The organism is Paenibacillus sp. DMB20, from assembly GCF_000987955.1.
Classification (GTDB): domain Bacteria; phylum Bacillota; class Bacilli; order Paenibacillales; family Paenibacillaceae; genus Paenibacillus_AQ.
Window position 1 is genome coordinate 1 of sequence record NZ_LAZU01000006.1, and the last position, 98096, is coordinate 98096.

Consider the following 98096-nt stretch of genomic DNA (forward strand, 5'->3'; position numbering starts at 1 on the left):
CTTAAGAGATAAGAAAGTATAAACAAAAGAGGATTGCCATCCTGATCTCGCAAGAAAAAACTTCCGCTAAATGCGGTCTGTCTTCTGAGAAAGTACGTCGATAGACGTTTTTTCTTATTTATACAAGAAAGAAAGCGAGACTCCTATCATTTACAATAAAATACATTTCTAATATAATGAAAGAAACAATTCATATTTTTGGAATTTTCAATGCGTTTCAATCTACCAATCTACCAATCTACCGATCCATTCATCCTTTCGACCTCTTATTTCCATCCGAAGTTTCCACTCGTTTACGCTTTTCTTCCATGAAATCACGAAAAAGAACGCTGTCAGGTTACACGCTTTCCCTTAGAGGAGGTGATGCCGAAAATCGTACAGGCTGCGCCGGTTTAAAGCAAGAAGGTCGATCAACTATCAACTTTAAAGGAGTGTATCGTTGATGAGTAAACGCGGAGGTTCTATCTTTCGTAAAACCCTTCTATTGGTTTGCACGGTTGCTTTAATGCTCCCCGCGGGGATGTCATTTGCGGCTAATAAGCCTTTTCCGCAGCATACGACCTACACCAGCGGTTCAATCAAACCGAACAACGTATCCCAGAGCACGATGGACGACGCGGTCCGAACGAAATGGAACAGCTGGAAAGCATCCTTTTTAAAGCCGGCCGGAACGGGAAAATATTATGTGAAGTATAACTCGAAGGGAGAGACCGTTTCCGAAGCGCATGGCTACGGCATGTTGTTCACGGTGCTTATGGCCGGTTACGACAGCAATGCGCAGACATATTTTGACGGACTGTACCGATATTATAAGGAACACCCCAGCAATAACAATCCATACCTAATGGCATGGAAGCAAAACAGCAGTTTCGAGAACATCGGCGGAACCAATTCGGCGACGGACGGCGATATGGATATCGCGTATGCCCTGCTTCTGGCGGAACGCCAGTGGGGCAGCAGCGGCTCTGTCAATTACCTGGAGGCGGCCAAAAACATCATCAATGCGATCATGAGCCACGACGTGAACTCATCGGAATGGACGCTCCGTCTCGGCGATTGGGCGACCAGCGGATCCTTCGATAAGGCGACGCGGCCGTCCGACTTTATGATGAACCATATGAAGGCGTTCCAGAAAGCGACGGGGGACGCGAGATGGACGCAGGTCATCGACAAGACCTACGCGATCATCAACTCGGTTCACGGCAGCTACAGCCCCAATACCGGGCTGCTCCCCGACTTTTTGGAAAAGTCCGGCAGCAATTATCAACCGGCCGAACCGGAGTTTCTGGAATCCGAACATGACGGGAAGTATTTTTACAATTCCTCCCGTACTCCATGGCGGATCACCACCGATTATCTGATAACCGGGGATAACCGCGCGATAAACCAGCTGAACAAGATGAACAGCTTCATCAAAAGCGCCACGAACAGCAACCCTGCCAATGTTCGTGCGGGATACAATTTGAACGGATCGCCGCTCGTCTCTTATAACAGCGGAGCTTTTTACGCCCCGTTCGGCGTCAGCGCGATGACGTCATCGTCTAACCAGAGTTGGCTGAACTCCGTCTGGAATTATACGGCGAACGCCTCGGCGGAAGGTTATTTTGAAGAAAGCATCAAGCTGTTCTCCATGATTGTCATGTCAGGCAACTGGTGGACTTATTAAGCCTTGGATTCAAGCCGCTGACGGACTCGGCCCTGAAGCGGCTTTTTTGCCGTCTGGGTCCTTGCAGCATGGACTTGTCCGTCCGTATTATATACTTGAGAAAAGATGCATAAAAGGAGGCTCGCGGATATGGGAAGGTTTAAGATTCGCTCTATGCAGGTTTGCACGATAAGGCAAGCGGTTGCTTGCATGGAGCCGAATGAAATCATAACCGCTATATCTAGCTGATGATTCTGTAATATCGTGCAGACTTTGCAACCTTAAAATATCAACTATTTTTTAAGGAGCAGAGCCCGTATGAAATATATCAATGCAGAGAATATTTTTCCGCCGGAATTACTGAAGGAAATTCAGGAATATATACGTGGCGGCATAGTATATGTCCCCAAACCGGAAGGATCGTTTAAAAAGTGGGGCGAAAACTCGGGGAGCCGGATGGTTTTGAAGCGCAGGAATGAGGAAATCCGCCAGCGGTTTTCCGATGGCGTAACGATGGAGCAGCTATCGGACCAGTTCTTTCTTTCCTTTGACAGCATTAAAAAAATCGTGTATTCAAAAAAATAACTTACCAAGGCACGTCGGATGAAATCTGGCGTGCCCTTCTGCCGTTATTGCGAAATGCCCGTGTGCAAAATACGGTTTAAATCGTTTGCTGCATATACCGACAGATCGCCTGTGCCTCATAATGAATGCAGATTAACACCTTGTTGGAGGAGAAGATATGAAGCCATTTTTTCAAAAGGACACGGATGATCATCGAAGAGAATTGCTGGACCGGGCAAGGCATATCGCGCTGACGGCACTTCGACAGTATGATTTGGCATGGGAAAGGATTAAATTTGTTGGGCTATCGGACACGATTACGTATAAAATCGAAACGAATTCAGGGGAGGCCTTCCTTTTGCGGATTCATTCCGATCGAATGAGCATGGAGGAAATCCGCTCGGAGCTTGAGTTTCTTCAGTCGTTGGAGGAGTTGGTGAATCTGACCGTGCCTGCTGGGGTGAAGAGCCGTCAAGGTTCCCATGTATTGGAGGTTGAAACCGAAGCAGGGTACCGGCGCCCTTATGTCACGATGATGCGTTGGGTCGATGGGGAGCATGCTAGCGGCAGAATAACGGACAGCCAGGCTTACCAAATGGGCCTATTGATGGGGAGGCTTCATGATGCCGCGGCGGATTTCGTCCCGTCCTCTGAATTTGTACGACCTGTATGGGGGGAAGACAGTTTTAGAGACGACATGGCGAAATTGGAGCAGTATTATGCCTGTTTTCTATCGAGTGAGGGATGGGGGTTATACCAGGCTGCGGCCGGAAAGGTTCTGTCGGAGATTTCCATGATGGAGCCAAACCTTCATCATTACGGACTCATTCACGCAGATTTGCATTCCGGCAACATCGTGTTTAAACATGACCGACCTTTTCCGATTGACTTCGGAAGATGCGGATACGGCTATTTTCTGTACGATATGGCAGGAGCGATGCTCGAGCTTCATCCGAAGCTTCGCCGAAAGTTTATTCAGGGGTATGAGAGTGTAAGAGGGCTCGAAAGCGGGTATGTACGGGATCTGGAATGTTTTTTCGTGATGTTCATGATCGAGAATTACTGCCACCATGCCCCTGATCCAAGGGAAACATCCGGGCTACTGCATGAACAACCGTTTGCCCAAGCCTACATAAGAGCATATTTGAACGAAACTTCGTTTTTGTTCGATGTCATTGAACCCGTGACCGTCGGTGAACCGGTTAGAGTGGAAGAGGGGAATTAAAACCGGAGCCGGAGGTTTTTTTGGGGAATGGCATGGGCGGCGGCCAGTCTGATGCACAGTCCTCGGTTCCCGCCTGAGAAGCCATGGATTAGCTTAATATTTGCAACCCTTAGGCGAAAGTCCTTTTCAGGATGCTGAGATGAAATAAGAAGACTGGACCAAGGTTGGATGTAGACTAACCTCGATCCAGTCTTATCGTTTTATGGAGCCAGGAGCTTTAGCGATCCGTCGTCACTTATATTTAGCTCAGTGGGTGCAGATATCAGCCATCCCTTGTATCTTGCTCAAGTCATTGCCGAGATCGTTATTGCTCGCATTTTGTTCGGAGATTGCAGCGATTCACCTAGCGTTCTTGCTGCCGATTATTTTCGGAGGGGGACTCTCTTTCCAAAGTTACCATTTCTCCGATACCAACTTCGCTTGGGTGAACAACAACAAATAATCGCGCCCTCCCGCCTTGGAATCGGTGCCCGACATGTTGAATCCGCCGAACGGATGCACGCCGACGAGGGCGCCGGTGCATTTGCGGTTGAAGTACAGATTGCCGCAGTGCATATGGCGGCGCGCATATTCCAGATGCTCTCGGTTGCGGCTGAATACCGATCCGGTCAACCCATATTCGGTATTGTTGAATATATCGATCGCCTGTTTGAAATCACCGGCCTTGCAGACGGCAAGCACCGGCCCGAATATTTCCTCGTGCATGATGCGGGCCTCCGGCGCGACATCCGCGAATACGGTCGGCTGCAAATAAAAGCCGTCGCCTTCCGCAATATCGCCTCCGGCGACCAAGCGTCCTTCCGCTGCTCCAATCTCCATATATTCTTTAATTTTATTGTAGGCACTCTCATCGATAACCGGCCCGATCGGGTAGTTTTCTTCCGGCAAACCGATGGTAAGCTGTTTTGTTTTCTCAATAATAAGTTCGAGCACCTCGTCATATTTGTCCCGATGAATGATGGCACGGGAGCCGGCGGAGCATTTTTGCCCCTGGAAGCCGAAGGCGGATGCGACGATCGCTTCTGCCGCTTCGGCGGAATCGGCGCTGCTGTCCACGACGATGCCGTCTTTGCCGCCCATCTCGGCGATGAGACGTTTGATCCAGAGTTGCCCTTGCGCGGGGCGGGCTATCCGTTCGTTGATCCGCAGTCCGACATCACGGGAGCCGGTGAAGGAAACGAAGCGGGTACGCGGATGATCCACGAGCAGATCGCCGATCTCTCCGCCTGAACCGGGAACGAAATTCAGCACCCCCGGCGGAAGTCCGGCCTCTTCCATCAGCTCGGCGAACCGTGCGGCGATCACCGGTGCCGTTGAAGCCGGCTTGAGTACGACCGTGTTTCCGGCAACGATGGCGGCGCAGGTCATGCCGGCCATAATGGCAAACGGGAAGTTCCATGGCGAAATGACGACGCCGACGCCGAGCGGAATGTACGTCAGACGGTTTTCCTCGCCGGGGGTCGGAGTCAGCGGCTGCGGCTCGGCGAGGCGAAGCATCTCCCGGCCGTAGAACTCAAGGAAGTCGATCGCTTCGGCGACATCGGCGTCCGCCTCGCCCCAGTTCTTGCCGACTTCGTACACGAGCCAGGCGGAAAATTCGAACTTGCGCCGGCGAATGAGGGCAGCGGCCTTGAACAGGTAGCCCGCTCTGACATCCGGGGCGACATGCTGCCAATCCTGGAAGGCGGCATCCGCAGCTTCAATCGCTTGGCGTGCCAAATCGGCATCCGCCTGCGAGACATAGCCGACGATTTGTTTCAATTGTCCGGGATTGATGGAAGCGGAACGTCTGTCGGTCATGATCTCCTGACCGTCGATGCGGAGCGGGTAAGCACGGCCTAATTGGGCACGGACATGCTCTAATGCATCCTGCATGGCCTGACGGTTAACCTCCTGCTTAAAATCGGTAAACGGTTCATTGCGGTATTCCACCATCGTCATAATAACGCCTCCCATGATATAGATATGACAAGAAATCACAGTTACGACTTGAATAGAGATTTCAGCACAAAACCTACGTTCGCAGGCCGTTCCGCCAGACGGCGCATGAAATAGCCGTACCAGTCATTGCCGAACGGAACGTAAATCCGCATCGTATATCCTTCATTGGCCAGCTCGCGCTGAGCCTGGGTGCGAATGCCGTAGAGCATCTGAAATTCGAACTGGCTGCGAGGGATGTTGTGTTCGTTCACGAATTGCTTGACATGCCGGATGATATTGTCGTCATGAGTGGCTATGGCTGCGTAGTCGCCGTTTTTGAGGTGCTGTTCGATGATGCGGATGAAATTGCGGTCTACGTCTTCCTTGTTCGGATAGGCGACGTCGGGCGATTCCTTGTAGGCGCCCTTCACGAGGCGCAGGTTCGGCCGGAACCGGTGCAGCTTGTCGATATCGTCGGCGCTCTTGTACAGGTAAGCCTGAATGACCAGGCCGACGGTGTCGCCGTATTCCTCGCGCAACTCGCAGAAAATATCGATGGAAGCTTCGTTGTGCGCATAATCCTCCATGTCGATGCGAACGAAATTGCCGCAAGCGGCGGCGGTGTCCAGGATGCCCCGCATGTTGCGCATGCACAGCTCGCGGGACAGATCCAGTCCGAGCTGGGTCATCTTCAGCGAGAGATTCGAACGTACGCCGCTCTTCTCGATCTCCTTCAGCGTGCGGATGCAGAACCGGGTTGATTCCAGCGCCTCATCCTCCGTAAGAATGAATTCCCCCAAATGATCCAGAGTCGCTACAATGCCGTCTTCATTAAGCTGACGGACCGCCGACACGGCATCCGCAATTTGTTCGCCGGCGACGAAACGGCGGGCACCGAAGCGCAAGCCGTACTTCTTGGCCGCACGGTTGGCCGCACGGTTTTTGGACAAAAACAACAGACCATTTCTCAATAAGCTTTCCATCCGCGCTTCTTCCTTTCACTTTCATAAAAGTGTTCAAAAAATGGACATATATTATGTTTATGATTAAATATAATCATAAAGTACTGGAAATGTAAACACATTCTTTTGTAGTAAATGGAATTTTGGAAGGGAGAGGTAAGGGAACAGCAGGACTTCTCCTTTCTAACGGACATACAGTCCGTTAAAGACGTTTACAGCATTTTTTAAAACTTTAACGGACATAGAGTCCGTCAGAGTCGGTTGGCGAGTATGATTCAGCAGGTTTTAAGCGTGTAACGAATCATATGTCCGTTAGCATTCGCCAAACGTTCGTTTTATTTTTCTAACGGACTATATGTCCGTAGCCTTACGCCAAGAGATACACCGGCGTCATGTGAAGGAAGCGGTATCATGCCCGGTTGGTGCAGAAAATTGCAAAACGTAAAGGACCCCGTCCGATTGGCAACAACTATTGCAAACCGTTAAGGGCTTTGCCATAATTTGTAGATATAGAATTTGACTAATTGACTACACGCAATAACCTATTACCTAATAAATTGTGCATGGAGATGAACCATGGGTAAGTCTGAGATAATGGAAGCCGTGCTGGGCGGTTTGCTCGGTGCGATGAACGATGCCGTCACCGTGATTGACAGCGAGGGGGCGGTAATGTATTGGAACCGGGTCGCGGAAGAGACGTACGGGATTACCGGCGACGATATTATCGGGCGTAAAATAGGGGATTTTTTTCAGAGGGAATCGATTATGCTCTTTCAGGTCATGGAAAGCGGCCGTGCAGTGCATCAGGTTTATCATGAGCCGCGTCCGGGCGTGCACGTCATGATCAACGCGGCCCCGGTCACGGATGCTTCCGGGAAGCCGATAGGCGCTTTGTCCATCGAACGGGACATATCGTCCTATGTGAGATTAAGCGCTGAAATGTATCATCATCCGGAGGGACAGCCGCTGCTGCCCGCCGTTTTCCCGTCCGCGCTGCGGGAGCCGCTGCGGACGGTATTCTCTCTGGGGCAGCCGCTGCTGCTCGCAGGTGAAGCGGGAGTCGGACGGACGTCGATCGCCGAATGGCTGCACCGGAGCTCCGGCCGGACCGGACGGTTCGTGATGGTCAGCTGCAGCACGGTGCCCGAAGGCATGCTGGAGGCGGAGCTGTTCGGCTACCAGGGAGTAGAGGAGCGGGCCGGTAAGCTGGATTTGGCGGCGGAAGGGACGCTGTACCTGAAAGATATCGACGCGCTGGCCCCGTCGATGCAGGAGAGGCTTGCAGGCATGCTGCGGGTATCGCGTTACGAGCGGCTGGGAGGCACGGCATCCGTTCCGCTGCAGTGCAGAGTCTGCGGCTCCGTCGGGCCTGCAGCCGACCTGAAGGAACGCTTGCTGCCTTCCTTGCGGTATGCCTTTCAGCTTTATGAGGTACCGCCGCTGCGCGACCGGAAGCAGGATCTGCCGGAGTTATGCCGGCTCTTCCTGCACCGGGCGGCCTCCCAAGCCGGTTTGACCGGGCCGGAGCTTATGCCGGACGCGATGGCGGCGGTATCCGCCTGCGATTGGCCGGGAAACCTGACGCAGCTGAGGAATGCGATGGAATACGCCGTAGCCGCCGCGGCCGCAGCCGGGACCGGAGCCGTGACGTCAGCTCAACTGCCGGAGTATGCCCGCTTGACGACCTTGAATGAACTCACCGACCCGGATCTTCCGCTCAGTGTCCATTCGGGGGAATGGGAGCGCGCACGCATCGCGGAGATGCTCGAGCGCGCGGGCGGGAACAAGGCCAAGGCCGCACGCATGCTGGGCATCTCGCGCGGCGCGCTCTACTACAAAATGAGGCAGTACGGTTTAGAGTAAACAAACCGTTCCTTATTTGTAGGCGTCCGCCATTTTCATTTCTCTAAAATAGAAAACAAAACAGCCTACCGCATTCATTACGGTAGGCTGTTTTTCTGGGATTAGGGATAATCGAAAGATGCCGGGAGAGACTCGCGCAGACTCGAAGGCATGCATCTTTAGCTGAATCGCTCTTTCGTCAGCCCTAGTCCTTCCTTTGCATTTGGACCAATTCATCATTTTTGCCATGTCCGTAACTTGTCGGCCTTGGCTCGAATATGATCGTTATAAGCGTATTTGAACTACCTCTAGAAGAGAAAAAGGAGGGCGGCCGCATGCGGAGGCATTTATTAATCTACGATGTCGATTGGTGGATCCTCGGAAAGAACGCCAAAATCCTTCAACGCTATCATCCCTGTCTCGATATCATGTCCGCCGAACAACTGGACCGGTATATCGGGGCCCACGGAAGCGGAGAGCTGAACGATACGTATGAAGTGATATCGTCCATGTGCCTGGGATTGGCTGCCTACGCCATATTCAAGCATGTGCGGGTGGATTCCTCGGCTGCGGTTTCCTATTATTATTTCTCCAAAGATTACCATGCGTTTCGCGAATGGGAGGATCGCATCGAACCGGATATCTCTTTTCTGCAGCTTGTGCTGTCCCGGATCGGCACCATCGGGGCAATTAACCGCAAGCTGGCGGAAACGATCCAGGAGCTCGTTCCCGCCGTTCCCGTCCAATATATCAGGCAATTCGTGGATGACGGTCTCTTTAAACCGAACCACTCGAATCGATCGGGACGACAAGATGAATTTGTCATCGGATGGGCCGGCGACAAGGGGAAAGCGTCGAAAAATTACGACAGGCTCTATCTTCCCGTAAAAAGACATTATGAAAACCATCCCCGAATCCGGTTTGTGGAAACCTGCGGGGAACGCTCCCATGAAACCATGCCCGGGTTTTATCACAACATAGACTTGCTGTTTATAACCTCGGCCAATGAAGGAGGGGGAGCCACCGCGCTTGAAGCATACGCCTGCGGCATACCCGTTCTGTCGACAAATGTCGGATATGTCAAGGAAGCGGCGCCGCCGGAAGCCCACCATCTCATTCTCGACAGCGATGATCCGGCACGGTTTATCCGAATGATAGACGAAATTTCTACGCAGAGAGAAATGCTGACGGAAATCGGAAGGAAGTGCAGGTCGAACATAGAGGCATTTTGGACCGTCGATCATGCGGTGAAAAGCTGGCTTTCCGTTCTGTTCCGCATTTGAGTAAGAGAAGACAAATGTCTGGGAGGCTTTACGATGTTTAAGGAAGTGTCCGTTCTGATTCCTTATCAGCCGGATGGCGGTCCGAGAGACGAAGCTTTCCGGTGGATACGGGACTTTTACGGCATGATGATGCCGGAAGCGCAGCTGTGTGTCGGCGAATTGGAAGGCGAAACGTTCAGCAGGTCCCGCTCCATCAACCTTGCGGCAGCCCAGGCCGAACGAAGCGTCTACGTCATCGCGGATGCCGATATTATTTACGACCCTGGCCTAATCATGAAATCGATGGAGTGGCTCGCCAACGGCCGGTGGGTGATCCCTTTCAGCTATATGAACCGCCTCTCGGAAACCTATTCCAAGCGCCTGCTCGAGCGGCCGGCGGAATGGCCGATCCAAATGGAGGTCGATACCCTTCCCAGCCATGCCGCATATTTTGTCGGCGGATTAAACGTGCTGACCCGGGACTTTTTTGAAAAGGTGGGCGGCTATGACGAACGGTTTATCGGATGGGGGGGAGAGGACGATGCCTTTGCCCATTCCCTCGATACGCTCGCCGGGGAGCATGTCCGGCTTGAAGGGGAAATCATCCACTTCTGGCATCCTTTTGTGGGACCCGAAGGAAACCCTCATTATGCCTCCAATTATAAGTTATACGACAGATACAAGGCAGCGAAAGGAAAGATGGAAGAGATGGGGCGACTCATCGGGGAAAGAGCGGAGAAAGATGAACGCAAAGGAGAAACCCGCCCATGAAATTATCGGTCATTGTTCCGGTACTCAACGAGGAGACGTTTATTCCGCTTTACGTGGAAAGCGTATCCGCCTTTGCCGATGAAATTATTATGGTGGACGGAGGAAGCACGGACGGCAGCCTGGAGATTGCGGCTCGGCTTGAAAAAAGCTATCCGGTCCGTTTGATTACGATGCCGCAGACCGGACTGCCCTATTCCGACGATTGGAACGAATCGAAGGTACGCAATTTTCTAATCGATCAAGCCTGCGGAGATTGGATTATGAATTTGGACATCGATGAGGTGCCGGGTGACAGCTTCAAGGAAAAGCTTCCGGAACTGATGAACCAATCCGAGTTTGACGTATTCCAGTTTCCCTTTTTCAATTTTTGGAGAGACCCCTGGACGCTTCGGATCAATAGTCCCGGAGATGAACGGTGGTCCAACGATATTATCCGCATGTGGCGTTCGGGAACGGGTATCCGGTATAAGGACGAGAAGCATCACTGCACTTTGGAGGCGGGAGAAGGAAAAAGCATCTGGAGCCTGCCGAGAGGCCGGGTTGATGTGGGCATATACCATTATCATTACGCTTTGGGAAAAAGAATCAAGTATAACGACAACCGCCGCGGGGATGTCAATCTGCTGTCCAACCAAGGGGAGCCGGACTGGAGCCATACCCACAATGATTACAGCATACGGACGATTCCATTTGAAGGGGAGCATCCTTATGTGATACGGAAGTATCTTGAACGATTGAACCCTCATCCGTAACGCCATCCTAAAAGCTCATCCGGTGTCAGCCAATAACTGACAGGGGTGAGGGCTTTTAGGACGTGGCTGGCCTTAACGCAAGTCCGGGATCAGATTCGTGCAAGCGGGCGAAGAATCTGCTGAATCAATGGATCGGCGAGCGGCTCCTGAAGAGTGGCGATGCCCGGGAATTCCGAGCGGAGGACCTCAAGCTGATCGCGAGAGTAGCACAAGGAATCGGCAATCCGGTACCAGGCCTTCAGGTTAGGGAGAGGGTGGGGTTCACCGCAATAAATGACGGCATCAAATGTTGTCTCTTCGAAAAGATCCAGCCGATTGGTGAAATAGAGATGCTTACCGATCTTGCGGATTCCGATAAGCGGATACTGGTAATAGGTTTGTACATGAGCTATAACAAGGCAGTCTTCTTGATCGGCGAGGGCCCGGACCATCTGCTGCCATCGTTGGGATTGAACCGTCCACGCTGCATTTCCCAGGATGAGCACGCATTTGCGGCCCGAGGGAATCCGCTTGGAGACCTCATCCGCAGTTTCCGCCAGATCGAAGATGGAATCCGGACGTTTGGGCCATTGCCATTCCTTATTCCATTTCTGCTCATAATAGGTCTTGTTCTTTTCCCACAACGATTCATACACCGCCGGCGCCAGCTTTTTGATTGTGGCGCTGCCATGATGATAGACAAAAGCGTCCTCAACGACAACCAGACGGTAACCGAGCTGCTTTACCTGTTCGCAGTAATCATCGTCTTCAAACATGCCAATGCCGTAGGCAGGGTCCAGGGGACCGATGTGATCAAAAATTTCGCGTCTCATGGCCACGCAGAAGAATCCGAGAAGCTCGGTATCGCGGATGCTCCCCTTGTAGAACGAATAAAAGTCTTTCAGCCAGTTCGGATCCGCTCCATGGACCGGATTTCCCGCAAAATGGTCGACGGCTTGATCATTGCCGACATGGTTGGACATCGGTCCGGTCATGCCGATCTCCGGATGCTGAAGCATCGGCCGCAGGAGCCTGCTGACCCAGCTTCCGTCCGGAACAATGGTATCGTTATTCAGCAAAATCAAGTATTGTCCCGAGGCTTCCCGGCAGCCTAGAGAGTTGCCTGAGGCAAATCCCAGATTTTCGGAGGAGTAAATCACCTTGACGCTTCGACTCTCTACGGTTTTCAACTGCATGGGGGTCTGATCCGTCGATCCATTATCCACAATGACGATCTCCATGTTCGGATAGCGGTCTTTCCCCAACAGTCTTTTCAGACATTGCTCGGTGTAGGACCAGTTATTATGGGTCACGATGATAATGCTTACGCTCGGAAACAGATCTTTTAGGATCCAGCCGTTCAACTCCTCATATCTCTGCTTCCATGTATTTCGGGAAGCGAACGCCAGCCCTGAAGTCAAAGCCCGGGTATCCGCTGCGGTCAGGGCTTTTTCCACCGCCTTCTCAAACGCCTCATAAGTAGGACAGATCGCGGCCAAATCCGAAGCGATCGCTTCAAGCTCAGGCAAGCGGGTCGACACCACCGGTTTTCCCGCCGCGAGATATTCGTACAGCTTGACGGGGTTGGTGGCTTGGGTTAGAGCATTGTTTAAGAACGGAATCAACGCTACATCAAACCGCTTCAGATACGATGGAAGCTCGGTATACGGTTTTTCGCCGAGAAACATGACGTTCCCGAGCTTTTCGGCCCGAGAGATATCGCATCCGAAGGTATGACCGATCAGGACAAATGTCCAATCCGGGTGTTTACCGGCCAAATATTCAATGAGTCCGATGTCGAACCAATCCGATATGGCACCGTAGTAGCCGAGGATCGGCCCCTGAACTTCCTGCAGCTCAGGCGGCGGGGAAGAACTTCCGGAAGAACCGTTGAAGAAATTCACGTCCGCGGCATTACGCAGCAAATAAGTTAACGGATGACGATTCCGCAATCTGCTATGAAGCAGCCGGGATGAGGTAAGAATCATGTCCGAACGGCGGATTAATCCGCCTTCCTGATCCAGAACGACGGATGCGTTCGTGGAAAAGCCCGAATGATCATCCATGCAATCATAGATCACCGGATGGCGGTCCATGGCTTTGACGAGCGGGGTCCAGAAAGGAAGGTCGACGATCGATACCGCATGGTTGACCTGGAATCTGGATTTTGCGTAATCCAGAGACCATTTCATGTATTGAATGTCCAGCGGGCTCATCGCGTCCTTGTATATGTTCAGATCCTGGTAAGAGCACAGGCTCACGATCCATATATTGGGGGCAATATTCTTGAATTTTACATGGCGAGTCACTTCTTCAAACGTGGCCTCTTCTTTCCGGATGCCTGTCAATTGGGGATGCATGTAAAATACTCGATGATGATGCAGGGCGAACTGCCGGGACATCTGCTGCGGACGCTGCCATCTGAAATCCCAATCGATAACCGGGAACCGGAAAATATCGTACCGCGCCAGCTCATCCGAGGCTTTTTTCCAATCCGCCTGAGTCCCTTCGGCAGACAGCGGGCGATCGACGGGAAGCGGGAACCCATGGAGTTCCGGAACGGGGTCAGCCGGAGCCGCAGAAGGGGTACTGCAACCTGCTGTCGGAGCATTCAATACAGGTCGGGGAAGCTTCCGGTAAGAAGTCGGGGATCCGTGCCTCCCTTTACGCGGACCGGAGGCTGCAGGTTTGTTTGCGGCTTTCCGCGCGCTTCTTTTGTGCTTTTTCAACTTTTTTCTCCTCCCTAACCATTTGTCTATACAACGTATGTTTCTGAGCGAACATCCGCGCATGGGTGAAACACCAGTTTCAGGCGGTTTAAAGCGGCAGATCGCTTATGGGTATTTGCTTATCTTTGCCTCCGAAAGTTACAACCATGTCCGCTAATACATATGGTATCTAAGAAAAAAAGAGGAGGCAGACTAATGACGGTCATTTGGCACAGAAAAAAGAAAACTCATTGTGACAATGATGAAATGCCAAGGAAAACCCCGGTCCGCCGGAAACGTAAAAAAGCGGGAGTTATATCCAAAAAATGGGGTTCGCTGTACCGCCGGTTCAGCCGGAGCATAGCGCTGCTCAAGCTGCAGGTGAGACGGCTTGGAAATGCCCTTGAGACCCTGACTGGTAGGGTGAACGCCGTACAACAGCAGGTGGATACCTTAGCAGGCGGGCGCCGGGCAATCATCGGTCTCTTGAACGGCCGCCTGAACACGACATTAACCATTGAAACGCCGGGAGGGACGGTTTTTGGCACACTGATCACCGTTGGCGCAGACCATGTACAAATACTGGAGCCGACCGGAGCGATTGTTCTTTTGCCGATTCGGAACATTCTAACCGTTTCGTAGAAATGACAAGGAGGAATCATAAGAATGAATTTTTCGGATGCTTTGGCTTCATTCTTGGGCAGAAGCGTTGAAATCGTTCAGCCCAATCAATTCCTTCTGGGTAATATAATAGGCGTCTCGGAAGGCGTATTTACGATTCAGCTGGAAAGCTCGAATTATATCCCGTCTGCCCAACAGGTATCGGTCTTTATTGACAGCGTTACTCTTGTTCGCGTTCTGCCGTAGGGTTTTCGGCCCCGGGATGCGAATCACGGACCTGGCTTTCCCTCCACCTTCTCCAGTAGGAGTAGCTTTCATGGTGGAGGTGAGTAACGCTTTCCCGCCTGATTCTCCGATGATACAGCGGCTCACTGATATATCGGATCCCGCTGTGTTCTATTACGCGTATAAGCAATTCCAGATCTTCATAGAGCCTGCCCTTCCAAGGGGCGGATATGTTCCAGCCGGAAAGGCTTCTGATCAAGGACGCCCTGTACATTCTGGGGGCGATCGGACTGGCGTTCGCTAGGATCGTCTGGGCGGTGATCGGATGAAGCGAACGCTTGATGCCTTGGTATGCAAGCTGTTTGTGGAATCGTTCCGCCCATTCGATGCGGTCTCCATAGATAAGGTTAGCCCGACTCCGATTCTTGGCTTCTTCGGCAAGGGTTTGCAGACAGCGGGGGGCGAGCCAGTCATCGGAATCAAGCTCCAGTATCCATGTCCCCTTCGCCAAGGCCAGCCCCCGGTTTAAGGCATGGGACTTTCCGAGATTACGGTCATGCCGGACCGTACGGATTCTGGAATCGGGGTGTTTCTTCAGAATCCGCCGCAGAACCTCTCCCGTAGAGTCGGTGGATCCGTCATCCACAATGATCAGCTCCCAGTTCGTAAAAGTTTGGGATAATACGGAGCGGATCGCCCAAGGCAAATACATACTGTCGTTATATGTGCATAACAGAACGGTGATCAGGGGGGTTGCCCCTTCCGGAAGCATGCCGGCATTTTGTGCCGGGCTTGCTTGCAGGATGGGCCGGATCGCGTTCCACTCTTCGGCCTCCTTGATAAAGCCGTGAGAAACGGCCTCGGTACCCATGAAAGCGGCAGAAGTCAGGGTACTCCAGGTTAAGCCCTGGTTTGATAACCGATGCTGTTTCTCGAGCAGAAGGTATCGTTCAAACGGCAGGTCCTCCCACCCCGCAAATCCTGGGTCCGGGCCGGAAAGCACGTGATCTGTCCTCCAAACAACAGGTCCGCGGGGAGGGGAGCAAGGTCTGTGGACGGAACTCGGGTGAGCGATCCGGACGCCGGCGGAATGATCCGGCAGATCGTCAAGGCAGGATAGCAGCCGCCGATGAATGTCCGCCGCTACCGATTCGCCGGCAAAAAAGGTCATAAAGAAGGGATGATGGGGGCTGGAGGCCAACGTATCGTTCATTATTTTTCCGATTTTCCCCTCCTCCAAGGGTACCGGCTGGGCCCAGGGAAGGGAGGAAGAGACGGAATGCACGGTCTGGATAAGGGCCAGACGGGAATTTCGGGGAAGAATGAAGGCCAGCATGGTTGGGTTTCACTCCTGTTCAGTCTTCAGGCGGCTCTTTAGATTCATGCTATGCCGCCCGCGCCCGGTTGACACTCCGGTTCTTGGAGCGGGAGCAAGGACATGGGGGAACAGAGGCAAAGATTAAATAATTCCTGTTGACAGAGACGGCACAATAATATATCTTAAATTCAAGACAAATCACTATATTAAAGTTAGTTAATTGAAAGGGGTAAGTTTAAAGTGCATAAACGATAGCCGTTCGGTTTTTTTAAGAGATAAGAAAGTATAAACTTCAGGGGTTTGCCATCCTTATCTCGCAAGAAAAATTTCCGCTAAATGCGGTCTGTCTTCTGAGAAAGAAAGTACGTCGATATACGTTTTTCTTTTAAGTCATATCTTAATATCAAGATATGCAAAAGAAAGATAATGTCGAGAGCAGGATATATTTAATAAATTCAAAATGAATATAATGGAGGAATTTAACAATGTTGATAGATTTGGGTTTGCTGATTCTTCGTTTGGTTGTCGGTTTGTCGTTTATGGCCCATGGTGCGCAGAAGTTGTTTGGATGGTTTGGGGGCTACGGTCCTAAAGGAACGGGAGGCTGGATGGAATCGATCGGCATGAAGCCGGGAGTTGTCATGGCGGTTGCCGCAGGTTTAATGGAGTTTGTGGGCGGGCTGCTGTTAGCTTCAGGATTGTTGACGATTCTGGGCGCCGCCCTGATTATTCTGACCATGGCCGGAGCGATTGCGAAGGTCCACGGCAAGAACGGCTATTGGGCAACGGCCAACGGGTACGAACTGAACCTGTTGATCATTGCTGTTGCGCTGGCCGTAGCTTTAACCGGAGCAGGGGCCTATTCGTTGGATGCCTTGATATTCGGCTAACCGATATCCAAGGCCGTCAGTGACTCAACCGTCAGTTGATTTTGAGGTTAAAATCAATTGACGGGTTATTGTGTATCCTTTGTGGGGGACATACACTGGTATTCACAAAGGAGTTGGTGGAGCATGAAAAATAAACTGTCCCGAAATATCAGCATTTACCGGAAAGAAAAGAAGCTTACCCAGGAGTCGTTGGCCCAACTGCTCGGAGTAACCTACCAGGCGGTATCCAAATGGGAAAATGCCCAAACCATGCCCGATATATCGATGCTGCCGGCTTTGTCCCAAGCGCTCGATGTCAGTATCGATAAGCTTTTGGGTTACGCCTCCCGGGATAAGAAAATTACGATTTACGAGGAGGAATACCGCGCGCCGGATTATTATTGGGGGATTGAACCGGCCGCAGCCTGTATGCGTATTTTGGAGATTCTTCCGCCGACCCGTCCCCTGAAGCTGCTCGATATCGGGTGCGGGGAGGGAAAGGACGCTGTATTTTTTGCCCGAAACGGGTATGAAGTGACCGCCATGGATGTATCGGACGCAGGTCTGGACAAGACCCAAAGACTTGCAGACCGGATCGGGGTTCATGTTCAGGTTGTGAAGGCGGATATTCTGGATTTTCGCTTGGATTCCTGCTTTGATATCCTTTATTCAAGCGGAGTGCTGCATTATATCAAACCGGAATACCGGGATGAAATCTTTGCGAACTACAAGCAATTTACGAATCCGGACGGCATTCATATGTTCAATGTATTTGTAAACAAGCCCTTTATCGCGCCGCCGCCCGAAAAGGAGCCGAACGCGTACCGGTGGATATCCGGCGAATTGCTTACGCACTATCATGACTGGTTCATCGAGGAGAGCTCTGAGGTGGTATTTGACTGCAATTCGTCCGGGGTTCCCCACAAGCATGCCATGGCTCGGATGGCCGCCCGTAAAATCGGGCTATGACTGCGGCTAAGGCGACGTTTCGGGATGCCCGCGAAACGGCTTGATCAATGCAAGCACTTCCATCTCGCGGGCATGCTCCGAATCATTCCTTATCCAAATCATGCTCCATCAAGTCTTGCAGCCGGCGAAGGGCATCCTCGCCCTCGGGCATCGGGAAGAGAGGCCATACATGCATCATGTCCTCGTACTCCCAGTATTCGGTCTCAACGCCCGCTTGGAGCAATTTGTCGCGCAGCAGACGGGCATCCGGCAGCAGGGAATCGTCCGTTCCGATGAGAATCACCGTATCCGGCAGGTCTTTCATCTCCCCAAACAGCGGACTGACGGCGGGATCGTCCATTGGCCGTTTTCCCGCATACATTCTGCCTACCGACCCGAGTCCCGCAGGCTGCAAAAATACGTCCCGCCGGTCGATACCGAGCTCGGCAATCTGCGGGTTGTCCGTAGCGGCGTCGACCCATGGCGAGAGCAGAATCAGCCGTTTCGGCTTCAGTCCCGCCTTCTTGCATTCCTGCGCTATATTCAGCGCCAGCGCGCCGCCAGCCGAGTCGCCCATCAGATATACGGGGCCTGCCGCTTGAGATGCAGCAAATTCGTAAAAATCCCGCATCAACGCGGTAAGCTTTTCGGCATCTACGGCCGGCACGGTAGGGTAATTGGGCATGAAGACCGTTATTCCCGTGTTCTCGCCCCATCGTCTCACAAAATCAAAGTGGGGCGGGAGAATTTCTTCGATGAAGGCTCCTCCGTGCAGATAAATGACCAGGCCTTTTTCCCGTTTCCCCTGCTTCACATAATAATTCATGCGTTCTCCGGAACCGTCTTCGAAAGAACGGGTCTCAAACCCTTCCTGCTTCTCGGGAAGCGCAGGATAGGGAGGCAGGGAATCGATATACCGCCGGATCGATTCGGCGTCCTCCCATTTATCGTTAAATCCCTCTGCGGTCAGCATGTTTTTTACTGCAATGCTTTCTTTGCTCGCCATATGGTTATGTCCTCCCCTTGATACGCTGGATCGTGTAATATCGTAGTCGAGATCGAATATACCATTACGCTTTGTGTTCTGCTGGGGCATTTGTTACACTTTGAAAACAAAGAGTGGGTCTTTTTTAGCGCCCCGGGCATCGGGCAAGGAGGGATTATCGAGCATGTACGAATTGAAGACCAAAGAGAACGACAATAGCGTAATAGAATTTATAGAGCAGGTTGAAAATCCGAAAAAACGGGAGGATGCCTTTCGGCTGCTGGATATTTTTACGGAGGCGACAGGGTTTCCGGCAAAAATGTGGGGACCGAGCATCATCGGGTTTGGATCCTATCATTACAAATATGAATCGGGGCATGAAGGGGATGCTCCGCTGGTCGGATTTTCGCCGCGAAGTTCAAAAATCAGTTTGTATTTTGCAACGGGGGACCCCGAGCGCGAAGCGCTGCTTCAGAGCTTGGGCAAACATTCGGCGGGGAAGGCTTGCGTGTACATCAATAAACTTGGGGACATTCAAGTGGATGCGCTGAAAGCTTTAATTATTCAATCCGTGAAATTTCTTCAAAAAACTTATCCGAGCGCGTAAAGAATATACAAATGCTGTTTTCATGAACGAAAGACGGGGGACCGGAAAGAGGCATGGTTGTTTCTTTTTCCTGGCCCCCCGGCGGGCAGAAGAGAGATGGTTAACCGGGTTAACCATGAATCAGGTTAAGGCTGCAAATTGCGGACCTGTTCCAGCGTATCTTGCAGCTGCTGAAGCGTTTGGGATATCTCCGTATTTTTAAAATCCGTAACGCCCTCTTTGATCTGTGCCAGATAATCATTGATTTGAAGACTCAGCGTATCGGTGTAGCCCGTGAGCTTTTCATGTATATCCCGGGCAAAGGCTGGAGCCTCAAGCTGGTTGAATTCCGAAATCCTCTGCTTCATATTTTCCAAATGCTCCGTCAGCTTCTCCTTCGCGCCGCTGTTATTCGCGGCCTCTTGAGCGAGTTCGGGGATCCGGTTGGCGAACGTTACCGTCTCGTTAATAAAGGCGGTTGCCTCGTCGGTATAATCGAGCGACTGGTTTACGTCCTCCACAAGGGAGCAGCCGGACAGAATCAATAGCACAAAAGCCATAGCGAGCCGGTAAAGTTTTCGTTTCATGGTCTACCTCCTGTATTCCTCAGATTTGCGCCACTTGGAGTTTATGAAAATAGGCCTGCCCAGGGTTCCGTTTTTATTACCCTATTGCCGGGTTTGTTGAAAATGACATAACGGATCATGAGGATGAGAGGCGTCGGAAAAGGCAGGTGCGGGTAAGGTCGGCCGCGCGGATTACGGTGTCGACGATATGGTCCAACGGGAAAGGCAAGCGTTCAATCATCGGTACTTTCCCGGGCATGCCTGCAGGAATGCCGGGGCCGAGCGCGTTCATATCGAAATTCGCAGAGGGAGCGGTATTTCCGCAAAGACGGGGGCTAAGCTTGCCGTCTTGTTTGCTTGCAAAAACAATGTATTCTACGCCGGGCTCGAAATGCGTCCACATATTGGAGTAAAGCTTGACGATGGTCTTCGCGGATTCTCCTTTCCACCAAGTGGAGACTTGAAAGGTCAGCTGTTCGGAATTTTCCGAAATGAACGTTCCCTTGAAGGTTAGGGCGGAGGAGGCCATCTCCTCTGCCGGAGGGGTGGAACGAGCGCATTTTAACGCCGAAGCTTCGGGAAGATGAAGATGGAGCAGCATACTGGCCGTTAACATAAGAGCAGCGAGAAACCGTACCCCTTTTTTCATGGAAAATCACCCCTTTGTACGTTCTTTATCCTTCAGACGAACCTTCCGGTTGCAAGGTTGCAAGAGGGCTGATCCCAAAAAACGCAGGCCCGATCCTTGAAAAGAGGTTAGGCCTGCGTTTTTATACAGCTGAAGGTTGAAGCTCCGTAACCGTCCGGTTCTTGCCGCCTCGCTTGGCGGCGTATAGCATGGAGTCGGCTTCGGAGAAAAGGGCCGTCCGCCCGGCTCCGCTTCGGTAGGAAGCGAGACCGACACTGACGGTGACGCATTTGCCGTTCATTTCATGATGGCTCAGGGCTTCAATTTGGGTCCGGATGACTTCGATGTTGCCGAGCGACTGCTCCGGCAGCTTGTCCGTAAAAATGATGGCAAACTCCTCGCCGCCGTACCTTGCGGCAATATCGTCGGAGGTCGAAAGCGACTGCTTGATAATCTGGGCGACGCGCTGGAGAATCACATCCCCTACGGCATGTCCGAACGTATCGTTCACCTTTTTGAAATTATCGATGTCGATGATGGCGAGCTGAAGCGGAAGGCCGTGCTGATCGCTTTGGGCGACCAGGTTGTCCAAATATTCGTGAAACGTCTTGTGGTTGTACAGATCGGTCAGGGCGTCGAATTTCGTCTGCCGGTCCATAATAACCGTGCGAATCAGCAAATCCTGTTCCGATTGAATAGCCTTGCTTAAATGCCGGCTAACTTCTTTTCCCCGTCTCAAAAGCCCGCACAGAATGATAAAGGCTCCGAGCATGATGACGGCGAACGCAGCCAAATCGTAGACGGCGCCGAATTGAAGCGGCCTGGGATGGATCGCATAAAAGGCAGCCAGCGCAACGATATTCGCAGACAGCGCAAAAATCAATTTCCGCTGTTGATCGTAAAACAGGGATATCATCATGGGAAGAAGGAGCGAGTATTTGATCCCGTCAACCGTCGGGTCTGCGGCAATCAGAACGGCTGAAAGGGCGGTTCCGGCCAAAATGATGAGATATGCGCCGACCCTTTTCAACCGTGGGATCATAAATTCGCAGCTTCCCATAATGGCCAATTGGAGGATGGAGGGGAGTCCGAGTTTATTAACGAGGACCCCGGGAAGGTCGGACAACTGATAGCTGCTCGTCATGAGCAAGGCGGCAACCTCGGCAATGAGCACGGCAAGAACGATAATCCAATAGAAATTCAGGATTAAGCGGTTCCACGAGTTGTCAAAGTCATTCGTTCCTTGCATCCGGTTCATTGCGATTTCACCACCTTTGCGGGAAGAATACCAAACTCAAATAGATTGTAAAAAATTTACATATATGACTGTGTTATCTTCATTGTAATATAGGGAATCAGAATAATCTATATTTTTGGCAGCGGCTTTAGAATTGTCTGGCTTCCAGCCTTCTGGCTACGATGGAGAGCGAATAATTGACCGTAAAATAAAGGAATGACGCCAGTATTAAAGCGGGGATCACATAGTCGAAACGGGAGCCCCCCAAAATCTGGACATGATGCATAAGCTCGGGCAGCGAAATGCTGACCGCAAGGGAAGTGTCCTTCAGCAGAGAAATAAACTGGCTGACCATAGGCGGCGACATGCGTCTAAGCGCCAGAGGCAGAATGACATGGCGAAGGGTCTGAACGTAACTGAGTCCGGACGAACGGGCCGCTTCAATTTGTCCTTTGTCAACCGAAACGAGGCCGCTGCGGACGATTTCGGCGATCATGGTTCCTTCAAACAGGCTGAGCCCGAACACAGCTGCCCAGAAAACCGATATATTCAGACCGGTCTGCGGCAGAACCATCCCGATAAAGAAGATGATGAACAGCAGAGGGAGATTGCGGACGGTATCCACGACGAAGGCGGTAAGCCTGCCGATAAACGGTAACCGCGTATAACGAAGCGTACCCAATATCAACCCCAAAATAAAGCTGAAAAATATGGATAAACCGGCCACCTGAAGCGTGATCATAAAGCCTTCCAAAAGATAACGAACATTGGGCCAGGAATAAGCCCCGATAAAATCCATCCGCTTTCGCCTCCTTTATTAGTGTAAGCCGGATCCCCAGCCCGTAAGAATACCGTTTGACCGGATATGGCGTTAGGCATTGAAAGTCTAGGAGCTTTTTGCCAGACGGCGCTCCATATAGTGGACGGCAAAACTAAGCGGCACGGTGAGAAGGAGATAAAACAGGGCAACGATCGTGTAAACCGTAAAGGGCAGGAACGTATCCGCACTGATCAAATCCGCATGATACATTAAATCAAGGCCGGCCACGACCGTCAAAATGGAAGTATTCTTAATCAGGTTTATCAGCTGATTGCCTATGGCGGGAAGCACGATCTTAACGGCCTGCGGCAGAACGATGTGGCGCATGGTCTGAAGATAGGATAGTCCCGACGAGCGAGCTGCCTCGGAATGGCCGGATGGGACCGCCTGAATGCCCGCCCGTATGGCTTCGGCGATAAATGACGAGGTGTACACGATGAGGCCCAGGGTGCCGGAAGTGAACCCGTCCATCGGAACGCCGAGCGAGGGAAGGCCGAGAAAGAAAAAGAAGACGACCACCAAAAGCGGAATGTTTCGGATAAATTCCACATAAGCGGTTCCGGCGGCGTTCAGCAGGCGAACGGGCGCGATCCTCATGATGGCGATGACCGTACCGAGCACCAGGCTGCCGACCAGCGACATGATGCTGATCCATATCGTATTGCCGAAACCCTCGATGAACCGGTCCCAATGGTTGAACAAAATGCTGAAATCCCAATATCGGCTCAAGACGAAAACCTCCTTTCGCTAAATCCGACGCGGGGCGGTCGGCAAAGATTCCCTTCCGCATTGTCCCATGCTTATGAAGGCTTGAAGCCGTCAAGGACGGTTTGCTTCAAGCCTTCGGGATTTTTGCTCCCGGATGCCCCGGAAAAGACTTTGCGGCAGAATAGGGTTATTCCGGCTTCACGCCCATCCAAAACTCATACAGCCTGTCATATTCGCCGCTGTCTTTCAGCTCCTTCAGCAGCTCGTTCACCGTATTTGCGAACTCCGTGTCACCCTTTCGAATCGCCATGCCGTACGGTTCATCGGTAAAGTTGCCGCCGACCAGAACAAAGTTCGGGTCCTGCTTCTGCATGCCGAGCAGAATGGCATTGTCGGTCGTCAGCGCATCGCCTTGACCGGCCTTCAAAGCGGTAAAGGCGTCCTGGTAATTTTCAAACTCCAGGACGATGGCGTCCGGCGCCTTTTCGCGGATATTTTTGGCTGAGGTCGAGCCTTTCACGGCCAATACTTTGGAATCCTTCGTCAAGCTTTCCAGGCCTTGAATCGGACTCCCCTTCTTTACGAGCAGCGATTGGCCCGCATTAAAATATACATCGCTGAAATCCACCTGTTTTTTACGCTCTTCATTGATTGTCATGGTGGCGATGATCAGGTCGATGTCTCCGTTCTGAAGCAGAGGGATACGGGTTTTGGACGTTACCTCCTTCAGTTCCACCTTCGTTTCGTCCCCGAGTATCTTTTTGGCGAGCGCTTTGGCGATATCGATGTCAAATCCTTCCACTTCCCCTGTGGCGGGGTTTTGAAGTCCGAACAGCTTGGTGTCATATTTGACGCCGGCAATCAATTTGCCCCTTTTCTTGATCGCCTCCAGCGTATCGGGCTTAGACTCGCCGCATCCCGCAGCAGTCAGTGCGATAAGCAGGAGCGACAGAATGCCCGCCGTCCAGCGAAGCGCGTGCCTTTTGCGTGAACCCATGTTACATGTCCCCTTTCCGGTTATGGTCTAGTGATGAATCAGACGGCTGAGAAATGTTTTGACTCTTTCCTCTCCGGGATTGTCGAAGAAAGAGTCGGAGGCCGTGTCCTCCACGATCCTGCCCTCATCCATGAAAATGACCCGGTCGGCGACTTCGCGGGCGAAGCCCATCTCATGGGTAACGATGACCATGGTCATCCCTTGATGGGCGAGCGAACGCATCACATCGAGCACCTCGCCGATCATTTCGGGATCTAGAGCCGAGGTCGGTTCGTCGAACAGCATGATTTTGGGATTCATGGCAAGCCCCCGGGCAATGGCTACCCGCTGCTGCTGGCCCCCCGACAGCTGTGCCGGATAGCTGTCCGCTTTATCGGCGATGCCGACCCTTTTCAAGTACGACATGGCCGTTTCCGCGGCTTTTTCTTTGGTCATTCCGAGGACTTTTATCGGTGCCAGCACGATGTTATCGATGACCTTTTTATGCGGGTAGAGGTTAAAGTGTTGGAAAACCATGCCGATTTCCCGGCGGAACCGGTTGATGTCGATCTTCTTGTCGTGCACGGGGACGCCGTTAACGATAAGGCTTCCTTCCGAAATGGGCTCCAGACGGTTAATGCAGCGCAGCAGGGTGCTCTTTCCGGAGCCTGACGGCCCGATGATGACCACGACTTCGCCCTGACGGATCGTCAGGTTAATGTCTTTCAGGACATGAAATTTGCCGAAGTATTTTTGAACGCCGACGAATTCGATCAAGAATAAATCCCCTCCCTTACGGCAAACGCCGGTTTAATGGCCTCCGGCCTATCAAAATGGGTGCCAGGCCCTTTTACACTGGTATGGTTTAACGAGCTTGTTCCATAACCATTGCCGTGAAAAATAAGCTTTCCAAAGCAAAAAAGTATAAATTTCCATATTCCGTCTATTTTCCGGCCGATTGGGTAAAACTATTAAAAAATGATAGGGGCAAAGGAGAGTTGGTTATGGAGCAATCGGTTCGAAGGACGCGTTGGGGAGGTTTTATTCTCGGTCTTGGCATTATGGGCTCGCTGGACGGGATTATTTTTCATCAGATTTTGCAGTGGCACAGCGTGTATATGGAGACCGACCGGCACGGCAAGCTGCTGAGCGACGGTTTATTTCATATTGCAGCCACGCTGCTCATGATTTGGGGAGCGCTTCTGTTGTGGCAAGCGGACAAGCCCCGGAAGCCTTACGGAATGCCGTTTCTTTTAGGATGGATTTTCATAGGCGGGGGCGTTTTCAACTTTACGGAAGGACTGATCAATCACCAGATTTTGCAGGTGCATCATGTGAAGCCGGGCGATCCGAACGAGTTGGCATATGATTTGGCCTTTCTGGCTTCGGGGCTGATTATGGCCGGAATCGGACTATGGCTTCGCCGCCCGAATAACGCATCGGCGCAAAGCCTGAAAGCCTAGCGGGGGGAAATCTCAGGGTTTCCGATTTGTCCCTGCATCCGCTGAAGCCTGTTTCTTTAGGAAATCTTTATCTTTTTCACAATTATTTTTAAATAATTTGCCTTAACCTAGCTTTACCAAGGTTAGGGAGATGTTGAAGTTGAAAAAATGGTTATTTCTGTTGGCCTGCTTAATGCTGACGGGATGTGAGTCGGTCTTGACGCAGCATAACGGCAACACGGAGGCCGGGAAAATTTTAAACGATGAAGCTTCCATTCGGATCGCCAAGGAACAGATTTACGAAGGGAATCTGGTGCTGGTGAACAAGGAACATCCCGTTCATCCGGAAAGCGTGCCTTCCGATATCGTTCGTTTGTTTGAAGATCGTGAACTGACCGAGGGTTACGCCTTATTGGACAATACGATCCGGTTATCGGGGAGCGTGGCCCGTTCATTTTCGGAAATGATCGATGCTGCCGCCAGAAAGGGGATTCACCGTTTTAGGATCAGCAGCGGTTACCGGGACGTCTCCGAGCAGGAGAGGCTCTACCGGGAAAAGGGGGCTGATTACGCATTGCCGGCGGGCCATAGCGAGCATAATCTCGGCTTGTCGCTGGATATCGGCTCGACGGCGGGGGCCATCGACCGGACCCCGGAGGGGGAGTGGCTGCTGAAAAATGCCTGGAAGCACGGGTTTGTTCTTAGGTATCCTCCGGACAAAACGGCGATTACGGGCATTGAATATGAGCCTTGGCATTTTCGCTATGTCGGTCTCCCCCACAGCGTCATCATGAAGGATAGAAATTTTACGTTAGAAGAGTATCTCGATTTTCTAAAGGAGCAAAAAAGCTTCAGCCCGACAGTCCAAGGCGAAAAATACGAGATTACCTATATGCCTGTATCTTCGGACATGACGATTCAGCTGCCGGTCGCGAATCCGTATGAAATATCCGGAAACAATGTCGACGGGGTTATCGTAACCGTTCGCCAAAACGGGGGCGAAATGCCGTGAAGCCATGGAACAAAATGATTGTGCTGGTTCTGTTTACCGGGTACTTGTTTGTTCTGCTTAAGGTGATCCTGTTTAAATTCGGATCGGTGGACATCGGTTTTCTTTGGCAGCAGCTTCACCATGCCGCAAAGAATCCCTCAGCTGTTCTTTACCGGGTTCATTCGGGTAATTTAACGCCGTTCAAATCGATTGAATCTAACATTCACGGGATTTCAAGCGGGCATAACTTCGTTAACTTTACCGGAAACATTTTGATATTCGTACCTAACGGTTTATTCATCAGTCTATTGGCAAGGCATAACTATTTCGGAGCATTCGTGAGTTCGCTTGTCATAAGCTTGGGTCTGGAATGCTCGCAGGCCGTATTCTCGATGGGGGTCTTCGATGTGGACGATCTCATTCTAAACGTATCCGGGGGCATGTTAGGCTACGCCGTGTTTCAAGTCCTCAAACCGTCCCTCGCGAGAGGGAGCATTGCCGGTTCTGCATAATCATGCATAAAGAAGCTTGGGTTCGATCCGAATCCCGTCGGGAACACGGAAGGAATTTAATGATCTTTAACTCCATTAATTTTTAGCGTGATTTATGAATGGGAACCTAGAAACTATGTTAAAATTCCTCATAGGCATGCCTTGAAATTCAGCAGTACAAAAGCTTCGCGCTTCGGGTATGCAGAGTAGAAAGGGATACCTTCTTCGAAATGTGATTGCCTCGGTCGAACTGAGCCAAGGAAAGGGTGAGGCCGGATGGAAAAAGCAAACGAAATATCCCCGTCTTTATATGAATTTTTAAACGGACGCGATCTGGAGAGGAAGCAGCATGAAGCGATGATGCTGCTGACGGTAACGGAGGACGCCTGGCCTCATTCGGCCATGGTCAGTGCCGGCGAGTTGGTTGCCCTGAGCCGAAGCCGCCTGCGTCTGGCCCTCTGGCCGGGAACGGTGACGAGCGGGAATATGATCCGTTCCGGCCGGGCGGTGCTTGTTGCCGTTCACCAAGGAGCCGTTCATTATGTCCGGCTGTCCCTTAGCCGTCTTCCGCAGCTTCCTTCTGCCCGCCATCCGCGTGAGCGGTTCGAGGCCGAAGTCATGTCCGTCCGCGAGGATACCGCCAAGTATGCGGACATCGCGTCGGGGGTAACGATCCTGCTGAAGCAGCAGGCCGAGGTGCTCACGCGTTGGGGGGAGACCCTGACGGAGCTGAGGGAATAGCCCGGAACTTCGCCGCTCGCAGGCTTTCGGAATTTTTTTAAAAATTTTTCGGAAGCCTGTTATATTCCCGTCAATTTTTGCATAGGATAAGATTATAAAATTGGTTAAGAAACTTGACATCAGCATTTGCCAACGCACGCGAAGTGTGATAATATGTAATTATCGAAATCGACCTGAATTCACATATTGTAGAGGGTTGTTTTTCCGGTAACCTTGTACAATATGTGAATTTTTTTATTCGTTAACGAAGTAAAAAAAGGTCATGTAAATTTTTTCAAGGAGGTACTCCCCATGCAAACAGGAACTGTAAAATGGTTTAATGCAGAGAAGGGCTTCGGTTTTATCGAAGTTGAAGGCGGAAACGATGTATTCGTTCACTTCAGCGCGATTCAAGGCGATGGCTTCAAAACGTTGGACGAAGGACAACGCGTTGAATTCAACATCGTTGAAGGAAACCGTGGACCACAAGCTGAAAACGTTGTAAAACTGTAAGATTTTTAGCAGGCGGGCTGCCCTTAATGTGTGACATTAAGGGCAGCTTTGTTTTAAACATCGGCTAGTTGCCCGTCAAGGATGTTTAACCGATGTCTATAGAGAAAGCATCCATCAAACCGGGGGTGCCGACATTTCCGGAAGGGTGTTGTCTCTACTTGATTATTCTGAGACGAGGACAAAGGAGGAGTGTTCATGTATTCACGTAAAAGCACGATGGAAAGCATACCCGAAGAAATGACCGAGGTGTGGGCTTGTACGAATGACGGCTGCAAGGGATGGATCCGGGACGATTTCGCATTTGAAGCGGAGCCGGTCTGCCAGCTGTGCAAATCTCCTATGGTCAAGGAAACGAGGATGCTGCCCCTGCTCGTCAACACGAATAAGAAGCAAAAGTCACTCGGCAAAGGGATTTTGATTGATCGGAAATAGCGGCTAAAGGCCAAGCGACAAGCGTAGGTACGGTCGGTATCTTTTCGAAAATATACGAACTCCCGCATAGCCTGACATAGGTTTTCGTTTAAATTTGACGAGACCGGTTAGTTATAATGTGTCCCCTCCGATTGCTGCAAGGGGTCGCATCAAGTGCGGAAAGCGCATGAATTCCAAAGGAGGAACCGTATTGAACACGCAAGCTGAGGTACTGAAACGCAACATTGACAACATGATCATGCAGGAGAATCAGGACGGCCTGAATGAGCAGGAGAGATTCATCATGCAAAAGCTGATGAGGGAGAGATATCAGCTGGAGCATGAGGCCAAGCACGAAAACAGTGAGGACGATAGCGCTGGCAAGTAAGGATTCTGGTGGTAGATCCAATCCGGTACGAAATGACTGTTTCATATAAAAGGCGTGAGCTGCGGACGACGAGTCCGCAGTTCGCGCCTTTTTTTGTTGGTGCCGTCCGAAAGGCGGTTGTACGCCTTTTGGATGACATTTCATGGTTGTTTTTGCTGGATCACATAACTTGGTTTCCGCAAAAACACCGTTGTTCTTCTCAAAGGACAACGGTATTTCTGTTTTTGGCGGACCCACCCGAAAAATGATACCCTCAATACGAAATCCGAGCCTTTCACGGCATGCAACAAACAAACTACAATAGATACATCAAGATTGAAAGGGTTTACAGTCGAAACCGAAACGAAGCAACCTGGGGGTCAGAATCATGCAAAATCAACGGAAGGCCGAACCCGTTTCCGAAACCGGTGTCGGAGCGGCGTTAACATTATCCGGGAACAACCTCAAAACGGAGGCCAGGCGAAAATGGCGTAAAAAGCTGTATGAACAGAGGCATATTCAGATCATGGCCCTGCTCGGCATCGCTGGATGATCGTGTTCAACTACGTCCCGATGTACGGCGTCATTATCGCTTTCAAGGAATTTAATATCGTGAAGTCCATTGGAGAGGCCCCCTGGGTCGGATTGCAGCACTTCAAGGAGTTTTTCCAGGACGACAATTTCGCGAACGTCATGAAAAACACGCTCGGCATCAGCCTGATCAAGCTGTTGATCGGCTTTCCGCTGCCTATCATTTTCGCCCTGTTCTTAAACGAGATCCGGTCCATCCGGTTCAAAAAAGCGGTGCAGACGATCTCGTATCTGCCCCACTTTTTGTCCTGGGTGATTCTGGGCGGCATCCTGGCGACTTGGTTGGCGGACGTGGGCATCATCAACCATATCCTGATGGCCCTGAAAATCATCGACGAACCGATATCGTATCTGGCCGAGCCAAGTTATTTCTGGAGCATCGTCATTACTTCGGATTTGTGGAAAGAGCTTGGATGGTCGGCGATCATTTATCTGGCAGCCATATCCAGCGTATCCCCTGAACTGTACGAAGCATCCACCATCGACGGAGCGGGCCGGTTCCAAAAAATGTGGTACGTTACCCTGCCATGCATCAAAGCGACCATATCCATCTTGTTCATTCTGGCCGTCAGCGGCGTGCTGAACTCCAATTTCGACCAGATTCTGGTGCTGCGGAACTCGCTCAACGAAAGCGCGAGCAATGTGATCGACATTTATGTATACCAGACGGGGATGCAGTCCGCACGGTATTCCTATTCCGCAGCCGTCGGATTGTTCAAAGCGGTGATTGCCCTGATCCTGCTGCTCATTGCCAACAAGGTCACCAAAAAACTGAACAACACGTCACTTTTCTAGAGAGGGGAGCCTGGTACGGTGTTTAACTTGAAAAGGAAAACCAAGGGAGAAGCGGTCTTCGACCTGGTCAACAACTTCGGCATGCTGCTGATCTGCTTCATCACGCTTTACCCGATCTGGTATGTGATCGTGAACGCCCTGAACGAAGGGCAGGACGGGATGCGAGGCGGGATCTACTGGTGGCCCCGGATTTTCAGCTTCGAAAATTTCGAGGCGGTATTCCAAAGTCCCGGCATTATGACAGCCATGGGCATTACTGCGGCCAAAACGCTGCTTGGCACCGTCATTCACGTGTTTTTTACCGCCATGGTCGCCTACGCTTTTTCCCGCAAGGGCCTGATCGGCGGCAAAATATATATCTTGATCGGCACGTTCACCATGTTCTTCAGCGGGGGCTTGATCCCGACGTACCTGCTCATGAAGGATTTGCACCTGCTGGATAATTTCCTAGTGTACATCATCCCGGTCATGTTCAGCTTCTTTGACCTCATTATCTTCATGACCTTCTTCCGTGAAATTCCGGACGGTCTGGAGGAAGCGGCCAAAATCGACGGCGCCAATGACTGGTCCATTCTGCTAAAGGTCGTGCTGCCGGTATCCATGCCGGTGATCGCCACCATTGCGCTGTTTCACGGCGTTTACCAGTGGAACGACTACTTTGCGGGCGTCATTTACATCAACAATACCGATCTGCAGCCCATCCAGACGTATTTGTATAGGGTAGTCGCGCAGTCGAGCTCCAATCAGATGGTGGCCCAGATTCCGGGCGGCGTTGCCAAGACGGTCACGTCGCAGTCGATCAAGCTGGCCACGATGGTTGTCACTACCCTGCCGATCGTTTTCGTTTATCCGTTCCTGCAGCGTTATTTCGTCAAAGGGATGATGATCGGCTCGATCAAGGGCTGATCCCGAAGCAGAGACGCCTTCTTCCACATGCCGGGGAAACCGGGAGGAAGCATCCATTAGGTAACCCCTCTTGCCGAAAGGGCAGGGGTTGCATATAAAATATCTTTATATAAGAAAAGGGGTAAACACATGAGCAGGAAACTCAAGCCGAAAAGCCTTTTGATGCTGATGTTCGCGCTCGTCATGGCTTTTACGACGGCATGCTCTTCAGGCGGCGGCCAAGAGGCCGAGGAAAAGCAGGGGGAACAGCCGAAAGGGGAAGAAGCAAAACTGACGAAGGACCAGCCGGGCTGGTCTGTGGATACATCTCCGATCACGTTTGACTGGTATATCAACTTTGCTTGGTTCCCCAACAAATGGGGCGAGGACATCACGTCCAAATACGTAACCAAGAAAACGGGCGTGGATATAAACTTCATCGTTCCCGCAGGCAACGAAGCCGAGAAGATGAACACGATGATCGCTTCGGGATCGCTGCCGGACTTTATTACGCTGGGCTGGTATGAGGACGCGGTGAAAAAGATGATCGAGGGTGATCTCGTCCTGCCGCTGAATGAGCTGGCCGATCAGTATGACCCTTACTTCTACAAAGTTACCGATCCGGCCAAGGTATCGTGGTACACGCAGGAGGACGGCAAGATCTACGGTTATCCGAACGCCTCTTCTTCCCCGAAAGACTACGAGAAGTTCGGCGACAACCTGACGTCAACCCAAACGTTCCTTGTCCGCAAGGATATGTATGAAGCGCTCGGCAAGCCGGACATGCGTACGCCGGAAGGCTTCCTGAAAGCGTTGGAGGACGCTAAAAAAATGTTCCCGGACGTCAACGGACAACCGCTCATTCCGCTCGGCATGTATGACTTCCATGAGAAGGGCAACGCCTCTCTGGAGCATTACATCCAGAACTTCCTGGCCGTGCCTTACGAAAAAGACGGCAAGCTGAATGACCGTTTTCTGGATCCCGACTATATCAAGTGGCTGAAAACGATGCGTCAGGCCAATGAAAAAGGGCTGCTCGCCAAGGATATTTTTATCGACAAGCGCCCGCAGATGGAGGAAAAAATCGCCCAAGGCCGTTATTTCGCCATGCTGTATGCAAGAAGCGACCTTGCCAACCAGCAAAACGCTTTGTACGCCAATGATCCGAACTCCGTCTATATCGCGGTAGACGGTCCGGCGAATGCCAAGATGGATCCGCCTACGCTTGCCGGCCCTTCCATCTCCGGCTGGACGGTCACGCTGATATCCAAAAACGTGAAGGATAAAGCCCGAGCAATCCGCTTCCTGGATTACTTGATTTCCGAGGAAGGCCAGCGCGATACCTTCCTGGGCGAAAAGGGCGTGACGTGGGATACCATCGACGGCAAAGACCAGTTCCTCCCGGAAGTAAGCCAGCTGCTGCAGAGCGACCGCGGCGCGTTCGACAAGAAGTACGGCGCATCGCATACGTTCTGGATGATGATGGACACGAACATGACGCCGGCCTGGGCGCCGGCAGCGGTTGAGCCTTTCAAGCAGATGGAGGATTGGACGCGCGGCAAGACCCACAGCTTCTCGCAGTTTGATCAGCTGGATCCGCAAGGCAACTCCGAGGAAGGCATTATCAACGGCAAAGTGCTGCAGGAGTGGGGAAAAGCCCTCCCGAAAATGATCCTCGCCAAAACCGATGCCGAGTTTGACCAAATTTGGAACGAATACCTCGCGAAACGCGAGTCCTTGGGCTTCGCCAAAGTCCAGGAATACAGACAAAAGAAATACGATGAGAATATGAAAAAGCTGGCAGAATTTATTAAGTAATTTCTCGAATTGTTCTTGCGACGGCGAAGTTTCTGTTATCGACCGAAAGAGCTTAAGGTACCCCGATTCCGAAAACAAAGGAAAACGGGGTGCCTTTTGCCGCGTCCGGCGAAACATCCAAATCAACCAACGGGGCGTGACAGGCATGTGGATATCATCGGCTTTTCAATCATTTAAATACTGGTTCGGCCGAAGGTCGATGCAAAGCCGGCTGGTCGCGGCCTACATCATTATTTTGGTGATTCCGAGCATCGGGGTTTCGAATTACATTTTCAAACAGATCAGCGATACGTATATCAGCGAGACGTTGAACCAGAACGGTTTTTTGCTGGAGATTGAAAAGATGTCCATGCTGGGTCAGATTGAAGCGATGGAAATGGCGGCGCAGCTCTCGGTTACCGATCAGCGGGTTACCGATTATTTAATGACCCGGGAGGAGCTTGGGACCGACGAACTGATGGAGCTGTCCCGCGGTCCCGTTAAAGACTTGGCCGGGATTCAGACGAACAACCCGAACATTGCCCACTTGCGGCTGTTCACGAATAATGACCGGGTGAATGAGATGTGGCCGATCATCTTTCACGAGCGCCGGGTGGTGAAAGAGCCGTGGTATGCGGAAGTAAGCGACCTGAACGGCAATGAGAAATGGGTATTCAGCCAGCGCGATCCCGATCTTTTGCGGCGGTATGCCGCAGACGTGAATCAAGAAGCGCCCAAGGTGTCGCTTTTGCGGGAAATCCATATGCGGAACCGGCATGTGGGGTTTATCCAGGTGGAAATGCTGTTGAAGCATTTTGCGCCCAAGACGTTTGCCGGGATTCAGGATGACGGCTCGCAAATGGCAATCTCGGATCAGGGCGGCAATATGTTTATGGACAAGAATCAAAAGTTCTTGGCCCGGAACGGAGACCTGCAAAATGCCGTGCAAACGGAGTTTCAAAAGCTGCTGAAGCGGGGGGACGGGGAGCCGGCGGCCCGGAATGCACAGTTTGAGGTCAACGGCCGGCCCTATTTGTTAATGATGGTGCCCGTCGAACGGCTCCAGGCCCATTTGCTGAACGTGGTATCCCTGGAAGGGGCACTGAATAACGTATCGAAGGCGCAGAGGCAGATTATTTTCGCCAACATCGGACTGATCGCGATTCTCGCGGTGACGACCTACTTCATGAACGCCATCATTTTAAAAAATTTGCGCCGTCTGACCGAAAAGATGAAAAAGGTTCGGAGGGGCGAGGTGCAAACCGGCATCGACATTCGCGGCGGGGGGGAAATCGGCGAGCTGGCGCATCATTTTAACAAGCTGCTGCAGACGATCAACGATCTGATCGCCCAAGGCGTGCGGAAGCAGGCTTTGACGAAGGAAGCGGAGCTGCGCACCCTGCACAGCCAGATCGACTCCCATTTTTTGTACAACACGCTGGAGAATATTAAAATGCTGGCCGAGATGGAGGATCAACGGACGATATCCGATGCGCTGACGTCGCTTGGGGGAATGATGCGCTACAACTTCAAGTGGTCGGGAGAGTACGTGAAACTGAAGGACGAAATTCGGCATATCCGCAATTACATAGACGTTATGAACATTCGTTTTGATGAGCCGATTATGCTGCTGCTCAATATTCCATCCGAGTTTTTGGAGCTGGAGGTGCTGAAGATGTCGCTTCAGCCGATCGTGGAAAATGCGGTGAAGTATGCCTGGAACGGCCGGAGCGAGGAAAAACGCCTTATCAAAATCGACGTTGTGGAGATGGAAGAGGACAAGATAACGATCGTCGTGACGGACAACGGATCAGGCATAGAATCTTACCGGCTCGGACGTCTGAACGAAACGATCCGTTTGGCAGGCAGGGAAAGAGAAGCCGATCCCGGAGGATGCGGCAATGCAGGCCGTGAGGGCGGAGGAATCGGACTGATGAATGTGCATCAGCGGATTCAGCTGTTTTACGGCAAGGCATACGGACTGGAAATCAGGAGCGAGGAAGGAACGTACACTTCCGTGATCATGATTTTTCCCAAGGTTCTGCTGACGGGAGGGGGAAACGGATTTGAGAAGCTTAATGATCGTCGATGATGAGAAGAATATCCGGTATGGTCTAAAAATGATGATTGAGCGGGAGTTTCCGGGCGTATACGACATCCGGACGGCCAGCCAGGGGGAGGAAGCCCTGGAGCTGTACGGGGAACGTGCGGCGGAAATTATCGTGACGGACATCCGGATGCCCGGAATGGACGGCATCCGCTTCATTGAGAAACTTGTCGATGAAGCCGAAGCTCAGGCAGACAAGACGATAAAGCCTGTGGTTATCATCCTGAGCGGGTATGATGATTTTGAGTATGCCAAAGCCGCGATCCGGTATCAGGTAAAGGAATATTTGCTGAAGCCCATCCGGCGGGACGAACTGTTCGCGGCGCTGCGGAAAAGCGAAGAAACGTTGATTCGCCAGGCGGACATGGCGCAGCGGATGGCGGCGGGAGAGGCCTATCTGGATCAGCTGCAGTCGGTCAGGCTGAAGGAGATGTTGGAGCGGGAAGACATGACCGGGGAAGAGATGCAGGAGCTGTCCGGGCTGATCGGGTTTCCTTCTATTGTCCGTCCGTACCGTCTGGCGGCCATAAAATATGTTTACGAAGACGGCAGCCTGATGAAAAAAGAAGAGCTCAAGCAGCTGATACGCCATATGATGGAGCCTGTGAAAGGGCGGATCAGCGCTTCTTTTTTTGACGGGGAAAGCCGGATGGTTCTGGTCGGAAGCCCTGACGAGCAGTTCCAGGAGCTGTCGCGGCGTTTCGCCGAGCGGGAGCTTGACGGCCTTATGATGGGGATCAGCCGGGCAGGCAAGACGGTCGCGGATATCCGCGAAGCGTATCGGCAGGCCCGGACGGCGCTTCAATATACGTTCATCTACCCGAATGTCAACCTCATGTGCCATGAAGACATCCAGGAGGAGCCCCGCAGTTTCCCTGTACCGGAGGAGGATATCCGCAAGATCGGCAACATGCTCGGAACGGACCGGGAACGGGAGATCAAGGGACTGCTGCTGTCCGTGTTCCGCATTGATCAGATGCCTCACGTGAAGATCGATTATTTGGAGAGGGTCGGCAAGCGGATCAACGAGCAGGTGTTTGATGAGGTATTCCGCATGTATGGAGAATCCCTTGTGGAGGTGCTGAAGCTGTATCGCAAAGTAGGCAGCATCGACAACTTCCGACACTTTCACGATTATTTCCGAAGTCTGGAGCATCTGATGCTCAGCGTGAACGAGTATGTCAGGGGCATCCGTTCGGCGCACAGCGAGCATACGGAAATCAAAGCCGCGGTCGAGTATATGGAAAAAAATTATCACCGGCCGCTGAACATGGCAATGGTCAGCAACCATGTATCCCTGAATTATTCGTACTTCAGCGAGGCGTTCAAGGCCCACACGGGCGAGAGCTTTGTCGTGTACCTGAAGAAAATCCGTATCAATAAAGCAAAGGAGCTGCTGCAGAACCGCGCCATGAGGCTGGGCGATATCGGAAACAGCGTCGGCTTTGAAAACGCCAAGCAGTTTTCGCGCGTGTTTAAAGAGCTGGAAGGGGTATCCCCGCATGAATACCGCGTCAAAATGCTGTCCGAAACGGAAAAGGGAGCGCCGTAATCCAAGGGCTGCGATAAAACTTTGCAAGCCGCTATTTCGGTCAGGGGAACCGATAGCGGCTTTTTTTCTTGCCGAACGATTGAAAGTGTTGAAAACGTTTAATAATAATTCGTGAAAGGCACTTCCCATATGAGGATAAAACATGTAATCTATGAAAATGCGACCAGTGGCATCATTGGCTATGACTTGTGACAAAAGGAAGTGAGTTCATGGAAGTTCAGTCTTTACTTGAGGTGGAAAAGCTCGCCCTGAAGAAAATGAAAATATTCAAACAGAGCAGACTCCGCTATTTGGCCCGGTCGGCGCTGGCCAGCATGTTTATCGGGTTCGGCGTCATCGTGGCATTTAAAACGGGGAGCTTTTTCTATGCGGAGCATTCGCCGTTCACCTATCCGATGGCCGCGCTGACCTTTGGCGCCGCGATTATTTTGATTGCCTACGGGGGCGGGGACTTGTTTACGGGCAATACGTTTTATTTCTCGTATGCCGCGTTGAGGCACAAGCTGAAATGGCTCCAGGTCGTCAAGCTGTGGGCAACGAGTTACGCCGGCAATATTATCGGAGCTGCCGCTTTTGCCCTGCTTATCTATTTGACCGGATTGTTTGATGCCCCTTCGGTGAACGGCTTCCTGCTTGGCGTGGTAGAGAAGAAAATGAACGCTCCGGTGATGGAACTGTTCTTCCGGGCGATTTTGTGTAACTGGCTTGTCTGCCTGGCTTTCTTTATTCCGATGGGGCTCAAGGGCGATGGACCGAAGCTGTTTGCCATGATGCTGTTTGTGTTCTGCTTTTTTATTTCGGGTTATGAGCACAGCATCGCGAACATGTGCACCTTTGCCATTGCCCTCGTGGTAGAGCACCCGGATACCATTTCGTTTGGAGGAGTCTGGTACAATCTGCTTCCGGTGACGCTCGGCAACATGATCGGCGGAGCCGTGTTCATGGCGTTTATGTATCATTACGTCAACAAGCCGTTCATGGATGAATACAAGGAATAGGAGCATAATGAAGAACGGCAGAGTCGTTTTTCGCTTATGAAGAGTAATCTTGGCATTTGCGAAAGACTCGGCTGCGGAAACAAGGTCGAGAAATAGACCGCTAAGCTGACTGAACTGCACCTCCAATGTTAGATGGTGTCTAACAATTGGGGTCACTTCAAGACCAAGGGCGGTCTATTTCTTTTTGTTCTGGTTGATGAGCGCACCGAAACCGATCATAGTCGTTAAAGCGCCTTTTACCTCCACCAGCTATCACCTCCCTTCGTGGGAGACCAGCCGATCGTCCTTATTAGCCGAGATGCCGCACATTCCAGATCATAGCGTACAAGCCTCGGTATTCGGGACTTCATATACAAAAAACCACCCCGCTAAAGAGGTGGAGCGATCATTTCAAATTTGCCCATATTATGGAATATCTTATTGCGCAGCCGCCATCGATGACATCGTCATTTCCATCTTGCGGGTGATTTCCTTCTTCCATTTCTCGTCGCCGAGCCGGATGGCAAGATTCAACAGGTCCAGATAATCGTCAATCTGCAGGTTGGTCCGCTGAAGATTACATTTCATGAGGGTTCGTTCTCCTTTATAGGTGGTGTTTCCATCAAAGGCATTCTCACACCGTTCTCACTTGTATGGTAATGATAATCATTATCAAATGAGCTTATATCTTTATTATAATGACTTCCGGCCGGATTGCAAGACGGTTTACGAAAAACGTTGTCTGTACTTCCGGGGCGAGATTCCTTCCTGTTTGGCGAAGCAGGAGGCGAAGTAGGCCGCGTGGTTAAAGCCGACCTCCTCCGCGACCCGGCTTACCGGCAGATCGGTCTGCAGCAGCAGCAGTTTCGCCTGCTCGATCCGGTAGCGGATGAGATACTGGGCCGGCGAGCAGCCGAATTCCTTCTGCATGCAGCGGGCGATGTACACGGGATGGAAGTTGATGCTGTCGCCCAGCGCTTGGGCTTTGAATTCCTCCCGGTAATGCTCGCGTAAATACGCCGCCGCTTGTTCCGCACAAGAGGAAGGGGAGGACGCAGGCGTGTCGAGGGCCCCGACCAATTGCTCGATCAGCTCCTGGAACAACAGCTGCTGTCTCCACAGCGATTGGGCCCGGTGGCCGTTTCGAACGAGCGCCCCGAGAGCCTCAAGCAGATCGAAGGCCTTCTGCGGCTGCGGCAGGGAGCCGAACTGGGGGATTTTGACCGTGAAATAATTGGGCGAGAAGGGCTGCAGCTCCTGCAGCTCTTCTTTTTTGGGCACGGAGCACTTTTCGTCCGCGCTCCATCCGCCGGAGGTCTGGAAGTGGAGCCAGTAATACAGCGTATGCTCGGTCGAGCCTTGGGTCGGAAAATGATGCGTATCCGGCCGGAGGAGCAGAAACGATCCGGCTGCGATATCGTAGGGTCGGCCGTTCTCCGTAACATACAGGCAGCCTTGGCGCACGACAAGCAGATCGAATATGCCGATATTCCGCCGGTTCGGGTGCTTGTTGACCTCGTCGGCCTCGCTCATGCCGCTGATGATATATTCGGGCAGGGGCGGAACGGTAAAGTGGAGTACGGTCATTGGTGAAAACCCTTTCCTGGTTTGAGGTTTGTATTTTGATGATTTACGTTCGTAAAATGATATTTTAAATCCAGTATACCATCTATAATTTGAAGATGCTGCAAGTGATTACGGGTTCATTTATTTGAAGCTCGTTATAAAGGTTGGAGGTTTGAATGTTGGATAAAGACACAAAAAAATTTACATTATGGGTTCTGGCGTGGCCGATCTTTATCGAGCTGTTTCTTCAATTTCTGTTGGGTGCCGTCGATACGCTGATGGTCAGCCGGATATCGGACGACGCGGTGGCGGTCGTGGGCTTCTCCAATCAGCTCTTTCAGGCGGTGACCACTTTGTTTATGACGGTGGCAAGCGGAGCGGGGATCTTGATCGCACAGAAGCTGGGCTCCGGCAGCACGCTTGATGCCCGCAAAATCGCCATTATGGCCCTAAGCGTGAGCACGTTGATCGGAGCGGCGCTAAGCGTTTCTTTGTACGCGTTTCCGACGCAAATCGCTTCGGTGCTTCAGCTTCCCGACCGGCTAATGCCGCTGGCCGGGACGTATATCTCCATTGTCGGGGGAGGCATGGTGCTGATTGCCATGATGTCCACGATGAGCACGGTGATCCGGAACACCGGCAACACGAAGGGACCGATGTATACCGCGGTCGGGATGAACATCATCCACGTGGTTATGAACTACGGCTTTATCTTCGGGGCGTTCGGACTGCCGCAGTGGGGGCTTGCCGGCGTCGCGTTATCAACGGTCATCAGCCGGCTGTTCGCGGTTCTGGTGCTGCTGTTCATGTTCCTGCGCTCGTTCGAATACCGAATCCGCTGGAAAGAATTCCGTTTATTCGACAGGCCGCTTTTCAGAGAAATTCTGAATATCGGCTGGCCGCTCGGCGTCAACATGTCCTGCTGGGTGTTCTCCCAGCTCATCATCTATACGTTCATCGCTCAGCTTGGCGCAGTGGAGCTGGCGGCCCGTACGTATATGAATACTTTGGAATCGATGTGTTTCCTGCTCGGCATGTCCATCGCGATGGGCGCTCAGATCCAGATCGCCCATCTTTATGGGGCAGGACGCACGGAGCAGGCGTACAAAGCCGCATATCGGGCGCTTGGCGTCGGCATTATTTTTGTCGGATTGAACGCACTGCTCATTTACGTATTCGGCTCCCGGATTCTGGGATGGTTTACGGCCGATCCGGAGATTATCGCCATCGGCGTATCACTGCTCGGGCTGAACCTGATTCTGCAGCCGGGGAAGCTGCTGAACATGACGCTCGGAAACTCGCTGAATGCGCTCGGCGATACCCGCTTTACCATGTACATTTCGCTGGGCTCCATGTGGGTGATCGCGACAGGATTGTCCTATGTCCTTGGCATTCATATGGGATGGGGCCTGGTCGGGATTTACTGCTGCATGATCACGGATGAATATGTGCGCGGCGTGTGGTCCTTCTTCCGCTGGCGCGGCCGGAAGGCGCTGCGAAAGGCGGAAATGGCCCAAATCGGGCGTGCCGATTCTCCTGCCGCACCCGGGGACCCTGCTGCCGCAGGGGTGTAGAGCTTGGCCCGGACCAAAAGTCGTTGCCTATATGAATAGGATGTAAGTTTTCCGTTAGAGGCTGCCATTTGGTAGTCTCTTTTTTTGACAAAACAATAGAGTAGATTATGTTGTATGTTAATGGTGAAATTCCCATGCGATTCTGTACATTATTTATATATGTACAGCTCTTCATTTTACGCGCTGTCACATTTTGGGTCGAGCTGTTCGTTGTATAGAGTGAAAGGGGGGAGACGGCTTGGATGATGCGGAGTTAAGTCAGATCATTGCAGATGTGTTGGATGGGAGCACAGAAAAATTCGAGAAAATCATGGAGGTTTATCAAAAACCGATTTTTCTCTACTGTTATCATATGCTGGGCAATTATGCCGAAGCCGAGGATAACGCACAGGAAGTATTTTTGAAGACATTCCGCACCTTGAAGAAATATACCCAATATGAGATGGATTTTGGCGCCTGGGTATACAAGATTGCCTACCATCAATGCATCGACATCATCCGTAAGCGAAAGTTGGTGAAATATATGCCTTTCTTTTACCAGGATGAGAAAGAAAATAATGAAGTCGATATGCATATTGAAGCCAACTATTTTGATGAATCCGTACATCAAGCTATGGCGAAATTATCGGCGGAAGAGCGCAATTTGTTAATCTTGCGTTGTGTCGAGGATAAAAGCTACCAGGAGATCGGTTTGATTCTCGGCAAGAACAGTGCAAGCCTTCGTAAAAAATACGAACGTACATCTGCAAAATTTCGAAAGTATTATGCTCAAGTGAAGGGAGTGGGAGTGTATGAATATGGACAGGGATCGGGATTTGAAAAAACTGTTTGATGACCCGCGCATTCCCGACGCCGACTTGACAGGAAAAGTAATGAGAATACTAAATGCTAAGCCAAAAGAAAAGGAGAGGTTTTTTGTGAAATATAAAGTTGCTTTGACTGCGTTTGTAGGTATGTTGTTAATGGGCTCCACGGGTTATGCGGCAGTTCAATATCATTCTTTGAACAACAAGGATGGCGAAGTCGTATATGAGACTAAATCGACGAAAGATTACGGAAAAACAGAATCGAAAGAGAGATAGAGCGTTACAAGGCATTTTATGAACTTAAGGATAAGGTGCTAAAGAACGGGGAAGCTGGGCTGTTCTATATGGTTGCCAATAACCCGAATCATGAAACAATTCTTGGCACGAAGGTGAGTATCTTCCAAGATCTTTCTCAATTGCGCGATAAGATTACGGATAAATCCATTAAGATCGCAGACAAAGTCAATGGAAATTATACATTCCAAAAGGCGGACGTAATCTTTAAAAATGCTCAGGAAGTGAATCCTCCTTCTTCGGAAGAAAAAAAGAAAATGGCAGAAAAGCTGAGAAAGCAGGCGGAAGAATCCAATCAGGGATATGCCATGATGCCGGTTGAAATGACAGATCAGTTTTTCCTTCTCTTTGCTACGTATCAAAATGGCGAAGATAAAATCGGGGTTGACATCACTAATCTGAGTGGAAAGAGCGATCCTACAACGTATATTGACGAGAACGTTGAATTTAAGCAGGAGAAGGTTCAAGTGAAGGGAGTAGAAATGCTGCATACAGAATTTGCTCGTTCGCAGAGTCATGAGCTGAAATGGGTATACGAGAGCCCAGACAAAAAGGTAAAATACGCCTATACTATAAGTGGGGACATAAATAAAGTAAGCAAAGAAACCATGATGAAAATTGCCGAAAGCTATTTGGAATAATAAATACTAAAACCGGCAAAGTTTAATGAAATTCTTGTGCGAGCAAATACCGGATTTTAAGGCAAGCGTAAAACGGGCCAAGGGGCGACTCCCTTGGTCCGTTTGCATGGGGACGGCCGGAAGCCGGGGTGAAGACGGACCGTTTTTTTGGTAAGATATACAACGATATGACTATGGACATTAGGGGAGGAAATGATGATGAATATACATGAAGCGATCCGCACGCGCCGCAGCGTAGGCAAGGTGAAGAGCGATCCGGTTCCGAAGGAAAGCATCGAAGCGATGCTGGAGGCCGGCACGTGGGCGCCCAACCATAAGCATACGGAGCCTTGGCGCTTTTTTGTCATGAGGGACGGCGGCCGTGAGCTGCTTGGGAACGCTTTGGCGGATATCGCCGAAGCGAATGCCAAGGATAAGAGCGCCGAGGAAATCGCGGCTGCCCGGGAGTCGGCCATGTCCAAAGCCAAACGCTCGCCGGTCGTCATCGGCGTGGCGGTCACGCCTTCGGATGATCCCAAGGTCATTGAGCTGGAGGAATACGGCGCGGTGTTTGCGGCGATTCAGAACATGCTGCTGGAAGCCCACGGACTGGGGCTTGGTGCGGTATGGAGAACGGGGGAGCCGTGCTACCATAAGCGGATGAACGAAGCCTTCGGCCTGCGCGAGAAGGACAAAATGCTTGGATTTATCTACCTGGGATCCCGGATATGGAGCCAAAGGCCGGTAAACGCGAGGATGCCGCCGCCAAAACGGCGTGGATCGATGAGCCCGCGCAGCGCCTGAAGTAAATGCATACGGAGCCCTTTTCCGTAAAACGGATGAAGATGAATGTTCCGGGCAAGTATGCATAAGGATCTATCCCCTTTTTGAAGTTCCCGGTATAATAAGCCTATGTTTGTCGAAATATGCGACTCGGACGACAACGATCAACATGGGAGAGGAGATATACCTTGAATTTTCAAAAGTGGGACGCCGGAAGCAAAATGATTTTTATCGCTTCCTGCGCGGCATTGATTTCATTCTTTTTCAAGTGGGTGGATATCGGTTTTATTTCGGAAAATGGCTTCGGACAGGGGGCCGTATTTTTCATCCTGCTGTTTGTTTATCCGTTCCTGACGGTCATGCGCGAAAAACGGATGAACAAGCTTCTGGGCTACCTGATGGCGGCCGTGGGCGTCGTGTTCGGGCTGATCTACATTTTTTCCAAAACGACCGATTTCCTCGGCACGACGATTAACGTGGCTTCAAGCGGACCGTACTTGTTCATGGCTTCCTGCGGACTGCTGGCATTGGGGATTTTCAAGCGGGCTAACTAAGCGCGTTTGACAGGCACCGGAATAGGGCTATGTGAAAAGGCTGACCAACCGCAATCATGCGGAAGGGAGGCCTTTTTTAAAAATATAGGAACGTATAAGTTTTCACATATGTGGCTTTATTTATCGCAGAGACGCTTTCGTCCATAAGAAGGACCGGATGGCAGGCAAAAAAACAGGCATTTGGATTCATATCCTCGGGGCGGATAGTTCAAGCGAACCGCATCCTTTTGTCGATTTCGCGGCGTTTGGTTTTATTCTAGTTCACTTTGGAGAACGGCTGTGTAAAAATATAGAAAACCGAAGCCGTGGTCATATTCTCCGAAGGGGGGAACTTCATACGATGTCTATTGCGGTTTTCCGTGCGAGAACCAGGGATTTCTTCGAGACCGCTTACAAGGCTTGGCGCGGATGGCTCGAACGATATCCTCTGCTAACGAAGGTTTATTATTTGTTCTCCTGGATTTCTTTGATTTTCCTCATCGTCAGTCTCGTGTTCATTAGAGATTCCCGCCTTATGCTTGTCCAGTATTTGTGGTCCTTTTACGTTTTGCTGCAGTTTTGGCTCCTGTGCAGGAGCAAGACGCTGCCTTGGAAGCAAGTCAGTTTGCTTGTTCTGGCAGGCGTATTGTTTGTCGTGCCGCTCACGAATCTCACCATGCAGTTTCTCCATTTGATATTCGGCGGCACCACCTCGGATACTTGGTCCGTTGCCGTCGCCACGCCCATCGTTGAGGAGATGTGGAAGCTGCTTCCGCTGGGGGCGGTCCTGTTTTACTCACGCAGGGCCACGGCCCTTAGCCTCGGCGACTATGTCTTACTGGGCGCCGCTCCCGGCATAGGATTCCAATTATTCGAAGAGCTCTCCAGGCGCTGGGTTAACGACGGCCCGATCGCGAGGCAGTACGATTACAGCGTTACGCTGCTGGGCGGCAAAACGATTCATTGGGATCTGTTCAGCCTGTTTCCGGGTCACTTCGAAGAAAGCGTGGTTCCGACGATGATGAGCGTAAGCCATCCCGTACATACCGGCATGATCGCTCTCGGCATCGGATTGGCTTACCGTTTCCGCCGGAAGCTGACCGGTTGGGCGTTCCTGTTCCCGGCGGTTCTCCTGCTGTGGTCCATCCTGAATCATGCGGCCTGGAACGGGCAGAGCCGGTTTCCCGATTGGGTGATGGATCTTCATGAGTGGACCGGCGAAGGGTACACAACCAAAGGATTTTTTCTGATCATGCTGGTTGCTGCACTGCTTACGGATTACATGGCCCTGAATAAAATCGGCCAGCGGCTGCCGAGGGTGGGATCCGAAAGAACGATTAACCCGTTCTCCGAGCTGTGGGGGATAACCGCGGCTTTATTCCGCAATCGGAAAAGATTCGGCTATCTGCTCGGCTTTTACAGGGAACGAAGGGAGCTTGGGTTCTCGCTTCTGTACGGGAACGAAGAGGCCCAGAGCCGCATCGGCTCCATCCGAGAAAAGGTCCAAAAGTACGCGCTGCTGCTTGGAGCCGCGGGTGTTTTGCTGGTCGCCGCGGGACTCCTCTCGGGACTGCATCCGTTCCTGTACGAACCGGATTCCGCCTGCTTTGCCTGCCTGTTCGATTCCCTTCAAAATTGGTGGGACGGCCTGAGCGGCTGGGAGCAGGCTGCCATCGTACTGGGCGCGTTCGCCCTTGCGTTCATGTTTGTCGGATTTTGGCCGGCTCTGGGCCTGGCTCTGACGGGGATGGACTTTTTGGGAAGCGGCCATACCATCGCGGATTATTTACGCAACCCCAAGAAGCTGCTGTCCCCTCAGCGCGTATTGGCGGGAGTTGCAGCCTTCCTTCTCGAACGGATTCCAGTAGGCAGGGGGCTGAAGTGGGTGTACGACCGGCTTGGCCCCAAAACCAAAAAGGCTCTGGAATCCCTGGCCTCCAAGCTCGGCTGGAAGCCAAAGCCGAAACCCGGGCTAACCGAACCGACATCCACGCCTGGCGGTAAACCGAAAGGCAATTATGAAAAACCTGACCCCAAGGACCCGAGACCGATCACCAGGCAAAACGAAGCCGCCGACTTGTTGGCCGACAAAGGGTATGATATCGAAATGCTTCCCGGAACCAAGGGAGGCAACGGATACGGGATCAAACCGGAATCCAATCCCGACTTTTTAATTAACGGGAAACCTTTCGATTGCTATTCCCCCGATACCGCGAAAGTAAGGAATATTTGGAGTAACGTGGTGACCAAAACGGAGACGCAAGCAGGGGGCATCGTGTTGAATCTGGATGATTATCCGGGCTCCATGGATGCGCTGAAGAAACAATTTGACGATTGGCCGATTCAAGGCCTGGATGAATTGCTCGTTATTAAAGACGGCAGCATTACGAGATGGTTTCCATGATCAAAAGGGAGTGGTAAGCATGTTTTATATTTTTTATATGGGAATCGACTGCGCATTTGAAGAAATCAAAAGAGTCATCGAAGAGCGTATCCTTACGGAGCCTGCCGGTGAAGGCGGAGAAGTGCTGAGAAATACGGCGGAAGAATTCGTCGTTTCATTCGACTGGGCAACGCTCAGGATCAAGGAGGGGGGCCATAGGCTCGTATTTGCAAGCGAAGACTACGGCATGGAGCTCAGGTACAGCTTCTGGTTCGATATTCTTTCGGATCAATCGGACTGGGCGGAACGGCTGATGTCGTTTACGGGCGCCATCCTTGGCCGTTTTGAAGGGGACGGCGTGCTGGAATCGAACGGGGATACTGCCATCCTGACGAGAAGAACCAGCGCGATTGTCGTGGATGACAAGAAGCTGAAGGGAAGGGAGAGCTTTCCTTTTCATGCTTTGAATCAGCCCTATGTGGAGGGCGATATCGAGAGCGTTTAAAGGAAGTAACATGCAGAAGCAAATAGCATCATAAATTTATAAAGGTTTATTCCCGCTTTCAGAGAGGGGATAAACCTTTTTGGTCGAATAAAGAACTGACGGCGCGGAAGCCGGATTAAAAACGGTATGCCGCGATTAAAAAAACGCTGTATCAAATGAATGGCTGATTGGCCTATGATTTTTTGTAGGCGTTTTCATGAATTCCGAGGCGTTAGCTCAAGCTGCCCGGGCATAACCGGGCGGAAACGAAGGGAGGAAGCAATATATGAAGAATTCGTTTGAAACCCGCATGATCCATTCCTTGGTGAAGGTATTCCCCGACGAGGAACTTCGCGAACCGGCCCAATCCAGGGGGGCCATGCTTCTGAATGAGGTATTTTCATATCAGGTCGCCTATCGGACCGAACGGCTTATGCCCGTGGTGAAGGTAGGGGTGGAGTCCAAGCTGGCGGACTTTATTACGGTGCGAAGCGTCGGCCTGGTCCCATCGGAACTGCCGATCTATCATGACCATGATGAAGACGTGCTCCGCACGGCTCCGGGACTGTATCCGGATCCTCTTCTGCCGCTGGCGGACGGGGGAATGCTCAGAGGTTATCCAGGACAGTGGCGTTCGGTCTGGGTTGCCGTCGATCCGAAGGGTCAGGCCGAGCCCGGGGTTTATCCGATCATCATCCGTTTTGAAGGAGACTCAGGGGATATCTTGGCCGAGGAGCGTTTGGAACTGGAAATCATCCCGGCCGAATTGCCGGAACAGAAGCTCCTGCACACGGAATGGTTTCATGCGGACTGCCTGGCCACGCAGTATGGGACCGAGGCGTTCAGCGAGAGGCACTGGGAGCTGCTGGAAGCTTACATCCAAGCTGCGGCCGATCACGGCATCAATATGCTGCTGACGCCCTTATTCACGCCGCCGCTCGATACCGAGGTGGGGGGAGAACGTCCCACGGTTCAGCTGGTAGACGTGGAGGTCACGGGGGAGAATGAATACCGTTTCGGTTTTGGCCGCCTGAAGCGCTGGGTGGATTTGTGCCTGAAATGCGGCATTGAATATTTCGAATTTTCGCATCTATTTACGCAGTGGGGAGCGCGGCATGCGCCCAAAATCATGGCTGAGGCGGACGGTGAAACGAAGCGGATTTTCGGCTGGGAGACGGATGCCTCCGGGGAGGAGTACCGTCAATTTTTGAACCAGTTGCTGCCGCAGCTTGTCGGCTGGATCCGGGAGAACGGGCTGGAAGGGCGTAGTTATTTTCATATTTCCGATGAACCGAACCTGGAGCAGCTGGAATCCTATAGAAGCGCTCAGCGCATGGTGAAGGATCATCTGTCCGGCTTCCCGATCATTGATGCGATGTCGGATTACGATTTTTACGAAAAAGGACTCGTGCAAATTCCGGTTCCGGCGAACAACCACATTGAGCCCTTCCTGGAACACGGCGTCACGCCGCTGTGGACATATTACTGCTGCAGCCAGTACAAGAAGGTATCCAACCGGTTCTTCTGCATGCCTTCCCCCCGGAACCGGATGCTAGGATACCAGTTGTACAAATACAACGCGGCGGGATTTTTGCATTGGGGATTCAACTTCTGGTATTCGCAGTATTCCAAGCAGGTGATCGACCCGTTCCGCGTCACGGACGCAGGCGGAGCCTTTCCTTCCGGCGACGCGTATTTGGTCTATCCGGGAGAGCATGGCCCCGTATCCTCGATCCGGTTCGAGGTGCTGCGTGAGGCCCTGCAGGATTTGCGCGCGCTGCGCCTCCTGGAGGAGATTTGCGGGCGGGATGCGGTGCTTAATGCGCTGGATGAGGGATTGGAAGAGCCCTTCACTTTCAGCCGCTATCCTAAAGAGGCGGAATGGATTTTGTCCAAACGGGAGTGGATGCACGGGAAAATTAAATCGGCTGCCGTCAAAATAAATTGAACCCTACCAACTGGTAAATCGTACTATATCGTAGACTTACAACAAAGGAGGTAGTTCATTCAATGAAGAAAAGACTGTCATGGCTGCTGACCGTAGCCTTGATGCTGACGCTGGTTCTCCCGGCAGGCGCGATGGCGTCCGGCGCCAATGCGGCTGCGGGCCAGGGGCTCGAAAAGATCGCAGCCGAGAAAGCCGCGCTGCTTACCGAAAAATACGGTACGGTCAGCGTCCAATACGCGCTGATCGACAACGGGAAAATTACGGTATCCGGTCAAGCAGGCAAGAACGACATGGAAGGCAAGAAGCCGCTGACCAAAGATACGGTGTATGCCATCGGATCGACGAGCAAAGTGTTTACGGCCGCTGCCGTCATGAAATTGGTGGAGGACGGGAAGATCGACCTGGATGCTCCCGTGGTCCAGTACATACCCGATTTCACCATGAAAGACGAGCGCTACAAGAAAATTACCCCGCGCATGCTGTTGAACCATTCCTCCGGGCTGAACGGTTCGAGCCTGAGCAATGCTTTTCTGTTCAATGACAATGATACCTACGCGCATGATACGCTGTTGAAGCAATTGTCCACCCAGAGCTTGAAGGCGGACCCCGGCGCTTTCTCGGTTTATTGCAACGACGGATTCACTCTAGCCGAAATACTGGTTGAAAGAGTCAGCAACATGAGTTTTAGCGAATTCGTTCGTCAAAATTTTATCAAGCCTTTAGAAATGAACCATACGAAGACGTCGCAAGAGACATTGGAGCCAAGCAAGATGGCCGGTCTTTATTTTCCGACTGTTGAAGGACAGCTTCCCAACGAAACCGTCAACGTGATCGGAACGGGCGGCATTTATTCCACGGCGGAAGATTTGGCCCGATTCTCGACCCTGTTTACGGGACAGGCGAAAGGAATTCTCTCCGGCAACTCGGTCAAAGCGATGGAGCAGGAAGAGTACAAAAAAGGCCTGTGGCCGAAAGACTCGGATAATTCGGTTAACTATGGCCTCGGTTGGGACAGCGTGAAGCTGTTTCCGTTTAATGAATACGGAATGAAGGGTCTGACAAAAGGCGGCGACACGATTTTGTATCATGCTTCGCTTGTCGTGCTTCCGGAACAGAACATGGCTGCGGCCGTGCTTTCGTCCGGCGGCTCCAGCTCGACCAACCAGATGTTGGCGAGCGAGATTCTGCTTCATGCCCTGAAAGAGAAAGGCACGATCAAAGAATTCAAGCCGGAGAAATCGTTCGGCAAGCCGGTCAAGGCTGACATGCCGAACGATCTCATGCAGAAGGCCGGCTACTATGCCACCACGAACAATCTGGTTAAAATTTCCGTGAGCAAGGACGGGGAACTGACGGTTTCGGTTCCATCCATGCCGGGCTATCCGCAAGAGAAGTACGTGTATACGAAGGACGGCTCTTTCGTTACTGAAAACGGAAGCGGAAAGCTGAGCATCGTAACGGAAAAGAACGGACGCACTTACCTGTGGGCCAGCCAGTATATGAGCGTTCCGGGGCTAGGACAAACGGCTTTATCCCATTACTTGGCCGAGAAGATCGAAGACAATAAACTGGACAAAGAAACCGCGGCGGCTTGGGCCAAGCGGGACGGCCGGGCATATTATCCGGTAACCGAGAAGTACAGCTCCCTCATGTATCTTATTATGAATCCGGTTATGCAGATTTCCCGTCTGGACGATTTCCAGGGTTACGTCGGGGACAAAAAAATAACCGGCCCGGACACGGCGGTAAGCCAGCACCAGATTCCTGCGATGGGTGGCCGGGATACGTTCGAACTCCGTTTCAATAAAGAGGGCGGCACCGAGTATCTTGAAGCAGCCGGAATCTTGTATATAAGCGGGGACAAAGTAAAACCGCTCCATAACGGGAAAAAGTCCACGGTCACCCTTCAAGATAACGGGCATGCCAGATGGTATACCGTTCCGGAGGGCGCTGCTGGCAAAACGATGACCGTAACCATGCCGGCGAAAGGGGCGTTTGCGGTATACAACGAACAGGGCGTATGCGTCAACTACAGCATCGCCACCGGCAAGAATACCGTGGAGCTGCCTAAAAACGGAACCGTCGTATTTGCGGGCGAGTCAGGCTCTTCATTCGGCATCACCTTGAAATAACGGTTAAGCTCATTCCGACTTCAAGCCTGAAGGGGAATGAGCTTTTTTTTCATCCAAGCCTGAATATGTTTGAATTGTTAAGACGTTAATAAGAAAATGTTAAGGATTGCTGCGGTTTTTTGGTAAGATTGCTCCCTTATACTTTATGTTGTCTGGATGAATTAGGAGGGAAACAAGGCTGGAATGAGTAAAGAATCAAGGAAAACCAATTTACCGGAAATTCAGCTGGTTAGAGCGATTGCAATAATCGGCGTTTTGTCTGTACATGCTACTTCTTCCGCAACGGTTGTGATGAAGGAATCAAATCTGTATGCCGCGTACAATTTCTTTAATATTTTTATGAAGATCGGTACGCCGGTGTTTTTGTTCTTGAGCAGCTTCGTGTTGTTCTATAGCTATTATTCTCGTCCGTTAGACAAGAAGCTGATCGGCAACTTTTACAAGAAGAGATTAAAATTCATCCTGATTCCGTACGTGATATTTTCAGTTATTTACTTTGTAATCGTACATTTTAAGTATTATCCGGATCGTTCACTGGAAGAGTCGCTTGAGAAGTTTGTGGTTCAGCTGTTTTCTGGGAAAGCCTATACGCACTTGTATTTTATATACATTAGTATCCAGTTCTACTTGCTGTTCCCGATATTGTTGTGGCTGTTCAAATGCAAGCCCAATTTTGCTAAATGGGCTGTTCCGGCAGGGTTTGCCATGCAGTATGGATTTATAATTATGAATAAATTATTTCTGCTTACGGAGAGACCCGCCAGCTCAGCGCTGCACTATATGTCTTATTTTATGCTGGGGGCAGTTCTTGGGATCTACTATCCGAAGCTGAAAGAATGGTTCGAGATCAGGAAGGAAAATGTGACGGCATCCCGCCTTGCAGGGTGGATTATATTGTTGGCCGTGTGGCTGTCAGCTTCGCTGGGACATGTATATGTCTACCATTCCGCACGGTTATATGGCGCGAAATACGATTCTTTGCTGTATCATTTTCTTTGGAACATGCAGACGATAACGGCAGGACTGGTCGCTATCCTGTTGTCCCACTTATTGATCCGGCATGCATGGCCATGGCTCACGAGGTCGATGGCAAGGCTTGGTGAGCTGTCGTTCGGCATTTATCTCATTCATCCGCTGTTTTTGTTCATATACCGGCTCTATCCGCCTAAGATGGGCTACCCGTATTTAATTCATTTGTGGTACTTGGGGGGATTCATGTTTGCCCTTCTCGCGTCCTGTGTTGTGGTATCCTTGACCGTACGCTGGCTGCCGATGTCTTGGATCGTATTTGGCAAAGTTCCTCCGGCGAAACGAAAACCCGATATCGCATCCAAAGGAGAAATTTCTACGCATACGGGTTAATCATCCCTTGTAAAGCAAGGGCTGTCCATCTAGAGCCGTTCTTGACAGGTTCGTCTGATTCGTTTGAGCGTCCTTCAAGGAATTGCTATACTGTAACTGCGGCCTAAAAACCGTAATAAGATTACATAAGTTTAGGAGGGATTCGTATGACAAATCCGGCAAACCAAACTTTTACCGACGGGCCAACCCTGCATGACGGCGTTAAAATGCCATGGCTGGGCCTCGGCGTATACAAAACCCAGGAGGGCGAAGAAGTCATTCAATCCGTCAAATCCGCCATCGCGGCAGGCTATCGGAGCATTGACACCGCGGCTATATACGGTAATGAGCAGGGCGTGGGACAGGCGATCCGCGAAAGCGGCGTGCCCCGTGAGGAGCTGTTTATCACAACCAAAGTATGGAATGCCGACCAAGGCTATGAGTCCACGCTGAAGGCGTTTGAAACGAGCCGTAAAAAACTCGGCCTCGAGACGCTCGATTTGTACCTCATCCATTGGCCGGGGAAGGATACATATAAAGAGACTTGGAAAGCGCTGATTCATCTGCAAAAAGAGGGTCTCGTGCGCTCCATCGGCGTCAGCAACTTCCAGATCCGCCATCTGCGCGACATTATTGAAGATTCCGGCGTGGTGCCTACGGTGAACCAGGTCGAGCTGCACCCGCTGAACAGCCAGAAGGAGCTGCTTCAATATGCGCGCGACAACAAGATCGTGCTGGAGGCCTGGAGCCCGCTCATGCAGGGCAACCTGGACCAGCCGGTTCTGGCGAGGATTGCCGAGAAGTACGGCAAGACCATCGCCCAGATCATCCTGCGCTGGGATCTCCAGAACGGAATCATCGTGATTCCGAAGTCGGTGAAGGAACACCGCATCCGCGAAAATGCAGGCATTTTCGATTTCGAGCTGTCGGCCGAGGATATGGCTGCGATTGACGGCCTGAACGAGAACAAGCGCTTTGGTCCGAACCCGGACGAGTTCTTCTAATATCCAATTCATAAGTGCTGCCGTCCTTTGAACAGGATGGCAGCGTCTCTTCAGAAATTGAAAGGCGAGGCATCCGCAATTTTGCGGCTGTCCTCGCCTTTTTTTGCTGCATTCTTTAATTCTCCTGAGGCCCGGGTTCTTTCGGCCTTACCGCTACCCGCTCATTTCCCATCATCAGCACGAAGACGAAGGCCAGAACGGCCGGCACAAGCGCCCACAGGAAGGACCGGGAGATGGAGTCGGCCAGCGAGGATACGACATGCTCGCGGATGGCCGGAGGCATCTTTTCCAGAACATCGGAAGACATGGCCGCATCGGTATCAAACGATACGCCGGCCGGCGCTTGGCCTCCCGTAACGCCTTCCGCCAATCTGTTCGTAAATACGTTTCGCTGGACGATGCCGAAAATCGTTATGCCCACGGTCATCCCGAGCGAACGCAGGAACGAGTTCGTCGACGTGGCCGCACCTCTCTGGCGTACATCGAAATTGTGGATCGACGCCATGCTGAGCACCGAGAAGGAGAAGCCGACCCCAAAGCCCGTCAAAATCATGAACAGGGTGAGCAGGGTGCGGGACGTCTCCGGACTCAGCGTGCTGAGGCAGAAAATGCCGGCGATGAAACAGATGGACGACACGATCATGATGTTGCGGAAGGAGGTTTTGGTCGTCAGGATGCCGCCAAGTTGGCTTCCCGCCACGCTGCCAAGCATCATCGGCATCAGAATGAGGCCAGAATTGGTTGCCGTACCGCCGTAAACCCCGGATACGAAAATCGGAATATAGACGGTAGCGACGATAAAGCCGGCTCCGTAAAAGAGAGCAACCGCATTGCTCGAAGCGAACAGACGCTTTTGGAACATTTTAAACGAGATGATCGGTTCGGCGGCTTTGCTCTCGGCAACCAGGAAAATGATGAGCAGAACCAGGAATCCGCCGAACAAGCCAAGAATCTGCGGAGAATCCCAAGCGTAGGTCTTCCCTCCCAGTTCCAGCCCGAACATAAGGCAGACGACGGCCCCGACCAGGGTGGCAGCCCCGATCCAGTCGATCTTCTGCTTCACGTGCGACAGCGACTCCTTATAGGCGGCAAGAATGAATATAAAGGATACGATGCCGATCGGCAGGTTGACGTAAAATACCCATTCCCATCCGATATGATCCGTAATCAAGGCGCCGAGCAGCGGACCGAGGATGCTGGACGTGCCAAACACCGCACCTAAAAGGCCGGTCATCTTACCGCGCTTCTCCGGCGGGAACAGGTCGAACACGATCGTAAACGCAATCGGCATCAGCGCGCCGCCGCCGATGCCCTGAATCGTCCGGAAAATAATGAGCTGCAGCATGCTGTCCGCCATCCCGCACAAGGCCGATCCGGCGAGAAAGACGACAAGCCCGAAAATATAAAACCGCTTCCTCCCGTACATGTCGGACAGCTTGCCGAAGATCGGGGTTCCAGCCATGACGGCAACCATATACGCCGAAGTGACCCATACGATTTGATCGAAACCGCCGAGGTCTTCCACGATGGTGTACATGGCTGTAGCCACGATGGTATTGTCCATGGCCGACATAAGAATGCCGAGGAGAAGCCCTGCTACCACGAGCTTGATGTTGCTTTGTTGCGCATTCATGAAAATGCGGCCTCCTTTTCTATGTACATATTTGTATAAACGGTGTTTCTATTTTAGCCGTTATGAAGCGGTAAAGGCAAGAAATTTAAGGAAAATATGAGGTTTTGAAAATGGTTTTCCGTATGCTCGCAACCTAAAAAAAACACAAATACATGAAAAGACACTCTATTGTTCCAAACCGTCAGCCGGAGTAGGATAGACACAAGCTTTTTGTTAAGCGCTTACAAATACAGATGGAAGGAGCACGGACCTATGCCGCAAATCAGCATCAAAATGTACGAGGGGCGCACGGACGCTCAAAAGCAGGAGATCGTCGAGGTGTTTACCCGGGAGCTGTCCCGCATTATCGACCGGGAAGCTGAGTACATCTCCGTCACATTTCAGGAAATCCCTTGGGACGACAATGTTCCCGATAACTTGAAGAAAACCAGAGAGCAGGGGGGATGAGAACCTTGAATCAGACGGAAAGCTTCTCCGGAGCCGCCGTAAACGGTCTTCCTTCCCCTTCCGCTGCACGGGCGAAATCAACCGGGTGGATACGCTACTTTTGGAGGTACAGAACCCTGTACCTGCTGTCCATCCCCGGCATCCTGTATTTTCTGCTGTTTAAATACGTCCCGCTGCTGGGCTCGGTGATCGCTTTCCAAAACTACAATATTTTCAGCGGCTTTGCCGGCAGCGAATGGGTAGGCTTGGCCCACTTCAAAGAGATGTTTGCGCACTACGATTTCATGAGAATCCTGAACAATACGCTGCTGCTCGGACTATACGACCTGATTATCGCTTTTCCGGTGCCGATTCTTCTGGCCCTGCTGCTGAATGAAATAAGGATCACCGTATATAAGCGTTTTCTGCAGACGGTGGTGTATATGCCCCACTTTCTGTCCTGGGTGGTCATCAGCGGCATATTTATCGGCATTTTCTCGACGGATACGGGCATCGTCAACAAAGCTCTGGGATGGTTCGGGATTGACCCGATTTATTTTCTTGGGGAGGATTCCTATATAAGGTCCATCCTGATCGGCTCCGGCATCTGGCGGGACTCCGGTTACGGAACGATTATTTTCTTGGCGGCCATTGCCGGAATCAACCCGGATTTGTATGAAGCGGCCGAGGTGGACGGCGCGGGCCGGCTAAGGCAGACGCTGTCCATCACCATACCTTGCCTGCTCCCGACGATCATGATTCTGCTGCTGCTGCATATCGGCAAGTTCCTCGACCTCGGTTTTGAACGGGTTTTTGTTTTCCTGAATCCGCTCAATACGGAAAGCGGGGAGATTCTCGATACGTATATTTACCGTGCGGGACTGCTGTCCCAGCAGTACAGCTACACGACGGCGATCGGACTGTTCAAATCGGTTGTCGGGCTTGTCCTCATCATGGCGGGCAATCTGTTCAGCAAAAAAACGACCGGCGAAAGTCTGTATTAAGCGGGAGGGACATCCTATGCGCATACCGAGTACACGTTACCGGATCTTTAATGTCGTGAATATCATGCTGCTTACGCTGCTCTCCCTGACGATGATTTTGCCGTTCATTAACGTACTGGCACAATCCTTCAGCAGCTCCGAGGCGATCATGTCCGGGAAAGTCACCTTGTGGCCCGTCGATTTTACGTGGATCAATTACCAGTACGTCTTCAGCGATGTTTCCATCTGGAGGGCGTTCGGCGTATCGGTGGGCATTACGCTTGCGGGGACGCTGATCAACCTGCTGGCCACGGCCACCCTCGCTTACCCGTTATCCCGGCCGGAGTACAAGGGGCGCGGCGCCGTTGTCATGTTCGTGCTGATTACGGTTGTGTTTTCCGCTCCGCTTATTCCTAACTTCATTCTGATGAAAGAGCTTAACTTGGTTAATAATCCTCTGGTCCTCATCGTGCCGGGAGCGATTAATGCCTTTAACTTTTTCGTGATGCGCTCGTTTTTTATGCAGCTGCCGTCGGAATTGATCGACGCGGCCCGGATCGACGGATGCGGCGAGCTTGGCATTATCGGACGGATCGTCCTTCCGTTATCCAAGCCGGTGATGGCGTCTCTCGGCATTTTCTATGCGGTGGCCCACTGGAACGCCTACTCCTCGGCTCTGTATTACCTGAACAATCCGGCCTGGTGGCCGATTCAGGTCAAGCTGAAGAAGCTGTTCGAAACCGATGAGCTGTCCATCGACCCGGGCACGTCCGCCTTCAGCACATTGGCGCATACTTCACCCGAAGGGATCAAAATGGCGACCATTATCATTGCAACGGTACCGATCATTATCATCTATCCTTTCCTCCAGCGGCATTTCGTGAAAGGAGTCCTGGTAGGCTCTGTCAAATCATAGAAGAATGACATGAGTCTTGAGAGAGGGGTGCCCTGATGAATCATGCCCGCGAAGTCAAAATACTGGTAACCGACGACGAACCGGTCATCCGGATGGGATTGTCCAAACTGATCGAGCAGTCCGGCGTGCTGAATTGCGAAATCCGGCATGCGGGAGACGGGGAAGAGGCGCTGCGGTTGATGAAGAACTGGACCCCGGACCTCCTGTTTACCGACATCCGCATGCCGGTCATGGACGGTCTGGAGCTGTGCCGCCGGCTTTCGGAGCGGCAGAGCGGTACGCAGATCGTGGTCGTATCCGGTTATTCGGATTTTGAATATGCCAGAGCCTGCGTCGATTACGGCGTGAAAAGGTATTTGCTGAAGCCGGTAAACCGCAAGGAGCTGGGGGAACTGCTGGAAAAGCTGAAAACCGGCATACGGGCGGATCACTCGTCTTCTTCCGCGGCCCTGCTCTCCATTAAGGAGCTGGATGCGTGGGCCAAACGGCTGGAGCTTGCCGTGTGGGAACTGCGGGAAGGGGACGTTGAAGCCATTCTGGAGGAGTGGGAAAACCATTATCCCGGATATGCGCTGACCCTGCAAGCTGCGAAGGAACTCTTTCACGCGCTGGGCACGACGATATGCGGCAAGCTGGAAGCCAGGGGCGCGGGGCTTTCGGAGTTGCAGCCGGATTACGGCTATTGCGAAACCACGGAACAGAGCGGAAAAGTTTTTGCGGACGGCGTGCGCCGACTGCTGCATGAACTCCGGCAAAAGCGCCTCGGCAGCCGCAAGCTGCTGGTGGAGGAGGCCAAGGCTTATATTGAGCGCCATCTGGACCGGGACGTCTCCCTTGAGGAGGTAGCCGAAAGGCTGGGATTGAACGCTTCCTATTTCAGCCAGCTGTTCAAGCTGAAGACGGAGGAGACGTTCGTACAGTACCGGATCCGGCGCAAAATGGAGCTGGCCAAACGGCTGCTGGAAAAGCCGCACTACCGCATTACGGACATCTCGTATGAGGTCGGTTATGCGGACCACCCCCATTTTACGAAAACCTTTAAGAAGGTCGTCGGCTGCACCCCGTCGGAATACCGCCAGAAGCTGGGGATCGAGTAATGCGGGGAAGCCTGTCGATCAAAATATTCAGTTATTTCGCCGTCGTTATCATCATGTCCCTGTCCATCATCGGCGGGTTTACCTACCTGTATGCGTCGAAAGCGATCGAGCGGCAGACCGCGGATAACATAGCGCAGACGATCCGCAATACGGCGTACCAGACGGATTTATATTTGAAGAATTATGACAGGGCGACATATACGATTTTGTCCAGCAACGACGTGAAGAGGTTTCTCGACATGGATCCGGATGACAGCTATTCTTATTTCTTTTATACGAAGCAGATTCAGGGCAACGTGCTGCAGCCGACCTTTTTGACGTATCCTCAGATCGCGCATATCTATCTGATCGGCCGCAACGGCCGCATGGTTGCGGATGACAACCAGACGCCGGCTTCCTTTCCCCACGTTGATGCCAAGAAGCAGTTCGACAAGCTGTGGAGAAAGACGCCTGGGAACGGAACGGCGGCGATCCTGACGCAAAGCATCCGTCCATCCCGGCCCAAAGGCGCGGTCACGATTGCCCGCCGGGTGAGAGGCATTGCCTCTTACCAGCCGAACGGGGTGCTGGCGATGGAGTTCAATTCCCGCGAGCTGTCCCGTATCTGGGGGGAGCTTGACCTTGGGACGGACAGCTTCGTGTATGTGCTGGACCAGGAGAACCGGGTCGTGTATGCATCCGAACGGAAAGGGGCGGCGGAGGCCCTGCCGAATGAAGCCGTAAAACGTACGGCCCTGGAAAATTCCTTCCGGCTCAAGATGGGAGGGGCGGAGAGGTTGTTCGTCACCGAGCGTCGGAGTTTTCCGGCTGGAGAGTGGTGGCCTCCGTTCCGCTGAATGAACTTCAAAAACCGGTCATTACCATCCGCCGGGCGACGATTATGGTCGGCATTGCGACGCTTGTCATGACGCTGCTGGTGGCTTACCGCTTCGGGGCATCGATCGTCAAACCCGTGCGGACGCTGATGCACGGGATGCGGGAGACGGAAAAAGGAAACTGGCAGCGTATCGACGACAACAGGCGCAAAGGGGAAATCGGTGTCTTGATCGGGCGTTATAACACGATGGTTTCGCGTCTGTCCGAAATGATCGAAAGGGTGTACCAGAGCGAGCTGGATCAGCAAAAGGCCATGCTTGAACTTCAGCAGGAAGCGCTTGAACGCAGCCGGGCCGAGTTTCAGGCGCTTCAGCTCCAGATGAATCCCCACTTTCTCTACAACACGCTGGAGACGATTAAATGCTACGCGGTCGTCCAGGATTCCGAGGAGATTACGGAGATGGTGGAGTCGCTTGCGCTGATGCTCCGTTATGCGATCCAGACGAACCTGGAGGAGATCACGGTAGCCAACGAGCTGAAGCAGGTGCTGGCCTACATGGCGATTCTGAAGCATCGGATGAACCGGGAGGTAGAGATCGAGGTGGTCATTCCGCCGCCGCTGCTTCTTGAAAAAATGGTCCGGCTGACGATGCAGCCGTTGATCGAGAACATCGTTCAGCATGCCTTCCCGAACGGGATGAAGGACGGAAGTTATATCCGGATCGACGCTCGGCGCGATAAGGATCGGTTTTACGTGATCGTGGAGGATAACGGAGCGGGGATGCCGGAAGAGCGCCTGAACGAGCTGCGCGAAAAGCTGAAGCTGAACCGCCTGGCAGGCAACGGTCCGGGGAGCGACCCTGTTTACCACTCGGGCGGCATCGGTCTGATGAACGTGCATCGCCGTATTCAGCTGGTGTACGGGGAACAGTTCGGATTGACGATCGAAAGCGCCGCTGGTGCCGGCACGACGATGATCATGACGATGCCGGCGGATGCCAAACAAAAGCGGCTTTGAACGGAACAAATCATTGGCGAACAGGAGGAATAAATGATGAATATCACTTTGCAAGACAAAATTGCCCTTGTAACAGGCTCCAGCGGAGGGATCGGCGCGGCGGCCGCAAGAATGCTCGGCGCCTGCGGCGCCAAAGTGGCGGTCAACGGCTTGAACCACATGGAACAGGCGGAAGCCGTGGTGGCAGATATACGCCGGGCCGGTGGAGAAGCCGCCGCATTCCGGGCCGACGTCACGCGTGTGGATGAGATTCGCGGGATGATCCGGGCCATCGAAGAGAGGTTCGGCGCGGCGGTGGATGTGCTCGTCAACAATGCAGGCCACCTTGTGGAGCGGAGCCCGATTGCCGATATGAGCGAGGATTTGTACGCCAGAATCATGGATGTGAACCTGAAAAGCGCCGTCTTCGTTTCGCAGGTGGTGATTCCCGGCATGAAAGGAAAAGGCGGCGGGCGAATCATCAACATGACGTCGGTCGCCGCCCATAACGGAGGCGGCCCCGGAGCTTCCATCTATGCGGCATCCAAGGCAGCCGTCATTGCGTTCACGAAGGGGCTGGCCAAGGAGCTTGCGCCTGACGGGGTAACCGTTAACGCCATTTCCCCGGGCTTTATCGGACAGACCGCATTTCACGCCACCTTTACCTCCGAGGAGGCGCGGGCAGCCTCGATCCGTTCGATTCCGCTCGGACGCGAGGGGGCTCCGGACGACGTGGCCAAAGCGGTGCTGTATCTCGCATCGGAGCTGGGCGATTTTGTGACCGGGGAGACGATTGAAATTAACGGCGGCATGTTCATGCGCTAAGGCGGAAAGGAGTGAATGGGATTGAGACCCGCACGACGCAGGAGGAAACAATGGCGGAAATCGCGTTGTTTCAGCCGGAGAGCAGCATGTTTACCGTGCAGTACGCACCGGGCGACCAGACGGTCATCACCGAAAACCCGCCGCGGTTTACGTGGATGGCGGCTCAGCAGGAGGATGATGCGGCTTACGTTCTGCAGATATCCCCGGACGAAAGTTTTGCGCCCGAAACCGTATGGGAGTATAAGCCGCTGCCGTTTAACTTTTTCACCCCGGACCGGGCACTGCCGCCCGGGGGCTATTATTGGAGATACGCTTTAATGGAGTCTGCGCCGCAGGACAACGAAACTCCGGGCGGTACGCTGCATCCGGACGACGGGCGGAGAATATCGTCCTGGAGCGTAACGCGGCGTTTTGACATTCCGGAAGATCTGCCGGAAACGCCGCTGCCGCGTCGAAATGACCGTTATCCCGAACAGGGAGCGGCTCTGGCGCATCCCCGCCTATGGCTGAACCCCGGAAGATTGAAGGAACTGGCTTTGGCGATCCAGGATGGACCAATGGGCGGCGCGTGGGATGATTTCATGACCGCCTCCGTGAAACCATGGATGGAAGCGCCTCTGAAAGAGGAGCCCAAACCGTACCCCGGCAACAAACGGGTTGCTCCTTTGTGGCGCCAGATGTATATCGATTGCCAGGAAGTACTGTATGCGGTCCGGCATCTCAGCATCGCGGGACGCGTGCTGAACGATTCCGATATGACAGCCAAGGCCAAGGCCTGGCTGCTTCACGCAGCCGGTTGGGATCCGGAAGGGACGACGTCGCGCGATTATAACGACGAGGCCGCGTTCCGCGTTGCGGCGGCGCTGGCGTGGGGGTACGACTGGCTGTACGACGAGCTGAGCGACGTTGAACGGGACTTGGTACGTAGCCGCTTGCAACGCCGGACAGAACAGGTAGCCCATCACGTGATGGTCCGGTCCAAAATCCATCATGTCCCGTACGACAGCCATGCCGTCCGTTCGCTCTCTTCGGTGCTTGTCCCGTGCTGTATTGCTCTCCTGCACGAGGAGCCGCAGGCGCGCGAGTGGCTGGATTATGCCGTCGAGTACTATGCCTGCCTGTATTCCCCTTGGGGCGGCATGGACGGGGGCTGGGCGGAAGGACCGATGTACTGGACGACGGGGATGGCCTATGTCACGGAAGCGCTGAATCTGCTGCGGAGTTACGCGGGCATCGATTTTTACCGGAGGCCCTTCTTTCAAAAAACGGGAGACTTTCCGCTGTACGTGTACCCGCCGGATACCATCCGAGTAAGCTTTGGCGACCAGTCTACGCTTGGCGACCCGGTCAATCTCAAGACGGGCTACAACATCCGCCAATTTGCGGGGGTGACCGGAAATCCGTGGTATCAGTGGTATTACGAGCAGGTGAAAGCGAACGATCCGGGAACCGAAAAGGCGTTTTACAACTACGGCTGGTGGGATTTCGGATTCGACGAGCTGGCCTACCGTTTCGATTACCCTCAGGTGGAAGCCGGGCCGCCGGTATCGATCGAGCCCCTGAAATGGTTCCGGGACGTCGGATGGGTCGCCATGCATCATCGGATGGAGGACCCGGACGAACATATCATGCTGCTTGCCAAGTCGAGCCGCTACGGATCGATCAGCCACAGCCATGCCGACCAGAACAGCTTTCAGCTCCATGCTTTCGGCGAGCCGCTCGCGGCAGACACCGGGTATTATATCGCCCATGGAAGCTCGTTCCACAGGAACTGGCGCCGCCAGACCCATTCCAAAAACGGTATTCTCATCGGGGGAATCGGGCAGTATGCGGAGAACAACAAAGTGTTTAACATGGCTGCTGCGGGGAACATCGAGGACTGCGTTTCGAACCCGGGATTTCAGTATGTAAGGGCCGACGCGACGGCAGCTTACGCCCTGACCGTGCCCCATGCGAAAAGCGTGATTCGGGAAATTTATTTCCTGCAGTCGTCCTACGCAGTCATCGTGGATTCGCTGGAACTCGAACAGCTGGATACGGTCCAGTGGCTGCTGCACGCCGTATTTCCAATGGAATTGAAGGGGCAGTCGTTCGAGATCAGGGGCCGGAAAGCGGGGCTAAAAGGGACCTTTGTGTACAGCTCATCCGGCGAGATGAAGCTGTTTCAGAGCGATGTTTTTGAAGGCGTCGATCCTGCCGAATACGAGTCGCTGCCGAAGCATTACCACCTCAAGGCGGAGACCCGGGCCGCCAAAAGCCACAGGATCGTAACCCTGCTGGTCCCGCATAAAGCGAATGAGCCGAAATACGTGCCCTATTTTCTGGACGATCAGGATCATGGCCTCCATCTCTACTGCACGGACAAGGGCATGACGCAGAAAATCGAAATTCCGAAGGCTTATTAAAGGAGGGAAGCCGGAAACTGCTGGAAGGCCTACCTAAAAATAAACCAAAAACATCTAAAATGGCCCCCTTGTTCGGGCATCGGAGACATTTTAAGATGCGTATTGAAAGCGCTTTTACATGAGTTTGATTCCATGAAGAAAAGAGGGGTATCATGAAAAAATGGTTCAGCTCCGGCGCTGCTCTGCTGCTGGCGGCGTCACTGCTTGCGGGCTGCGGCAAGGCGGAGGATCCCGGTTCGGCGGCCGGCTCGGCAAAGAAGGAAGGAAACGGGTTCTCCATCTCGATGCGTACGCTGGCGTTCGGGCATGTCGAGAGATCGCCTGACATCAATCAGGATAAATGGGTAAAGAAGCTGGAAGAGCTGACCGGAACGGATCTGAGTATTATTTTGGTACCTCACAAGGAATACGAGCAAAAAATGGTGCAGATGTTCGCAACGAGCGACATTCCCGATGTCGTTCAGGGAGACGGCGGGGTCAACGGCAAGGAAATGGCCGGGTCCGTCGAAGCCGGGGTATTCCTGCCCCTGGACGATCTGCTGAAGGAGCATGGTCAGAACCTGCTCAAAAAAGTGCCCAAACAGGCATGGGACAAAGTGACCTCGAACGGCAAAATTTACGCCATCCCGGAATATTTGTCCAATCCGGCGCGCCGGGCAACCTGGATCCGAAAGGACCTGCTCGACAAGGCGAAGCTTGAAGTGCCCAAGACGGTCGAGGACACGCTTACGGTGCTGAGGGAGTTCAAAAAAATGGGCGTGGAAAATCCGTATATGGGACGCCAGGATTTCAAGTATGCGGATACCTTCTTCGGCGCTTACGACGTGATGCCTTTCCTGTCCATGATGGAGCAGCAGGGGGATCAGATCGTCCCCAAATTCATGGATATCGAGAACATGGAGAAGGCGCTCACGGTTTATAAAACGATGTACGACGAAGGCCTGATCAACAAGGAGTTTGCCACGATCAATGCCACCGACTTCAAAAATACGATCCTGTCCGGCAAGGCCGGCATGTGGACGATGAACGCCAATGAGCTCATTCAATGGCAAAAGCAGCTGTCGGAGTCGGACCCGAATGCGAAAATCGAGCTGATTCCGTCTCCGGTCGGTCCCGACGGCAAAGGCGGGTATCATCTGTACGGACCGGTTACCAGAGCTTTTTTCATCAACAAGGATGCCAAAAACCCCGAACAAATCATCAAGTTCTTCGACTGGATGGTTTCCGAGGAAGCGGAGAAGTTTTTCACCTACGGAATCGAGGGCGAGACCTATACGGTCGAGAACGGAAAAATCAATTACAAGGCGCCGACAACCTCGGCCGGCGTTGACGAGGAACGTTACCGCCAATCCTTCCTCTGGATGGTGCAGGACACGACCTACAATAAGGGGACGCTGTCGCTTACGGAAGAGGGGCGCCATTTGATGAACGTATATGATACGATTTTGGCCAAGGAAGGACGGGACGGCATCATCTTTGATCCGCGACTGGATGCGCTGACCCGAAATCCGGACATCGCGATGAACTCCGACTCGGCGCCGCCGCTGCTGCTGACCCATATGATCAAGATGGTTTACGGCAAAGAGCCGATTTCCGATTGGTCCAAAGCCGTGGAGGAATGGAAGTCAAAGGGCGGCAGCGACGTGATCAAGGAAGCGACGGAGAAATTCAATGCCAAGCAGGGCGTAACCTTGCCGCGCCGTTAAAGCCGATGATGGAATTCAACCATTGTTATTTTCACAATGTCGCGGAATTGGAAGAGGTTCCCGGCATGCCGGGCTGGAGACTGCAGCGGTTTCCCGAAAAAGTCCGGCATCGCCTGTCTTCCAAAGGGCGGAGCAAGGCGGTCCAGTCGAACGGGTGCGAGATCCGGTTCGTCACGGACTCCGACAGGGTCCGGCTCACCTTATCCGCTTGGGACGAGGGAGGAAGCGTCCTGATTTTCAAGGGGGACTACTTCCATTCCAAAGCGGACGTCAAGGGAGGCAGGATGCAAACGATCGAGCTTGAAGATCCGGAGCGATTCCTGGGCGTGAAACCCGAAATATTATCGTCGGGGAGCTTTTCCCCGAATGTCTGGAGAGTGTACTTTGACCGGTTTAACGCGGTATTTCATGCGCTGGAGGCTTTTGGGCATGACGTCAGACCTCCGCGGCCCGGGGAAATGCCCGATCTGAACATGCTCGTCTATGGTTCCTCCATCACCCAAGGGGCGGGCGCCATGCACCATTACACGGGATATACGCAGCGGGCAGCCCGCCGGTTGTCCCTTGATGTCGTGAACTTGGCTCTAAGCGGATCGTGTTACTGCGAACCGGAGCTTGCCGATCATATTGCCGAAAAAAAGGATTGGGACCTCATTTTCCTGGAGATCGGCGTAAACATGAGGGGCCGGTTCCCTATCGATGTGATTCGTGCCAGGTCGGCGTACCTGTTGGACCGCATTTTGGAAAAACATCCTGCAAAGCCGGTGTTCCTGACGACGATTTATCCCAATCGCGCCACCTTCGCCGCGGATGAGCAGGAGCCGTTCACGGTAGAGGAGAAAAAGACGAACGACTGGCTTCGGCAGTATGCAAGGGATAAGAATCATGCCCATCTCCATCTTCTGAAGGGGAGCCGCATCCTGACCGAATTCACGGGCTTGGCAAGCGATCTGATCCATCCTTCGGATGACGGCCATATTCTCATGGGCGAGAGGCTGGCCGGGTTCCTCGCTCCTGCGGTGTCCCGGCTTCGGGAAGAACGCAGACAGGCGAGGGAGGGCCGCTGAAATCAGCCTTGCACCGATAGCATTCACGCCAAAGAGAGCCGCAGCTGACTCACGAGAGTCCGTGCGGCTCTTCATTTTTCGATTCTATGGATCATATCGATGATTCGCAAAATCTATGGCCGGTTCATCTCATCCTCGATGCCGATCATCATATCGAATGCACCCGTCGATTTATTGGAGCATATCACAACGTTGACCGATTGCTCGGGATAAAAAGCGGAGTGGAAGTTCACTCCCGGGTCATACCCCATCACATGATATTTTAAAACGGAGCCGTTTTCATTTTTCTTGATCCAGACGCCATAGCCATAGAAGTTATGATTTTCGTCCACCCGAGCGTGGGAAGTGAGCAGCTGCCGAGTATAGGCTTCATTTAGAAGCAAATGATTCATTATCGCTTCCCACAGCTTAACCATATCATGCACCGTTACAAACGCTCCGCCATCCGAACCGCCTTTTGCAGGCAAGGAATAGATGTTCGTTTTCCAGGTTCCATCCTTAAAATCAATATAGCCCTGTGCCGTATTAGGGGGGAGAGCATCAAATTCAAAATATCCCGAATCCGCCATGCCGGCTTTTCTGAAAATATGTTCCTGAACATATTCAGCAAAGCTAAGCCGACTGGCTTGTTCAACGATTAAACCGAGCAAAATATATCCCGCGTTATTATAGTGAAACCGTTCTCCCGCTTTAAATTTCATGGGTTTGTCCTGGAATAACGGCAAGAAATCCTTTAAAGCCCGTACTCGGTACATCGGGGTTTCGACCCATAATTCTTCAAAGTCGTCCATGGTTTCCTCGTCGAAGTAGTCGGGTATGCCGGAGGTATGCGTCAGAAGATGATGTATGTTTATTTCTTTATCGAAGTTCGGAAAGTTAACGTCAAGGCAATCTTTTAATTTGGAGTCGAACGAAAGCTTCCTCTCCTCCACCAGCTGACAGATGGCTATTGCCGTGAAAAGCTTGCATCCCGAGGCGATTCCATACCGCGTGCGGGCATGATTTTGCAATTGCTCGGAACGATTGGCATACCCGTGGCTTACTTCCGCCAGTATTTCCTTATTCTCTTGAACAAGGATCGTACCCGAGAATTCGTTCTTGGTTTGGATATCGGCGATGCGCTTTTTCATATTCAGGTTCATCATGGTTTCGAACACTCCTCGCTTGATTCCATTGCACGGATGAATTCAGATAGCGCACTTGAGCGGACAAGGACCCGTTTATACACAAAACACACCTTCAGTTCCCGGTATCCTTCCGGCAGGCGGTGAGATGCGATGCTTTCGGCTTCTTCTGCTTTGGCAACCGACGACTTCGGCAGCAAAGATATGCCGAGGCCTGCGGCTACCCCGTTGATAATGACTTCGAGCGTTCCGTATTTCATCATTTGGGAGGAAGCCGAGCCGTTTTCATTCAGGAATTGCTCGACCTTGGCCCGGTGCGAACACCCGACGTCGAATAATAATACGGGCTTCGCAAGCAGATCGTGCATATCGCTTTTCCCCGATGCGGAGATCAGCACCAATTCCTCTTCAAAAGCCGTTACGGACGCCAGATCGGGATCATCGATGGGGCCATATACAAAAGCGCCGTCGAGCTCATGTTTCAGCACCTTTTGCAGCAGACCGTGCGTTTCACCGGTGACAAGCGACAGATCTACGTCCGGGTACCGCGAATGATACCACGTTAATATGGGCGTCAGATGAACGGCGGCGGCAGTCTCGATCGAACCTAACCGGAGCGGACCGGCAGGATGCTCCGAAAATTGCGTGGATTTCACGGCATCGTCCATCAAAGCCAGGACTTTGTCCGCATACGTCAGCAGATTTTCGCCGGCCGGCGTTAATGTCATTCCCCGATTGGACCGAGTGAAAAGAGGTACCCTCAACTCTGTTTCAAGGTGTTGAATCCGGTTGGTCACATTGGATTGCACATAGTTCAGAACTTGCGCAGCCTTCGTTATGCTGCCTTCGCGGGCGACGGCTTGAAATATTCTCAAATCTCCGCTTTCCATGTTCATGTCACCTGCTTGGTATGATGATTTATGATAGTCGCCATCGATTATATTCATTTTACCGGCTTTCATCCTCCCGGTACAATTTCATTATAGGCCATACCATACAACTTAAGGGAGGAATTTTCTTGTGAAAGCCGTCGTACACAGCGGAACAAGCGGATTACAAGGCTTGTCTTATCAAGATATAAGCGACAGGGAGCCGGGCTTTGGGGAAGTGAAGGTGAAGCTTAAAGCCGCCGGATTGAACCATCGGGATTTGTTCATCATGGGAGCCAGAACGGAAAAAGATGTTCCCCTCATCATCGGCTCCGACGGCGCAGGGACGATCGAATCCATAGGCGAAGGCGTGACCGGGCTGACCCTTGGTTCGGAGGTCATCATGAATCCATGTATCGGATGGGAAAGGGCAGAGGAGGTGCCGCCTGTGCCGGCCATTGTGGGAGGGCCTTCCGATGGGACCTTTGCCGAGTTTATCGTTGTTCCTGCGGAAAATGCCGTCCGCAAGCCGAAGTATCTGTCCTGGGAGGAAGCGGGCGTGTTGCCTTTATCCGCCCTGACCGCCTACCGGGCCCTGTTCACGAGGGGAGGCCTGCAGCCGGGGCAGCATGTTCTCATTCCGGGCATCGGCGGCGGCGTGGCGACTTTTGCCATGCTTATGGCTTTGGCAGCAGGAGCACGGGTTACCGTTACTTCAAGAAGCGAAGCGAAGAGACAAGCCGCGCTCTCCTATGGGGCCCATCGCGCACTCGACAGCCATAGCGATTGGAAAGAAGATATAGGTGCCCGTTCCGTCGATCTGATCCTCGACAGCATCGGACCCGCAACGTTCCCGCGATATTTTGATGTCATTAAGACCAACGGCCGGATCGTGACGTTCGGGGCAACCTCCGGCGACAACATAGAAATTCCGATCCGGGGTATTTTCTTTCCGCAAATCAGCATTATCGGCACCTCCATGGGCAGCAGCGAAGAGTTTGCCGGGATGCTCCGGTTCGTGGAACGCCATTCGCTGCATCCTGTCGTGGATAACGTATATCCGTTACAAGAAGCAGATCGGGCTTTTGAGCGCATGCGGCAGGGAGAACAGCTCGGGAACATAGGGATAAGGATGAACTGATCGCAAGCAGAACGACTTCATCGTCCTTCTTAAAGGATGATGAAGTTTCTGCGGGTTTCTGCGAGTAATACATATGAGTTAGATGATTTCCGATTAAGGGGAACGCTTTGCCGAAGCATGGGGTTCGCTCATTGGCCATTTAGATTGGAATCAAGCCAAGGACGCAAGACAGGCAGTACGTTGGCCGCTTGCATGGCGCCTGTGTGGTCGAGTCCTTCCAAGATTCGAACGTCCCAGCCTGCCTTTTCGATCTCTTCATTTTGACGGAGGAGAGGACCGACGATGTCCACGCGAACATTTCCCCATGGTTCTCCGTAATCAATGCGGTCGGCACTTCCGGCAAAGCAGAGGCGGGGGCAGACAAGCCGGGATTGAGCTTCCCTGTCATTGAATTCCTGCAAGGTTTGATAAAGCGTAACAAACTGTTTGGTTTGATCTTTATTCATCGTCACTTCGACATTGGACCAATCGTAATCGTCGGAGCTTTGGCTTTTGCTTCCCGGATTCCCTTGCTTGGGATTTGAAACCGATCGGGATTGTTTATGAGTCGCCATCGTGACCTGCAACATCTCTTTATAAGGTCCGTGAATCGGGGGGAAGCCGCCCATAATCAGAGCGGTAACGCGGCGGGTTCGAAGGGCAAGCTGCATTCCGCTCAGTGCAAGCCATGAGTAGCCATAGTAGGCAAACCGGTCTGCCCCGGCCTCATCCGCAATCGCGATAAAATCCTTGGCGATAGAATCGGGAGTCAGGGTGTCGGGTTTGGGGTTGCTTAATACGTGTCCTTCATAATCGAAGGTTATCACGCGATATTTATCGCAAAGTCCCTCAATCAATGCCTGCCCGAGAGCGGGATCAGCTCCCCATTTCCTCATTTCATCGGCTTGGGGCCCTTTCACCGGTATAGGATTAACGGGTATTAATATAGCCGGACCCTCGCCTTGAATTACGATGTCTATCGTATTTCCGTCATGCATTGTGGCCTTCGTCATTTATACCGCTCCTTTGGGTTTTCGTCCTTGAACACATATTTTCCCGACTCTAGGGATTCCAGTATTTTCATGGTATTTGATGCTTCATTTTCTACGTAACTGATCCATATACCCACAAGCTCGGGGTGTCTGGAAGGATCGGGCGGGAGCTCTTCGGTAGGCAGCGTTTTTAAAAAGGCGGCCGAATCCTTTAGAGAACCATGGCGTTCTTTTAACAGGGTGATCACTTTTTGCCGGGGTAACATTTCCATGAAGCAATGCCGACCGCAAACAACTGAATATCGTTATTCTTAAGCGTCGATTCGAGAAGGGATTCAAACTCGGCGCTACCTTGTGCGGTTATCGTGTATTCCGTGCGCGAGGGTCCAAGCTTGGCTTGGTTTTCAGAATCAACCGCGCGGATCATTCCCTGCGACTCCAGCTTTTCAAGGGCATGATAAATCGACCCCGGTTTTACATTGGTCCAGGTTTCGGCACGCCAAGACGTCAGGTCGCTGTATACGCCATAGCCATGGCTGACGCCCCTTCGAAGAATCGAACCCAAAACAAGCAATCTTACGGTAGACAAAATCAGGCTCCTTTCAACAGTTGATCACTATTCAAATTTGATTAGTGTGTATAGAGCATAACGGAAATTTGTTATCTAGTCAAATTTGAATAGTAATATGATAGAAGGGAGCTTCGATTTTGTTTTATGATTTGGGGGCACCCTGTTTTTAAAAGCGGCATGATTTTTGTCGGGATCGAGGATATCTTTTCGGCATCGTGGATACTAAACAATTACGTCACCTCATTTGTGATTGAGGAGTACCGAATCAAAGAAGCAGCAGACGAGGACTTGATTGATTCATTTGAGGCGCTGCCTTTCGACATTTCAAGTTTTGATAGGGACAGAGAATATCAATTTGGATTAGAGGTGTTAGTCGAGGGATTTAAAAGTAAGGTGAATGAAACTTCGGCTCAAAAATAGTATTAATCTATCACCTATTAGGCCCCTCGCCACTTCACCGGCTTTTCAGCCGGCATGAGGCGGGAGATTTCAAGAATACCGGCGTAATCGCCAGGTTTTTGATAAGGCTGTCTCCGTAGTTCCAACGGATAGGATTAATGATGGGGTTCATACAGATCATTTCGAGTCGTAACATGACTTCGGAAAACCTGTTTTCTTCGTTCTACCGCCTTCTAACCGAAACGGCGGCTTCCTTCATGCCCGGTTTCATGGGCGACCCGCACAGCGGACAGGCTTTTCCCCCTTTCGCTTGCGGCAAAACGGAGTCCATGCGCTGCCAGCCCCGGCAGGCCGGGCCCGAGCACAGCCATGCGCGAACCGTTTCGGTGCGTACGGGTTCGGCATTTACGGTTATGCCGGGAGAATTCGTGCTGTCATTCCCGAAGTAACCAGAGTTGATAGAAGCATGCCCTGTACGGCTGTCCCTGGGGTAACCCGAGTTACTACCGGCCAGGCCGCCTTCGCGATATCTCGTGAAACTACTCGTTTTAGCGGCATTGCCGTATCCGCCGTTTCGATTGCCGTTAGCGCGGCTTTCGCCTTTGACATTCCGCTGCCCCTTGGCAGCCGCTGTTTCGTTTTCAATCCGAAACACGCTTTGCAGGAAGCGGGAAACCTCAACCTTCCGGCCGCGATAGAAGGAGGGAGAGCTGATGATCAGTTCGTCCTTGGCGCGGGTGACGGCAACGTAAGCAAGCCGCCGTTCCTCTTCCAACGCATCGATTCCTTTTTGCTGCTTGGGCGTAAGCGGATGGTTATCGTCCAAACGTCCTGCTTCCAGGGAAGACGAGTGCGGAAGAATGCCTTCCGAGGCTCCGATCAGGCAGACGGACGGAAACTCCAAGCCCTTCGCTTTATGGATCGTCATCAGTTTCACGGCATCGGCGGAGTCATCCTTTTTACGCGCGGCCATTTCCCGGTGGATATCGATAAGACGGTCGACGAAGCCAACGAAGGAGGCGACGTCCTTAAACCGTTTGGCTGAAGCTTCCAGCTCGTCTAGCCCCTCCTGAATGAACTCTTTATGCATCGTAAGCTCCTGCGAGCCGTCCGCCTCGAGGTATTTATCGTAAAATCGCAGCCGGATTTCGCGAATGGCGTCTGCGGGCTCGAGCCCCTTCAGCGATTTGATCATTTTGGACCGTTCCCGGATCTGCTCGACCTGAAAATCTTGAAGCCCGGGATAGGTGAGCAGATGGGCAAGCGGTCCCTTTTTAGGCCGTGGGGCGTCCTTTTCGTGAATAAATGCCATGCCCTTGTCCCGGTTGATATAGAGGGTGTTCAGAATGCCCTCCATGGCCTTGAAATTCCTTCGGTCGAGCGAGAGGCGCAGGTGATCCATCACCGGCTTGACCATCCACTGCTCGTAAAACAGGTCTCCCTGCTCATAATGAATGAACGGTATTTCTTTCATGACCATCTGCTCGAACACGGCCCGGCTGTTATTGGACGTACGGTAGAGGATCGCATAATCGCCATAGTTTTTCCGTTCCTCGCCGACTTCCTGGACAATATGCTTCAGCAGCACCTCGGCTTCCTCATCCGGATCTCCCGGACGAAGATACAACGGGACGCTGCCGCTTTTTCGGGTGGACAGCAGCTTCTTGGGTCTGCGGCGCTTGTTCTCCTCTATGATTTCGTTACCGAGGCCGACAATGCTGGAGAGGGAGCGGTAATTCACGCCCAGCGTGACGACCTTGGCGCCGGGGAACGTCTGATCGAACTCCAGAATAAACTCGTTCCGCGCGCCGTTAAAACCGTAGATCGTCTGGTCGTCATCCCCGACAACCATCAGGTTGGCGTGAGGCCGAACGATCAGCTTCAGAAGCTCGTAGGGAAGGAGGCCGGTGTCCTGGAACTCGTCGACCATGACGTAACGGTAGCGTCGCTGCAGGGAGGAGAGAAGTCGGGAGTCCGAAGTCAAAAGGCGGTGAGACAGCACGAGAATATCGTCAAAATCCATCTGGCCGTTTTCTTCCTTCCACGCTTCATACCGGGCAAAAATCTGCTTTTGCTCGACCTCCGTCGGCGTGTTTGCCGGCAGTTCGTTCAGGCCGGTCATATTCATGCGGTGGGCGGACCACAGCGACAGCAGCGTCTCCGCCTCGTAGCCGTCCCGGAGCCCCATTTCCCGCAGGATCCGCTTGACGATAAATTGCTGATGCCTCGCATTGCTCAGAATTTCTTGGCGGAACCCGCGGGTCCTTAGCAAATACAGAAAAAAAGAATGAAATGTCCGGGCCGTTACCTTGGCCGCTTCTTTGGCCTCGAGCCCGGGCAGGCTCATGATCCGCTCCTTCATCTCCGTCGCCGCCTTCGAGGAGAAGGTCACGAGCAGGATCGAGGAGGGATCGGCCTTTCCGACAGCCATCAAATAGCCTGCACGGCTGACCAGGACCGACGTTTTGCCCGATCCGGCCCCGGCCAGGGTCAACAGAGGGCCTTCCCTGTGCCGAACCGCTTCAATTTGCGTCCGGTTCAGGAACAGCCCCTTCGCTTCAAGACCGCGGAAAAAAGCAGCATCCGCGGCTTGGTCGCTCACCAGTTCGCGGCTTGTCCAGGACGAAGCGAGCTCGGCGAACGGGAGGTCCCGGCGGTTACTGCCATAGGGGCGTTTATAAAAAAGGTTGGATGTCATAAAACTCACCGATCGTTAGTAATTTTGTTTAGGCATGTAGATCTCTTATGCAACATGCCTAAACAAGTTTACCGGATTGTCGGCGGTCTGGAAAGGACTTCGGCTAAATTTGCCGATCATTCAGGCCATAAATGATAAACGCAATAAAACACAGGATACCCGCGTCATAACGTCCTAAAAACAGGTTGTATGTATCCAAGCTGAATCCCCTTCGCAACGGCTTCCAACGACGAAGAGACATTCAGCTTTTCAAACGTATGCTGCAGATGGTTCGAGACCGTTCTTTCGCTCACATGGAGCATGCCCGCAATATCCTTGCGTTTATATCCGTCGCTTAACAACTGCAGAATTCGCTTCTCGCTGTCCGTCAGCGTCTCGATGAAATCGATCGATGCAGGGAAATAGGGCTGCCCGTTTTGGATTTGCAGAAGGGCACGGACCACCTCGGCGGGCTCCATGTTTTTATTCAGAAAACCTTTGGCTCCTATTCTTTTCGCCTCATACCGGTACACCGGCAGATCATAGCCGGTCAGCATCACAATATGGGCTTCGGGAACTTCCTGCAGAATTTTTTTGGCGAGCAGAATGCCGTCCTCACTGTCGGAGGAATTTAGATGGATGTCCATCAGTATAATATCCGGCCGCTCCTTTTGGATCACGGTAACCGCCTCGGCGACGTCCGAAAGGGATTGAAACCGCTCGATCTCGGGCGTGCCTTCCAAAGCGATTTCCAGGCTTTTGGCAAACAGGGCATGATCATCGATCAAGATAATATGCATAAGAGCCTTCTCCTTTCATTGGAAAATACACCTTCACGCACAAACCTCCGCTAGGAGCCGATTCCAGGGTCATGGAACCGTTGATCAGGGAGAGCTGCTCCCGAATCGACTGCAGTCCTTTCGGTCTAACTCCTTTTGGGTCGGATGGTTTTATGCCGATTCCGTTATCTTGAACCACTAACTCCACTTGCCCCTTATTAAGGGACAGCCGGACGTCAAGCGCGGTTCCTTGCGAGTGCTTCAAGGCGTTTGCAGCAAGCTCTTTAAGCACCCGATACACAATATAGTTGTAAGGTTCCACCAGGAAAAAGGTATCGTCGCAATCAAACGAAATATTGAACCTTGTCGTTGGATACGTCTGCTGAACCATGCTCAACAGATTTCTCAGGTTTTCCTTAAATGTCAGAGTACGGAGCAGGGTGGGGTGGTATTCCTGCATCTGCTGTCGGATCGACAGATTTAAACGATCGAGTGCTTCCATGATGAGACCGCGGATTTCCGGCCGATCCGATTTGTTCATCATATTTCGAATAGAGAGCAGATCTTGAAGAACGTCATCATGCAGATAATGCGAGAATTCTCTTTTCATCGATTCCTCCCGTTCAATCTGCCGCAGAACCCGTGCAAAATGGCTGTCCATACTCTGCATCGGCGGTTCGTTTGCCGCGTTCGAGGGTTGCCCGGCGTGATGATAAAGCAGCAAGCCATACACTTGGATGCACACAAGCAGCCCGTGAAGGATGACGAAATATTCGCTCGGCTGCAGCCGCAGCAACAAGGCAATAACGCTAAACAAACACACGATCCCGGACAACAGCATCAGCGAGGTTTTTCCCCGAAACCGGATGGCAGGGAAATCTTTCGCAAACGTAAATGCAATCCGGTGGATGCTGAACAAGGGCAGGATGAGAAACGGGTAGATCCCAAGTCCCTCTACGTACTCCGGTTCTGTCCCAAAGTACATGACATAGCCGACAAAAACCGCAGCTGCCGCCAAAGCCGAAGCCCCAAATTGCTTCCATTCGCTTCGGAGAACGAACAGAATTCGTTTCCGATGCACATAACAAAGAAAAACGCCGGCTCCGAAGCTAAGCATAAGCTGACCAAGCAAAAGCAAATGAAACCACGAATCCCGGATCAAGCCTGACAGCAGCGTGATGACGCAAGCCGTTTTCAATAGAACGTCGGTCGGTTTTTGAAACGTGTAAGCCGAGTCTTGAAAGAAAAAAGCGAATACGAATCGGAAGGCGGCGTACAACAGCAGGGAACCGCAGAAAGAGAGCAGTTTGGACAACTGCTCATCTCCCGAATCGACGCTTAACAAGGTATACCAGCCCACTAACATTAAAAGCCACGTAAACCGGGTCAAAACTTTGCTGTTTTTCAGATTCATGCTGCTGATGTAAACGGCATCCATCGCGATTAGAAACATGAGGGCCAGCAGGATGATATCCGCAATGGCGGTAACGTTCGGCAGACCGGATAAATGTCCGTGAACCAGGTAAGCAATAATCAGCAGCTCATTCGCGATAAGCAGCACTTGTCTGTAGGAGTAGCTGGTTTTTAACGGGCTCGCCTCCTTCCATGATCAGCCTTTACGAGTACGCAGACTGCATTAATGGGATAATGCGGCCCGGTAACAAGCTCGTTTGGTAATGAAATAATAAATGCAGAAAATGACGCCGGCAATGGTTAGGGCCATGGCGATCGGAACGATAATCTGACGGTTTTGGCCCAGAATATCATCGATGAGCAGCGATTTATAGCAGATGAGCCCGCAAATGCTATGGACGAAACCGATGCCGAACGGAATGGCATACATGACCAGAATTTGTCTCCGTATCATTTTCTTGATCTTCTTTTTACTGTAACCCATTTTGGCGAGGATTTCATAATCTTTCTGTTCATAAGCGATGGCCGAGATGTTATGAAAATACAGGATGCTGCCCGCCGCGATGAAAAAGAGCACCGTCAGAAAGCCCAGCAATAAAAAGGTGGAGCTGTTGGCGGACATGATGTCATACGTTCGAGCATAGGCGCTGGCGAAATAAGGGTTGTCCTTTAAGATGGGCTGCAGCGCATCGTAAGCCGGTTTGCTGTCCCTTAATTCCGGGCCATTTATGCTCATGACCGAAAGCTCGGGGAGCTTGAGAGCCGCCAATCGATTATAAATTTCATCGGAGACGACCAGGATGCCCACGCTGATATTAAATCCGACTGGGTTGGCTAGCGTCGTGTCCTGGACGATGATGTTCAGCGACTGGTTATCCGGAAGAGAAAGCCGGTAGGTTTGACCGATATCTTGGTTGTCCGGATCGGAACGGTATTTTACCAAAATGCCGCCGGTATTTTCCAACCGCTTGTAGTCCGTTTCCTTGCCTTGCTGCTCCAGCAATCGGTTATAGTCCGACAAAGCCATCAATTCAAATCCCGGCTCCTTGCCCAGTTCATACTCTGCGGGAAGGTTGTCCGATGGGGACTGGACTTTTAAAAGGGTTGTTTCCAGGGCTTTGTATCGATCGGGGCCGATCGCTTCATTCAATGCTTGAATAGCCCGTTTAGCCTGGTCCGGTTGTTCAACCCTAAATTCCATCGCGGAAGGAATGATGCGGGTTACGGCCGCCACGGGATAATGCATGGTGAGCGCCGTGGAACCGAATACCCCTAAGGTGCCGGCAATCAGCAGGGACAGCATGATCAAGGTTTTGGCGTTGGTCCGGATACGGTAGATAAACTTGGGTATCGTGACAATCGCAATGTCTTTGTACAGCAGGCTTTTCCGTCGTTCCAGCTTGCGCATCAGATACGGCACAAAAGAATAGATAAACAATGAAGTTCCGGCTGCAATCAGCATCACCATCAGCAGACCCATGGGAGCTACGCCGACCGATTTCCACAGCGACTCTTTGCCCCGCACTGCATCTATAGCGACCAAATCGCCTGATATCATGAGCAGGACCCCCAATACGGCAGCCGAAACACGAACCTTGATCGCCTTCTCCACCGCTTTTTCGAGTCGGACAAGACTTAACAATGTCGTTTTGCGGAGCAGCCTCCAGTTGGACAAGCTGAGCGCTAGGACGACCGCAAAGACGAATATAACGCTGTAGAGCACGGCTTTGCCGTTAAATAACGGGATAGCGGAGGCATTAATCCCCAAATCGAGCAGCGTGGAAACCCCGACAACGATTCCTTTATGGGCCAGGGCCCCCATGCGATGCCAATGAGAAGCGCTCCTAAGCTGATCAGGACGTTTTCGATGGTCAACAATTTAAGCATGGCGGACTTCCGGTATCCGAGCAGCGCATAAATGCCCAATTCCTTCATCCGGCGTTTCATAAAAAACTTGTTCGAATAGGACATATAAAATAAAACAAAAGCCATCAAAAAAACGGAAATGGTACGCGACATGGTTTCTACGCGTCCGTCTTCCGATATTTTCTCCATCATAATGTCGTTCATCGAAAAAGACGCAAAGGTGAAAAACACCGTCAAAATAAAGGCGACTGAGAACAGGTAGAGAGAGTAGAAGGACAGGTTCTTCTTTACGTTTTTAAAAGCAATCGTTCTTAACTTCATCACTGCACCTCTTTTAGCGGGATTCGTCCAAAAGAGCAATCTGCTCCAATATGGTCTCATAAAAGCCGCGACGATCCTGAGCTTTGCGTTCAAGCTCATTAAAAATCCGCCCGTCCTTAAAAAGCAGGATGCGCTTGGCAAAACTTGCTGCATATGCGTCATGGGTAACCATCATAATCGTCGTGCCCAATTCTTCGTTCGCTTCGCTTAACGTGCTCAGCAGTTCGGTGGCCGAGCTGGAATCCAGCGCCCCGGTCGGTTCGTCCGCGAACAATATCGCAGGTTTCTTGACGATGGCTCTTGCTGCCGCAACCCGCTGCCTCTGCCCGCCGGAAAGCTCGTTCGGATATTTTCCAAGCTGCTGGGATATGCCGAAGCGCTCGGCCAAAGCTTGTATAGAACTGTCGATCTCTTTTGGCGGCAGACCTTTTAGGGCAAGGGGAACAGCGATATTCTCCATGACCGTCAGGCTGTCCAAGAGGAAATATTCCTGAAAAATAAACCCGAGATGCTCATTGCGGAAATCGGAGGAACGGGTATCGTCGAGGTCGCCGATATCTACTCCGGTAATGGTGATTTGTCCATCGGTCGGCACGTCGATGGTGGACAATACGTTTAGCAGCGTTGTTTTTCCGGAGCCGGAAGCCCCCATGATGCCGATAAATTCTCCGGCGTGTACTTCAAAGGATATTCCGTTCAAGGCAGGCTTTTGCGCAGGGTTGTATCGTTTGGTCACGCCCTTTGCTTGTAACAGGCTTTGCATAACAATCTTCCTTTCTGCATGGTTGTGCAATTCCAACTTATTCTTTTTTGCGTGAAAGGGCATGAGCAAATAACGCACAATAAAAGGCCCGATCCCCAAACTCCCGCTTTTCTTTGCACAAAAAAAAGACGAGGTTAAACACTTTAACCAAAGCGTTTAACCTCGTCTTGCCGTATTTGAGCAGGCGACTATTAAGGAAGGGCTCTTCCGCGGGAGCTGACATACAGGCAATACCACTCTTCACGGGTAAGCTCCACCAGTTCCGCTCCGCCGCAAGCCCGGATACGGTCTGCGTTCTTGGTGCCGACAATCGGCTGGATTCCGGCCGGATGCTTCATGAGCCAAGCAAGCAGAATGGCTTCAGGCGTCGTTTCCTTCTCCTTGGCCAGCCGTTTGACCAAGGAGGCCGTCTCTTGAATCGACTCCGGCATGTCTTCTACCGGACGCCCGGTGTACAGGCCTTGCGCAAGCGGACTCCAGGCCTGGATCTGGATATTGTTCAGCTGGCAGTATTCCAGCGTGCCTTCGGGGAACGTATTGCTCTTCGCGGCGTCTTGATTGACGTGAACCCCGGCATCCAGCCAGCCGATATGCTGAAGGCTCATCTGCAGCTGGTTCACGATGAAGGGTTCTTTGCTGTAGGCCTGAAGCAGAGCAATTTGTCCGGCATGCATGTTGGACACGCCGAAGTGTCTGACTTTTCCGGACGATTTCAGGGTGTCGATCGCCTCGGCCACTTCAGCCGGGTCCATCAGGGGATCGGGGCGGTGGAGAAGAAGTATATCCAGATACTCGATGCCGAGCCGCTGCAGCGACCGGTCGACGCTGGACAAGATATAATCTTTGGAGAAATCGTAACGTCCCGGTATACCTTCGGACTCGGCAAAACGAATCCCGCATTTGGACTGGATGACGATCTCTTTACGCAGTTCAGGACGTTCTTTTAGGACTTGTCCGAACACTTTTTCGGCTTTGCCGCGGGTATAGATATCCGCATGATCAAACATATTGATACCGACCGAAAGTGCGGCGTCCACCGCTTCGTGCGCCTGTTTTACATGTTCTTCAGTAATCGGACTCTCATCCCAGCTCCCGCCGAGCCCCATGCACCCGAGCACGAGCCGGCTGGCCGGAATGTTCCGGCGGTTTAACGGCATAATGGCCATCTGATGAATCCCTCCTGTAGTCGTTTTCCTATCTCATTGTAGCATGTCGCCGGGCATGAAGCCTATTTAGCTCGTATGTCAGTGCAACGCTCTTAGAGTGATTGTTTTGTCTTCCGGATTGCAAGCATGTATTTTGCCCGGGAGCTCTCGCCTTCTAGTTATATTTCCGTCCACGATGCACACCCCGGAGGACGCTTGACTTATGTGCATAAACGACGGCTTTATTGGCCAGAAATGCACTGTAAAGCAGGATAAAGACCCCGTAAGGGAAGCCTGTCCCATCCAGCTCGGAACCATCCACTCTGCGGTTATAAAATACAGCAGGGTCAGCAGGACCGGGAGCTGCCGCTTCAACCGATACTTCCAAACGGACCAGATCAGGCCCGCGACGCCGGCATACAGCAGGATCAGCCGTACCCCGTCCAGGGCGGATTGGACCACGCGCCGGGCATCCTCATTGGCAAAGCGTCCGGCATACTTCGTCGACAAGCCTCCGAATATGCTCCGGTACAGATGGACAAGCGGGTTGCCTTCGATGAAACGCGCATCCAGCCAGAGCGGTGCGATGTTCCACGGGCCCGGAAGGTACAGGAGTTTTTCGAAAAGAGGAATGCTCAGCCACCAGGGGGACATGACCAGGACATAACCGGCGATAATGAGCAAGGTCCCCACGATAATGACCTTAGCCGGGCTCTGGTATTTCCACCATAACACGAGAAAAAGAATCGGGTATAAAAGCGCCTGCAGATTGAAACAGGCGACCAGGGCCGTCAGGATCCCGGCGGCGGTGTACCAGCCGGCCTGCCTCAGCTCCAACGCGCCAATGACGGCGCACACGAGCAGTAGCATAAGCATTTGCATCGTGGTATCCGGCAGAATCAGCCTGACGACTCCATAAGCCGGCCAATACAGCGCATAGATCGTACATGCCAGAAAGGCAGTGGATGTATTAAACATATACCTGGCCAAAACAAAGACCAGATAGACCGAAAAAGCATGAAGGAAACATTGGATCAGGCGATAAGCGGTAAGTGCGCCGCCGTCATCTCCGAACAGCTTGGTCAGTCCGGCAATCATGAGCGGCACGCCGGGCATGACGACGGAAGAGGCATCGGCTCCGCCGCCGTTATGGCTGATCATGGCCGAACTGTTTATATATTTTTGCTCCATTTCAATAATGGCTCCCTGGGGACCGTTGGTGTCGCCGGCGGCAATCAGAAGGCATGACATCAGAAACACCCCGGCGATGAGCCCCAGCAGCAGCTTGCGATTCAAACGACTCAAGGACCAGATGGAAAACAAATTGTCCACTCCACTCTTGTTAATCTCTATCGTATACGTAGTCACCGATTTCAAGTTAACGGTTATGTTTTCCTATATTATACTAGATTGCGCGATCCCAATCGAACGGCTTGCTTTAAAGAATGGTTCGGCTTCGCTTCAAATTTATTATTCTTTAATCTTAAATGAAATCATAAACTTACCGATATTTTAAAAAGGACTCCTCAAAAGGGAGTCCTTGCGGCGAGAACGGGTCCTTGTTAGAAAGGTTCCGTCAGAAACCGCTGTGATAATTATTAAATATAAGAATGTATTAGTTTTCATTTATGCCTTGGTTTACATTTCCTGTAGGAACATATTGTCCAGTAGAAGGGCAGCATCGTGTCTACTTGTCGCTGGAGGAACGGTTTTTGGACGTGCCGTCGCGCTTCTTTTCTTCCTGCTTTTCCATATTCAAATCTTCCATCGGAATGGGATCGACATGACGCTCGCTCTCAAATCGGTCGAACAAACTCTCCCGTTCCGTAGGGTATTGCTCCGGATGATCCGTATGCCTCGGACCGTTATGAAGAGGAAGCTGCTTCTTTTTGGAATCCGCCATGGTTCTCACCTCATTTATGATTGATACTCTTTTTATACCTGTTTTGGAAGAATATCAAACATGGGGAGGGATGAAGAGTATTTATGTCGTTTCCAAGCCTGCGGCAGGCAGCTGCTGCTCGTGGATTCGCTGCTCCATGTAGCGGATGAACAGCTCGGTCAGCTCGGGATCGAACTGGCTGCCCGAACAGCGTCTCAGTTCCTCGATGCCTTCTTCATAGGTTTTGGTTTTTTGGTAAGGGCGCTCCGTCGTCATGGCGTCAAACGAGTCGATGATCGTCAGCATGCGGCATAGCTTTGGAATCTGGTTGCCTTGAAAACCGTGCGGGTAACCGCCGCCGTCATACCGTTCATGATGAAGCTCGATATAGGGAACCAATTCCTTCAGCCTTTCATTCGTTTCCGCAATTCGTTTTCCCCAGGTCACATGGCGTTTTACCGTTTCCCATTCGTCCGGAGACAGCTTTTCCTTTTTGTTTAGAATACCCCAAGGAATTTCCAGCTTGCCGATATCGTGAATAAGCGCGCCGAGGACGAAATGCCGTCTTTCCGAGCTGTCCAGACCGAGTACCTCGCTCATGTCGATCGCGTAGCGGAAGACGCGCTTCGAATGCTTAAACGTATCCACGTCCTTATAGAGGAACAGCTTCAGCTGCTGCTCGATATCCCGGACGTCTTCGGCAAAATCGATTTCATACTCCTTGGTCGAGCCGCTGCCGTAGATATGGACATTGTTCTTGCCCTGCTTTTTCGAGTAATACAATGCCTGGTCCGCAAGATCGACCATTTGCGATTTATCGTAAATGTCGGCTCGGAAACCGGCTATCCCTGCGGAGAAGGAAAGGCAGCCTGTCGGAAAAATCTCAACGCCTTCAAAATAGGTATCATTCAGTTTTTTGCGGAGGCGATTCACGAGTTCATACGCTTTCGCCTCGTCATATCCAGCATCAGAATCGTAAATTCCTCGCCTCCGAAACGGGCAACGACCACCTCGGCCGGCTCGCATTCCTTTTTCAGAAAGCTTCCTAAGAATCCGAGCAGCATATCCCCTTTCAGGTGACCGAACTGGTCGTTATATTTCTTGAAATCGTCTATGTCAATCATGGCAAGCGAGAGAGGCTCGTCCGAATTTTTTGCTTTTTTGATTTCCGTATCCAGCAGATTCTCGAAATAGCTGTGATTGAACAGCCCCGTGCGCTGATCCTTGATGGCTTTCTCCTGAATTTCGTTATACATTTTGAATAATTGTTTATATGAGTACGAAAGCATTACGCTCACGGCGATAAACAGAGCGAGGCCGAAAATCCCGTTTTGTACAATAAGGATGGATAGAACCAGGGAAAGAATTAGAGTGCTCAGATAGACTAACAAGGTGTCCTTTAAAAAAGACTTAAGCGTTTCATATAGGGAACTTTTGTAATGAAGATAATAATGGAACCCGATGAGCAGCACGTTTAGTACAAAATACACGATAAGGGCAGCGACATAAGCATGAAGCTGGTCATTCTGGATGGGCCCGGTTTGTCCTCCGGCGATCTTATAGATATACGAAGAACCAATAATCATCAGTGAATATACAGAGAAATTTGCAAAGTGTTTCCACCAAGGAATATTTCTATCGTAGATGATAAAGGCAATTAAGTTTAAAAAAATGACAGACAATGCGAAAGGGGCTCCGTAAATAAAAATGCAAGCCAAATATACGGAGGAGTCCATGGATTGCAAGTTTCCTTCGGGGGGAAGCTGGAAAGTAAAATGATTTAAAATAAGCGTAGCAGCAAGCATTGCGTACACCCATACCCATTGAGCAGGCGTGTAGGTTAAAAACTCGACTTTATGAAAAAGTATAAAGAAACAGCTTCCCGTAATGGAAATAAAAATAAAGTAAAGTTGGCTGGCATCTATTTTGAAGGTATTAAGGCGCTTGAACATGGACATGGAATGCTTCTCCTCAGAAAACTTTGATGTTTTCTCCACATTTTAAGGTATATTACAACCTAAAACAACGATGATAAGTAAAAAAACAGGCTGCTGAGAGCCTGTTTTTATGTGAAGCTTAACTATTAACCCCATCTGTAACCGGAAGTCAGAGCAACTACTACGGAAGCCACGATGATCGCGTTGATTACGATGCGGGAATACTTGATTTTATCTGTTTTTTTCATATTATCCCCTCCTTTCAAGTAATCGTGAACTCGAAAAATGTATTATAAATTTTGAGGTTCACCAAGGGTAGGAGCTTTCTTCCCGGAATCCCCTGAAAGGCCGGCATTATTCTTGCCGGGGGTCATGATGTGAACGATAAAGAGGAAGATTCCGATATTCATAACGATATCCCCGATGCTGATCGCTTGGCTTCTGGGGTAGGGTGGAGACAATGGGATTATATCTCCAAGAAAATAAAGTTTGGTGGTAGAATCCAACAGAAAATGCTTGGTGATCACGGTGCCGTTCTTCAGCATGTCCACATAATAGGGATCAAGGACTGAAGCTGCCTGAATGGATACCGGCATCCGGCCGCCGTTGACGGCCATGACGAGAAAGTTAAGGAACACGCCGATAAGGATTAAAGAAAACCCTTTCTGGTTGCGGTTCATCCATAGGAAAATCATGCCGACGACGTAGATCCCAATGAAGGCATAGTTGCTTGCGGCAGCAAGTGCCGGGTAGTCCTCCTGAAACCGGAAAATAACGAATTGAATCAACAATAGAACCGGGAAGACCCAGCCGCCCTTCAGCCGGATTTTGCTGAACTGCTGAAGGCCGTGACGGAACCCGCCCCGAATCAGTCCGACAAACAGACCAACAATAATGCCGTCAAAAACCATAGGTTACTTTCCCACTTTCCTTATTTCGTCATTTCCTGTTACTTCTTATTCGACGTTAAATTGGAAATTCCTTCTTCTTTTTTATAAAAAGAAAAAATTTGTATCGTCAAGACGAATTATGTTGCAAAGGCACATTTTTAGATTATTATACCAGCAAAAGTGGAAGAACCGTACCATTTTTCGAGCGGCGCTGACAAAATGTATTCGAAGTTTTTTTGGATATTCTACAGGTTTCCTTACCCTCCAAGAGTGTAAGGAAACAAATCCGGCAATAAGAACAGAAGGCACTCGTTAAGTGTCAAACGTTCTTGAAAGCAGTCTTTACATACTATCGGGGGGTATAGTATTATTGAGATGAGAAATCTGGAACAGACAATCAAGGAGGGAAAATCTCATGAGCCAAATTACATTGAACGTAGAGGGCATGTCCTGCAACCACTGCGTGAATTCCATCGAGGGAGCGTTGAAGGAGATCGGCATGACAGGCAAAGTCGACCTTACTGCCGGAACGGTAACCGTAGAGTATGATGAATCCAAGGCAACCGTGGAGCAAATTAAAGAAACGATCGAAGAACAGGGATACGACGTCGTTTAATCCTATATGTATAACGAAAACCGTCAGGCTGGACCATCCGGCTTGGCGGTTTTTGCGCGCTATTGACAATAGAGCGGGATTCGCCTAACATTTAAACGAATGTTTAATTAAACGTATGTTTAAAACATTTGATTAAATTGAGGGGCGTGATCAAGTTGAATCATTTGCTTATTTTCTTGAAAAGACCGCAAACGATTATAGGTATCGTAACGGCACTGGCCTTTCAGGTTATATTCAGCGTCGTTTGGATGACGGGATACCAAGGGGCGAATGACCGGGTTAAAAATTTTCGGATTGCGGTTGTAAATGAAGACAAGGTCATGGGAGAACAAGTGGTCGGGAAGCTTCGGAGCAGCTTGCCTTTTGACATCAGCGAGACCGACCGCGAATCAGCTCGGGAGGAGCTTGTGAACCGGGAGGTACAGATGGTCTTGACTATTCCGGCGGATTTTTCGTCAAACCTGCAGAACCCGACGGCTTCAGCCAAGCTTTTATATGAAATCAATGAATCCAATCCCCAGATGGTAAAAAGCGTGATGGACAGCGCGGCGTCTTCCGTCACGGCAGCACTTAACCGCGAGGCTTCCGCAGCGGGCATTCAGGCCGTGCTTGAACAAAGCACCCTTCCTCCGGAGCAGGCGAAGGGTGCGGCAGCAGGTCTGGCGGATCGGGTCCGATCCGAAACGGCCTATATCCACCCTGTGGACGGACTGAATAATCAAATGGTGCCGATGATGATGGTGATTGCCTCTTTTGTAGGCGCGATGATCATGGGGATGAATATGCAGCAGGCTTCGGCAGCAGTCGGGAGCCGCATGACAAAATGGCAGTCCTTTACGGCACGGACGGTGATCAACGCCGTCTCGGCACTGCTCGTCTCCATGCTGGGATCGACGTTGGTTCTGGCTTTAGGCGGGAAGTCCGCCGAAGGCTTTATGGCTCTCTGGCTGTTCCAAAGCCTGTTTGTGTGGGTGTTTCTTGTATTCTCGCAAATGTTCCTTATCGTGTTCGGTATGGCCGGAATGTTGTTTAATATTACGCTTTTATCCCTGCAGCTGGTCGCTTCCGGCGCCATGGTGCCGAGACAAATGCTGGGGTCAGGGTTTCAGACGGCAGGCGACCTGCTTCCGGCCACGTATGCGGTGGAGGGATTGATGAACATCCTGTTTGGCGGCAGCCTTTTGGGGAAAGATATTGTCGGGCTTTCAGCCGTTGCTCTCATTTCGCTTGCGGTTTCCGCGGCTGTAACCGCAATGAGGAAAACGCGCCATTCCGATGGCAGCGACGAAGCCGTACAGCGCCTTGAAACCCCAGCCTAAATTGAGTTCCGTTCGGTATATGCCTGCCCGTTCCCATCGCTTGCGCTGTCCTGTCCGAAGTTCCATAATAGATAGAAGAACGTTTAAAGGGGACGCAAGGGATGGAACAGCCTGAACTGGATGTAAAAACACGCATATTGATGTCCGCCAAAAAGCTGTTTGCCAAGCAAGGATTTGAGGGAACCACGGTCCGGCAAATTTGCGAGGACGCCTCCGTGAATATCGCGCTGGTATCCTATCATTTTGGCGGTAAGGATAAGGTGTTTACCGCGATTTTCGAGCAGCTTTTTCCCGGATATGATCTGGAGCAGTATAAGGAACAAATGACCGACCCGGTGAAGGGCCTTGCTTTTGCGGTAAAAGAGATCATCTCCTTCACCTTGATCGATAAAGAGCTGAGCGACATCGTACAGCAGGAGCTGACGATGCGGACGCACCGCAAAGAGATCGTTCTTTCTTTTTTGCGGCCGGTATGGGGCTTGGTGAAGCAGCTGCTGGATCTGGGAAAGGCACAGGGAAAATTCCGTTTCGAATCCTCGGGAGAAACGCTGCTGATGGTCATGGGCGTGTGTTTATCCCATAAATTGATGATCAACTACGAGCCTTTGCTCGGTTTTAAAGATGCCGATCCGGAGCCTATTTCACGACAAGCGGTGCAGTTTATCTTTAGAGGATTGGGAGTGACTGAAATTGATGAATGAGACCTTATCGCTGCTCATGAACCACCGGTCCATACGCAAGTATGCAGACCGTCCGGTCACCGAGGAACAGTTGAAAACGATCATCGCGGCGGGGCAGATGGCTTCGAGCTCCAGCAGCGTTCAGGCATACAGCGTCATTGCGGTGACCGACTCGGAGCAGAAGCGAGTGTTGTCGGCGCTGTCCGGCAACCAGAGATATATAGAAGAGTGCCCGGTCTTCCTGATATGGTGTGCGGATTTATTCCGTTTGAAAAAAGCGGGCGAGGCGCATTTGGGCGATCAGGGGACATACGTGGATTCTACCGAAAACTTCATTGTGGCCACGGTGGACGCCGCGCTGGCTGCGCAAAACGCCGCGGTTGCGGCCGAATCGATGGGCTTGGGGATTGTATACATCGGCGGGGTCCGCAACCAAATTGCCGAAGTAGCTGAGCATTTGAAATTGCCGGAGCTTGTGTACCCGGTATTCGGCATGTGCGTGGGGTATCCGGACCAGAATCCCGGCATTCGTCCGCGCCTGCCGCAGGGGAGCGTGCTCCATCACGGAACCTATGATGGCTCGAAGACGGCGGAAGAAGTAAAATCCTACGATGATACGTACACGGAATATATGCGTGCCCGGAGCGGGGGCAAACCGGCGGCGTCCTGGTCGCAGTTCATGGCCAAACGTCTGGCTGAGCCGGTCCGCCTTCATATGAAGGATTTTTTGCAGGAAAAGGGTTTTATGAAGCGTTAGCTGAGAACGGCAAACAGCAACCCCACCGTCCAGAAGATAGGGGTTAAGATTTTTCGCAGAGACCCCATCGTCCTACCCAAAGGACGACGGGGTGTTTCCACTTGTCCGCAGAATAGTTCCTTCATCTTGAAAAAGACGACGAAATCGTTCTGTTAGTTCGCTGTTATGTTTTTCCCTATGGCTCCGGTTGATCCTCGCGGCAGTGCTCCTCGGCGGAAGAGAGAAACTCTTCCTCGTTATGGGACGCGAGCTTGTCCCCGTATTGATCCAGCCGTTCGGGACTGCTGGAGGGTCCGTCGTTTTTCGGTTTGTTGTTTCTTCCTGTCATGGTCAAGGCCTCCTTGTGGCAGATCGCTTCTGAACTGCATGATCTGGCGGCGGTGCCGCCATCGTTAATGTTGTTCCTTTTTTCCAGGCGGAATATTCATGACGCCAGGGGTTTATACCGGGATCGATTGTCAGCTCCATGCGGACCGTGTTAAGATCATGGGATTTGTAAGCTTCACAGATTCATCGAATTCATTAAGTCGCTATTTCATTCATGGAACAGGGGGAGAAACATGAAGCTGGTATCCTGGAATGTCAATGGTCTGCGGGCCTGCGTGACCAAAGGCTTCACCGATTATTTTCAGCAGGCCGATGCCGATATATTTTGCGTGCAAGAAACGAAGCTGCAGGAAGGTCAGATTGAGCTGGATCTCGGTTCGGAGTACCGCCAGTACTGGAATTATGCCTTGAAGAAGGGGTATTCCGGCACGGCCGTATTCACCAGAATCCCGCCGCTTTCCGTCCGTTACGGCATGGAGGAGGATAGCGAACCCGAGGGAAGGACCCTCACGCTGGAGTTTGAGGACTTCTATCTCGTCAATGTATACACGCCGAATGCCAAGCGTGACCTGAGCCGGCTGGAGTACAGGCTGGAATGGGAAGAGCGGTTTCGTGGTTATTTGCAGCAGTTGGATGGGATCAAACCCGTCATCGTATGCGGGGACCTTAATGTGGCGCATCAGGAGATCGATTTGAAAAATGCGAAGTCTAACCAGGGCAACTCCGGTTTCACCCTGGAAGAGCGCGGCAAGATGACAGAGCTGCTGGCGTCAGGCTTTATCGACACCTTCCGCTTTTTTTACCCGGATCGTACGGACGCATACACCTGGTGGTCATTTATGCCGAAAGTAAGGGAGCGGAACATCGGCTGGCGCATCGACTATTTCCTGGCATCCTCCCGTTTGGCGGAGCATTTGGCTGGTGCCGAAATCGATTGTCATGTCATGGGCAGCGATCATTGTCCAATCTCGCTCACGTTGAGGGAGTCCTTTTCCGCCAAACCCGAGTAAAGAGGGACTGGAGGAAACAGGTTTATTGTAAGAAAAACGTCTGCCGGGTACATTCCACTCAGGGGCTGCTTTAATCTAAAAGAAAGACCAAGCTCTCGACAGAGGGCTTGGTCTTCTTCTTATGGGTAAATATTAATCTCGGCTTTCCAGCGCGTTAACGATTACGCCAGCCAGTGTCGAGGTCAGCAAAGTCGAGACGTTGCTCAGCACGATAACGGCCGTTTCCTGATCCAGCAGCTTCATATAGGAAGCGGTATAGCCGTTGATGCCGCCATGGTGGAAGGCCATGGCACTTCCGGCCCCGGTTGTTGCCGTATTCCAGCCATAGCGGTAGGGCTGCTGCCCATCCTGCGTGAAAAGATGGGCCAGCATATTACCGGATATCAGCTTCCCCTCATCCAGCGCGCGGTTTAGCAAATAGAGATCCCCTACGGTAGAGACGATGCCGCCGGCCGAATAGGCGTTGGACATATCGATAAATGAGGCATTTTGCAGCTCTCCTTCAGGCGTTATCTCATACCCGCTCGCTTTATGTAGCAGGATCGCGCCGGAGTCAAGGATGGAATGGCTCATGCCGGCAGGCCCGAAAATCCGGGTGTTCAAAAATTCTGCGTAAGGCCACCCGCTGACAATCTCAATGATTTTCCCCAGCAGGATATAGCCGGAGTTCGAATAGCTGAAGCTTTCGCCGGGCCGGGATTCGGCAGGAAGCGAGAGAATCCACTCCACCATAGGGATGGTCCATTCCTATGATTTCATGGATGGATCCTGTAAAACCGCCGCGCATTGCCATACAAAATCCGGCGTGCCTCCGCCAGACCCAGCCCTTGTAATTCAGCCCAGGCTGCCGCGACGTCGGCGGTCATGCGGGGATGCGTCGGCTGGCCCTCAAAAGGTCCTTCGAACGGCCACGGTCCGTCCGTTTCCGTCATGACCTGGGCGGCAGGGTAGCGGCGAGCAAGATCGCGGATTTCCGGCTCATAGAGCAGATCCGGGGTAAAGGAGATGAAGTAACCCGCATCGGCCATCCGCCGCACGGTCTCCGGCGAGCCTTTAAACCAGTGAAAGTGTGCAGAGGTGACGCCGTGTTTTTCAAGAAGGCTGCAGGCGGTATCGGCATCCTCGTATACGGCATGAAGAACGATCGGTTTATGAAACTTCTTGGCAAATATAATAAACTGCTCCAGCAGGTCAACGTAAGGCCGATCGTCCCATGGCTTGCCCTCGGTTACGGCCTCCAGCCGGGAGTAGTAGGGGAGACCGACCTCGCCAACGGCGGTCATTTCATCCAGATGGCTTTCCATGAAATCGAACAGGCTGCTGACCTCGTCGGCGGCTGGAAGCGGCTGCTCGGGATGATAGCCGAAGGCTGGCCTTATCCGAGATTCATGCCTGCGGGCCAAATCCAGATTCCGGCGGCATGAATCCAGATCCATGGATACCGAGACGACCGCTTCAACGCCGCAGCCGGACAAGCTTTCAAGGATCGCCAGCTGCTGTTCTTCCGGATAAGAGTCCAGATGGATGTGGGCATCGATCAGGGGAAAAAGAACGGAAGGACCGGAGCTTGGAGCTCGATCCTGCTCGATAAGCTGAAGTGAATCCTGCTTGGTACGAGAAAGGGATGTCATTTATACAATTCCTCCCTCAGCAGCACTGAGATATCACGCTTCAAGGCCTGAAAGTCCGTGGTTAAAAGGACGCTTTCCCGTCGGGGCCGCGGAAACGGAACCTCGATTTTTTGAAGAACCCGGGCCGGACGGCTCGACATGACGTACACCGCGTCGGACAGCAGCAGCGCTTCCTCGATGTGGTGCGTGATCATAAGGACGGAGCGGCGGTTTTCTTCCCATATGTCAAGCAGCCAGCGCTGCATGTCGCTGCGTGTCAGCTCGTCAAGGGCGCTGAACGGCTCATCCAGGCACATCACTTCCTGGGTGCTCATCATGGCCCGAAGGAAAGCCGTCCGCTGCTGCATGCCGCCGGACAGCGTATGCGGATACGCCTTTTCGAATCCGGCAAGTCCGGCTCTCTTCATCCAGCGGCTTGCCTCCTCCCGAGCTTGCTCCCGGGGCATGCCGGCCAGCTCGCGGGGAAGCAGGATGTTATCTTCGACCGTGCGCCAAGGAAAGAGGGCAGGCTGCTGCGGCATATAGGCAATCAAGCCTTTCTGCCCCGTAACGTCCTTGCCGTCCATCCGGATGCTTCCGGTTTCAGGAGCGGTCAGGCCGCCAATAATGTGGAACAGGGTGCTCTTCCCGCTGCCGGACGGACCGATGATGGAAACGAACTGGCCGGGCTGCACGGAAAGGGACAGTCCGTCAAGAACCTTGACCTCGCGTTTGCGATTTCGGAAAGATTTATAAATATCGCGCGCTTCCAATACAGGCGGCTCAGAGGAGGAGTCCCGCGTTTCGCCATTATAATTACTTTGGGGTGCAGGACTAAGTTCGGTTTTCAACAGGGCAACCTCCTTTTATTTCTCCTGATGTTTGGGATTCCAGCGGATCAATCGTCTTTCGAGCAGGGTGATAAGTCCTACCATCAGCAGGCTCAGCAGCACGATAACGGCAATGGCGACAAACACCCGGTCGGTTCGGTAAGCGGATTTTTGCAGGAGCATGAAGTAGCCGATGCCTTTGTCCGAGCCGATCCATTCCCCGATAACGGCGCCCATGACCGAATAGGTAGCGGCAATGCGGACCCCGGAAAAGACGGAGGGAAGGGCATGCGGCAGCTCAAGCTTGGTGAACGTCTGCCATTTGGTGGCGCCCGTCATCCGCATGTAATTCATCATCGACATGTCCGTTCGGGTCAAACCGTCCATAGCGGCGACGGCTACCGGGAAGAAACAGACGAGAGTAATCACGATCATTTTCGGCAGCATCCCGAAGCCGAACCAGATCATCAAGAGCGGCGCAAGCGCGATGGTCGGCACGTTTTGGCTTACGACGAGAAGCGGATACAGGGCGGTCTTTAGCCAAGGAACCAGGTGGAGGATAAGGGCGATTACCAGACCGACAGCAGTGCCGATGACAAAACCGATAAGCGTCAGGCGCAAAGTAGCAAGCGTATGTTCAAGCAGGCCTTCCGCTCCGGCGGCAGCTTCTCGCGCAATGCCGGAGGGAGACGGAAGAATCCATTCCTCGATATCGAACATAAAGACGGCAAGCTGCCATGCCGCCAAAAAGAGAAGGACCGCCACGACGGGCGGCCACACGCGATTCCACCAAATGCTCATGGACGGTATTTCTCGGTCAGACGGTCCATGCTGATGCCTGCAGGGTACTGCGCGATTTTCACCTGGGAAATCACGCCCGGGCAGCCCGCCTTGAAAAGTGCTTCATGCATGTCGCTTACGATCTTCAAAAGCTCCGGCAGCTCGCCCTCGAGGGTCGTTTCCAAAGCGTGCACCTCATATTTTACGCCCGATTCCTGGATGACCTTGATGGCTTCATCGACGTAAGGGATGGTGTCCCGGCCGTCCGGCGTCTTGGGAATCACTTGAATGCTCAGCAGTGTGCTTGCCATTTTCCAATCTTCCTTTCTTTTACAAAGGCTCATCATAAGAGCTTGTTCTTTATCCATATCGTCTTGGGGAAACGGCCTTTAAGGCAAAAAATCGTTGGTGAACGCTTTGTCCGCCTCCAGCGGTTTGTCCAGCAGCTTGCGCTCGTACATCCAGTCGGCGTAACCTTTCCATACCTCTGCTTTCTGCTCTCCCCAGCGCGACGCATCGTCCTGGTATTTCGGGCTGAGCCATGCCTGGCTGGCCTTGACCAGTTCCTTATCCAAATCCGGAACGGCCTTGGTCAGCAATTCCGCGGCTTCTGCCGGCTGCTTGATGGCATAATCATAACCCTTCGCCGTGGCGCGCATGAAGGCTTTGACCAGTTCCGGGTCTTCCTGGATCATTTTTTCGCTTGTCACAAGAACGGGCGTGTAGTAGTCCAGCGCCTCGGCGTAATCCTTCACGTAAATCATGTCGAGTTTTTCCCCGCGCAGTTCGGCTTCCATGCCGGTCCAGGCATAAAAAATCCAGGCAAAATCGATGTCCCGCTTGACGGCCGTAAAGAAATCCGCATCGCCCATATTAACCATTTTTACCTTGCTCACGTCGGCGTTATCCTTTTCCATGATGGACTTCATGACGGCTTCCTCCACCGGGGAGCCCCAGCCGCCATACGTTTTTCCTTCAAAATCGGCTGCCTTCTTAATCCCGCGGTCGACCGGGGCAGCAAAGCCGGATGTATTATGCTGAATGACCGCGGCGATGGATACGAGCGGAACGCCCTGCGTACGGGCCAAGGTCACGCTCTCCTGGTAGCTGACTCCAAAATCGGCCTTGCCGGAAGCGACCAGGGCATCGCTGCCGCCTGCACCCGGCTGAACGATGCTGACGTTCAAGCCTTCCTCTTCGTAGTAGCCGAGGTCTTTGGCCGCATACAGCCCCGTATGATTCGTATTGGCCGACCAGTCCAGCATAAGCTGAACGTCCCGCAGCTTGGCGGGTTGTTTTGATTCTCCGGCGCCTTCGCCGGCAGGCTTCTCCTGATTTCCGCATCCGGCAGCCGTCAGCAGCAGGGTACAGAGCAGCAGGGATAGCAAGCTTTTCTTTTTCATGTTCTGTCTCTCTCCTTTGGACCTCCACTTCATTAGAACAATGCCAAGCCGCGGCGTTCGCGGCAGCCTCACAAGCCAAAACGACTTTCGTCGTCCTTCCCACGGACGAAAGCGTTTCTGCGAGAAATATAAGCCAAGCATAATGAAAAACTTATACTTTCTTATATTAAAAAAAGCGCCACGAAAATCGGGACGCATGACGGCGAAAGTAGTCGGTCTGCGGCGAAAGAAGCCGCTGACTGTAAAATTCCTACGCTGGCATTACCCAGATCAGGTACAAGGGTCAGTATCTTGAAGGGATACAATCTCAGCCGGCCAATTCCAGCACCCCGGGTCTATGAAGTTGATCATTTGATTTGCTACGTGTATTATAGTCCGCCTCCGGATTTCTGTCCAGTACGCCTGAGGCAGTCAGGATCCCGGCGCCTTAGCGTTGAAAAAACTCGATCCACTCGCCTTCCGGGCCGTGGATGAAGAAGTACCGGTGTCCGTTGGGCAGCGTAACGATTTCGTCGTCGATGTGCGGAACTTCCAGCGCTTTGACCCGCTTGTATTCGGCTTCGATATCGTCGGTGCTGACGGCAAAATGGTGAACCCTGCCTTCGGCCGGCAGCGCGTCGCTATATCCCTGAATTAGCTCGACCTCCGTCTCGCCGCTGCCGTTGAATCCCAGAAAAGCGAGCTCAATGACCCCGTTTGAATGAGGCAATCTTCCCTTCAATTCAAGGCCAACGACTTTGGTGTAAAAAGAAATGGTCTGCTCCAGATCCCTCACCATAATGCCTACATGATCCAAGCGTTTTTGTGCCATATGTACAGCCCCCTAATTCATGCAAAAATGAAATTAAAAGAAATGATAGCATTTAATTCCTAGTTGTCAAGTGGGAATAACTTTCACGCCACCAAATCGGTAGTGTTCAATAAGAAGTTCATCTATCATTATCAAACAGGTTTTTGCGCATTTGCGATAGCTAGAGACGTTATCCCAAGAGCGCCCATATAAGGGTTATTTTTACCGGTAAAGGGATCGATTCTTCCATAATCGGAGGTTCGTCCTTTACTTATTGTTGGGTAAAAAGTATCATGGAAAAAAGATGTATATTAATTCTTTAGGCCTAATCATGCAACATATCAATTACATGCAACCTTTTTACAGGGGGAGCGGTTATGAACCGGGTTCAAACGCATAAAGTACAGCTGTGGCTGGCCGTCATGTATATGTTCGTTCAATTTATGGTCGTGCTCTGGCTGCCCGAGGCCTTGGCCGTACATCGGATCCTGACCGTGACCGCTCCGCTGGTCGCCGCCGGTTTCCTGGCATCGGCTGCCCGGAGAAATGAGGGGACGCTGCGGGTTTTCTGGACTCTTCTTATGCTGGCTTTAATATTTGAAGGGGCAGGGCAGCTCGCATGGGCGTATGAGGCATGGATCAAGGAGGCCGCGGTCCGTAATGCAGGAACAGCCGATTGGTTCTGGTCATTTGAGTTGATACTCCTGGCCGCCGCCTTGATTTATTTGTTCCGCAACGCGCAGGGCCTCCTAAGAGGCGTTCGGTTCATGTTTGATATTGTGATTGTTTTTATCGTGATGATGACGGTTAGCTGGGAATACCTGATAAAGCCTCAGCGGATACGGCAAACCGCGATCGGAGACTGGCTGACGCTGTGGCTGGATGCCGTTTACCCGATATGCGGAATCGTGCTCATTTTCTTCACGCTGGTTCTTTATTCAAACGTAAGGAACGTGCGCATGGCCTCGGCGGTTTGCCTCTGCTCCGGCGGCTTTGTTTTGGTGGTTGGAAATATACTTTATTTATACCAGGTGGACCTGCTCGGCAAGCAGCAGAGCCCCTATTTGGATCTGTTGTGGGCCGCCGGTGCGCTTATGTTCGGCTTGAGCGGAACCCACTCGTTCCCGGTATCGGGCAAACCAATCGGGATAACGGAGAAGCATCGGGTCGCGGGAACCGTCGCGGTGAGGTTTTTGCTGCCTTACAGCATGCTGGCAGGACTGTTTTTTTTCATTACGGACCGTTACGGAGGTTGGAACAGCCTGTTTACGGGGTTATCCTTAAGCGTGCTGCTGATTCTCATACGCCAGGTGGTCATTCAGCTGGAGAACGACAGCCTGATGGAACGGCTGCATCACAGCCTGAAAAAGAGCGAGTATCTTGCCCATCACGATGACCTGACCGGATTGTACAACCGCCGATATTTTAACGCCCGGATGACGGAAGCCTTGGAGGAAGCGCGGCGTAACGGAAACCGGCTTGGATTGCTGTATATGGACTTAAACCGCTTTAAAACGGTAAATGACAAGTACGGGCATCGTACGGGGGACGCTTTGATCGTCATGGTAGCCTCCCGGCTTGCCTCGCTGGAAGACCATCGGTTTGTCATCTCCCGCTTGGGCGGGGATGAATTTACGGTGATGGTCTACCCGGCAGGAGATGACGCTGAGCTGTCGGAAACGGCGGAAAACATATGCTCCATGCTAAGCGAGCCTTACCGGCTGGAACCGGGCGAGATTCGCACAAGCCCCAGCGTTGGGGTGGCCGTGTATCCGGAGCATGCGGCCAATGACCAGGAGTTGATCGGACGGGCGGACGCCGCCATGTATGATGCCAAGGAAAGCGGTATCGGTTGGAAATTTTACGGGGAGCGGGTTCCGGCTGCGGCTGCGGCGGAATCCTAGTCTTTCATGCAGAGTATAAAGATATTAGGGGAAAAAAGCCGATAACAGGTATAGTGAGTGAGCTTGCTGAGGAGGACACACACATGTTTTGCGATAACTGCGGCACCATTGAACCGATTGGGGACCAGGGAACCGTTCATATACGACCGGCATTCGCCCAGCTGACTTTATTGCTTCAAAACAGCGGGCATGCCGTGAAAAAGACGCCCGAGGGCTGTTCTGTCGCATACAGCGGCCGTGAGGAGATGTTCTCATTGGTTCAGCTTATGAAATGCCTGTCTTCGTCCGTCCGGCAGCAGCTGTTTTTTTGCATCACGGGAAAGGGCGTACCGCTTGACCGGCGGAAATGGATCCCTTTGCACCTGTTTGAGGAACGATCAAAGCACTACGATGTTTTTAACATCATTCTGGGCAAGCATTTTACGAGTTTTATGCAGCCGATTGTGAACCGGGATGAAACTGTGATCGCTTATGAGTTTTTGCTGCGGCCGCGGCAGAACGGGCCTTCGTTTCAGCCGCATAAACTTTTTGAAGCCGCGCGTTTGATCGGGCTTCACTCCATTTTGGATCGGGCGGCCCGGATTTCGGCGATTGAAGCAAGCGCCTTGTGGCTGCCCAAGGGGATCAAACGGTTTGTCAATTTTCTGCCGTCCTCTATTTACAATCCGGAATATTGCCTTACTCATACTTTAGATGCCATTCAACGATTGTCGCTTGACCCTGCGGATTTTGTGTTCGAGGTGGTGGAGACGGAAGAGGTCGATGATGTAAAGCATCTTCAGGCGATTTTTGAAGTGTACCGGAGAAACGGGATTTCCGTCGCGATGGATGATGTCGGAGCGGGTTATTCCACGCTGGAGCAGATGATCCGGCTAAAGCCCGATTATGTAAAAATCGACCGGAGCCTGATTGACCGCTGCGACGAGAACCCGGAGCAGCAGCAATTCCTGTTAACCATCGCGAATACCGCCCGTGAGTTCGGAGCCTGCGTTCTGGCCGAGGGAATCGAGCGCCGCCAGGAATTTGAGTTTTGCTGCTCGATCGGCGTTGAGCTTGCGCAGGGTTACTTGTTCGGCAAGCCTGCAGAACGTCCGCTGGATTATGCACGGAAATCGGCGGGGTCTTAGACAAAGGATGCAAGGGCGTCGTTGTTCCGTTGTTACATAGAATTTTTCGCGTTAAAAAAAGAGCATCCCTAAGGGCCTGGCTGAACTGTGACCCATAAGA

90 protein-coding genes and 3 pseudogenes are annotated in these 98096 nt (G+C 52.0%); 56 read left to right on the forward strand and 37 right to left on the reverse strand.

Going from position 1 to position 98096, the window contains the following annotated elements; all coding sequences use genetic code 11:
* Positions 1–442: 442 nt before the first annotated feature.
* The 3 genes from XI25_RS02045 (at position 443) to XI25_RS02055 (ending at position 3434) form a co-directional block, all read left to right on the forward strand.
* Positions 443–1666 carry a glycosyl hydrolase family 8 gene (locus XI25_RS02045; protein ID WP_046677141.1) on the forward strand — a complete coding sequence of 408 codons (1224 nt, stop codon included), beginning with the start codon at positions 443–445 and terminating at the stop codon, positions 1664–1666.
* A gap of 297 nt (positions 1667–1963) precedes the next feature.
* Positions 1964–2230 (forward strand): CD3324 family protein, encoded by a 267-nt coding sequence (locus XI25_RS02050; protein ID WP_046677142.1) that lies wholly within the window; start codon positions 1964–1966, stop codon positions 2228–2230.
* 157 nt (positions 2231–2387) lie between these two features.
* Complete coding sequence (locus XI25_RS02055) at positions 2388–3434, forward strand: phosphotransferase enzyme family protein (protein WP_046677143.1); 1047 nt, start codon at positions 2388–2390, stop codon at positions 3432–3434.
* A gap of 393 nt (positions 3435–3827) precedes the next feature.
* Here XI25_RS02055 and pruA read toward each other — a convergent pair whose 3' ends face one another.
* A complete protein-coding gene (pruA, locus tag XI25_RS02060) occupies positions 3828–5375 on the reverse strand; it encodes an L-glutamate gamma-semialdehyde dehydrogenase (RefSeq protein ID WP_046677144.1) in 1548 nt (515 codons plus the stop codon).
* A 41-nt stretch (positions 5376–5416) separates the two neighbouring features.
* Positions 5417–6337 (reverse strand): proline dehydrogenase family protein, encoded by a 921-nt coding sequence (locus XI25_RS02065; protein WP_046677145.1) that lies wholly within the window; start codon positions 6335–6337, stop codon positions 5417–5419.
* A gap of 555 nt (positions 6338–6892) precedes the next feature.
* On the opposite strand from XI25_RS02065, the gene XI25_RS02070 reads away from it, so the two are divergent.
* From XI25_RS02070 to XI25_RS02090, 4 genes are all read left to right on the forward strand, one after another.
* Positions 6893–8179, forward strand: a complete 1287-nt coding sequence (locus tag XI25_RS02070; protein ID WP_046677146.1) for a sigma-54-dependent Fis family transcriptional regulator — start codon at positions 6893–6895, stop codon at positions 8177–8179.
* A gap of 314 nt (positions 8180–8493) precedes the next feature.
* Positions 8494–9441, forward strand: a complete 948-nt coding sequence (locus XI25_RS02080) for a glycosyltransferase family 4 protein (RefSeq protein ID WP_046677148.1) — start codon at positions 8494–8496, stop codon at positions 9439–9441.
* A 33-nt stretch (positions 9442–9474) separates the two neighbouring features.
* On the forward strand, positions 9475–10191 hold the full coding sequence (locus XI25_RS02085; protein ID WP_046677149.1) for a glycosyltransferase family 2 protein: 717 nt from the start codon (positions 9475–9477) through the stop codon (positions 10189–10191).
* On the forward strand, positions 10188–10943 hold the full coding sequence (locus tag XI25_RS02090; RefSeq protein WP_046677150.1) for a glycosyltransferase: 756 nt from the start codon (positions 10188–10190) through the stop codon (positions 10941–10943). The genes XI25_RS02085 and XI25_RS02090 overlap by 4 nt, the downstream gene beginning before the upstream one ends.
* A gap of 89 nt (positions 10944–11032) precedes the next feature.
* On the opposite strand, the gene XI25_RS02095 is transcribed toward XI25_RS02090, so the two are convergent.
* A complete protein-coding gene (locus XI25_RS02095; protein WP_052759417.1) occupies positions 11033–13651 on the reverse strand; it encodes a glycosyltransferase in 2619 nt (872 codons plus the stop codon).
* Between the two features lie 195 nt (positions 13652–13846).
* Between XI25_RS02095 and XI25_RS02100 the strand changes: the two genes are divergently transcribed.
* Together XI25_RS02100 and XI25_RS02105 are read left to right on the forward strand one after the other, a co-directional pair.
* Positions 13847–14272 (forward strand): DUF2642 domain-containing protein, encoded by a 426-nt coding sequence (locus XI25_RS02100; protein WP_052759418.1) that lies wholly within the window; start codon positions 13847–13849, stop codon positions 14270–14272.
* Between the two features lie 24 nt (positions 14273–14296).
* Entirely contained in the window at positions 14297–14497 is a 201-nt protein-coding gene (locus XI25_RS02105) for a hypothetical protein (protein WP_046677151.1), read from the forward strand.
* Here XI25_RS02105 and XI25_RS02110 read toward each other — a convergent pair.
* The gene (locus tag XI25_RS02110; protein WP_052759419.1) at positions 14472–15812 is read right to left on the reverse strand and encodes a glycosyltransferase family 2 protein; all 1341 of its coding nucleotides are present in this window, start codon (positions 15810–15812) and stop codon (positions 14472–14474) included. The two genes, XI25_RS02105 and XI25_RS02110, sit on opposite strands and share 26 nt — an antisense overlap.
* A 467-nt stretch (positions 15813–16279) precedes the next feature.
* Here XI25_RS02110 and XI25_RS02115 point away from each other — a divergent pair, with 467 nt between their 5' ends.
* The gene (locus tag XI25_RS02115; RefSeq protein ID WP_046677152.1) at positions 16280–16684 is read left to right on the forward strand and encodes a DoxX family protein; all 405 of its coding nucleotides are present in this window, start codon (positions 16280–16282) and stop codon (positions 16682–16684) included.
* 123 nt (positions 16685–16807) lie between these two features.
* The gene (locus XI25_RS02120) at positions 16808–17632 is read left to right on the forward strand and encodes a helix-turn-helix domain-containing protein (protein WP_046677153.1); all 825 of its coding nucleotides are present in this window, start codon (positions 16808–16810) and stop codon (positions 17630–17632) included.
* 82 nt (positions 17633–17714) lie between these two features.
* On the opposite strand, the gene XI25_RS02125 is transcribed toward XI25_RS02120, so the two are convergent.
* Positions 17715–18617 carry an alpha/beta hydrolase fold domain-containing protein gene (locus XI25_RS02125; protein WP_046677154.1) on the reverse strand — a complete coding sequence of 301 codons (903 nt, stop codon included), beginning with the start codon at positions 18615–18617 and terminating at the stop codon, positions 17715–17717.
* Positions 18618–18780: 163 nt separating this feature from the next.
* Between XI25_RS02125 and XI25_RS02130 the strand changes: the two genes are divergently transcribed.
* Complete coding sequence (locus XI25_RS02130; protein WP_046677155.1) at positions 18781–19203, forward strand: DUF1801 domain-containing protein; 423 nt, start codon at positions 18781–18783, stop codon at positions 19201–19203.
* 125 nt (positions 19204–19328) lie between these two features.
* Here XI25_RS02130 and XI25_RS02135 read toward each other — a convergent pair whose 3' ends face one another.
* The 7 genes from XI25_RS02135 to XI25_RS02165 all read right to left on the reverse strand — a co-directional run bounded on the left by XI25_RS02135 (position 19329) and on the right by XI25_RS02165 (position 24894).
* On the reverse strand, positions 19329–19769 hold the full coding sequence (locus XI25_RS02135; RefSeq protein ID WP_046677156.1) for a DUF6376 family protein: 441 nt from the start codon (positions 19767–19769) through the stop codon (positions 19329–19331).
* 115 nt (positions 19770–19884) lie between these two features.
* Positions 19885–20397 (reverse strand): hypothetical protein, encoded by a 513-nt coding sequence (locus XI25_RS02140; protein ID WP_052759420.1) that lies wholly within the window; start codon positions 20395–20397, stop codon positions 19885–19887.
* Between the two features lie 121 nt (positions 20398–20518).
* Complete coding sequence (locus tag XI25_RS02145; protein ID WP_046677157.1) at positions 20519–21634, reverse strand: GGDEF domain-containing protein; 1116 nt, start codon at positions 21632–21634, stop codon at positions 20519–20521.
* A gap of 127 nt (positions 21635–21761) precedes the next feature.
* Positions 21762–22412: an amino acid ABC transporter permease gene (locus tag XI25_RS02150; protein WP_046677158.1), complete on the reverse strand. Its 651-nt coding sequence runs from the start codon at positions 22410–22412 to the stop codon at positions 21762–21764.
* A gap of 87 nt (positions 22413–22499) precedes the next feature.
* Entirely contained in the window at positions 22500–23162 is a 663-nt protein-coding gene (locus XI25_RS02155; RefSeq protein ID WP_046677159.1) for an amino acid ABC transporter permease, read from the reverse strand.
* A 166-nt stretch (positions 23163–23328) separates the two neighbouring features.
* Positions 23329–24138, reverse strand: coding sequence for an ABC transporter substrate-binding protein (locus tag XI25_RS02160; protein ID WP_046677160.1), 810 nt, complete (start codon positions 24136–24138; stop codon positions 23329–23331).
* A gap of 27 nt (positions 24139–24165) precedes the next feature.
* Positions 24166–24894, reverse strand: coding sequence for an amino acid ABC transporter ATP-binding protein (locus XI25_RS02165; protein ID WP_046677161.1), 729 nt, complete (start codon positions 24892–24894; stop codon positions 24166–24168).
* A 227-nt stretch (positions 24895–25121) separates the two neighbouring features.
* Here XI25_RS02165 and XI25_RS02170 point away from each other — a divergent pair, with 227 nt between their 5' ends.
* The 13 genes and pseudogenes from XI25_RS02170 (at position 25122) to XI25_RS02225 (ending at position 37777) form a co-directional block, all read left to right on the forward strand.
* The gene (locus tag XI25_RS02170) at positions 25122–25580 is read left to right on the forward strand and encodes a DUF2243 domain-containing protein (RefSeq protein ID WP_046677162.1); all 459 of its coding nucleotides are present in this window, start codon (positions 25122–25124) and stop codon (positions 25578–25580) included.
* Between the two features lie 139 nt (positions 25581–25719).
* Positions 25720–26571, forward strand: a complete 852-nt coding sequence (locus XI25_RS02175; RefSeq protein ID WP_046677163.1) for a M15 family metallopeptidase — start codon at positions 25720–25722, stop codon at positions 26569–26571.
* Positions 26568–27062 carry a VanZ family protein gene (locus tag XI25_RS02180; protein ID WP_052759421.1) on the forward strand — a complete coding sequence of 165 codons (495 nt, stop codon included), beginning with the start codon at positions 26568–26570 and terminating at the stop codon, positions 27060–27062. The genes XI25_RS02175 and XI25_RS02180 overlap by 4 nt, the downstream gene beginning before the upstream one ends.
* Before the next feature lie 255 nt (positions 27063–27317).
* Positions 27318–27782 (forward strand): hypothetical protein, encoded by a 465-nt coding sequence (locus XI25_RS02185; RefSeq protein ID WP_046677164.1) that lies wholly within the window; start codon positions 27318–27320, stop codon positions 27780–27782.
* Positions 27783–28073: 291 nt separating this feature from the next.
* On the forward strand, positions 28074–28274 hold the full coding sequence (cspD, locus tag XI25_RS02190) for a cold-shock protein CspD (protein WP_006207896.1): 201 nt from the start codon (positions 28074–28076) through the stop codon (positions 28272–28274).
* A 195-nt stretch (positions 28275–28469) separates the two neighbouring features.
* The gene (locus XI25_RS02195; RefSeq protein WP_046677165.1) at positions 28470–28706 is read left to right on the forward strand and encodes a cold-shock protein; all 237 of its coding nucleotides are present in this window, start codon (positions 28470–28472) and stop codon (positions 28704–28706) included.
* Positions 28707–28896: 190 nt separating this feature from the next.
* The gene (locus XI25_RS33620; RefSeq protein ID WP_200901347.1) at positions 28897–29073 is read left to right on the forward strand and encodes a hypothetical protein; all 177 of its coding nucleotides are present in this window, start codon (positions 28897–28899) and stop codon (positions 29071–29073) included.
* Between the two features lie 367 nt (positions 29074–29440).
* Positions 29441–30438: pseudogene (locus tag XI25_RS02200) on the forward strand (ABC transporter permease).
* Positions 30439–30519: 81 nt separating this feature from the next.
* On the forward strand, positions 30520–31344 hold the full coding sequence (locus XI25_RS02205; protein WP_082112181.1) for a carbohydrate ABC transporter permease: 825 nt from the start codon (positions 30520–30522) through the stop codon (positions 31342–31344).
* 129 nt (positions 31345–31473) lie between these two features.
* The gene (locus tag XI25_RS02210; RefSeq protein WP_046677167.1) at positions 31474–33141 is read left to right on the forward strand and encodes an extracellular solute-binding protein; all 1668 of its coding nucleotides are present in this window, start codon (positions 31474–31476) and stop codon (positions 33139–33141) included.
* 145 nt (positions 33142–33286) lie between these two features.
* The gene (locus tag XI25_RS02215) at positions 33287–35212 is read left to right on the forward strand and encodes a sensor histidine kinase (RefSeq protein WP_046677168.1); all 1926 of its coding nucleotides are present in this window, start codon (positions 33287–33289) and stop codon (positions 35210–35212) included.
* The gene (locus tag XI25_RS02220; RefSeq protein ID WP_046677169.1) at positions 35187–36779 is read left to right on the forward strand and encodes a response regulator; all 1593 of its coding nucleotides are present in this window, start codon (positions 35187–35189) and stop codon (positions 36777–36779) included. The genes XI25_RS02215 and XI25_RS02220 overlap by 26 nt, the downstream gene beginning before the upstream one ends.
* Before the next feature lie 209 nt (positions 36780–36988).
* Positions 36989–37777, forward strand: a complete 789-nt coding sequence (locus XI25_RS02225) for a formate/nitrite transporter family protein (protein WP_046677170.1) — start codon at positions 36989–36991, stop codon at positions 37775–37777.
* 417 nt (positions 37778–38194) lie between these two features.
* On the opposite strand, the gene XI25_RS33625 is transcribed toward XI25_RS02225, so the two are convergent.
* Together XI25_RS33625 and XI25_RS02230 are read right to left on the reverse strand one after the other, a co-directional pair.
* On the reverse strand, positions 38195–38344 hold the full coding sequence (locus XI25_RS33625) for a hypothetical protein (protein ID WP_200901349.1): 150 nt from the start codon (positions 38342–38344) through the stop codon (positions 38195–38197).
* A gap of 138 nt (positions 38345–38482) precedes the next feature.
* Positions 38483–39343, reverse strand: coding sequence for a helix-turn-helix transcriptional regulator (locus tag XI25_RS02230; protein WP_046677171.1), 861 nt, complete (start codon positions 39341–39343; stop codon positions 38483–38485).
* Positions 39344–39498: 155 nt separating this feature from the next.
* On the opposite strand from XI25_RS02230, the gene XI25_RS02235 reads away from it, so the two are divergent.
* From XI25_RS02235 to XI25_RS02290, 12 genes and pseudogenes are all read left to right on the forward strand, one after another.
* Positions 39499–40896 carry an MATE family efflux transporter gene (locus tag XI25_RS02235; RefSeq protein ID WP_046677172.1) on the forward strand — a complete coding sequence of 466 codons (1398 nt, stop codon included), beginning with the start codon at positions 39499–39501 and terminating at the stop codon, positions 40894–40896.
* 238 nt (positions 40897–41134) lie between these two features.
* The gene (locus XI25_RS02240) at positions 41135–41728 is read left to right on the forward strand and encodes an RNA polymerase sigma factor (RefSeq protein WP_046677173.1); all 594 of its coding nucleotides are present in this window, start codon (positions 41135–41137) and stop codon (positions 41726–41728) included.
* On the forward strand, positions 41694–41978 hold the full coding sequence (locus XI25_RS02245) for a hypothetical protein (RefSeq protein ID WP_046677174.1): 285 nt from the start codon (positions 41694–41696) through the stop codon (positions 41976–41978). The genes XI25_RS02240 and XI25_RS02245 overlap by 35 nt, the downstream gene beginning before the upstream one ends.
* Before the next feature lie 68 nt (positions 41979–42046).
* On the forward strand, positions 42047–42637 hold the full coding sequence (locus tag XI25_RS02250; protein ID WP_046677175.1) for a DUF4367 domain-containing protein: 591 nt from the start codon (positions 42047–42049) through the stop codon (positions 42635–42637).
* A 198-nt stretch (positions 42638–42835) separates the two neighbouring features.
* Positions 42836–43425 (forward strand): annotated as a pseudogene (locus XI25_RS02255) (nitroreductase family protein).
* 162 nt (positions 43426–43587) lie between these two features.
* Positions 43588–43953, forward strand: coding sequence for a hypothetical protein (locus XI25_RS02260; RefSeq protein WP_235439624.1), 366 nt, complete (start codon positions 43588–43590; stop codon positions 43951–43953).
* Between the two features lie 340 nt (positions 43954–44293).
* Positions 44294–46336 (forward strand): PrsW family glutamic-type intramembrane protease, encoded by a 2043-nt coding sequence (locus XI25_RS31805; RefSeq protein WP_046677216.1) that lies wholly within the window; start codon positions 44294–44296, stop codon positions 46334–46336.
* Between the two features lie 19 nt (positions 46337–46355).
* Positions 46356–46820, forward strand: a complete 465-nt coding sequence (locus XI25_RS02270; RefSeq protein WP_046677177.1) for a SitI3 family protein — start codon at positions 46356–46358, stop codon at positions 46818–46820.
* 265 nt (positions 46821–47085) lie between these two features.
* A complete protein-coding gene (locus XI25_RS02275; RefSeq protein ID WP_046677178.1) occupies positions 47086–48747 on the forward strand; it encodes a DUF4091 domain-containing protein in 1662 nt (553 codons plus the stop codon).
* Between the two features lie 62 nt (positions 48748–48809).
* On the forward strand, positions 48810–50879 hold the full coding sequence (locus XI25_RS02280) for a serine hydrolase domain-containing protein (RefSeq protein ID WP_046677179.1): 2070 nt from the start codon (positions 48810–48812) through the stop codon (positions 50877–50879).
* Positions 50880–51062: 183 nt separating this feature from the next.
* Positions 51063–52241, forward strand: a complete 1179-nt coding sequence (locus XI25_RS02285; protein WP_046677180.1) for an acyltransferase — start codon at positions 51063–51065, stop codon at positions 52239–52241.
* A gap of 146 nt (positions 52242–52387) precedes the next feature.
* On the forward strand, positions 52388–53224 hold the full coding sequence (locus XI25_RS02290) for an aldo/keto reductase (RefSeq protein WP_046677181.1): 837 nt from the start codon (positions 52388–52390) through the stop codon (positions 53222–53224).
* A gap of 115 nt (positions 53225–53339) precedes the next feature.
* Here the strand turns inward: XI25_RS02290 and XI25_RS02295 are convergent, their stop codons facing one another.
* Positions 53340–54857, reverse strand: coding sequence for an MDR family MFS transporter (locus XI25_RS02295; RefSeq protein WP_046677182.1), 1518 nt, complete (start codon positions 54855–54857; stop codon positions 53340–53342).
* 252 nt (positions 54858–55109) lie between these two features.
* On the opposite strand from XI25_RS02295, the gene XI25_RS02300 reads away from it, so the two are divergent.
* From XI25_RS02300 to XI25_RS02340, 10 genes are all read left to right on the forward strand, one after another.
* Complete coding sequence (locus XI25_RS02300) at positions 55110–55304, forward strand: tautomerase family protein (RefSeq protein WP_046677183.1); 195 nt, start codon at positions 55110–55112, stop codon at positions 55302–55304.
* An 89-nt stretch (positions 55305–55393) separates the two neighbouring features.
* The gene (locus XI25_RS02305; protein ID WP_046677217.1) at positions 55394–56287 is read left to right on the forward strand and encodes an ABC transporter permease; all 894 of its coding nucleotides are present in this window, start codon (positions 55394–55396) and stop codon (positions 56285–56287) included.
* Between the two features lie 16 nt (positions 56288–56303).
* Complete coding sequence (locus XI25_RS02310) at positions 56304–57182, forward strand: carbohydrate ABC transporter permease (protein WP_046677184.1); 879 nt, start codon at positions 56304–56306, stop codon at positions 57180–57182.
* A 35-nt stretch (positions 57183–57217) separates the two neighbouring features.
* A complete protein-coding gene (locus XI25_RS02315; protein ID WP_046677185.1) occupies positions 57218–58279 on the forward strand; it encodes a response regulator transcription factor in 1062 nt (353 codons plus the stop codon).
* Complete coding sequence (locus tag XI25_RS30975; protein ID WP_052759423.1) at positions 58279–59115, forward strand: cache domain-containing protein; 837 nt, start codon at positions 58279–58281, stop codon at positions 59113–59115. The genes XI25_RS02315 and XI25_RS30975 overlap by 1 nt, the downstream gene beginning before the upstream one ends.
* The gene (locus tag XI25_RS30980) at positions 59094–60113 is read left to right on the forward strand and encodes a sensor histidine kinase (RefSeq protein WP_082112177.1); all 1020 of its coding nucleotides are present in this window, start codon (positions 59094–59096) and stop codon (positions 60111–60113) included. The genes XI25_RS30975 and XI25_RS30980 overlap by 22 nt, the downstream gene beginning before the upstream one ends.
* A 36-nt stretch (positions 60114–60149) precedes the next feature.
* On the forward strand, positions 60150–60917 hold the full coding sequence (locus tag XI25_RS02325) for an SDR family NAD(P)-dependent oxidoreductase (protein ID WP_046677186.1): 768 nt from the start codon (positions 60150–60152) through the stop codon (positions 60915–60917).
* Positions 60918–60967: 50 nt separating this feature from the next.
* Complete coding sequence (locus XI25_RS02330; protein WP_046677187.1) at positions 60968–63322, forward strand: DUF4962 domain-containing protein; 2355 nt, start codon at positions 60968–60970, stop codon at positions 63320–63322.
* A gap of 152 nt (positions 63323–63474) precedes the next feature.
* The gene (locus XI25_RS02335) at positions 63475–65028 is read left to right on the forward strand and encodes an extracellular solute-binding protein (protein ID WP_046677188.1); all 1554 of its coding nucleotides are present in this window, start codon (positions 63475–63477) and stop codon (positions 65026–65028) included.
* Positions 64941–66095 carry a GDSL-type esterase/lipase family protein gene (locus tag XI25_RS02340; protein WP_235439625.1) on the forward strand — a complete coding sequence of 385 codons (1155 nt, stop codon included), beginning with the start codon at positions 64941–64943 and terminating at the stop codon, positions 66093–66095. Before XI25_RS02335 ends, XI25_RS02340 begins: the two co-directional genes overlap by 88 nt.
* Before the next feature lie 113 nt (positions 66096–66208).
* Here XI25_RS02340 and XI25_RS02345 read toward each other — a convergent pair whose 3' ends face one another.
* Positions 66209–67237 (reverse strand): serine hydrolase domain-containing protein, encoded by a 1029-nt coding sequence (locus XI25_RS02345; RefSeq protein ID WP_046677219.1) that lies wholly within the window; start codon positions 67235–67237, stop codon positions 66209–66211.
* A complete protein-coding gene (locus tag XI25_RS02350; RefSeq protein WP_046677220.1) occupies positions 67237–68109 on the reverse strand; it encodes a LysR family transcriptional regulator in 873 nt (290 codons plus the stop codon). The genes XI25_RS02345 and XI25_RS02350 overlap by 1 nt, the downstream gene beginning before the upstream one ends.
* A 130-nt stretch (positions 68110–68239) precedes the next feature.
* Here XI25_RS02350 and XI25_RS02355 point away from each other — a divergent pair, with 130 nt between their 5' ends.
* On the forward strand, positions 68240–69229 hold the full coding sequence (locus tag XI25_RS02355; RefSeq protein ID WP_046677189.1) for a zinc-binding dehydrogenase: 990 nt from the start codon (positions 68240–68242) through the stop codon (positions 69227–69229).
* 128 nt (positions 69230–69357) lie between these two features.
* Here XI25_RS02355 and XI25_RS02360 read toward each other — a convergent pair whose 3' ends face one another.
* Together XI25_RS02360 and XI25_RS02370 are read right to left on the reverse strand one after the other, a co-directional pair.
* Positions 69358–70221 (reverse strand): alpha/beta fold hydrolase, encoded by an 864-nt coding sequence (locus XI25_RS02360; RefSeq protein WP_046677190.1) that lies wholly within the window; start codon positions 70219–70221, stop codon positions 69358–69360.
* A 223-nt stretch (positions 70222–70444) separates the two neighbouring features.
* On the reverse strand, positions 70445–70789 hold the full coding sequence (locus XI25_RS02370; RefSeq protein ID WP_046677192.1) for a PadR family transcriptional regulator: 345 nt from the start codon (positions 70787–70789) through the stop codon (positions 70445–70447).
* Positions 70790–70915: 126 nt separating this feature from the next.
* Between XI25_RS02370 and XI25_RS02375 the strand changes: the two genes are divergently transcribed.
* A complete protein-coding gene (locus XI25_RS02375) occupies positions 70916–71191 on the forward strand; it encodes a hypothetical protein (protein ID WP_046677193.1) in 276 nt (91 codons plus the stop codon).
* Between the two features lie 202 nt (positions 71192–71393).
* Here XI25_RS02375 and XI25_RS02380 read toward each other — a convergent pair whose 3' ends face one another.
* From XI25_RS02380 to XI25_RS02425, 10 genes and pseudogenes are all read right to left on the reverse strand, one after another.
* Positions 71394–73868: a UvrD-helicase domain-containing protein gene (locus XI25_RS02380; RefSeq protein WP_046677194.1), complete on the reverse strand. Its 2475-nt coding sequence runs from the start codon at positions 73866–73868 to the stop codon at positions 71394–71396.
* Positions 73869–74032: 164 nt separating this feature from the next.
* Positions 74033–74647, reverse strand: a complete 615-nt coding sequence (locus tag XI25_RS02385; RefSeq protein ID WP_046677195.1) for a response regulator transcription factor — start codon at positions 74645–74647, stop codon at positions 74033–74035.
* Positions 74625–76187 carry a sensor histidine kinase gene (locus XI25_RS02390; RefSeq protein ID WP_046677196.1) on the reverse strand — a complete coding sequence of 521 codons (1563 nt, stop codon included), beginning with the start codon at positions 76185–76187 and terminating at the stop codon, positions 74625–74627. Before XI25_RS02390 ends, XI25_RS02385 begins: the two co-directional genes overlap by 23 nt.
* Before the next feature lie 1535 nt (positions 76188–77722).
* Complete coding sequence (locus tag XI25_RS36060) at positions 77723–78226, reverse strand: FtsX-like permease family protein (protein ID WP_327204711.1); 504 nt, start codon at positions 78224–78226, stop codon at positions 77723–77725.
* A gap of 13 nt (positions 78227–78239) precedes the next feature.
* A complete protein-coding gene (locus XI25_RS02400; protein WP_046677221.1) occupies positions 78240–78989 on the reverse strand; it encodes an ABC transporter ATP-binding protein in 750 nt (249 codons plus the stop codon).
* Positions 78990–79180: 191 nt separating this feature from the next.
* A complete protein-coding gene (locus tag XI25_RS02405) occupies positions 79181–80155 on the reverse strand; it encodes an aldo/keto reductase (protein WP_046677197.1) in 975 nt (324 codons plus the stop codon).
* A gap of 78 nt (positions 80156–80233) precedes the next feature.
* Complete coding sequence (locus XI25_RS02410; protein ID WP_235439626.1) at positions 80234–81502, reverse strand: ArnT family glycosyltransferase; 1269 nt, start codon at positions 81500–81502, stop codon at positions 80234–80236.
* Positions 81503–81821: 319 nt separating this feature from the next.
* Positions 81822–82037, reverse strand: coding sequence for a hypothetical protein (locus XI25_RS02415; protein ID WP_046677198.1), 216 nt, complete (start codon positions 82035–82037; stop codon positions 81822–81824).
* Positions 82038–82118: 81 nt separating this feature from the next.
* Positions 82119–83974: pseudogene (locus XI25_RS02420) on the reverse strand (bifunctional diguanylate cyclase/phosphohydrolase).
* Between the two features lie 269 nt (positions 83975–84243).
* Positions 84244–84864: a DUF5317 domain-containing protein gene (locus XI25_RS02425; protein ID WP_046677199.1), complete on the reverse strand. Its 621-nt coding sequence runs from the start codon at positions 84862–84864 to the stop codon at positions 84244–84246.
* 394 nt (positions 84865–85258) lie between these two features.
* Between XI25_RS02425 and XI25_RS02430 the strand changes: the two genes are divergently transcribed.
* From XI25_RS02430 to nfsA, 4 genes are all read left to right on the forward strand, one after another.
* Positions 85259–85459, forward strand: coding sequence for a copper ion binding protein (locus XI25_RS02430; protein WP_046677200.1), 201 nt, complete (start codon positions 85259–85261; stop codon positions 85457–85459).
* A 155-nt stretch (positions 85460–85614) separates the two neighbouring features.
* Positions 85615–86778, forward strand: a complete 1164-nt coding sequence (locus XI25_RS02435) for a YhgE/Pip domain-containing protein (protein WP_046677201.1) — start codon at positions 85615–85617, stop codon at positions 86776–86778.
* Positions 86779–86879: 101 nt separating this feature from the next.
* Positions 86880–87479, forward strand: a complete 600-nt coding sequence (locus tag XI25_RS02440) for a TetR/AcrR family transcriptional regulator (protein WP_046677202.1) — start codon at positions 86880–86882, stop codon at positions 87477–87479.
* The gene (gene nfsA / locus XI25_RS02445) at positions 87472–88215 is read left to right on the forward strand and encodes an oxygen-insensitive NADPH nitroreductase (RefSeq protein ID WP_046677203.1); all 744 of its coding nucleotides are present in this window, start codon (positions 87472–87474) and stop codon (positions 88213–88215) included. The genes XI25_RS02440 and nfsA overlap by 8 nt, the downstream gene beginning before the upstream one ends.
* Positions 88216–88390: 175 nt before the next feature.
* Here the strand turns inward: nfsA and XI25_RS33630 are convergent, their stop codons facing one another.
* Complete coding sequence (locus XI25_RS33630) at positions 88391–88543, reverse strand: hypothetical protein (RefSeq protein WP_200901351.1); 153 nt, start codon at positions 88541–88543, stop codon at positions 88391–88393.
* Between the two features lie 232 nt (positions 88544–88775).
* On the opposite strand from XI25_RS33630, the gene XI25_RS02450 reads away from it, so the two are divergent.
* Entirely contained in the window at positions 88776–89552 is a 777-nt protein-coding gene (locus XI25_RS02450; RefSeq protein WP_046677204.1) for an exodeoxyribonuclease III, read from the forward strand.
* 132 nt (positions 89553–89684) lie between these two features.
* On the opposite strand, the gene XI25_RS02455 is transcribed toward XI25_RS02450, so the two are convergent.
* From XI25_RS02455 to XI25_RS02485, 7 genes are all read right to left on the reverse strand, one after another.
* Positions 89685–90284 carry a serine hydrolase domain-containing protein gene (locus XI25_RS02455; protein WP_052759425.1) on the reverse strand — a complete coding sequence of 200 codons (600 nt, stop codon included), beginning with the start codon at positions 90282–90284 and terminating at the stop codon, positions 89685–89687.
* 23 nt (positions 90285–90307) lie between these two features.
* The gene (locus tag XI25_RS02460) at positions 90308–91183 is read right to left on the reverse strand and encodes a TatD family hydrolase (RefSeq protein WP_082112179.1); all 876 of its coding nucleotides are present in this window, start codon (positions 91181–91183) and stop codon (positions 90308–90310) included.
* The gene (locus XI25_RS02465) at positions 91180–92013 is read right to left on the reverse strand and encodes an ABC transporter ATP-binding protein (protein ID WP_046677205.1); all 834 of its coding nucleotides are present in this window, start codon (positions 92011–92013) and stop codon (positions 91180–91182) included. The genes XI25_RS02460 and XI25_RS02465 overlap by 4 nt, the downstream gene beginning before the upstream one ends.
* Before the next feature lie 15 nt (positions 92014–92028).
* Positions 92029–92793 (reverse strand): ABC transporter permease, encoded by a 765-nt coding sequence (locus tag XI25_RS02470; protein ID WP_046677206.1) that lies wholly within the window; start codon positions 92791–92793, stop codon positions 92029–92031.
* Complete coding sequence (locus XI25_RS02475) at positions 92790–93083, reverse strand: MTH1187 family thiamine-binding protein (RefSeq protein WP_046677207.1); 294 nt, start codon at positions 93081–93083, stop codon at positions 92790–92792. The genes XI25_RS02470 and XI25_RS02475 overlap by 4 nt, the downstream gene beginning before the upstream one ends.
* Before the next feature lie 78 nt (positions 93084–93161).
* A complete protein-coding gene (locus tag XI25_RS02480) occupies positions 93162–94175 on the reverse strand; it encodes an ABC transporter substrate-binding protein (protein ID WP_046677208.1) in 1014 nt (337 codons plus the stop codon).
* Positions 94176–94602: 427 nt separating this feature from the next.
* A complete protein-coding gene (locus XI25_RS02485) occupies positions 94603–94986 on the reverse strand; it encodes a VOC family protein (RefSeq protein ID WP_046677209.1) in 384 nt (127 codons plus the stop codon).
* Positions 94987–95342: 356 nt separating this feature from the next.
* Here XI25_RS02485 and XI25_RS02490 point away from each other — a divergent pair, with 356 nt between their 5' ends.
* Together XI25_RS02490 and XI25_RS02495 are read left to right on the forward strand one after the other, a co-directional pair.
* Complete coding sequence (locus XI25_RS02490) at positions 95343–96869, forward strand: DUF4084 domain-containing protein (RefSeq protein ID WP_052759426.1); 1527 nt, start codon at positions 95343–95345, stop codon at positions 96867–96869.
* Between the two features lie 83 nt (positions 96870–96952).
* Entirely contained in the window at positions 96953–97996 is a 1044-nt protein-coding gene (locus XI25_RS02495; RefSeq protein ID WP_046677210.1) for an EAL domain-containing protein, read from the forward strand.
* Positions 97997–98096: the final 100 nt, after the last annotated feature.

What these genes read in the sequence shown, in the direction of transcription:
- XI25_RS02275 (WP_046677178.1), top strand. Translation starts at nt 47,086, where the DNA reads ATGAAGAATTCGTTTGAAACCCGCATGATCCATTCCTTGGTGAAGGTA.
- XI25_RS30975 (WP_052759423.1), top strand. Translation starts at nt 58,279, where the DNA reads ATGCGGGGAAGCCTGTCGATCAAAATATTCAGTTATTTCGCCGTCGTT.
- XI25_RS02100 (WP_052759418.1), top strand. Translation starts at nt 13,847, where the DNA reads ATGACGGTCATTTGGCACAGAAAAAAGAAAACTCATTGTGACAATGAT.
- XI25_RS02415 (WP_046677198.1), bottom strand. Translation starts at nt 82,037, where the DNA reads ATGGCGGATTCCAAAAAGAAGCAGCTTCCTCTTCATAACGGTCCGAGG.
- XI25_RS02080 (WP_046677148.1), top strand. Translation starts at nt 8,494, where the DNA reads ATGCGGAGGCATTTATTAATCTACGATGTCGATTGGTGGATCCTCGGA.
- XI25_RS02090 (WP_046677150.1), top strand. Translation starts at nt 10,188, where the DNA reads ATGAAATTATCGGTCATTGTTCCGGTACTCAACGAGGAGACGTTTATT.
- XI25_RS02215 (WP_046677168.1), top strand. Translation starts at nt 33,287, where the DNA reads ATGTGGATATCATCGGCTTTTCAATCATTTAAATACTGGTTCGGCCGA.
- XI25_RS02235 (WP_046677172.1), top strand. Translation starts at nt 39,499, where the DNA reads ATGTTGGATAAAGACACAAAAAAATTTACATTATGGGTTCTGGCGTGG.
- XI25_RS02295 (WP_046677182.1), bottom strand. Translation starts at nt 54,857, where the DNA reads ATGAATGCGCAACAAAGCAACATCAAGCTCGTGGTAGCAGGGCTTCTC.
- pruA (WP_046677144.1), bottom strand. Translation starts at nt 5,375, where the DNA reads ATGACGATGGTGGAATACCGCAATGAACCGTTTACCGATTTTAAGCAG.
- XI25_RS02245 (WP_046677174.1), top strand. Translation starts at nt 41,694, where the DNA reads ATGGACAGGGATCGGGATTTGAAAAAACTGTTTGATGACCCGCGCATT.
- XI25_RS02285 (WP_046677180.1), top strand. Translation starts at nt 51,063, where the DNA reads ATGAGTAAAGAATCAAGGAAAACCAATTTACCGGAAATTCAGCTGGTT.
- XI25_RS02055 (WP_046677143.1), top strand. Translation starts at nt 2,388, where the DNA reads ATGAAGCCATTTTTTCAAAAGGACACGGATGATCATCGAAGAGAATTG.
- XI25_RS02475 (WP_046677207.1), bottom strand. Translation starts at nt 93,083, where the DNA reads ATGGCAAGCACACTGCTGAGCATTCAAGTGATTCCCAAGACGCCGGAC.
- XI25_RS02460 (WP_082112179.1), bottom strand. Translation starts at nt 91,183, where the DNA reads ATGACATCCCTTTCTCGTACCAAGCAGGATTCACTTCAGCTTATCGAG.
- XI25_RS02490 (WP_052759426.1), top strand. Translation starts at nt 95,343, where the DNA reads ATGAACCGGGTTCAAACGCATAAAGTACAGCTGTGGCTGGCCGTCATG.
- XI25_RS02145 (WP_046677157.1), bottom strand. Translation starts at nt 21,634, where the DNA reads ATGAACCGGATGCAAGGAACGAATGACTTTGACAACTCGTGGAACCGC.
- XI25_RS02300 (WP_046677183.1), top strand. Translation starts at nt 55,110, where the DNA reads ATGCCGCAAATCAGCATCAAAATGTACGAGGGGCGCACGGACGCTCAA.
- XI25_RS02230 (WP_046677171.1), bottom strand. Translation starts at nt 39,343, where the DNA reads ATGACCGTACTCCACTTTACCGTTCCGCCCCTGCCCGAATATATCATC.
- XI25_RS02070 (WP_046677146.1), top strand. Translation starts at nt 6,893, where the DNA reads ATGGGTAAGTCTGAGATAATGGAAGCCGTGCTGGGCGGTTTGCTCGGT.
- XI25_RS02085 (WP_046677149.1), top strand. Translation starts at nt 9,475, where the DNA reads ATGTTTAAGGAAGTGTCCGTTCTGATTCCTTATCAGCCGGATGGCGGT.
- XI25_RS02130 (WP_046677155.1), top strand. Translation starts at nt 18,781, where the DNA reads ATGTACGAATTGAAGACCAAAGAGAACGACAATAGCGTAATAGAATTT.
- cspD (WP_006207896.1), top strand. Translation starts at nt 28,074, where the DNA reads ATGCAAACAGGAACTGTAAAATGGTTTAATGCAGAGAAGGGCTTCGGT.
- XI25_RS02225 (WP_046677170.1), top strand. Translation starts at nt 36,989, where the DNA reads ATGGAAGTTCAGTCTTTACTTGAGGTGGAAAAGCTCGCCCTGAAGAAA.
- XI25_RS02150 (WP_046677158.1), bottom strand. Translation starts at nt 22,412, where the DNA reads ATGGATTTTATCGGGGCTTATTCCTGGCCCAATGTTCGTTATCTTTTG.
- nfsA (WP_046677203.1), top strand. Translation starts at nt 87,472, where the DNA reads ATGAATGAGACCTTATCGCTGCTCATGAACCACCGGTCCATACGCAAG.
- XI25_RS02185 (WP_046677164.1), top strand. Translation starts at nt 27,318, where the DNA reads ATGGAAAAAGCAAACGAAATATCCCCGTCTTTATATGAATTTTTAAAC.
- XI25_RS02380 (WP_046677194.1), bottom strand. Translation starts at nt 73,868, where the DNA reads ATGACATCCAACCTTTTTTATAAACGCCCCTATGGCAGTAACCGCCGG.
- XI25_RS36060 (WP_327204711.1), bottom strand. Translation starts at nt 78,226, where the DNA reads ATGAAGTTAAGAACGATTGCTTTTAAAAACGTAAAGAAGAACCTGTCC.
- XI25_RS02280 (WP_046677179.1), top strand. Translation starts at nt 48,810, where the DNA reads ATGAAGAAAAGACTGTCATGGCTGCTGACCGTAGCCTTGATGCTGACG.
- XI25_RS02450 (WP_046677204.1), top strand. Translation starts at nt 88,776, where the DNA reads ATGAAGCTGGTATCCTGGAATGTCAATGGTCTGCGGGCCTGCGTGACC.
- XI25_RS02455 (WP_052759425.1), bottom strand. Translation starts at nt 90,284, where the DNA reads ATGGTGGAGTGGATTCTCTCGCTTCCTGCCGAATCCCGGCCCGGCGAA.
- XI25_RS02210 (WP_046677167.1), top strand. Translation starts at nt 31,474, where the DNA reads ATGAGCAGGAAACTCAAGCCGAAAAGCCTTTTGATGCTGATGTTCGCG.
- XI25_RS02140 (WP_052759420.1), bottom strand. Translation starts at nt 20,397, where the DNA reads ATGAAAAAAGGGGTACGGTTTCTCGCTGCTCTTATGTTAACGGCCAGT.
- XI25_RS02430 (WP_046677200.1), top strand. Translation starts at nt 85,259, where the DNA reads ATGAGCCAAATTACATTGAACGTAGAGGGCATGTCCTGCAACCACTGC.
- XI25_RS02195 (WP_046677165.1), top strand. Translation starts at nt 28,470, where the DNA reads ATGTATTCACGTAAAAGCACGATGGAAAGCATACCCGAAGAAATGACC.
- XI25_RS02485 (WP_046677209.1), bottom strand. Translation starts at nt 94,986, where the DNA reads ATGGCACAAAAACGCTTGGATCATGTAGGCATTATGGTGAGGGATCTG.
- XI25_RS02400 (WP_046677221.1), bottom strand. Translation starts at nt 78,989, where the DNA reads ATGCAAAGCCTGTTACAAGCAAAGGGCGTGACCAAACGATACAACCCT.
- XI25_RS02160 (WP_046677160.1), bottom strand. Translation starts at nt 24,138, where the DNA reads ATGGGTTCACGCAAAAGGCACGCGCTTCGCTGGACGGCGGGCATTCTG.
- XI25_RS02110 (WP_052759419.1), bottom strand. Translation starts at nt 15,812, where the DNA reads ATGCTGGCCTTCATTCTTCCCCGAAATTCCCGTCTGGCCCTTATCCAG.
- XI25_RS02205 (WP_082112181.1), top strand. Translation starts at nt 30,520, where the DNA reads ATGCTGCTGATCTGCTTCATCACGCTTTACCCGATCTGGTATGTGATC.
- XI25_RS02440 (WP_046677202.1), top strand. Translation starts at nt 86,880, where the DNA reads ATGGAACAGCCTGAACTGGATGTAAAAACACGCATATTGATGTCCGCC.
- XI25_RS02350 (WP_046677220.1), bottom strand. Translation starts at nt 68,109, where the DNA reads ATGGAAAGCGGAGATTTGAGAATATTTCAAGCCGTCGCCCGCGAAGGC.
- XI25_RS02065 (WP_046677145.1), bottom strand. Translation starts at nt 6,337, where the DNA reads ATGGAAAGCTTATTGAGAAATGGTCTGTTGTTTTTGTCCAAAAACCGT.
- XI25_RS02480 (WP_046677208.1), bottom strand. Translation starts at nt 94,175, where the DNA reads ATGAAAAAGAAAAGCTTGCTATCCCTGCTGCTCTGTACCCTGCTGCTG.
- XI25_RS33630 (WP_200901351.1), bottom strand. Translation starts at nt 88,543, where the DNA reads ATGACAGGAAGAAACAACAAACCGAAAAACGACGGACCCTCCAGCAGT.
- XI25_RS02495 (WP_046677210.1), top strand. Translation starts at nt 96,953, where the DNA reads ATGTTTTGCGATAACTGCGGCACCATTGAACCGATTGGGGACCAGGGA.
- XI25_RS02385 (WP_046677195.1), bottom strand. Translation starts at nt 74,647, where the DNA reads ATGCATATTATCTTGATCGATGATCATGCCCTGTTTGCCAAAAGCCTG.
- XI25_RS02135 (WP_046677156.1), bottom strand. Translation starts at nt 19,769, where the DNA reads ATGAAACGAAAACTTTACCGGCTCGCTATGGCTTTTGTGCTATTGATT.
- XI25_RS02425 (WP_046677199.1), bottom strand. Translation starts at nt 84,864, where the DNA reads ATGGTTTTTGACGGCATTATTGTTGGTCTGTTTGTCGGACTGATTCGG.
- XI25_RS33625 (WP_200901349.1), bottom strand. Translation starts at nt 38,344, where the DNA reads ATGAAATGTAATCTTCAGCGGACCAACCTGCAGATTGACGATTATCTG.
- XI25_RS02315 (WP_046677185.1), top strand. Translation starts at nt 57,218, where the DNA reads ATGAATCATGCCCGCGAAGTCAAAATACTGGTAACCGACGACGAACCG.
- XI25_RS02375 (WP_046677193.1), top strand. Translation starts at nt 70,916, where the DNA reads ATGATTTGGGGGCACCCTGTTTTTAAAAGCGGCATGATTTTTGTCGGG.
- XI25_RS02050 (WP_046677142.1), top strand. Translation starts at nt 1,964, where the DNA reads ATGAAATATATCAATGCAGAGAATATTTTTCCGCCGGAATTACTGAAG.
- XI25_RS02125 (WP_046677154.1), bottom strand. Translation starts at nt 18,617, where the DNA reads ATGGCGAGCAAAGAAAGCATTGCAGTAAAAAACATGCTGACCGCAGAG.
- XI25_RS02105 (WP_046677151.1), top strand. Translation starts at nt 14,297, where the DNA reads ATGAATTTTTCGGATGCTTTGGCTTCATTCTTGGGCAGAAGCGTTGAA.
- XI25_RS02405 (WP_046677197.1), bottom strand. Translation starts at nt 80,155, where the DNA reads ATGGCCATTATGCCGTTAAACCGCCGGAACATTCCGGCCAGCCGGCTC.
- XI25_RS02120 (WP_046677153.1), top strand. Translation starts at nt 16,808, where the DNA reads ATGAAAAATAAACTGTCCCGAAATATCAGCATTTACCGGAAAGAAAAG.
- XI25_RS02310 (WP_046677184.1), top strand. Translation starts at nt 56,304, where the DNA reads ATGCGCATACCGAGTACACGTTACCGGATCTTTAATGTCGTGAATATC.
- XI25_RS02470 (WP_046677206.1), bottom strand. Translation starts at nt 92,793, where the DNA reads ATGAGCATTTGGTGGAATCGCGTGTGGCCGCCCGTCGTGGCGGTCCTT.
- XI25_RS02340 (WP_235439625.1), top strand. Translation starts at nt 64,941, where the DNA reads ATGGAAGTCAAAGGGCGGCAGCGACGTGATCAAGGAAGCGACGGAGAA.
- XI25_RS02250 (WP_046677175.1), top strand. Translation starts at nt 42,047, where the DNA reads ATGGTTGCCAATAACCCGAATCATGAAACAATTCTTGGCACGAAGGTG.
- XI25_RS02290 (WP_046677181.1), top strand. Translation starts at nt 52,388, where the DNA reads ATGACAAATCCGGCAAACCAAACTTTTACCGACGGGCCAACCCTGCAT.
- XI25_RS02115 (WP_046677152.1), top strand. Translation starts at nt 16,280, where the DNA reads ATGTTGATAGATTTGGGTTTGCTGATTCTTCGTTTGGTTGTCGGTTTG.
- XI25_RS02335 (WP_046677188.1), top strand. Translation starts at nt 63,475, where the DNA reads ATGAAAAAATGGTTCAGCTCCGGCGCTGCTCTGCTGCTGGCGGCGTCA.
- XI25_RS02360 (WP_046677190.1), bottom strand. Translation starts at nt 70,221, where the DNA reads ATGACGAAGGCCACAATGCATGACGGAAATACGATAGACATCGTAATT.
- XI25_RS02345 (WP_046677219.1), bottom strand. Translation starts at nt 67,237, where the DNA reads ATGAACCTGAATATGAAAAAGCGCATCGCCGATATCCAAACCAAGAAC.
- XI25_RS02045 (WP_046677141.1), top strand. Translation starts at nt 443, where the DNA reads ATGAGTAAACGCGGAGGTTCTATCTTTCGTAAAACCCTTCTATTGGTT.
- XI25_RS31805 (WP_046677216.1), top strand. Translation starts at nt 44,294, where the DNA reads ATGTCTATTGCGGTTTTCCGTGCGAGAACCAGGGATTTCTTCGAGACC.
- XI25_RS02270 (WP_046677177.1), top strand. Translation starts at nt 46,356, where the DNA reads ATGTTTTATATTTTTTATATGGGAATCGACTGCGCATTTGAAGAAATC.
- XI25_RS02170 (WP_046677162.1), top strand. Translation starts at nt 25,122, where the DNA reads ATGGAGCAATCGGTTCGAAGGACGCGTTGGGGAGGTTTTATTCTCGGT.
- XI25_RS02325 (WP_046677186.1), top strand. Translation starts at nt 60,150, where the DNA reads ATGAATATCACTTTGCAAGACAAAATTGCCCTTGTAACAGGCTCCAGC.
- XI25_RS02330 (WP_046677187.1), top strand. Translation starts at nt 60,968, where the DNA reads ATGGCGGAAATCGCGTTGTTTCAGCCGGAGAGCAGCATGTTTACCGTG.